Source organism: Streptomyces sp. NPDC090083 (genome assembly GCF_044747445.1).
Classification (GTDB): domain Bacteria; phylum Actinomycetota; class Actinomycetes; order Streptomycetales; family Streptomycetaceae; genus Streptomyces.
This window is the reverse complement of sequence record NZ_JBIVED010000010.1, coordinates 173,015-286,466: the sequence shown is the minus strand read 5'-3', so window position 1 is coordinate 286,466 and position 113,452 is coordinate 173,015. Positions and strand designations below refer to the sequence as shown.

Here is a 113,452-nt window from a genome sequence, read left to right as displayed (position 1 = left end):
GCGCGCTCGGCGAGCACGGCGGCGAAACGGTGCAGCGCGTCCGAGCGTTCACCGGGCGTGGCGCCCGACCAGCCGGGGAACGCGGCGCGCGCCGCCGCCACGGCGGCGTCCACGTCGTCCGTCCCGGCCAGCTCGTACGTGTACACGTCCTCGCCGGTGGCCGGGTCGACGACGGCGTGGGTGCGGCCCGAGGTGCCCTTCGTCAGGCGGCCGGCGATGAACTGCGCGCCGTCCGCGAAGTACTCCTGTGCGGGGAATCGTTCCGGGGTCTCGCTGCCCGGGTGGTGCATGTCGCTCTCCTCCGCCTTCGCCCCGCTTCGTCCGCTGGCGGGTGGCGTAGCTCCAGCTCGATTTGAATGCCGATCCTGACAGAGCAAAGGGACTCCAACAAGTGATTCCGTTGTTGCCTTTTGGTTACGCGACGGAATCTGTCGACCAGGTGTCGAGTCCTCCTGGAAAAGGGGGGACGGAGTGTCAGTGGTGCCTGCAAGACTCGCGTGTATGGACGAGATCACGGGGAAGCTCGCGGCGGGGGCCGCGGGGACGATCGATTCCCAGGAAGCCCTGATCAGCCAAGTGCGCGCCGGGGCGAAGGTCAAGTACCTGCACTTCTGGGGGCACCGGCCGCGCCCGGACGGCCGCGTGGGCGCGAGCTGTCTGAGCCAGTGGTGGCCGTCGCCGTTCACGGTGGACGGGGTCACGTACGCGACCGCCGAGCACTGGATGATGGCGGGCAAGGCGCGACTGTTCGGCGACGGGGACGCGCTGGCGCGGGTGCTGGCCGCGGGGCATCCGTCTCAGGCGAAGAAGGCCGGTCGGCTGGTGCGGGGGTTCGACGAGGAGGTCTGGGCGCGGGAGCGGTTCGGGATCGTCGTCGAGGGGAGCCTGCGCAAGTTCTCGGCGGACGCGGAGCTGCGGGGGTTCCTGCTGGGGACGGGTGAGCGGGTGCTGGTGGAGGCGAGCCCTGTTGACCGGGTGTGGGGGATCGGGCTCGCCGCGGACGATGTGGCGGCGGGGGATCCCGAGCGGTGGCGGGGGCCGAATCTGCTGGGGTTCGCGTTGATGGCGGCGCGCGGGGTGTTGCGGGAGGGGTGACCGCGCGGGGGCGGCGTGCCGGGGACCCGGGGGTCAGGCCTGGGGCAGGAACGGGACCGTGACGCTGGGGGCCGAGTTGTAGAAGGGGTCGGGGTCCGACGTGTCGGTGTTGTCGCCGTGCTTGATGGCGAAGGCGATGCCGATGATCAGCGCGGCGATCGTGATGACGCCCAGAGCGGTTCCGATGATGCCGGTGATGAAGCCCGCCTGCGCCTGACCACGGTTCGTGGCCTCGCCGCGGTCGGCACGCTTCTTGCCCTTGACGCCGAGGATGATCGCGGTGACTCCGAGGACCAGGGAGACGAAGCCGTAGACGCAGAACAGGCAGCAGGACAGGATGCCCAGCACCATCGCCGCCGTGCCCATGTTGTTCTGCGGGGCCATCGGCATACCGGGCCAGCCGTAGCCCTGCGGGTAGCCGGGGTAGCCGTAGCCGCCGGGGCCCGGGGCGGGGGCGCTCTGGGGGTGCGGGGTGCCGTAGCCGCCGGCCGGGGTGGGCTGGGCGTAGGCGGGGGTGCCGTAGCTGGGGAGCCCGGGGGGTGTGGCGGGGTGGCCGTAGCCCGGGGTGCCGGGGGGTGTGCCGGGGCGGCCCTGGCCGGGTGCGCCGGGGCCGGAGGCCGGCGGGGCGAAGCCCTCGGCCGGCATCGACGTCACCGTGGCCTGGTTGTGCACGGACGGTGACTGTGGCGGCTGCACCATGGTCGGCGGGTGCTGGTCCTGCGGGGAGGGGGGCGGTGCCGGCGTCGGCTGTCGCGCGCCCTTGTCCAGCGACGGCCTGCCGGCCGGCGGGGCCCACAGGTCCCGGTTCGCGTCCGCGCCCGTGCCCGCGTTGGCCTCCGGCTGTGTCTCGTCCCCCATGCCCCGTCCCCGTCCTTCTCCCCGTCGGTCCTGTCGGTCCCGTGGGTCCTGTCGGTCCTGTCGGACCCGTCTGTTCTGCTGGTCCCGTCGGTCCCGTCGGTCCATCGTCGGAGCGACCATGCTAGAGCGTTCCGCGGGCGGTCCCGCTCCCCGGGCCCCGGCGGGGAGTACCGACGCCTCCGTTCCCGCCCCGGCCTACGATGATCCCGAGTCATCGATCAGCCGATCACCCGCGTTCCGGCCGGTATCAGCCGGAGCGCCGTTCCGGGGAGGAACCTTGTCCGACCAACGCGCCGTACCCGCCGCCGGTCAGGCCCGTGACCTGCATGCCTTTATCGCCGGGCTGCCGAAGGCCGAGCTGCATGTCCACCACGTCGGCTCCGCCTCCCCGCGGATCGTCTCGGAACTGGCCGCGCGCCACTCCGACTCCAGGGTCCCCTCCGACCCCGAGGCCCTGGCCGACTTCTTCACCTTCACGGACTTCGCGCACTTCATCGACGTGTACCTGTCCGTGGTCGACCTCATCCGCACGCCGGAGGACGTACGGCTGCTGACGTACGAGGTCGCCCGGGACATGGCACGCCAGCAGGTGCGGTACGCCGAGCTGACGATCACGCCGTTCTCGTCGACGCGCCGCGGGATCGACGAGCGGGCCTTCATGGACGCCATCGAGGATGCCCGCAAGGCGGCGGAGGCGGAGTTCGGGACCGTGCTGCGCTGGTGCTTCGACATTCCCGGTGAGGCGGGACTGGAGGCCGCCGAGGAGACCGTGCGGCTCGCGACCGACGATCGGGTACGGCCGGAGGGGCTGGTGTCGTTCGGGCTCGGCGGCCCCGAGATCGGGGTGCCCCGGCCGCAGTTCAAGCCGTTTTTCGACCAGGCCCTCTCGGCCGGGCTGCACTCCGTGCCGCACGCCGGTGAGACCACCGGTCCCGAGACGGTCTGGGACGCCCTGAACCACCTGCGGGCCGAGCGCATCGGGCACGGCACCACGTCCGCCCAGGACCCCAAGCTCCTCGCCCACCTCGCCGAGCACGGCATCGCGCTGGAGGTCTGCCCGACCTCCAACATCGCCACCCGCGCGGTCCGCACGCTCGACGAGCACCCCGTCAAGGAGTTCACCCGCGCGGGCGTCCTCGTCACGATCAACTCCGACGACCCGCCGATGTTCGGCACCGACCTGAACAACGAGTACGCGGTCGCCGCCCGCCTCCTCGACCTCGACGAACGCGGTGTCGCCGACCTCGCGAAGAACGCCGTGCGGGCCTCCTTCCTCGACGCGGCGGGCAAGGCCCGGATCGACGAGGAGATCGACACCTACACCTCCGCGTGGCTGGCGCCCTGACAACCAGCACAATGGGCCCATGCAGAACGTGACCGCCGTGGGCCATCGCGGCGACCCCTACCGTGTCCGCGAGAACACCGTCGACTCGCTGCGCTCCGCGCTCGAACAGGGCGCGGACGCGGTCGAGTTCGACGTACGGCTGACCCGTGACGGCGTACCCGTGCTGCTGCACGACGAGACGCTGGAGCGGCTGTGGGAGGTGGAACGCCCGCTCGCCTCGCTCTCCGCGGACGAGGTGCGCGGGCTCACCGACGGCCGGGTGCCGACGCTGGCCGAGGCGCTGGCCGCGACCGAGGGCAGCCGGGTGATGGTCGACCTGCCCGGCCCCGCCGACCGGCGGGCGGTACGCCGGATCGTGGAGGAGATCCGCGCGTACGGCGCGGCGGACCGCGTGTACTACTGCGCGGGCGCCGACGCCATGCTCGCCGTCCGCGCGGCCGACGCCTCCGCCGAGATCGCCCTGACCTGGACCTCCCTCGCTCCCCCGCGCCCCGCGGTGCTCGAAGCGGTACGGCCGCGCTGGCTCAACTACCGCTTCACGCTGGTCGACCGGGACCTCGCCGCGCACATCCACCGCGAGGGCTTTCTGCTGTCGGTGTGGACCCCGGACACCCGTCGTTCGATGCGGCGGCTCCTCGACATGGGCGTCGACTCGATCACCACCAACCGTGTCGACGTGCTGTGCGGGCTCAGGAAGAACGGCTACACGCGGGACTCCTGAGCCACCGTCGCCGGGTCGGCCGGGGTCGAGCGGGTCGCGTACTGCGGTATCGGGGTGTCGTCCCTGCCGGTGTCCCGGGTGAGGCCGTAGCGGGTCGCGCCCTGGGCGGGGCCGGTGGTGATGTCCTTCTCCACGGCGTCCCAGGTGGTGGGGAAGACGTTGAGGCCGTAGTCCGCGCCGCGTTCGTTGACGGTGAGGGTGACGCTGCCGTCGACGTAGAAGTACTCGTTCTGCCACATCTGTTGGGTGCCGGCGGGCAGGACGTCGTAGCCGGTGGTCGAGCTGCCCATGCCGGTGGCGGTGGTGTCGGTGGTGCTGACCGGGTCGTCCATGCGACGGCCGCCGCCGGAGGCCACGTGGAAGAGCCAGCCCTTCAGGGTGGTCCAACTCGGCATCACCAGCGCGCCGTTGCGGTACTGCGGCGAGATCTGCCAGCGGACGAGCACGTAACCCTGGCCGCTGAGCGTCACGTCGTCCCCGCGATGGTTCAGCGTGGCGTGTGCGCCGCCGCTGCTGGTGACGCCGGACGCGGGGCGGCGCGGAAGGGCGGTGGGGGGCTCGTCGGGGTCCGGCGCCCGGTCCACGGCGTCGACGACCGAGCCGTAGCGGCCGGTGGCCGTCCTCTTCGACGGGGACGGGGAGGGCGAGTGCGACGGGGACGGTGACGCGGTGGTCGTCGGGGCGGCGGAGCCCGGGGCGGGCGCGGTGGCCGCCGCCGTGGAGGTGAGGGCCTTGGGCGGCGGGTCGTCCGGGGACTGGGCCACGACGTAGACGCCGCCCGCCGCGATCGTCGCCCCCGCCGTCACGGCGACGGCGGGCTTGGTCAGCGCCCCGAGCAGCTTGGCCGACCACCCGGCGGGCCCACCGGCCGAACCGGCGGCCCCGCTCGCGCCCACCCCGAAGGCCGTGCCGGCGATCCCCGTGGTCGCCGCCGTCTTCGCGCCGAACGCCAGGGACAGGGTGAAGCCGACCGGGAGCGGGACCAGGGCGATGCCTACGAGCAGGCGTTCCGCCGGTACGACGGACTCGCGCGGGTCGCCGCAGCAGGCGCAGCCGCGCAGGTGGCGGGCCAGGCGTTTGCGCCAGACCGAGTCCCGGCGGCCGTCCCAACGGGCGGTGCGGGCACGGAGGTCGGGGCAGGCGGTGTCGAGGGCGCGGACGATCGCGCGGGCGGTTTCGAGGCGTTCCTTCATCCGCTGGACGCGGACGGCGGCATGCTGGCGGCTGATGCCGAGCGCCGACGCCAGTTCGCGGCGGGTGAGTTCGCCGGCGACCTCCAGCCACCACAGGGAGAGGAGGTGGCGGTCCTCGTCGTCGAGCCAGCGCACCGCCTCCGCGACCTCACGCCGCTGGCCCTCCAACTGGAGCCGCAGGACGGTCAGTTCGGCGAAGTCGGCGGCGTCTCCCGGCAGGCCGTCGGGTAGCCGGTCCGGGACGGTGCGGCGGGCCCGGTCCCGTATCTGGCGCATGGCGATGGCCACCAGCCAGGACCGGAAGCTGTCCGGGTCGCGCAGTGAACCGAGGTGGTCGACGGCGCGCAGCATCGTCTCCTGGACCACGTCGTCCACGTCCGCATGGCCGTTGAGGGCGCGGCCGACCACGTTGTAGACCAACGGCAGCCAGCCCGCGACCAGTTCGTCCAGCGCCCGCCGGTCACCGGCCTGTGCCGCCGCGATGGTGGAGTGCCACTGCCGCCCGTCCACGCCGCTCCTCGCCCTCCCCCGTCGTTCGATGCAGCTCGGTGTACGGCGGTGTCACGTGCTGTACAGCAGCGTCCCGAAGCCGAGTTGGTCGAAACCGCCGCTGTTCGGGCCGTAGTCGCCGCCACCGCCCTCGGCCCGCACCTTCTCGGCCATGAGGGTGATGAACGGGGCGGAGAGGCGCCGGCGGCGGGCGTAGTGGTTGTACAGGATCTCCCAGACCGGGCGGACGGCGCCCCGGGCCACGTCCGAGATCACCCGCTGTTCCCGGTAGGCGCCGTTGCCCTGGCCGCTGCGCCAGCCGTACGTCGTGAAGGGCACGGCCGCGCCGAGGTTGTACTTGGCGACGTACTCGGCGGCCTTCATGAACCGGTTGTCGAGGTAGCCGTAGAGATCGACGCGCTGGTTCCAGGCCATCTCGCAGATCGCGCCCATCAGGCCCATGCCCATCATCGTGTGGCCCTGGTCGCGGCCGCTCTCCTGCCACTGGGCGAGGCCCTGGCCGTCGTGGACGAAGGGGATGGCGTGCTGGAACGAGCCGTTGCCCGCACCGGACTTCATGTAGGTGACGGCGCGCCGGAAGGTGGCGCGGTCGTCGCAGAGGATGCCGGTCGCCATGAGGGAGGCGACGTTGCAGAGGTCCCAGTTCGCCCAGTAGTTGGTGATGGTGGCGGTGTTGTGGTGGGTGAGGAAGTCGGTGTTCATCGGGGTGAACACCGTGCGCATCATCTTCTGGAAGCGGGCGAGTGCGAACTGCGGGTGATCGCGGACGAGTTCGGCGGCGTTCGCGAACTGGTAGCCGTAGAGGCCGGCGGCCAGGAAGCGGTCGGCGTTGCCGTCGAGCGTGGTGAGGGTGGCCGACCATGCGTTGAGGATGGCGACCGCCGTGTCGCCGTGGGCCTTGGTGCCGCCGATCCGCCAGCGCAGGGCGTTCTGGTAGGCGGCGTGGATGTCGTTGTACAGCGTGACGTAGTTCTGGCCGGTGCCGCCGCGGACGACGACGGCCTGCGGGCGGGGCTGCCAGTTGCTCGCGGAGTGCCGGTTGTCGGTGAGCCGTGTCCAGCCCTTCAGCCAGGGGTCCTCGCGGGCGGCGACGCGGACCTCGGCACGGTGCAGGTCACCGGCGTTGTGCAGCATGCCCGGGTGCGCGAAGGCCTGTGGGCGGGCGGTCGCGGTGCCGACGGCGGTACGGGGCTGCGCGGCGTCGGCCCCTTCGCCGGTGAGGGCGGCGATCCCGGCGCCGACGACGCCCGCCGCCGCGACTCCGCCGCCGAGGGTGAACAGGCCCCGGCGGCTGAGGCGGTGCTGGTGGGGGCGCTGGGGTGCGCTGGTGGCCATGTGGGTGGCTCCGGTGCGTGAGGGGACTGCGGACGCACAGGGAGACGGGGTGAAGTCCCTCGCGATAACGGTTTTTCCGGCACCGAGGGGGAGGCCGGCCTCGGCGCGGGGTTCGACTCCGGCCGCACCGGGCCGGGGTTGGATCCCGCGGAGGGTGCTCCCGGCAGCTCCGTACGGCCGCGCGTCACCGACCGGTGGTCGCCACGGCGGACGGCGCGACGGACCGGGACGTCCGCGAGGTCGCGCCGGTCGCCGACTCCTGGACGGATCTTGAGGCGGACGGGGCCGCCGGGACCCGGGACGGTTCCGTGCTCGGGGTCGGTGTGCGGCTCGGGAGACGGGGATCGGCGGGGGAACGCGGGACCGCGGTGGGGCTCGGGGACGTGGCCGCGGACTGCGAGGGCGTGGGCGCGGGGCTGCTGCGCGCGGGCGGCGGGGCGAGCGGGACCGTGGGGGTCACGGGGGCGTCGTGGTGGGCCAGGCGGAACGGGAGGGCGGCCAGGACGATCACCGCGCAGGTCGCGCCGGCGCCGATCGTCGCGCGGAGCAGTCGACGGCGGCCGGCTCCGCGGCGGATCGCCTCGTAGCGGCCGGGGGGTGGGCCGAGGTAGTCGGAGGAGGGGCGCAGGATGACCGTGAGGGGGTCGTCGGGGTCGATGTCCCGGCCCTCGCCTCCCTCGTCAAAGTGTGTGGTCAACGCTTCTCCTCAGGTGGGCGCGGAGCAGTTCGCGGGCCGCGTGGAGGTCGGCCTTGATGGTTCCTTCCTTGCGTCCGGTCAGCACGGACACCTCCCGGATCGGCATGTCGGCGTAATAGTGCAGGAGGATCGGGACGCGCAGCCGTTCGGGGAGCGACTGCACGAGCAGCCGTACCGAGGGGTCTTCCTGTTCGGTCGGTGGCCGTACCGCCTCCTCCGTGGTGGCACGGCGCACCGCCCGGCGTTCACGTTCCATTTTGCGCCAGTGGTCCCGGACGAGGTTCGCCGCGGTGACGTAGAGGAAACCGCGAGGCTCCGCCACCTTCGTCCAGCGGGCCCACAGCCGGGTGAACGCCTCGGAGGCGATCTCGTGCGCCGTCTCGTCGTCGTCGACGAGACGGCGGCACCAGCCGGCGAGGCGCGGATAGACGGCGGCGAACAGTTCGGACGCTGCCCGCTCGCGGGACCGTTTCAACACTCTCCATGGTCGGTACGGGGATGGGCCACGCGGTGCTCCGCGGTTCTGCGCTGACCTACCTGGATCCGGGGGGATCTAGGTGGATCCAGGGGGAACTACGAGGTCAGCGCGGCGAAGACGATCACGTTGTCCAGGTAGCCCGTACCGGTACGGGTCCCTCCGCAGGTGATGAGACGCAGTTCGGGACGGTCCACGTTCCCGTACACCTCGTCCGACGGGAAGTCGGCCTTGGCGACCGTCCGTACGGAGGTGACGGTGAACGTGGCCGTCGTGCCGTTCTCCAGGCCCGCCTCGATCCGGTCGCCCTTGCGCAGCTTCGCGAGGTGACGGAACACGCCGTCCCCGTAGGCGCCGACGGTCACATGGCCGAGGATCACCGACGGCCCGGTCTGCCCGGGTGTCGGCGAGTTCCGGTACCAGCCCGCCCGGTCGTGCGCCGTGATCGGCGGCACCTGCACGGTGCCGTCCGAGGCGAGGCCCAGCCCCATGACCGGGGTGTCGACCCCGATCGCCGGGACCCGCAGGGTGACCGGGACGGAACGGGCCAGGGCGTGCGCTGCCCCGCCCGCCGGCGGCGCGGTGGGCGTGGACTGCTTGTCGGCCGAACTCCCTTTTCCCGTACCGGAGTTCGCGGTCGACGTCGTAGCGTGCCCGCCGCCGCAGCCGGCGAGCAGCGTCGCCGTCGCCGCGACGACGAAGGCGCGCCTGGAGAGCGAGGTCATACGCCGGTCGTCCTCCGGCGCCGTACGACGAGGAAGGCGCCGCCACCGACGACCAGCGCGGCGGCTCCCCCGCCGGCCAGGCCGGTCGTCAGGTCGCCGGACGACTTCGCCACCGGGGCGACGCCCGTGTCGGGGGCGCCGCTCGGGACCACGGCGACCTGACCGCGGCTCCGGGCGGGCGCGGCGGACGGTTCGGCGGGCCTGGTGCTCGGCCGGGTGGAGGCGTCGCTGGGGACCGGGGTCGGCGCCTTGGACGCGCTCGGCACCGCGGAGGGCGCGGTGGACGGGGCTCGGGTCGGGGTCGCGGAGGCCCCGTCCGCGAACGCGGGCGCGGTGCTCGCCAGGACGGCGCCGCAGGCAAGTGCCAGTGCGCTCAGGACAGTTCGGCGCATGAATCGCTCTCTCTCGTAGGCCGCCCCGCCGGAACCATCGGGCGGTCCGGCGGCGGGGCGGGTCACTGATCGAGCGGAGAGACGAGGCAGCGCAGGGGCGGGTTGCAAAGAGACGGCAAAGTCGCCCGGGGGCGTGATCCGGCGGGCGGAGCAGGCCGGTCGGCCCGGGTGTCACCGGGCGACGGCGGACCGCGTCACATGTTGATCATGTGTCCGGCGAGGCCGTGCACCGCTTCCTTCACCGCTTCGCCGAGCGTCGGGTGGGCGTGCACGTTGCGGGCGACCTCGTGGACGGTGAGGTCCCACTGCTGGGCGAGGGTGAGTTCGGGGAGGAGTTCGGTGACGTCCGGGCCGATGAGGTGGCCGCCGAGGAGTTCGCCGTACCTGGCGTCGCTGATCAGCTTCACGAATCCGGTGGTGTCGCCGAGGCCGTGCGACTTGCCGTTCGCCGTGAACGGGAACTTCGCGACCTTGACGTCGTGCCCCGCCTCCCGGGCCTGCGCCTCGGTGTAGCCGAAGCTGGCGATCTGCGGCTGGCAGTAGGTGGCGCGCGGGATCATCGCGTAGTCCAGTTCCATCGTCTCCGCGTCCGCGAGGGTCTCGGCGGCGATGACGCCCATCGCCTCGGCGGCGTGCGCGAGCATCAGCTTCGCGGTGACGTCGCCGATGGCGTACAGGTGCGGGACGGACGTACGGCAGTGCCCGTCGACGTCGATCGCGCCGCGCTCGGTCAGCCGTACGCCCGTGTTCTCCAGGCCGTAGCCGGTGACGTTCGGGGCGAAGCCGATCGCCTGGAGCACCTTGTCGGCCTCCAGGACCTGCTGGGTGCCGTCCTTGCCGGTGACGGTGACGCGGACCTGCGGGCCCGACTCGTCGATGGACTCGACCCGGGTGGAGGTGAGGACGTCGATGCCCAACTTGCGGTACTGCTTGGCGAGTTCGGTGGAGACCTCGACGTCCTCCAGGGGCGCCACGCGGTCCAGGAACTCCACGATCGTGACCTTCACGCCGTAGTTGTGCAGCACGTACGCGAACTCGATGCCGATCGCGCCCGCGCCGGCGATGACGATCGATCGCGGGAGTTCGTCGGCGAGGATCTGCTCCTCGTACGTGACCACGCGCGCGGTGCGCTTGGTGCCGGGCAGCAGGCGGGGCGTGGCGCCGGTCGCGATGACGCAGTGGTCGAAGCCGATCGTGCGTGACTCGCCGTCGTAGCCCGCGACCTGGAGGGTGTGGGCGTCGACGAACGTGCCGCGGCCGTCGATCTCCGTGATCCTGTTCTTCTTCATCAGGTAGTGGACGCCCTTGACCCGGCCGTCCGCGACCCGGCGGCTGCGGCTGAACGCCTCGCCGTAGTCGAAGGAGACCTCCCCCTCGACCCTGATGCCGAAGGTCTTCGCCTCGCGGGTGAAGATGTGCGCCAACTCGGCGTTCCGCAGAAGGGCCTTGGTGGGGATGCAGCCCACGTTCAGACAGACACCGCCCCAGTACTTCTCCTCGACGACCGCGACCCGCTTGCCGAGTTGGGCGGCGCGGACGGCGGCCACATAGCCGCCGGGGCCCGCACCGAGTACGACGACATCGAACCGCTCGTCCTGCGCGTCCTGCTGGTCCATCGAAAGGTCCTTTCCCGGGAGGAGGTCCGCGTAGATCCTCCGCGGTGTCCAGGATGCCGCGTCCGAGGGGGATCGGGCGAAGAGCGGCGCGGGGCCGAGGCGGCCGCGGAAGCCGTCAGCCGGCCGCGGGACCGGGCACCGGCACCGCCTCCGCCGCCGACTGCGGTGCCGGCGTCACGGCCTGGGGGCCGCGGCGGAACACGTCCTTGAGGTAGAGCACGAGGATCGCCCCGAGCACCCACACCGGGAGGATCACCAGGGCGCGGGCCAGGCCGTCGTCCTGGAAGCGGGACAGGCCCTGCATCGCGCGGACGCCGACGCCGACCGGGAGGATCCCGGAGAGCGGGCGCAGCCAGTCCGGCAGGTACGCCGACGGCATGATGCCGCCGCTGGTGCTGTTGCCGAGGATCAGCATCAGGATGGAGGCGAGGGTGACGCCGGCCGAGCCGAAGAGCCGCAGCAGGACCATGGTCGTGGCCGCGACCGCCGCGCCCATCAGGGAGACCACGGCGACCAGCGGCAGGAACGGCCCGGGCAGCGCGCCGAAGCCGGTGCTTCCGGCGATGGTCGCGATCAGGAGGCCGCCGACGATGCCGAAGAGGGCCAGGCTGGCCATCCGCCAGCGGTACTGGAGGCGGGGCGCGAGCTGGTAGGTCGTCATGCCGAAGAGGTAGCCCGCGAGGACGAGGCCGAAGGCGGCGTAGAAGACGGACAGCCCCCGGGTGTCGCCCGCCGCCGCCGGGGCGACGTCCTCGACGGCGAGTTCGTGCCGCTCGGCGTGGGCCACGGTGCCGAAGGCGGTGGTCACCGTGGCGGTGACGGCGGCTCCGTTGGCGCTGCCGTAGAGGAGTCTCCCGTCGCCGAGGTAGGCCGCGTAGACCTGCCTGTCCTGTACGGCGTCGCGGGCGGCGGACTCGTCCGGGTAGGTCTCCATGGTGAAGCCGCCCGGGGCGACGCGCTCCAGGTCCTGGTTCAGGTGGGCCTGCGCGGTGCCTGTCTCCGTGGTGCCGACGCGGAGTCGGTGCGGTTCCGGGGCGTGGAAGGCGGCGAGGTAGACGCTGACGAACACGGCGCCGACCAGGAGGACGACCGCCACGGGGAGCAGGACGGCACGCGTGTTCCCGGGGCCGGGCGGCGGATGGGCCACGTCCAGCGCGTGCTTGTGCGGGTGCCGGGCGGTGCGGGTGGGGCCGGTGGGGCCGGCGCTGCGGGGCGTGCCGGGGCCGGTCGGGGCGGTGACCCGGGGTGGGACGTGCTGGGACATCGGAGCGGTCCTCGATTGAAAGGTGACTGATAATATTTGTACATCACAATCAGCTGCCTTCCAAAAGAGGTCCGTTCCGTGAACCATCCCGACCGCCGCACCGGCTACGTGGCCTGGCAGATCGGCCAGATCATGGCGGCCCGGATGGAGCGCGCCCTGCGCCCGCTCCGGCTCACGCTCGCCCAGCACCGGGCCCTGATGCAGGCCGTCCTCGACCCGGGCGTCTCCAGCGCGACCGCGGCACGCCGGGCGGCGATCACCCCGCAGTCCATGGGCACGGCGGTCAACGGGCTGGTGGAGCGCGGGATGCTGGAGCGGCGCACCACGCCCGGCGACCGGCGCACCCAGCGCCTGCACGCCACCGAGGCCGGCGTACGGCTCGCGGCGGAGGCGGCGGAGATCGTGGACGCCGCGCACGCGGAGGCACTGCGGGTGCTGACACCGGCGGAACAGGAACAGACCCACGCGCTCCTGCTCAAGCTCCTGGCGTCACTGAACCCCTCGGCCCTGGAACCGGCCCCGGAGGACGCCGACGGATGAGCGGGCCGGTCAGAGGGTGATGCCGCCACTGATGAGGACGACGGCCGCGCCGCTGACCCACACCGTGCCGTCCCGGTCGGCGGTGATCCCGATGCTCGCGGCCCGGCCGAGCCGCGTGCCCTGGGAGACCCGGTAGGAGGCGGGCGCGGCGCCGGTGGAGGTGAGCCACTGGCCGACACCGGCGTTCATGCTGCCGCAGGCGGGGTCCTCGGGGACACCGGCGCCGGGGGCGAAGGTGCGCATCTCGAACGCGTACGGGGACCCCTCGGGGTGGGCTCCGATCGCCCCGACCATCGCGTCCGGCATACCGGAGAAATCGGGTTCGAGCGCGAGGACCTCCGCGGCCGTGGCCAACCGGACCACGGCCCACCCGGGACCGTTGTCGACCCACTCGTGGGCCATGACCTGGTCCCGCTCGATCCCCAACGCGCCTACGATCCGCAGCAGTCGGCCCTCGTCGAGCGCCCCCTCCCGCACGCGCGGCGGGGCGGCGAAGGACAGCACGTCCTCGTCACGGCGCACGGTGACCAGGCCCACGCCGCATTCCTGCACGATCCGCTGATCGTCCTTCGGCGTACCGCCGTCCTCCAGCCAGGCCCGCGCGGACCCGAGGGTGGGGTGTCCGGCGAACGGCAACTCGCCCCCGGGCGTGAAGATCCGCACCCGGTAGTCGGCCTCGGGGACGGTCGGCGGCAGCAGGAACGTGGTCTCGGACAGGTTCGTCCAGCGCGCCAGCGCCTGCATCTCCTCGTCGCCCAGCCCGGTCCCGTCCAGCACGACGGCGACCGGGTTGCCGGAGCAGGGACCGGTCGGGAACACGTCGACCTGCACGAACGAACGCCTGCGCGGCATGGTCATCAAGCCCCTTCCGAACGACTCCTCCTGCGGCCCCCGCCATCCCAGCGGGGACCCACCCGGCCGGAACAGAGCCACCCCGGACAAAGTGGCCTGACCCACGGACCGGAAAGGGCGGGCCGCGCCTCCGACATCGTTGTCGGAAGCGCGGCCCGCCCGATGCGCGGCTCTACGGGACCCGGTCGGACCCGCGCAGGCGCCGGACGCCGGAGGGCGCCGTCGGCCTACGGCGTGTAGTGGGCGTCACTGCCGTACAGCTTCCTGGTGAACGCGGAGACGTCGGCCGTGCGGTCGGTGCCGTCGAGGTTGTACGTCAGGAAGACGCCGTAGCCCTCGCTGACCGTGCGCGCGGCGAGAGAGGCGGCCGTGCTCTGCGAGGTGCCGCCGATCTGGACGGCCGCCGGCGACAGCTTCGACTTGGGCAGGGCGATGCCGGGGACCTGCCAGCTGCCGTAGTACGGGTTCCAGGCGTAGTCGAACATGGAGGTGACGTCGACGCCGCCGTAGGACAGGCGGGTCGCGGACGGGCCGATGTTGTAGAGGCTGATGATCTTTCCCGGCATGTTGGCGCGCAGAGCCGAGACGAGGTACACGAAGGAGCTGGCGTTGGGCTGGCCGGTGCCGTTGTTGCCGTACTCGGCGTACTCGTCGTCGAAGTCGATGCCGTCGAGTCCGTACTTGGTCACGGTGTCCGACAGCTGTTTCGCGAACACCGAAGCCGACTGCTGGGACGGGAAGTTGGCGAAGCCGGAGCCCTGGTGGTTGCCGAGCACCGAGAGGACGACCTTGATGCCCTTCTGCTGCAACGGCCGTATCTGCGTGGCGGCGTTGTCCAGGACGCTCTGCACGTTCGGGTTGAAGTACAGGGTCCCCGCCTTCGTGCCGGCGTCGTAGTTGATGTTCGCCGCGAAGATCACGGCGATGTCGAAGACGTTGGCGCCGCCGTTGGAGAGGGTGTACTTGCCGACGTTCAGCATGCTGTTGTTGTTCACCTCGACGTACGCGATCGAGGTCGGTCCCTGTTTCGCGGCGGCGGGCGCCGCGGCCGCACCGCTCGTGGCGGTCGCGCCCAGGGCGAGGGCCGCCAGGGCCGACAGCGCGAGCGCGGCCGTCCGTACTCTTCTCCGCACCGGAGTGAACATCGTCGGTCGGTCTCCCATCGCATGGAGCGGCGCCCGCCCTGCCGGCGAGCGCCGAGTGAGCCCCCCGCCCCTTCCGTTCCCGTACGGGAATCCCCGGAACCCTGGGAGAACTCTTCCCGACTCCCCGCATATCGCGCCCCAACCGTCAATCCGGGCGCGGGAGTTGCGGGAAATCCGCGATGCGAGGACAGGTGCCGCCAAGCCGCGGCACCGCCCCTACAACCCCACGATCCTGTTCCACTCCTTCGCGAACTCGACCCGCTCCGTCGACGTGATGTCCCGCGCGATGGCGAGGTGCTTCCGCATCGTCGAGTCCGGGAAGATCAGCGGGTTCCCGGCCAGCTCCGCGGTGTCCTTGTCCTTGGAGTCCGCGAGGACGGCCTGGGCGGCCGGGACCGGGCAGACGTAGTTGACCCAGGCGGCGAGTTCGGCGGCGACCTCGGGCTCGTAGTAGTAGTCGATGAGGCGTTCCGCGTTGGTCTTGTGGCGGGCCAGGTCCGGGATCATCAGGGAGTCCGCCCAGAGTTCCGCGCCCTCCTCGGGGACGACGAAGCGGATGTCCGGGTTGTCGGCCTGCAACTGGATCACGTCGCCGGAGTAGGCCTGGCAGGCGAGGACGTCACCGCTGACCAGGTCCTTGGTGTAGTCGTTGCCGGTGAAGCGGCGGATCTGGTTGCGGCTGACCTGGGTCCGCACCTGGTCGCACACCTTGTGGAAGTCGGCGGCGGTCCACTTGGTGATGTCGACGCCGTTGCCCTGCATCAGCAGCGCGAACGCCTCGTCGAGCCCGGAGAGCAGGGTGACCCGGCCCTTCAGGTCACTGGCCCACAGGTCGGAGACACGGCGGATCTCGCGGCCGAGCTTGCGGTGGTTGTACGCGATGCCGGTGATGCCCGACTGCCACGGCACGGTGTACCGGCGGCCCGGGTCGAAGGCGGGCGAACTGAGCTGCGGGTCAAGGTACTTCGCCACGTTAGGCTGCGCGGACCGGTCCATCCGCTGGACCCAGCCGAGGCGGACGAACCGCGCGCACATCCAGTCGCTCATGACGATCAGGTCGCGGCCGGTCTGCTGGTGGTTCATGAGCGCCGGGCTGATCTTGCCGAAGAACTCGTCGTTGTCGTTGATCTCCTCGATGTAGTCGACGGAGATCCCGGTGCGCTTCTCGAAGGCGTCGAGCGTGGGCCGCTTCGTCGCGTCGTCGTCATCGGTGTCGATGTACAGCGGCCAGTTCGCCCAGGTCAGCCGCTTGTCCTTGGTGGACAGATCGGCGCCGGCACGATCTCCCGCCTGGACATACGCGGCGGGCACACCGCACCCGGCGAGCGCGCCGAGCGCGGCGGTCCCGCCGAGCGCGCGCAGCAGGGAGCGACGGGAGGGCGAGTACGACTTCGGAGTCTGGGGCACCCGCGCAGCATGACCCGGGCGCCCGTCCCCGATCAATGGACGCTGCGTCGAGCGGGTTCCTGTGGACCCGACACCTTGTCGATCGGTTGCCTGTGAAGTAACCGCACGTTCACGCGGACCGGGCGCGACGCGAGGTCTCCGCCGACTCCGGCCCGGGTGTCCGGCACCGCGCCAGCGGACTCCCCCGGGCACAACACAACGGCCCCGCACGGGAGTTGATCCCGTGCGGGGCCGCGGGGTGCGGGGCCGGTCAGGCGGTGTGGTGCGGCGTAGTGCGGTGCGGTGTGGCGCAGTGCAGTGGGCACATCCGGCAGCCGGCAGCCGTCAGCCGTCAGCCGTCAGCCGTCAGCCGTCAGCCGTCAGCCGTCAGCCGTCAGCCACCGAACACCAACCGCCACGCGCCTACGCCTCCAGCGACGTCATCACGTGCTTGATCCGCGTGTAGTCCTCGAAGCCGTAGCCCGACAGGTCCTTGCCGTAGCCCGACTTCTTGAAGCCGCCGTGCGGCATCTCCGCGACCAGCGGGATGTGCGTGTTGATCCAGACGCAGCCGAAGTCCAGGGACTTCGACAGCCGCATCGCGCGCCCGTGGTCCTTGGTCCACACCGAGGAGGCCAGCGCGTAGTCGACGCCGTTGGCCCACTCGACGGCCTGGGCCTCGTCCGTGAAGGACTGGACGGTGATGACCGGGCCGAAGACCTCGTTCTGGATGATCTCGTCGTCCTGCTTGAGGCCCGAGACGACGGTCGGGGCGTAGAAGTAGCCGACCTCGCCGACCCGGTGGCCGCCCGCCTCCACCTTCGCGTGCGCGGGCAGCCGCTCGATGAAGCCGGTGACCTGCTTGAGCTGGTTCGGGTTGTTGAGCGGGCCGTAGAGCACGTCCTCGTCGTCCGGCTGTCCGGTCTTCGTCTCGGACGCGGCCTTCGCGAGGGCCGCCACGAACTCGTCGTGGATGGACTCCTGGACCAGGACGCGGGTCGCGGCGGTGCAGTCCTGCCCGGCGTTGAAGAAGCCCGCGACCGAGATGTCCTCGACGGCCTTGGCGATGTCGGTGTCCTCGAAGACCACGACGGGGGCCTTGCCGCCCAGCTCCAGGTGGACCCGCTTGAGGTCCTTGGAGGCGGACTCGGCGACGGACATGCCGGCGCGCACGGAGCCGGTGATGGAGGCCATCGCCGGGATGTGGTGCTCGACCATCGCGCGGCCGGTGTCGCGGTCGCCGCACACGACGTTGAAGACGCCCTTGGGCACGATCGAGCCGATGATCTCGGCGATCAGGACGGTGGAGGCGGGGGTGGTGTCCGAGGGCTTGAGGACGACCGTGTTGCCGGCGGCCAGCGCCGGGGCGAACTTCCAGACCGCCATCATCATCGGGTAGTTCCACGGGGCGACCTGCGCGCAGACACCGATCGGCTCGCGCCGGATGATCGAGGTCATGCCCTCCATGTACTCGCCGGCCGAGCGGCCTTCGAGCATCCGGGCCGCGCCGGCGAAGAAGCGGATCTGGTCGACCATGGGCGGGATCTCTTCGGAGCGGGTGAGACCGATCGGCTTGCCGGTGTTCTCCACCTCGGCCGCGATCAGCTCCTCCGCGCGCTCCTCGAACGCGGCGGCGATGTCCAGCAGGAACTTCTGCCGCTTGGCCGGGGTCTCGTCCCGCCAGGCCGGGAAGGCCGCGGCGGCGGCGACCATCGCGGCGTCGACGTCGGCCTCGCCGGACAGCGGCGCGGTCGCGTACGCCTCACCGGTCGCCGGGTTGACCACCTCGGTGGTCCGTCCGTCGGCGGCGTCCCGGAACTCACCGTCGATGTAATTGCGCAGACGACGCAGCTCGGTGCTCACTGCCGGCCCTCCAAGGTCTGGGTGTCCATTCACTGAGACACCCACCCTAATCGCCCGGCCCACGTTTTCAACACCCCTGATCGCGCCAAGGCTACGAAATCCGCAAGTCTTGCCCACGTAAACAACGAATTTCATCGAAGCGGCCTTGCGGAACGGTCGAGACGTCGTGCACAGTGAAGCCGTGGCCAGTCGAAGCGCAGACCAGAGGGACTCCCGCGAGTCCAGGAACGGCGGTACTCCTCACTTGGACGCCGTTTCCCTCGCCATCATCGAGCAGCTCCAGGAGGACGGCCGCCGGCCGTACGCCGCGATCGGCAAGGCCGTCGGCCTCTCCGAGGCGGCCGTGCGCCAGCGCGTCCAGAAGCTGCTCGACCAGGGCGTCATGCAGATCGTCGCCGTCACGGACCCGCTCACCGTGGGCTTCCGCAGGCAGGCGATGGTCGGGGTGAACGTCGAGGGCGATGTCGAGAACGTGGCGGACGCGCTGACGGCCATGCCGGAGGTGGAGTACGTGGTGATGACCGCGGGCTCGTACGACCTCCTCGCCGAGATCGTCTGCGAGGACGACGACCACCTGCTGGACGTCATCAACAAACGCATCCGGGCGCTGCCCGGGGTGCGCTCCACCGAGAGCTTCGTTTATCTGAAGCTCAAGAAGCAGACCTACATGTGGGGAACCCGATAACCGTGAGCAAGGACCTCAGCCGCACCGCGTACGACCACCTGTGGATGCACTTCACCCGCATGTCCTCGTACGAGAACGCGCCCGTTCCCACGATCGTCCGTGGCGAGGGCACCTACATCTACGACGACAAGGGCAAGCGCTACCTCGACGGTCTCGCGGGTCTGTTCGTGGTCCAGGCCGGGCACGGCCGCGCCGAGCTGGCCGAGACCGCCGCCAAGCAGGCGCAGGAGCTGGCGTTCTTCCCCATCTGGTCGTACGCCCACCCGAAGGCCGTGGAGCTGGCGGAGCGTCTCGCCCACCACGCGCCCGGCGACCTGAACAAGGTCTTCTTCACCACCGGCGGCGGCGAGGCCGTCGAGACCGCCTGGAAGCTCGCCAAGCAGTACTTCAAGCTGCAGGGCAAGCCCACCAAGTACAAGGTCATCTCGCGTGCGGTCGCCTACCACGGCACCCCGCAGGGCGCCCTGTCCATCACCGGACTCCCGGCACTGAAGGCCCCGTTCGAGCCGCTCGTGCCCGGCGCGCACAAGGTGCCGAACACCAACATCTACCGCGCCCCGCTCTTCGGCGACGACCCGGAGGCCTTCGGCCGCTGGGCCGCCGACCAGATCGAGCAGCAGATCCTGTTCGAGGGCCCGGAGACGGTCGCGGCCGTCTTCCTGGAGCCGGTGCAGAACGCGGGCGGCTGCTTCCCGCCCCCGCCCGGCTACTTCCAGCGGGTCCGCGAGATCTGCGACCAGTACGACGTGCTGCTCGTGTCGGACGAGGTCATCTGCGCCTTCGGCCGGCTGGGCACGATGTTCGCCTGCGACAAGTTCGACTACGTGCCGGACATGATCACCTGCGCCAAGGGCATGACCTCGGGCTACTCCCCGATCGGCGCGTGCATCATCTCCGACCGCCTGGCCGAGCCGTTCTACCGGGGCGACAACACCTTCCTGCACGGCTACACCTTCGGCGGCCACCCGGTCTCCGCGGCGGTCGGCCTCGCCAACCTCGACATCTTCGAGCGCGAGAACCTCAACCAGCACGTCCTCGACAACGAGGCCAACTTCCTGCAGACCCTGCAGAAGCTGCACGACCTCCCGATCGTCGGCGACGTCCGCGGCAACGGCTTCTTCTACGGCATCGAGCTGGTCAAGGACAAGGCCACCAAGGAGACCTTCACGGACGAGGAGTCGGAGCGCGTGCTCTACGGCTTCGTCTCCAAGAAGCTCTTCGAGTACGGCCTCTACTGCCGCGCCGACGACCGCGGTGACCCGGTCATCCAGCTGTCGCCGCCGCTGATCTCCGACCAGTCGACCTTCGACGAGATCGAGTCGATCGTCCGCCAAGTCCTCACGGAGGCGTGGACGAAGCTCTAGACCCCGGCGCTCCGGCCCCCGGCGGTCCAGCCGGTTCAACGGTTTATACGGCCCGGGGTGCACCCGTTCGAGTGGGAAGGGTGCACCCCGGGCCGTGTGCTGTCCGGGGTCGCGCCCCCATCGTCCTTAGCGTGCCTGGTAACCGATCGGCCCCGTCCTCGTTCCCCCGCAAGGGGGACGCGGTACGGAAAACGGATCAGAACGAGGTGTACGCGCATGGTGGCCCCGCCGGACAACGACGTGCTCTGGGCACGCGCCCTGCACTTCCAGCACCACGACGGAACGCCCGCGCTGGGCGGTGTCTCGCTCGGTGTCCGGGAGGGCGAGATCCTCGCCGTCAGCGGCCCGCGCGGCAGCGGCAAGACGACCCTGCTGCGCTGCCTCTCCGGCCTGGAGCGCCCCGGCAGCGGCGAGGTCTGGTTCAACAGCGTGCCCGTGCACACCATGGGCCCGCTCACCCGGGAGCGGCTGCGCCGCGACCGCTTCGGCTGGATCGACCCGGCCCCCGTGCTCGTCCCGGAGCTGAACGTCTGGGAGAACGCGGCCCTCCCCCTGATGCTGCGCGGCACCAGCCGCCGCCGCGCCAAGACCGCCGCCCTGGAGTGGCTGGACCGCCTCGACATCGGCGACCACGCGCGCAGACGCCCGCACGAGCTGCGCCAGGCGGAGCGCCAGCGCGTCTCGATCGCCCGCGCGCTGGCCCCGGCGCCCACGGTCCTGTTCGCCGACGAGCCGACGGCCCCGCTGCACCGCGCGGACCGCGCCCAGGTCCTGCGCACGCTCACGACGGCGGCCCGCTCGCACGGCATCACGGTCGTCCTCGCGACCCACGAGGCGGAGACCGCGGCCCTCGCGGACCGCACGGTGTCGCTGCTGGACGGGCGCCGGGTGAACACGGTCCACCTTCCCCCGGTCGCCGAGTCGGAAGGCCGGGCCGCGTGCTCGCTCTCCGTCTGACCCGCGGCTCGCACCCCGCCGTCCAACTGCGCCGACTGCTGGTCGCGGTGGCTTCGGCGGGCACGGGCTTCCTGCTGCTGTGCGCCCTCGGCTACGCGATGGGCCACCCCGACTCCCCGGCCGCCGCCGCCCTCCGCCTCGCCTGGTGCGCGACCCCGCTGGCCGCCACGGTCTACTTCGCGGTGGCCGTCGCCCGCACCGACCCGGCGACGAAACCCCGCCCCGGTCTCTCCGCGATCGGCCTCGGCCCCGGCCGGCTGATGGCGATCTCGGCGACCACCACCGCGCTGGCCTGCACCCTCGGCTCGATGCTGGCCCTCCTCGTCTTCCTGCACCTCCGCGGCGACCTCACCGGCATGCCCTTCGACGGGGCAGCGGCGGAGTTCCTCGCCTCGGACACTCCCCTCCCGCTCCCCGCCGCCCTCACCCTGCTCGCCGTCGTCCCCGTGGCCGCGTCCGTCGCGGTGGCCCTGACGCTCCGCCCGAAGGACACCTCCCCGAAGAGCGCCCCGCGGTCCTACGGCCGGTTCGGCGCCTACGGCAGGTCGGGCACCCGGGAGACCTTCGGGGCGTACGGCAGGTTCGGCGCCCACCTGCGCACGGGCGGCCGTACGGCGGCAGCCGAGGAGGCGCCCGCCCCCGCGCCCGAGCCCCGGCCCGAGGCCGAGCCGACCGCGACCGGCACGGGCCCCGTCGACCTCGACCCCACCCGCCCGCCGGCTCCCCGCGAGGTCCCCAAGGGCCTCCCCTGGGGTGTGGCCGTCCTCGCCGCCGGTCTGGCCGTCGAGGCGTACGCGAACCGGACGGCGGACACCGACGGGCTGTCCATGCCCGGCGGCCACGCGGGCGGCCCGGCGGGTGTACTGGCCGGCTGGGTGCTGACCGCGCTCGGTCTCGCCCTCGCGGGCCCCGGCCTCACCCACCTGTGCGGACGGCTCCTCCAGGCCGTGCGCCCGGGCGCACTCCGGCTCCTCGCGGGCCGGGTCCTCATGGAGGAGGCGACCCGCATCGGCCGCCCGCTGGGCGTGGTCTGCGCGGTGGCGTCGGGCGCGTACGCGATGACCGCGCTCTACGACACGGACACGGCCGTCGGCCCGCTCACCACCCTCGGCACGCTCCTGGTGACCGGCTGCACGGTGGCGACCCTGTGCACCGCCGCCGTCGAGGCCCGGCAGTCCCGCGCCGACACCACGGCCGCGCTGGTACGGCTCGGCGCTCCGGCCACCGTGCTGCGCAGCGCGGCGGCCCTGCGCGCGGGGGCGCTGCTCGCCCTGTTCGTGCCGCTGACCGTCGTGATCGCCGAACTCGCGGCCCTTCCGCTCGCTCACCGATGAGTTTTCCGCGGAGCGCCGGTCTACCCACCGATCAGCACGCACGCCCGATGGGAGAGGCCCCAGCATGTACCAGCAGATGATCTTCGTGAACCTGGCCGTGAACGACGCCGCCGCGTCGAAGAAGTTCTTCACCGAGCTCGGCTTCTCGACCAATCCCCAGTTCAGCACGGACGACACCACCTGTGTCGTGATCAGCGAGACCATCATCGCGATGCTCCTGGAGAAGAAGCGCTACAGCGACTTCACCAAGAAGGACATCGCCGACTCGGCCGCCACCAGCGAGGTGCTGCTGTGTCTGAGCGCCGAGAGCCGCGAGAAGGTCGACGAGATGATCGAGAAGGCGGTCGCGGCGGGCGGTACCGCCAACGACGACATCCAGGACCAGGGCTTCATGTACGGCCGCTCCTTCGAGGACCTGGACAACCACTCCTGGGAGATCGTGTGGATGGACCCGGCGGCCGTCCAGGGCTGATCGGCCGGGTGCCTAGCATGGGCGCGTGCAGACGAGCCCGGCCCATGCGGCCCATCACGACGAACGCGAGATCGAGACGGTCGAGGACTTCGACGCGATCGTCTCGTCCCGCGGCACTCTCGCCGGACACCGCGTCCAAGGCGTCGATCTGACGGACCGTACGCGGGAGTTGCTCACCACGGACACCTCGGGCGCCGTCTTCCTCGGCTGCCCGATGCGCGACGAGGCGTCCGCGAAGGTCCGCGCCGACGGAGCCCTGGTCTTCCCGCCCGTCCCGCACCTCCCCTTCGACCCCTACCGCGGTCATCTCTACACGCCCGCCGAGCTGTTCGCCTCGCTCGACGAGGGCTACGAGCGGACGCCGGACGCGCTCGCGTACGCCTGGTTCCAGCGGACCAGGGCCGACGGCGACATATACGCGTCGACGCTGCGCGCCGTCCACGACGACTCGATCTCCGACGCCCTCGACGAACTCCTGCGCGGCGCACGGGTGGTGGGGATCATGGGCGGCCACGCGACGGCCCGGGGCACGGAGGCCTACGGCGGTGCCGCGCGCCTGGGCCGCGAGCTGAGCCGGGCCGGCTTCACCGTGGCGACCGGCGGCGGGCCCGGCGCGATGGAGGCGGCGAACCTGGGCGCGTACGCGGCGCCGTACGAGGACGCGATGCTGGCGGAGGCGTGCCGACTCCTCGCCGGATCACCGTCGTTCAGGCCCTCCGTCACCGACTGGGCGCGGCGCGCCTTCGAGGTCCGCACCCGCTGGCCGAAGGGCAACCACTCGATCGGCATCCCGACCTGGTTCTACGGTCACGAGCCGCCGAACGCCTTCGCCTCGCACATCGCCAAGTACTTCGCCAACGCCACCCGCGAGGACGGCCTGTTGGCGCGTTCCAACGCCGGGGTGGTGTTCCTGCCGGGTGCGGCCGGGACCGTGCAGGAGATCTTCGACAACGCGACGCCGAACTACTACGAGTCGCGCGGCGAGCCCACCCCGATGGTGCTCGTGGACCGGGAGCACTGGACCGAGCGGCTGCCGGCGTGGCCGCTGCTGCGTGCACTTGCCCGGGAACGGCCAATGGAGGCCCGTATCGCCCTCGTTGACCGGATCGAGGAGGCTCCGGAGGCGCTGAAACGTCTCTCTGATTAAAGTGCAAGTAAAGGCAACTGCCGTACACGGCATATGCATTGACACTGCTTACGCAGCACTTATAGACCAGTGAGACTCCTGGGGGTAGTGGTGCCTCACCTCATTGCCGCTCCATCTCCCCCTAAGCCCCCCGCAGTTGCACATCCCGTGAAGGGCAAACGTGTCCATATCTCGACGTTCCGTACGCATCCTCGGTGTCGCGTCCGCCTCGGCCGCGCTCGCGCTCGGTTTTGCGGGCAACGCACTCGCCTGCAACATCAGCGAGTTCTCGGCCGAAGCGACCTGTGACGGCACCAACGGTGTCATCACCGTCACCGACAAGGACGCCTCGGCCACCGAGGCGACCGTCACGGTGTTCCTGGAGAACAACGGCGCCGACGCCAAGCAGATCGGTACGGCGCAGACCGTCAAGGGCTCGCGCGAAGGCGTCACCATCACCTTCGCCGAGGACTGGCAGCCGAACGCGACGTACCGCGTTCACGTCAAGGCCGGCAAGCAGGTCGACAAGGACATCACGCCGAACCTGACCACGCCGTCCAAGGCCTGCAAGGCCGAGGAGTCGCCCAGCCCGACCCCGACCGAGGCCTCCCCGACCCCGTCGGAGACCGCCTCGACCCCGGCCGGGTCCGACACCCCGACCCCGTCGGCCACGGAGAGCAGCAGCACCGCTCCCGCGACGACCACGGACAACGCCCCGTCCCCGGCCGCCGGTTCCTCGAACCTCGCCGAGACCGGTGCGAACTCCAACACCGGCATGATCGCCGGCATCGCGGGCGCCTTCGTCGTCGTGGGCGGCGGAGCCGTCTACTTCGGTATGCGCCGTCGTGGTGCCAACAACGGCAGCTGATCGACAGCCGCTGAAAAACCCGCAGTCGTGGCCCGTCCGGTTCGTGGGGACGGGCCACACGCATGTCCCCGCCGGTAGCCGGGTACGACGGTCAGCCGTCGAGCACGACGATCTCCGCCGCGTCGAACTCCACCCCGACCGCGTTCCCGACCTCCGGCGCCGACCGCAGCGGGCAGGCCGCCTCAAGGCGCGGCGCGTCCTCCGGCTGGAGCTGTACGGCGACATGGGTGCCCCGGAAGGTGCGGGCGGCGACCGTGCAGCGCAGGCCCTCGTCGGCGGGCAACAGCCGTACCCCCGCCGGGCGTACGAGGAGGGTGCGGGTGCCCTGCGGGGCGTCCTCGGGGACCGGGACCTTGCCCCAGGGGGTGTCGGCGGCCTCTCCCGCGACCGTGGCCTCCACCACGTTGTCGAAGCCGAGGAAGCGGGCCACGAACTCGTCGGCGGGCTGCTGCCACACCTGGAGCGGCGTACCGGACTGGGCGATACGGCCGTCCCGCATCACGACCACCCGGTCGGCCAGCGCGAAGGCCTCGCCCTGGTCGTGCGTGACCGCCAGCACGGTCGTGCCCAACGTGCCGAAGAGCTCGCGGAGTTCGACGACCAACCGCTCCCGCAGGGACCGGTCGAGCTGGCCGAGCGGCTCGTCGAGCATGAGGAGCCGGGGCCGGGGCGCCAACGCCCGCGCCAGTGCCACCCGTTGCTGTTCGCCGCCGGAGAGCCCGGCGACCGCACGGCGGGCCGCGCCCGGCAGTCCGACCAGGTCGAGCAACTCGCCCACCCGGTCGTCCTGTTGCCTCCTCGACGCCCCGTGCATGCGCAGCCCGAAGGCGACGTTGCCGGCCACGTCCCGCTGCGGGAACAGCTGATGGTCCTGGAACATCAGACCCACGCCCCGCTTGTGCGCGGGCACGCCCGACTGGTCCCTGCCGTCGAGCGAGACCCGCCCGGCGTCCAGCGGCTGGAGCCCGGCGACCGCCCGCAGCAGCGTCGACTTGCCGCTGCCGCTGGGCCCGAGCACACACACGATCTCGTGCTCCGCGACCTCCAGGTCGACGGCGTCCAGCACCGGCCGCCCCCCGAACCGTACGGTCGCCTCCTCAAGGCGGAGCAGCATCGCAGGCGGCATGGTCGGCGGCATCTAGAACTCCCCGGTCCGGTCGGTGCGCAGCCGCTCCAGGACCAGCAGGGCCACCGCGCACACCAGCATCAGAATCGTCGAAAGGGCCATCGCCTGGCCGTAGTTGAGGTCACCGGGGCGCGACAGCAGCCGGGCGACGGCGACCGGCAGGGTCGGGTTGTCGGGCCGCGCGATGAACACGGTCGCCCCGAACTCGCCCAGCGACACCGCGAAGGCGAACCCGGCGGCGATCAGCAACGCCCGCCGCACCAGCGGCAGATCGACCTCGCGCCACACCCGCCACGGCGACGCCCCGAGCACGGCCGCCGCTTCCCGAAGCCGCCCGTCCACCGCCCGCAGCACGGGCAGCATCGTCCGTACGACGAAGGGGACTCCGACCAGGGCCTGTGCGAGCGGCACCAGGATCCAGGAACTCCGCAGATCCAGCGGGGGTCTGTCGAGCGAGATCAGGAACCCGAAGCCGACCGTCACCGCCGACACCCCGAGCGGCAGCATCAGCAGCGCGTCGAAGCCCCGCACCAGCCGCCCGGCATCGCGCCGGGTGAGGGCGGCGGCGGCGAGCCCGCCGATCACCACGGCGATGGCGGTGGCGGCGAGGGCGTACTCCAGCGAGTTGCCGATCGCGGCGATCGGCGGGACCAGGAAGGTTCCGCCGTCGTCGTGGGTCAGCGCGCGGTAGTAGCCGAAGTCCGGTGTGTCCAGCGAGCGTTGGACCAGCACGGCGAGCGGCAGCAGAAGCAGCACCGCGACGGACGCGACGACTCCGGCCAGCAGGGTCCACTGGCCGGCCCCGCGCGGGCGCCGTGCGGTCACCGCCGGGTCCACGAGCCGCAGGGCGCTCTCCCGTCGCCGTACCGTCCAGGCGTGCACGGCGAGGATCGCGCCGACCGCGACGAACTGGACGATCGTCAGGACGGCCGCCGTGGAGAGGTCGAAGACCTCGGAGGTCTGGCGGTAGATCTCGACTTCGAGAGTCGAGAAGGTCGGGCCGCCGAGGATCTGGACCACGCCGAAGGACGTGAACGTGAAGAGGAAGACCATCAGCGCGGCGGCGGCCACGGCGGGCCCCAGCGCGGGCAGCGTCACCGTCCGCCAGGCCCGCGGCCGGGAGGCGCCGAGCATCCGCGCGGCCTCCTCCTGACGCGGGTCCAGCTGGGACCACAGGCCGCCCACCGTCCGTACGACGACCGCGTAGTTGAAGAAGACGTGCGCGAGCAGGATGGCCCACACGGTGGTGTCCAGCCGTACGCCCCACAGGTCGTCGAGGAGTCCGCCCCGGCCGACGAGCGCGAGGAAGGCCGTACCGACGACGACCGTCGGCAGCACGAACGGCACCGTCACGACCGCCCGCAGGACGTGCCGGCCGGGGAAGTCGAAGCGCGCGAAGACATACGCGCCGGGGAGCGCGATCAGCAGCGTGAGCGCGGTGGACGCGAGCGCCTGCCAGGTGGTGAACCACAGCACGTGCCGGATGTCGGACTGGCCCAGCACGTCCCAGACACGGCCCACCTTCCAGGCGCCGTCGGCCTTCAGGCCCCGTCCGACGATCGCGGCGACCGGGTAGGCGAAGAACACCGCGAAGAACGCGACCGGCAGGGCCATGAGGCCGAGCCGGGTCGCGCCGCCCCCGCGGGCCTTCCGCTGCTTCCGCGGGGCTACTTCAGTACGAGCGAGGTCCACGACTTGACCCACTGGTCCCGGTCGGCGGCGATCTTCGCGGGCGCCATGGTCTCGGGGTCCGGGGCCTGGCGGCCGTACTTCTCGAACTCCTGCGGTACCTGGGCGCCTTGGACCACCGGGTAGACGAACATGTTGAGCGGCATGTCCTGCTGGAACTCCTTGGTGAGCAGGAAGTCGAGGAACGCCTTGCCGCCCTTGGTGTTCTTCGCGTTGCTGAGCAGCCCCGCGTACTCGGTCTGCCGGAAGCAGGTGCCGTACGACACCCCGGTGGGCGCGGTGGTCGGCTTCGGGTCGGCGTAGATCACCTCGGCGGGCGGCGAGGAGGCGTACGACACGACGAGGGGCCGGTCACCGCCCGCCTTCTTGCCGCCCGCGGAGCCGGAGAACTCCTGGTCGTAGGCCTGCTCCCAGCCGTCGACGACCTTCACGCCGTTGGCCTTGAGCTTCTTCCAGTACGCCTGCCAGCCTCCCCCACTCTCGGCTTCGCTCGAGCGGGAGGTGCCCCCATCCCCGTACTGCGCCGCGCTGCCGAGCAGGAAGCCGAGGCCGGGCGAGGAGGTGGCCGCGTTCTCGGTGACGAGGAGGTTCTTGTACTCCGGCTTGACCAGATCCGCGAAGGACGTGGGCGGGGTCAGCTTGTGCTTGCTGAAGTAGGCCTTGTCGTAGTTGACGCAGATGTCGCCGGTGTCGATGGGCGTGACCCGGTGCCTGGCCTCGTCGACGCGGTACTCGGGCTTGACGAGCGCGGCGCCCTTCGCGTCGTAGGACTGGAAGAGGCCGTTGTCGAGGGCGCGGGAGAGCAGGGTGTTGTCGACGCCGAAGAAGACGTCGCCCTGGGGGTTGTCCTTGGTGAGGATCGCCTTGTTGACGGCCTGGCCGGCGTCGCCGTCCTTGAGGACCTTGACGGTGTAGCCGGACTGCTTCTCGAAGTCCTTGAGGACGCTCTTCGAGACGGCCCACGAGTCGTGGCTGACGAGGGTGACGGTCTTGGAGTCGGCGCCGCTGCCGCTGTCGGACGAGCCGCACGCGGAGAGCGTGAACAGACCGAGGCCGACGGCCGCGGCGATGAATGTCCTGGTGTGCACTGGATTCCTCCTGGGGTGTCCAGGAAGAGACGCGGCCCTGCCCACAGGAGGTGGGCAGGGCGCAACAGCAAGAGTGATGACCGAACTTCCTACCCAGAATGACCTGGGCGAGGTTCAGAGGGTCTGCGGACAATCCCGCACTCTCAGCGCTGTGGCGCTCCCCTGTCGGAATATGAAGATGTACCTACGCCGGTCAGCCTACCGCTCGGTCGCGGCGAGCTGGCCGCACGCTCCGTCGATCTCCTGGCCGCGGGTGTCCCGGACCGTGACCGGCACCCCGTGGGCCGCGATGGCCTCGACGAACGCCTTCTCGTCCTCGGGGCGCGAGGCCGTCCACTTCGAGCCCGGCGTCGGGTTCAGCGGGATCAGGTTGACGTGCACCGGCTTGCCCTTGAGGAGGCGGCCGAGACGGTCACCGCGCCACGCCTGGTCGTTGATGTCGCGGATCAGCGCGTACTCGATGGACAGCCGGCGGCCCGACTTCGCCGCGTACTCCCAGCCCGCGTCGAGGACCTCGCGGACCTTCCAGCGGGTGTTCACCGGGACCAGGGTGTCGCGCAGCTCGTCGTCCGGCGCGTGCAGCGAGATCGCCAGGCGGCACTTGAAGCCCTCGTCCGCGAAGCGGTGGATCGCCGGGACGAGTCCGACCGTCGAGACGGTGATCCCGCGCTGCGAGAGACCGAGGCCGTCCGGCTCCGGGTCGGTGAGGGCGCGGATGGACTGGACGACCCGCTTGTAGTTGGCCAGGGGCTCGCCCATGCCCATGAAGACGATGTTGGAGAGCCGCGCGGGCCCGCCCGGGATCTCGCCGTCCCGCAGCGCCCGCATGCCGTCCACGATCTGGTGCACGATCTCGCCGGTCGACAGATTGCGGTCCAGGCCGGCCTGACCGGTCGCGCAGAACGGGCAGTTCATGCCGCATCCCGCCTGCGAGCTGATGCACATGGTGACCCGGTCCGGGTACCGCATCAGCACGGACTCGACGAGCGTCCCGTCGAACAGCCGCCACAGCGTCTTGCGGGTGGTGTCCTGGTCGGTCGACAGATGCCGGACGACGGTCATCAGCTCAGGGAGCAGCGCCTCCCGCAGCTTGGCGCGCGAGGCGGCGGGGATGTCGGTCCACTCCGCCGGGTCGTGCGCGAGCCGCGCGAAGTAGTGCTGCGAGAGCTGCTTGGCGCGAAACGGCTTCTCCCCGACCGCGGCGACGGCTTCCTTGCGCTCGGCGGGCGTGAGGTCGGCGAGGTGCCGCGGCGGCTTCTGGGCTCCGCGGGGGGCGACGAATGTGAGTTCTCCGGGCTTAGGCATGGCCCTACCAGTGTCGCAGACATACGACGAGGGGCTCGCCGCCCTGTGGACGACGAGCCCCTCACGTACACAACCGCAGGTCAGCGGCGCGACAGGGCGGTCTGTTCGTCAGCCGGAGCCCACGAACAGCACCAGCAGCAGCCACACCACCGGCGCTGTCGGCAGCAACGAGTCGAGCCGGTCCATGATGCCGCCGTGGCCCGGCAGGAGCGTGCCCATGTCCTTGATGCCGAGGTCACGCTTGATCATGGACTCGCCGAGGTCGCCCAGCGTGGCGCTGGCCGCCACCGCGAGGCCCAGGATGAGGCCCTGCCACCAGCTGCCGTCGTCGATCAGGAACTGCATGCACAGCGCGCCCGCCACCATCGCGAAGGACACCGCCCCGAACAGGCCCTCGCGGGTCTTCCCGGGGCTGATGCGCGGGGCGAGCTTGTGCGTGCCGAAGCGCCAGCCGACGGCGTAGGCGCCCGTGTCGCTGACCACGGTCAGCAGCAGGAACGTCAGGACGCGCCAGGCGCCGTCGTCGGCGGTGAGCATCAGGGCGACGAACGTGGCCAGGAACGGCACGTAGAACGCCGCGAAGACGCCCGCCGTGACGTCCTTGAGGTAGCCCTCGGGCGGTTCCGTCATCCGCCAGACGAGGACCGCGAGCGCGGTGAGCGCCATGGCGACCCAGGCACCCTCGGGACCCCGGACGTAGCCGGCGACGACCATCGCCGCACCGCCGACCGCGAGGGGCACGAGGGGCGCCTTGATCCCCTTGCGCTCCTCCAGCCGCGAGGTCAGCTCCCAGAGGCCCACGACGACGGCGACCGCTATGACGCCGACGAACACGGCCTTGACGACGAACAGGGACGCGATGATCACCGCGCCGAGTCCGACCCCGACCCCTATGGCCGCGCCCAGGTCCCGGCCCGCGCTCTTCTTCTGCGGGGCGGGCGCCGCCGGCGGGACGTCGGGCATGGGCTCCGGATTCTGCGGCACCGCCCCGTAGGGCTGCGCCTGCGGCATGTCAGAGGGCTGCGTCCGCGGGTCGTACGACTGCGGCTGCCGTACGTCGTACGGCGGCTGCTGCGTCTCGTCGCGGAACAAGGGGCCGCTCAGCCGAGCGGCCCCCCGGTCGTCATCCTGGTGTCCGCCGTATGCGGGCTCGTCGGGCACGATGGGCATGGGGCGAGTCTGCTGCGCCTCAGGCGCATCGTACGTGGGACCCGCCGGGGCAGCCCCCTGGACAGGCCCCTGGTCGGACGGCCCCCAGTACCCGGCTTGTGGCGGCGCCCCCCAGGAAGAGTCGTTCATCAGACCTCGAGCAGCTCCGCTTCCTTGTGCTTGAGGAGTTCGTCCACCTGGGCGACGTACTTCGCCGTGGTGTCGTCGAGCTCCTTCTCCGCACGACGGACCTCGTCCTCGCCGGACTCCTTGTCCTTGACGAGCTTGTCCAGCGCGTCCTTGGCCTTGCGGCGGACGGCGCGGATGGACACCTTGGAGTCCTCGGCCTTGGCCCGGGCCACCTTGATGTAGTCCTTGCGGCGCTCCTCGGTCAGCTCGGGGAACGTCACCCGGATGATGTTGCCGTCGTTGCTGGGATTGACACCCAGGTCCGAGTCGCGGATCGCCTGCTCGATGTTCCGCAGCGCGGACTTGTCGAACGGGGTCACCACGGCCATCCGCGGCTCCGGTACGGAGAACGAGGCCAGCTGGTTGATCGGCGTCAGCGCGCCGTAGTAGTCGGCCACGATCTTGTTGAACATCGCCGGGTGCGCACGACCGGTGCGGATCGCGGCGAAGTCCTCCTTGGCGACCACGACGGCCTTCTCCATCTTCTCCTCGGCCTCGAGGAGGGTCTCTTCGATCACCACTTGCTCCTGCGTGTCTTGAGTAGGCCCGGCTGCTGTGCTGTGTCGGCGGCCGGCTGCGTCGCGTCTTCTTCCTGCACGGTTCCCGACCGGCAGGACATTGTCCATCCCCCGGTCAGGGTCATCAGCCCTGGCTGCCTTGGTCACCCACAAGCGTGCCGATCTTCTCACCCTTGACGGCGCGGGCGATATTGCCCTCCGCAAGAAGCTCGAAGACCAGGATCGGAAGCTTGTTGTCGCGGCACAGCGTGATGGCGGTCATGTCCGCGACCTTGAGGTCCTGGGTGATGACCTCGCCGTAGCTGAGCGAGTCGAACTTGACGGCTTCGGAGTTCGTCTTCGGGTCGGAGTCGTAGACCCCGTCCACGCCGTTCTTGCCCATCAGCAGCGCCTCGGCGTCGATCTCCAGGGCGCGCTGGGCGGCGGTGGTGTCGGTGGAGAAGTAGGGCATGCCCATACCGGCGCCGAAGATGACCACGCGGCCCTTCTCCAGGTGACGCACGGCGCGCAGCGGGATGTACGGCTCGGCGACCTGGCCCATGGTGATGGCGGTCTGGACGCGGCTGTCGATGCCCTCCTTCTCCAGGAAGTCCTGGAGGGCGAGGCAGTTCATCACCGTGCCGAGCATGCCCATGTAGTCGGAACGGGCCCGGTCCATGCCGCGCTGCTGGAGCTCGGCGCCGCGGAAGAAGTTCCCGCCGCCGATGACGACGGCGATCTCCGCGCCGTCCCGGACGACGGCCGCGATCTCACGGGCGATCTTGTGCACCACGTCGGGGTCCACGCCCAGGCCCCCGCCGCCGGAGAAGGCTTCTCCGGAGAGCTTCAGCATGAACCGGCCGCGTACCTTGCCGTCGTCGGTCTTCTGGGGCTTGGTGGTCATGGCGTTCTCCTCATGGTGCACATACGAAGAAGGCCACTGCCGGTGGGGTGTCTGTCGCATCCCATGCTCGGCAATGGCCTCCTCGTCAGATCTGCTGTCGTCCGCCACGCGCGCGTGCGCGACGGCGTACCCGGCCGACTGCTGACGACCCTAGCGGGATTCCGCCGGGCGCCGCGCGTCGATCGCGGTACGGACTCAGATGCCGACCTTGATGCGCGTGAAGCGCTTCAGGGTGACACCCGCCTCGTCCAGAACCTTCTGGACGGACTTCTTGGGGTCGAGCGCGTACGGCTGACCGAGCAGCGTCGCGTCCTTGAAGAAGCCGTTGACGCGACCCTCGACGATCTTGGCGATCGCGGCCTCGGGCTTGCCCTCGGCGCGGGTGGTCTCCTCGGCGATACGGCGCTCGGACTCGACGACCTCGGCCGGCACGTCGTCCTTGGCCAGGTACTTCGGCGCGAAGGCGGCGATGTGCTGGGCGACGCCGCGGGCGACCTCGGCGTTCTCCTTGTCCAGCTCGACGAGGACACCGATCTGCGGGGGCAGGTCGGGCATCGTGCGGTGCATGTACGCGGAGACGTAGCCGTCGGCGTACTGGGCGAAGCGGTCCAGGACGATCTTCTCGCCCAGGTTCGCGTTGGCCTCGTCGACGAACGCCTGGACCGTCTTGCCGGGCTCGATGTCGGACGCGAGGAGCGCCGCGATGTCGGCCGGAGCGGTGGCGGCGACGTGCTGGGCGATCTGGTTGGCGACGGCCTGGAACTTCTCGCCCTTGGCGACGAAGTCCGTCTCGCACTTCAGCTCGACCAGGACACCGGAGGTGTTGTCGTCGGCGATGAGGGAGACCACGGCGCCGTTCTCGGCGGAGCGGCCCTCGCGCTTGGCGACGCCCTTCTGGCCCTTGATGCGGAGCGCCTCGACGGCCTTCTCGACGTTGCCGTCGGCCTCGTCCAGCGCCTTCTTGCAGTCCATCATGCCGGCGCCGGTGAGCTCACGGAGCTTCTTGACGTCGGCGGCGGTGTAGTTCGCCATGATCTGTGAATCTCTTCTCGGAGTTCGAAGTCTCGAAGTCGGCGGCGGCCGCGGATGACGCGGGCTTCCGCCAAGGATCTACGGGCTACGAAGATCTAGGGGCTGTGGATGAACGGCGGGTGGCGCGGTCCGCACCACCCGCCGTCCTCCTGTCAGTCCTCTGGGCCCGGAAGGGTCAGGCCTGCTCGGCCTCGGCGGCCGGAGCGACCTCGGCGGCGGGGGCCTCGTCGGCCTGCTCGGCGTCGGCGACCTTCTCCGTCTCGGCGGAGGTCTGCACCTCGGCCTCGGCGGCGGGGGCCTCGTCGGCCTTCTTCTCACCCTCGAGCAGGTCGCGCTCCCACGCGGCGAGCGGCTCGCCGGCGGCCTTGTCACCCTTGGCCTCGGCGGCGACACCGGAGCGGCTGATGAGGCCCTCGGCGACGGCGTCGGCGATCACGCGGGTGAGCAGGGTGACGGAGCGGATCGCGTCGTCGTTGCCCGGGATCTTGTAGTCGACCTCGTCGGGGTCGCAGTTCGTGTCGAGGATGGCGACGACCGGGATGTTGAGCTTCCGGGCCTCACCGACCGCGATGTGCTCCTTCTTGGTGTCCACGATCCAGACGGCGCTGGGAACCTTGGACATCTCGCGGATACCACCGAGGGTCTTCTCCAGCTTGGCCTTCTCGCGCGAGAGCACGAGAAGCTCCTTCTTGGTGAGACCGGACGCGGCGACGTCCTCGAAGTCGATCTGCTCCAGCTCCTTGAGGCGCTGCAGACGCTTGTAGACGGTGGAGAAGTTGGTGAGCATGCCGCCCAGCCAGCGCTGGTTGACGTAGGGCATGCCGACGCGGGTGGCCTGCTCGGCGATGGCCTCCTGCGCCTGCTTCTTCGTGCCGACGAACATGACCGTGCCGCCGTGGGCGACGGTCTCCTTGACGAACTCGTAGGCGCGGTCGATGTACGACAGCGACTGGAGCAGGTCGATGATGTAGATGCCGTTGCGCTCGGTGAAGATGAAGCGCTTCATCTTCGGGTTCCAGCGACGGGTCTGGTGACCGAAGTGGACGCCGCTTTCCAGCAGCTCCCGCATCGTGACGACGGCCATGGCCGTTCTCCTTGATTTTCTCGGTTGTGCCGCGAGCGCCGGACGGCACTCGCGCCTGACGCCCACGTGCGCTTGCCCAGAGGACCGAGGAGCGCTGACATCGGTTTCGTCTTGCGACGGAGGCCCGGATGCCGGGGCGTGCGAAGTCGACCCGGTCACCCGGATCGCCAAAGGAAGTGTACGGGACCCGCGAGGCACCGGGTGACGCCGTTGTCCACAACCCCGGACCGGCCCACAGGTCCCGGCCATGATCGCTCGGATACGGCACGGTTTGCCCCATGCACATGAGACGACATGACCGAACTGCCCGTACCGGCCGAGCTCTTCCGCCGACGCCCCTCCCGGCGTTCATCCCGACCTTCCTCCCGGCCCTGCTCCTGGCCCTGCTCCTGACCCTCCTGACCTGTACGGCCCGGGCCAGCGGCGCCCCTCCCCCGCCGCCGGGACCCCGCACCTCGTCCGTACCGACGCTCCCGAGCACCTGGCCGGTCGGCTCACACCCCCTGGTCCTACGAGGCTGGGAGCCCCCGGCGACGGTCTACGCCCGGGGCCACCGCGGCGTGGACCTGGCGACCCCGGCAGGCGAGCGGGTCCGGGCGGTGGCGGCGGGCCGGGTGTCCTTCGCGGGCCGGGTGGCGGGCAGAGGCGTGGTGTCGGTGCAGCTGGCGGGCACCGACCTGCGCACGACGTACGAGCCGGTGACCTCGACCGTGAGGAAGGGCGACGAGGTGGAGCCGGGAAGTGCGGTCGGCACGGTGGAGATCACCGGCTCCCACTGCCCGACGACATGCGTGCACTGGGGCCTGCTGAGAGGGGAGACGTACCTGAACCCGCTCTCACTGCTGCCCCCATGGCTGCTGAACCGGGGCCCGTCCCGCCTGCTGCCGGTGCTGGGAACGCCCCTCTAGGGACGCGGGGACCCACACGCCCGGCCCCCACAGGCCGCACGGACGAATCTCAGCCCAGGACCCCGCGCAGAGCCATGCTCACCGCGGCTTCGGTGATCACCGACGGATCTTCCGCGGCCCCCAGCTCGATCCGCCGCACCGCCGCGTCGACGACCCCCTGAAGCAGCATCGCCGCGAGCCGGGGCTCCTCGTGCCCCATCTCCCCCAGCGCGGAGACGATCATCGCGACGAGCCCCCCGTGGGCGGCCCGGATCTTCTCCCGGGCACCCGCGTCCAGCTCGCTCGCGGAGATGGCGACGACGGCACGGTGCCGCCGGTCCCCGACCAGCGCGAGCTGCTGCCGCACATACGCCTCGACCTTGCCCTCCGCCGAGGTCGCCCTCTCCATCGCCGCCGACACATCCGCCGCCCACACGGGAAAGTCGACCTCGCACAGCTCCTCGACGACGGCGGCCCGGGAGCGGAAGTACTCGTACACGGACGACCGCGCGAGCCCCGTCCGCTCGGCCAGGGCCGGGAACGTCAACGCCTCCGTCCCGCCCTCGGACAGCAGGGAACGAGCCGCGTCCAGCAGGGCGGCTCGCTGCATCGACCGGTGCTCGGCCACGGAGGCCGCTCGAATCCTTGGCACGTCATCCACTCTACGGACGGCACACCGTCGGCGGGAGTGACCCAGGCCATGCAGGCACGATTCTGCGAGGTCACCCGAGCCCTACGACTTCCGCTCAGCGGCCGAAACTCGCCAGCTTGGCGCGGAGCTGCAGCACGGACTTGGTGTGGATCTGACTGACCCGGCTCTCGGTCACCCCGAGCACGTTGCCGATCTCGGCGAGGGTGAGGCCCTCGTAGTAGTAGAGCGTGACGACGGTCTTCTCCCGCTCAGGGAGGGTGTTGATCGCCCGCGCCAGGAACCGCCGCAGCTCCCGGCCCTCGGCCACCTCCACCGGATTGTCGGCGGCGGTGTCCTCCAGGGTGTCCATCAGGCTGAGCCGGTCGCCGCCCTCGCCGCCCGCGTGCAGCAGTTCCTCCAGGGCGACCACGTTGGCCAGCGACAACTGGCTGAAGACGGCGTGGAGTTCCTCCACCGCGATACCCATCTCGGCAGCCACCTCGCCCTCGCTGGGAGTGCGCCGGAGCCGCGCCTCCAGCGTGGCGTACGCCCGCTCCACGTTCCGCGCCTTCTGGCGTACCGAGCGCGGGATCCAGTCCAGCGCGCGCAGTTCGTCGATCATCGCGCCCCGGATGCGGGTGATCGCGTACGTCTCGAACTTGATCTCCCGTTCGATGTCGAACTTCTCGATCGCGTCGATCAGCCCGAACACCCCCGACGACACGAAGTCCGCCTGCTCCACGTTGGGCGGCAACCCGACGCTCACCCGTCCCGCGACGTACTTGACCAGCGGCGAGTAGTGCAGGATCAGCTGCTCGCGCAGCCGCTCGTCGCCCGTCGTCTTGTACGACCGCCACAGCTCCTCGAGTGTCGAGGGAGCGGGCGGTCGCACGCTGCCACCGTCACGGGCGGCTGGGGGGATCGCCGCCCGGTCGGACCCGGAGGTGTGCTGGGGCATTCGTCGCCTTGTGCCGTTCTGCTGTGAAGTGGGGGTGCCTGGGTGAGGTGTCGGAGTGGTGCCGTGATTGCCGTTCTGCGCCGGAATCCCCGTGAGCGTAGCGTGACTGGAGTGTCGCGGTGCGCGAAGACCAGGGCGTGGACCGGGCACGGACGCGTTCGACGGGGTGCCTGAACAGGTCGACCCGATCGCTCTGCGTGATGATCGGAATGCGCCAACTGCGGGAATTCCCAAGGGCGTCGGGGGTTCCCCCGGACGGCCGAACACACTCGGTCAGCGGCGCCCTCCGGCGTCCCGGACCGAGATCATCGCCTGGCGTGTCAACTTCCAGCCGTCGCCGTGTCGTTCGACGTAACCAAGTGCTCGGAGTTCGTACAGTCTCGCGATCGCGTCGTCCTCCGTGGTCTGCGCTCCGCGCGCGATCTCCCCGGGTTCCGCCGACCTGTTGCCGGGCAGTGCGGCGAGAACACGTCGGGCAGCCGGCTCCAACAGGTCGCGCGGGAGGACGGGGCCGCGGCGGTCCGGGGCCAGCTCGCCCATGCCGCCGACCAGTTCGACGACTTCGGCCGCGTCGGTGACCAGGACGGCTTCCGCCCGCAGGAGTTCGTGCACTCCGGCCGACAGCGCGCTCGTGGCCGGACCGGGCACTCCTATCGTGTGGCGGCCCAGCCGCTGTGCGGCCCGGGCCGTGACGAGTGACCCGCTCCGGTACGCGGCCTCGACCACCACGGTGCCTCGCGTGAGCGCCGCGATCACCCTGTTCCGCAGGATGAACCGGCTCGGCGTCGGATGCTCGCCGGGTGGCAACTCCCCGATCACCAGCCCTTGTTCGGCGATCCTGTCGATCAACTGGGCGTGCCCGCGCGGGTAGGGGCGGTCGACACCGCAGGCGAGCACGGCGGCGGTGGCCCCGCCCGCGCCGAGGGCACCGCGATGGGCGGCGCCGTCGACTCCGTAGGCTCCGCCGGACACGACCACCCAGCCGCGCTCGGCGAGCGCCGCGGCGAGGGTGGCCGCCATGTGCGCGCCGTACTCGGTGCAGGCGCGGGCGCCGACGACGGCGACCGAATCGAGCGCCCACACGCGGAGGTTGGGCCTCCCGCGCACCCACAGTCCGATGGGCCGCGCGTCCCCGAGGTCGTCGAGCTGGGCGGGCCACTCGGCGCCGCCGGGGCACACGAACCGGACGCCCGCGCTCTCCGCGACGGCCAGGTCCCGCCCCGGCTCGACCTGCCGGGCCCGTGCGCACAGCCCGGCCCACCGCTTGTCGGTCACCCCGGTGAGCTGCGGCCCGCCCCGCCTGAGCCGCCGACCGACCTCCACCGCCCCGAGCTCCCGGATCCACCGCCCGGCGACCTCGTCACCGGGCTCGACGACCCGGGCGAGAAAGACACGAGCGTGGAACTCACCGCCCGCGTCGCGGTGAGCGGACACATGCGTGCCCTCGCCGTCAGGCGCGAGGAAGCGGGCGTCGGACCCGCCGTCCGGAGCGAGGAAGTCGGCGTCGGACTCGCCGTCCGGGGGCATCCGCCGGCCCCCTCCGCCATCGGCGGGAAGCCCGGCATCCGGACCGCCCCCGCCCACAGCCACGCGCCTGTCCTCCCCGTCATGCGCGAGGAAGCCGGCGTCGGGCTCGCCGTCCGGGTGCACCCGCCGCTCCCTCCCCGCAGCGTCGGGAAGCGCGGCATCCAGTCCACCCTCCGCACTCCCATGCCGGCCCCCTCCGCGCCCCGCCCGGAACCCGGCATCCGATCCACCCTCCGCAGTCACGTCCCAGCCCCCTCCCGCACCCGGGACGACCTCGCCGTCCAGCCCGTCGCGCCCGGTCACGTGAGCGCCCCGATGGCCATCGGCACGCCTCGTGGTACGCCCGTGCGGAGTTGGAGTGCGAGGGCGACGTCGGTCGCGCCGGGGCGGTCGTGGCCGAGCAGGTCCGCGACCGTCCAGGCCACGCGCAGCACCCGGTCGAGTCCGCGCGCGGTGAGCACGCCTCGCTCCAGGCCGCGCTCGGCCTCGTCCATCGCCCCGCGCTCGGCGTGCCAGCGGGTGCGCAGTTCGCGGCCTGGCACCTCGCTGTTGGTGCGCCAGGGTGTGTCCGCGAACCGCGCCGCCGCCCGCTCCCTGGCCGCCCGCACCCGGTCCGCGACCGTGGCCGTGGACTCGCCCCGCGAACCGCGCCCGGTGAGCTGGTCCCGGGTGACCCGGTCCACCTCCACCCGCAGGTCCACCCGGTCGAGCAGCGGGCCGGAGAGCCTAGCCTGGTAGCGGCGGATGGACGTCGGCGCGCACTCGCACAGGTCGTCGGTCCGCGAGAAACGGCCGCACGGACAGGGGTTGGCGGCCAGCACCATCAGGAACCTCGCCGGGAACCGCACGACGCCGGCGCTGCGCGCGATCACCACGTGCCCGGCCTCCAGCGGCTGCCGCAGCGCGTCCAGGGCCTGGCCGCTGAATTCTGGCGTCTCGTCCAGAAAGAGCACCCCTCGATGCGACAGCGACACCGCCCCGGGCCGCGCGATCCCCTGCCCGCCCCCGACGAGGGCCTGCATCGTGGCCGAGTGGTGCGGGGCGCAGTAGGGGGCGATGTCGATCAGGGGTTTGCCCGGGGGCAGCAGGCCCGCCACCGAGTGGACCGCCGTGACCTCCAGCGACTCCTGCCGGCCGAGCCGGGGCAGGATCGCGGGCAGCCGCTCCGCGAGCATCGTCTTCCCGGCACCCGGCGGGCCTTCGAGGAACAGGTGGTGGCCACCGGCCGCCGAGACCTCCACCGCCGTCCGGGCCGAGAACTGTCCGACGACGTCGGAGAGATCGTGCCCCGGGTCGTGCTGGGACGCGCCCGCGCTGTGCATCCCCGTGGCCGCGCCCGTGCCGGGCAGGCGCAGCCCGGCGAGCAGCGGGTCCGGGCGACCCAGCTCGTCCGGGTCCTCGTCGGGCACGGGTTCGTCGGCGAGGACGGCGATCAGCTGCCGCAGGGTGCGCACGCCCAGGACGGACACCCCGGGCACGAGGGACGCCTCGGCGGCGGCGCATTCCGGGACGACGACCTGCTCATAGCCGGAGTCCGCGGCGGCCAGGACGGCGGGCAGGATGCCCCGGACCGGCCGCACCCGTCCGTCCAGGCCGAGTTCCCCGATCATCACGATGTCGGCGAGCACGCGCGGATCGATGCGCTCGGCGGCACCGAGTACGGCCGCCGCCACGGCGAGGTCGAAGCCGCTTCCGCTCTTCGGGACCGACGCCGGGCTCAGGCCCACCGTCAGTTTCTTCTGCGGCCAGGCGCAGCCCGAGTTGACGACGGCGGCCCGCACCCGGTCCTTGCTCTCCGTCAGGCTCTTGTCGGGCAGTCCCACCAGGGTGAACGCGGCGACACCCGGTTCGAGGTCGGCCTGCACCTCGACGACCACGCCCTCGACGCCCACCAGCGCCACCGAACACGTACGAGCGAACCCCATCTCAGACCACCCCCCGGACGTGCTCGACCAGGGGCCCGCCGCAGTGGGGCACGACGACACCCACCAGGTCGATGCGGACCCCTCCCGGCGGGGCTCCGCCGTGCGCGTGGATCCATCGCTCGGCGAGGCCTCGCAGCCGCTGCGCCTTCTGGGGTGTGACGGCGGCCATCGGGTGCTCGAAGGCGCCCGCCCGCCGGGTCTTGACCTCGCAGACCACCAGGACGTCGCCGTCCCGCGCCACGATGTCGATCTCGCCGGTCCTGCCACAGCGCCAGTTGCGCTCCAGGACCGTCATGCCGGCCGCGGTCAGCCGTCGTGCGGCCACCGTCTCGCCGAACCTGCCGAGTGCACTGCGTGCGTTCATGTCGGCACCACCTCCGGCACCCACCGTCACGCGGAACGGTCCACCAAGTGGATCTTGGTGGACCGTTCGGTGCTTGTGGAGAACTCCGTCACCCGCACGAGCGACAGCCTCGCGGCGGGTTGCCGCCGTCAGCCGCCCGGCAGCTCCAGATCGCTCTTGTTCAGCTCCTCGATGTTCACGTCCTTGAACGTGAGCACGCGGACCTGCTTCACGAAGCGAGCCGGCCGATACATGTCCCACACCCAGGCATCCGCCATGGACACCTCGAAGAACACCTCGCCCTGGACCGAGTGCACCTGCATCTCGTAGTCGTTGGTGAGGTAGAAACGCCGCTCGGTCTCGATCACGTATTTGAACAGACCGACGACATCGCGGTACTCCCGGTAGAGCTTCAGCTCCATCTCGGTCTCGTACTTTTCGAGGTCCTCGGCGCTCATGGCATGTTCCCCTTCACCCGTGCGATCCCACCATTGTGCGCCAGTCCCGCCAGCCCCTAGACGATTTCGGTGTCCAGGGTCACGGGCCCGGCCGGGGGACCTTCGTCGAGCAGCCTGCGGAGCAGCTCGGCGAGTCTGGTCGGATACACCGTCTCATGCGCCAGGTCCAGTTCCCGGCACGTCCACCAACGCGCTCCGGAGACGCTGCGCCGCTCCAGCTCGGTGAGGCCGGTGGCGCCGGGCACCCCGTCGGCCGTGGCGGCCGTCCTGGCCAGGTAGTACCTCTCGTCCTGGTCCCAGCGACGGCCCGCGAACGGGAAGGAGCACGTCCGCGTCCACAGCACCGGGCCGAGTTCCACCCGGGTGATGCCGGTCTCCTCGGCGAGTTCCCGCAGAGCGGCCTCCTCATGGGTCTCGTCGCCCTCCAGGCCGCCGCCCGGGGTGAACCACCAGTCGTCGGCCGGGTCGTCCGGCTCATGGCCGTGGAGCAGCAGGATGCGGTCCTGCGGGTCGAGCAGGACGACCCGGGCGACCCTGCGCAGTCCGCCGTCGTACGAGTCGTCGTGGGAGCCCTCCTCGGTGGCCTCAGCGGGCACCGGCGGGCCCCGTCCGGGTGCGGGCGCGGCGGCCGGCCGCGAGCTTGGCGATCGGGCCGTAGGCACCGCCGCCGAGGACGAGGACCGCGCCGACGACGATGACCGCGAGGATCACGCCCAGCGGGCCGGGGTGGGAGAGGCTCCCGAGGGGCTCGAAGCCGGTGGGGCGCTCCAGCATGCCCTTCATGGGCCAGACGACGGCGTCCACGCGGGCGCCCACGGCGCTGCTCGCGACGGTGCCGCCGGCCACGTCCGTGAGGTGGGCGCTGGAGTCCAGGGAGCCCTGTCGTTCGTCACCGAGGAGGAACAGGCGGCCCTTGGGGACCTTCACCTCGGGGATGGTCTTGTCCTCGACCGCGCCGCCCTTGAGGTAGCCCTCGGTGATCTGCTTGCCGTTGACGACCAGCTTGCCGTTCGTGCAGCAGGAGACGGTGTCCCCGCCGACCGCGACCACGCGCTTGACCACGGGGGCGTTCGTCACCCAGGTCTTGTCGGTGAACACGACGACGTCGCCCCGGCGCACCTCACTGCCGTCGATCCGCTGCGCCAGCACCCGGTCGCCCATGGCGATGGTCGGCGTCATCGAGCTGGTGGGCACCGTGTACGGCCGGTAGACGACCGCTCCCCAGCCGAATCCGCCGAGGAACAGCACAAGACCCAGCGCGACGGCCAGTCCGGACAACCGCTGTCCGGTCCGGCTGCCCACCGGGCCCCTGCCTGTGCCACCGCCGGTACGCGGGGCCGTACGTGTTGCGCTCTCGCCACCCATGGGTCCGCACCCTACCCGGCGGTACCGAGGGTGGTCAGCCCTTCCTCCGGGACCATGGTCAGAAGCTCTACAAGCCCTTTACTCGTCCTTGCCCGAGCGCTTGCGGCGCCACAGGACCAGCGGCAGCACACCGATGAGGGCGAGGCCCTCCGGGGCGGCCGTGAGCAGGCGGGAGGCGGAGGCCTGGGTGTTGATGCCCGCCTGGTCGAAGGTGTCCGGGATCGGCAGCGTGCCCCAGCGGTTGACGGGCCAGGCCTTGACGATCGCGCGGCCGACGACCTCGTTCACCGGGACCATGCCGTGGTGCTTGTCGGACTGGTTGTAGCGCGAGTCCCGCGAGTTCTGCCGGTGGTCGCCCATCACCCAGATGTCGCCCTTGGGGACCTTGACGGTGAACTGGCCGCCCTGGTCGTCGTTGGTGCACGGGGTGTTGCCGGGGTAGACGTACGGCTCGTTCAGCGCCTTGCCGTTGACCATCAGCGGGCCCGTGCCGCTGCAGGAGACCGTGTCGCCGCCGACGCCGATGACCCGCTTGATGAGGTCCTTCTCCTGGGCGGACGGCATCAGGCCGATCCAGCTGAGCACCGTCTGGAGGGCGTTGGGGTTCGCCGCGGGTTCGCCCGCCAGCCAGTCGTCCGGGTCGTGGAAGACGACGACCTCGCCGCGCTCGGGCTTGGAGCCGAACCACGGGGTGAGCTTGTCGACCAGGACCCGGTCGCCCTGCTGGAGGGTGTTCTGCATCGAGTCCGAGGGGATGGAGAACGCCTGCACCAGGAACGTCTTGATCAGCAGCGCGAGGACGAGCGCGATGACGACCAGGATCGGCAGCTCCTTCCAGAAGGAGCGCGGCTTCTTCGGCTGGGGGGTCCGGTCGCCCGGCCCCTGTTCCTCGGTGCGGGTCGCGTCGCCCGGCGCCGTACCGTCCACGTCCGCTCCGGAGTCACTCCCGGAGGTCACGGCGCTGTCCGCGGCCGGGGCGGGTGCTTCCACGGGACGTCCGTGGTGCTCCTCGCCGTCGTGTCCGGACCGTGCGCCAACCGCCACATCCCCCACGCCAACTCCTTACTCTGTGCCGCCGCCTGCCCCATCCTCGGCGCAGGCCCACCACTCCCATAACGAGCGGGAGTTCCGCAGGGCTCGGGAGTTGGACCGATCCGTTCGGATCGACCGGGGCAACCCTATGCGACAGTTCGGGACCGGCGGTCGTCCCCGACACGGAGTGGGAAACCGATGCGAAGGTTTTAGGTTCGTCCAGGCTGGTCCAGTGCCCCATGGGCCAGGCGATCACCTTGGCCCGTCCCACCACCAGGCTGAGCGGGACCGTGCCGCCGTAGCTGGTGTTCTGGTGGGCCCGTGAGTCGGCCGAGTTGCCCCGGTGGTCGCCCATCACCCACAGCCGGCCCTTGGGGACGGTGATGTCGAACGGAGTTTCGGACGGTGCGTTCCCGGGATACAGGTAGTCGCCCTCGGTCAGCGGCACGCCGTTGACGGTCACCCGGCCCTGTGTGTCACAGCACTTGACGCGGTCGCCGCCGACGCCGATGACCCGCTTGATGAGGTCCTTCTCGTTGTCCGACGGCAGCAGGCCGATGAACTGGAGGCCCTCCTTGACCTGCTTGACGACGATGGGGTCGTTCTTCTTGGTGGTCTGCTCGTCCGCGAGCCAGCCGCCCGGGTCGTGGAAGACGACGACGTCACCGCGCTTGGGCTCGGAGCCGAACCACGGGGTGAACTTGTCGACCAGGACACGGTCCCCGATGCGGATCGTCTGCTCCATGGAACCCGACGGGATCACGAACGCCTGAAGGAGGAAGGTCTTCAGGACGAGGGCTATGAGGACGGCGACACCGACCAGGAGAGGTATCTCCCGCACGGCGGACCGCCGTCGGCGCCGCTTGACCTTGCGCTGGAGCTTGCGCCGCTCGGCCCGGCTGCGGCCGCCTCCCCCGGTGGGTGCGGACGCGCCCGCGCGCCGGGAGCCGGTCGGCAGCAGGTTCTCGTTCCCGAAGGAGCCGCCCGGTGCCGCGCCGCGCGGTTTGCCGCGGTTACCCATGGGCGCCGTCCGCGGCGGGTACGCGCGCGTAGGCGTCGGGCCGGACGAGGTGGGTCCAGTGGCCGGCGGGCCAGACGATCCAATCGGCCCGTCCGATGACGTCACCAACAGGGATCATGCCTCCGCCCGGATCGCCCAGGTGGTCCCGGGAGTCACGTGAGTCGCTGCGATGGTCACCGAGCACGAAGAGGGTGCCGTCGGGCACCACGACGTCGAACGCCACGCTGGAGGGGGTGTCACCGGGGTACAGGAACGCCGTCTCGTCGACAGACCGCCCGTTCACCTGGAGCCTCCCCTTCTCGTCGCAGCAGAGCACGTGGTCTCCCCCCACACCTACAACGCGCTTGATGTAGTCGGCGTCCCCGAAATAGCCGGTGCCATCGAACACGACGATGTCTCCACGCCGCGGCTGAGCACCGAAACGGTACGCCAACTTATTTACGAGAACGCGGTCGCCGATCCTCAATCCGGATTCCATGGATCCGCTGGGAATCTGGAACGGCTGCAGCAGGAAGGTGTTGAGCAGCAGCAGAAACACCAGGCAGACCAGGACGGTCAGGGTGATCCGGCCGCCGGGCAGCCACTCGGCGGCACGCGAGACCAACGCGAAACGCGACCGTCCCTCCGGTCCTGCCGGGTCCGAGGTGTCCTCGGAGTCGGAAGGGCGGGAGGAGCGGTCGCGCTCCGTGTGCTGTGCTTCGGTGTCCATCGGAGCCAGATGTTATCCGGCCCCGATGAGAACGCCGTCGCGACCTCAGTTGTCGCGCTTCTCCTTGATCTTCGCGGCCTTGCCGCGCAGGTCACGGAGGTAGTACAGCTTCGCGCGACGGACGTCACCACGGGTCACGAGCTCGATCTTCTCGACGATCGGGGTGTGCACCGGGAAGGTGCGCTCGACGCCGACGGAGAACGAGACCTTGCGGACCGTGAAGGTCTCGCGGACACCGGCGCCCTGGCGACGGATGACAACGCCCTTGAACTGCTGCACACGGGAGCGGTTGCCCTCGATGACGCGGACGTGGACGTTGACGGTGTCACCCGGGCGGAAGGCCGGGACGTCGGTGCGCAGCGAGGCGCTGTCGACGATGTCGAGCAGGTGGGACATGTCGTCTGCTTTCTTCATCGATGCCACAGGTCACCGACGGGAGTTGGGTGGAGGAAGGACGCTGTGCGTGTCGGGGCGGGCGTCATGTCCCCCTGTGGCAGGGGCGCACGCCGGACGTCGCACAACAGCGACCTATTCTTCCATGCCGTCCGGCCTGCGCCAAAATCGGCCGTGGGCGGCCCCTTCGGGGTCCGGTGCCCAGCCGAGGATCGAGAGCATCTCGCGGTCCTTCTTGTCGAAGGTCTTCGGCTCGCAGCGCTCGATCAGGTCCGGGCGGTGGGCGGCCGTGCGCTTGAGCGCCTCGTCGCGCCGCCAGCGGGCGATCTTCCCGTGGTGGCCGCTGAGCAGCACGTCCGGGATGCCCTGGCCGCGCCACTGGGGCGGCTTGGTGTAGATCGGCCCCTCCAGGAGGTTGGCCATGGCGCCGGGCGCGAAGGAGTCGTCGCGGTGGGACTCGGCGTTGCCCAGGACACCGGGCAGCAGCCGTGCCACGGCCTCCGTGACGACCAGGACGGCCGCCTCGCCGCCGGCGAGCACGTAGTCGCCGATGGACACCTCGTAGACGGGCATCCGGGTCGCGTACTCGTCGATCACGCGCCGGTCGATGCCTTCGTAGCGGGCGGGGGTGAAGACCAGCCAGGGCCGCTCGGAGAGCTCGACGGCGAGTTCCTGGGTGAAGGGGCGTCCGCTGGGCGTGGGCACGACGATCGCGGGCGTACCGGAGCCCGTCTCGTAGCCGTCGGCCAGGACGGTGTCCAGGGCGTCGCCCCAGGGCTCGGTCTTCATGACCATGCCGGGGCCGCCGCCGTAGGGGGTGTCGTCGACCGTGTTGTGGCGGTCGTACGTCCAGGAGCGCAGATCATGCACGTGCACGTTCAGCTGTCCACGCGCGCGTGCCTTGCCGACGAGGGAGACGTTCAGCGGGTCGAGGTACTCGGGGAAGATCGTGACGACGTCGAGCCTCATGCGTCGGCGTCCCGGGACGAGGCTTCCTCCGGGGAGTCGTCCCGGGAGGACACGATCTCCGCCCGGTCGTCGATCAGCCCGGGCGGCGGGTCGATGACCGCGCGCTGCTCCTCCAGGTCGATCTCGACGACGATCGACTCCACGAAGGGGATCATCACCTCGCTGCCGTCGGGCCGCTCGACGATGAAGAGGTCCTGGGAGGGCAGGTGCGAGATCTCGGTGATCCGGCCGATCTCCTCGCCGTCCTTGGTGACGACGTCGAGGTCCATCAGCTGGTGGTCGTAGTACTCGTCCTCCTCCTCGGGCAGCTCCTCCGGGTCGACCTCGGCAATCAGGAGGGTGTTGCGCAGGGCCTCGGCGCCGGTGCGGTCGCCGACGCCCTCGAAGCGGAGGAGGAGCCGGCCGCTGTGGACGCGGCCCGTCTCGATGGTGAGCGGTCCCGTCGGGGCGGGGTCCGTGAACAGGACGGCGCCGGGCGCGAGCCTCAGCTCGGGCTCGTCGGTGCGTACCTCGACGGTGACCTCGCCCTTGATGCCATGGGCACGGCCGATCCGTGCGACTACCAGTTGCACGTGTCCACATCTCCTGTTTCATGCAGATCGGGCCGGGGACGGCCAGTGGCCCTCCCCGGCCCGAGCCGGTTTTCGATAAACGTCAGCGAACGTGGTCGACGTCGACAAGGTCGACGCGGACACCTCGGCCGCCGATGGCACCCACGACGGTGCGCAGAGCGCGAGCGGTGCGGCCGTTGCGGCCGATCACCTTGCCGAGGTCTTCGGGGTGCACCCGGACCTCCAGCACGCGCCCACGACGCAGGTCGCGGGAGGCGACCTGCACATCGTCGGGGTTGTCGACGATGCCCTTCACGAGGTGCTCGAGAGCCTCCTCGAGCATGCTCAGGCCTCGGTCGACTCGGACTCGGCGGCAGCCTCGTCCTTCTTCTCAGCCTTCTTCTTCTGGGTGATGGCCTCACCCTTGCCCGTGTCGTCGCCACCGAGGGCGTCGAACACCGGGCGCGCCGCCTTCGGCTCGGCCACGAGCAGCGGAGCCGGGGCCGGCAGGCCCTTGAACTTCTGCCAGTCGCCGGTGAGCTTCAGGATGGCGAGGACGGGCTCGGTCGGCTGGGCGCCGACACTCAGCCAGTACTGCGCGCGGTCCGTGTCGACCTCGATGCGCGAGGGGTTCTGCACCGGGTGGTACAGACCGATCTCCTCGATGGCCCGGCCGTCACGGCGGGTACGGGAGTCGGCGACGACGATGCGGTAGTGAGGCGAACGGATCTTGCCCAGACGCTTCAGCTTGATCTTGACTGCCACGGGAGTGGGTTCTCCTGGTTTTGACGTGGTTGGGCACGGCGAGACGGCCGCGTGGGGTTGCGGTACCCGAGTGCCCGATGGACGCGTCAGCCGGAGGCGAGAGGGTTCCTGTGCGGCTGTCGAGTACAGCTAGCCATTGTGCCACACCCTGGCGGTCCGCCCGACCGGGGAGCAGGCCCCCGCCTGCCCCCGCCCACGCGGAAGCGACACCCGGCGCCGGGAGGTGACCGGCGCGGGTGTGCGCAACCCGGCCCGCGGGATGCGGCTGCCACGAGCAGCCGCGTCCTCAGGCCGCCACGGCCTCCGGAATGCGGAAGGGCTTGCCGCAGCCCCCACACACGATCGGCGCCTGGGCCAGCACCGACGGGACGACCCGCACGTTACGACCGCAGTCGCACACCGCTTTGACGCGGACACCGCCACCGGACGAGCCGTGCCGGGCGGCCGGGCCGCGGAACGTACGGGAGGTGTCGGCCGAGGTGGCGACGGTGTGGGCCTTGAGCGCGCGCTGGAGGCGCTCGATCGTCGGCCGGTAGCGCCGCTTGGCCTCGGGGTTGAGCTGGACCAGTGAGAAGCCGCTGCTGGGATGCGGTTCGTCGGGGTGGTCCAGGCCCAGCTCCTCGGCGATCGCGAGGAATCTGCGGTTGTGGTAGCGGCCGGCGCGGGACGTGTCGCGCACGCCGCGCGAAGCGGCGATGCCATGGACTGCCTCATGCAGCAGTCGCTCGAAGGAGAGCTCGTGTCCGCAGGCGGACGACGACTCTCCGATCAGGGACTCGGGCGCGGCCAGATCGGGCAGCTCGGGGTGGTACCGCTGAATGTCGGCCCACGCCTCTGCCAGCTCTGCGGCGAGAACAGGTGGTGTCTGTGTCGTGCTCACGTAATGACAACGAGCCGGAGTGCCCCTGTGTTCCGATTCCGGGGCATCCCAAATAATTTGCACGTACCCGTCAGTTGCCGCTGATGCGTCCGGAGGAGGGCGGGTGCGCTGATCTGCGGAGAAGCCTCACAGCTCATCACAAGGTGGTGCGTAGCCGTCTGTACGACCCGGCGCGTAGACGGTGTCCACACGCCGGGCGAGCCGCACTCCGCCGGTGCGCAAGAGGCGTTTCGGCCGCTCTCCCCCGGAGGGGCGTCACTTCAGTAAGCGCGCGCGACGACCGCGACGTTACCGGGTGCCCCGTCGGCGTCCGGGACCGACCCGTCCTCGGCGACCAGACACCGCACGGTCACCGCGTGCTCGGCCAGCTCGGCCTCGCCCTCCTCGCCGAGCGTCGCCCACGGAATGCGCGCCCAGCCGCCCGCGCTCACGGCCTCGACGGCCTCCGCGACCGTCGACACCTCCGAGGTCCGCGCCTCGCGCCGCTCGCGCGACTGCGTCAGCAGCAGCGCCTGGTCCTCCTCCAGGACCACGGGAAGCAGGTCTACGAGTGCGTCGATCGCGACCGACTCCTTGCCTCCCCCGGGGATCCGGCGGGCCAGCATCGCCGTGCCGTTCTCCAGGTCGCGGGGTCCGACCTCGATCCGTACCGGCACGCCCTTGAGCTCCCAGTCGACGGCCCGGCGCCCGAAGGGGACGTCCGTGCGGTCGTCGACGCGGACGCGCAGGCCCGCCGCCTTCAGCCGGGCCCCGATCTCGCGGACCTTGGCGAGAACCGCCTCGTCGCCCTTGATCGCGAGGACGACGACCTGGATCTGCGCCAGCCGCGGCGGCACCCGGAGTCCGTCGTCGTCGCCGTGCATCATCACCAGGGCGCCGATCATGCGCGTGGTCGAGCCCCAGGAGGTCTGCCAGACCAGCTCCTGCTTGCCCTCCCGCGACAGGTACTGCGTGCTGAAGGCCTTCGCGAAGTTCTGGCCCAGCTCGTGGCTGGTCGCCATCTGCAGCGCCTTGCCGTCGCCCATCATCCCTTCCAGGGTGAGGGTGTTGATGGCTCCGGCGAACCGCTCCTTGGCCGTCTTGCGGCCCGGTACGACGTCCATCGCGAGGACGTTGACCATGAAGTCCTCGTACACCCGGCGGTGGATGTGCGCGGCGAAGTCGCGCGCCTCCTCGTAGGTCGCGTGCGCCGTGTGGCCCTCCTGCCAGAGGAACTCGCTGGTGCGCAGGAACAGGCGGGGGCGCAGCTCCCAACGGACCACGTTGGCCCACTGGTTGATCAGCAGGGGCAGATCGCGGTAGCTCTGCACCCACTTCGCGAAGTACTCGTTGATGATCATCTCGGAGGTGGGCCGGACGACCGCGGGCTCCTCCAGCTCCTTGCCGCCGCCGTGGGTGACCACGGCCAGCTCGGGTGCGAAGCCCTCGACGTGGTCCGCCTCGCGGGCGAGGTAGGACTGCGGGATCAGCAGCGGGAAGTAGGCGTTCTCGGTGCCCGTCTCCTTGATGCGGGCGTCCATCTCGGCCTGCATCCGCTCCCAGATGCCGTACCCGTACGGTCGGATGACCATGGAGCCGCGCACCGGTCCGTTGTCGGCCAGTTCGGCCTTGCTGATCAGGTCCTGGTACCAGCGGGGGAAGTCGTCCGCCCGCGGGGTGAGTACGGGTGCCTTAGCCATGGCGAGATCGTACGGGCCCACGTTGCCGTCATGTGAATTCTCGCCACTCCCACGGGCCGGCCACAAGCGGGGGCCCACAACCCCTGGACGCCGTAGCGCGTGCGGAGTTTGCTGGCATACGGGGGAAGTGCGGGCGCACATCACGGGGGGCCTCGGAAACGGGCACGGACACAACTCTCGGCGGATTGGGGCGCTTTCGATGACACCTACGCTCGTGCGGCAGTACCTGCCACATACGGGGCCCGTGCCCCGGGTGGACCTGGGGGCACGCGCGCGTGACTGGTCCGAGATCCAGGAGCGGATGCTGGTGCCGCTCTACGAAGCCGTCTACCGGCGACTGGAGGTGGGGACCGGCACCCGGCTGCTCGGTCTCGGCTGCGGCTCCGGGCTCGCCCTGCTGATGGCGGCCTCCAGAGGCGCGACGGTCACCGGGGTCGAGCACTTCTCCCCCGAGCGGCTGACCCTGGCCCGGGAGCGCCTGCTCCCGGACGCACACGCCCCACGCGCGCGTGCCCGCACCCGGCTCGTCTACGGCTCTCCCAGGGACGCGGCCGACGCGGAGACGCCCGCGTACACCCTGGTGACCGCTTTCGAGCCCATCGGGTGTCTCGCGGGCGACGCGGAGGGGCTCGGTGACACGCTCGCCGCCGCGACGCCGCTCGCCGCGCGCGGGGCGCCCGTGGTGCTGGCGGGCTGGGGTCCGCCGGAGCGCTGTGCGACCTCGTCCGTGCTGCGGGTGGCGACCAGGCTGGCGGACCCGCTGCGCGGTACGGGCAGCCCGCGCCCGGTGCTCCGCGACGACCTGGAGGTGGTCGCCCAGCGCGCGGGGCTCCGGCCGGACGGCTCGGGCCGGGTGGCGTGCCCCTTCGGGTACGCGGATGTGGAGAGCGGTGTGAGGGGACTGCTGTCGACGGGACTCTTCGACGCGGCGATCGTCGCGACGGATCGGGCGCAGGTGGACAAGGAGTTGGCGGAGGCGTTGCATCCGTATCGTCGGCAGGACGGGACGGTGTGGATGCCGAACGTCTTCCGGTATCTGATCGCGCGTACGACCTGAGGAGGACTCGGCGCGGGTACGACCTGAGGAGGACTACGGCTCTTCCTTGAAGAGGCGTGTCACGCCCGCGATGCGGTACGCGTCCGTCTCCTCCAGGGTCTCGTTCTCCAGGAGGGCCGCCGCGAGGGAGTCCAGCTGGCCGCGGTGGTCGCGGAGTTTGCGGCACGCCTCGTCGTAGCACTCGTCGACGACGCGGCGCATCTCGTCGTCGATCACGTCCAGGGTCTGCGGCGCGGCGGCGAGGCCGTAGGCCTGCTGGGCGTCGTTGGGGAGGGCGGAGAGGCGGCCGACGCGCTCGCTCATGCCCCAGCGGGCGACCATCCCGCGCGCGATGTTGGTGACCTGTTCGAGGTCGCTCTCGGCACCGGTGGTGATCACGCCGTAGACGACCTGTTCCGCGGCCATGCCGCCGAGGGCGCCGATGATGCGGCCGCGCAGGTACTCCTCGGTGTAGGCGTACTTGTCGGAGTCCGGTGTCGAGAGCGTGACGCCGAGGGCCCTCCCGCGCGGGACGATGGTGATCTTGCGGACCGGGTCGGCGCCGGGCTGGAGCATGCCGAGGAGGGCGTGGCCGCTCTCGTGGTAGGCGGTGCGGCGGCGCTCCTGCTCGGGCATCACCAGCGGTCGTTCCGCGCCCAGTTGGACCTTCTCCAGCGCCTCGGAGAGGTCGGACTGGGTGACCTCGCTCTGCTTGCGCTTGACGGCGAGGAGGGCGGCCTCGTTGGCGAGGTTGGCGAGTTCGGCGCCGGTCATGCCCGGGGTCGTACGGGCGACCTGGGCGAGGTTCACGTCCTTCGCGAGCGGGATCTGACGGGTGTGGATCTCCAGGATCGCCTCGCGTCCGCCCCGGTCGGGCGGGGAGACCACGACCACCCGGTCGAAGCGGCCGGGACGGGTCAGCGCCGGGTCCAGGACGTCGGCGCGGTTGGTGGCCGCGATGACGATGACGCCCTCGGAGCCGGAGAAGCCGTCCATCTCGGTGAGGATCTGGTTCAGGGTCTGCTCGCGCTCGTCGTGACCGCCCATCCCGGAGCCGCCGCCGCGGGCCCGGCCGATGGTGTCGATCTCGTCGATGAAGATGATCGAGGGGGCCACCTTGCGGGCCTCCGCGAACAGTTCACGCACGCGTGAGGCACCGACACCGACGATCATCTCGATGAACTCGGAGGCCGACGCCGAGAAGAACGGCACCCCGGCCTCCCCCGCGACCGCCCGCGCGAGCAGTGTCTTCCCGGTGCCGGGCGGTCCCGCGAGGAGGACGCCCCGGGGCATCTTGGCGCCCATCCTGCGGTATTCGTCGGGGTTCTTGAGGAAGTCGACGACGTCGTTCAGCTCGCCCTCGACCTCGTCGATGCCGGCCACGTCCTCGAAGGTCGTGCGCTGTTTGCCGGGTTCCAGCTCGACGGGCTTGGGCGGGGCCTTGCGGCCGAGCATGCCGCCCGCGCCGCCCATCCCGGAGCTCATCCGGCGCGCGATGAAGAGCCAGAGGACGACCAGGAGCAGCATCGGGGCCAGCGAGATCAGGAGATTGGCCAGAAAGCTGCGGTGCTGGACGACCGGTTCCGCCGTGACGGTGACGTCGTGCTTGGTCAGGTCCTCCCAGAGCTGGTCGTCCGCGAAGGTCGGCCGCTCGGTGTCGAACTTGGTGTACTTGCCGTCGCCGTCCGGGTTCTTCTGCTCCTTCTTGAGCTGGCCCTGGATCGCGTTGCCCTTGGCGTAGATCTTGGTGACGTTGCCCGCGTCGACCTGCTTGCTGAACTCCGTGTACGAGATGGTCGGTTCGTCGCCCTCGTTGAAGAACGACAGGATCAGGTTGGCGATCAGGTACACGACCAGCGCGGTGAGGATCAGGCTCCACCAGCTGCCGCGCATCTTCTTCCCGCCCGGCGACGGCTTCGGGGGCTCGTCCGGGGTGCCCTCGGTACGCCAGGGCTGGTCGGGCGACTTGCGCGGCGGCGCGGGGTTGGTCATATCGGCAAGTTACGACACGGGCCAGGCGTCGGCACGCCCAGGATGCGCCGAGGGCGCCCTTCCGGAGAAGGGCGCCCTCGGCGACGTGGAGCGGCGGTCGGCCCGTGGGCCTCCGGCGCTCGGACCACGGGCCGTCAGCCCATGAACTTCTTGAACTCGTCCGGCAGCTCGAAGTCCTGGCCGCCCTGCTCGGGCAGTCCGAACGCGTTGCCGCCACCGGCCGCTCCGGCCTCGCGGCGCCGGGCCTCCTCCAGCTCCTGCTGCTTGCGCTTCATCGGGTTGCCCGAACGCTGCTTGCCCTTGGCCTGCTTGGGCTGCTTCTTGGTGCGGCCGGGGCCGCCGCCCATGCCCGGCATCCCCGGCATGCCGGGCATCCCGCCGCCCTGCGCCATGCGGGACATCATCTTGCGGGCCTCGAAGAACCGCTCGACCAGGCCCTTCACGGCGCTGACCTCGACGCCGGAGCCCTTGGCGATACGGGCGCGGCGCGAGCCGTTGATGATGGTCGGCTCGGCGCGCTCGGCCGGGGTCATCGACTTGATGATCGCGGCCGTACGGTCGACGTCCCGCTCGTCCAGGTTGTTGATCTGATCCTTGATCTGGCCCATGCCGGGGAGCATGCCGAGCAGCTTGCTGATGCTGCCCATCTTCCTGACCTGTTCCATCTGGGACAGGAAGTCGTCGAGGGTGAAGTCCTGGCCCTTCTTGGACGCCAGCTTGGAGGCCATCTTCTCGGCCTCTTCTTGGCTGAACGTCTTCTCCGCCTGCTCGATGAGGGTGAGCAGGTCACCCATGTCGAGGATGCGGGAGGCCATCCGGTCCGGGTGGAAGGCGTCGAAGTCGTCGAGCTTCTCGCCGTTCGACGCGAACATGATCGGCTTGCCGGTGACCGAGGCGATCGACAGGGCCGCGCCACCGCGGGCGTCGCCGTCGAGCTTGGAGAGCACCACGCCGTCGAAGCCGACGCCGTCGCGGAAGGACTCGGCGGTGTTGACCGCGTCCTGGCCGATCATCGCGTCGACGACGAAGAGGATCTCGTCCGGCGAGACCGCGTCACGGATGTCCGCGGCCTGCCGCATCAGCTCCTGGTCGATGCCGAGGCGGCCGGCGGTGTCCACGATCACGATGTCGTGGACCTTGGACTTGGCGAACTCGATGGAGTCCTCGGCGACCTTGACCGGGTCGCCCACCCCGTTGCCCGGCTCGGGCGCGTAGACGGCGACGCCGGCCCGCTCGGCGACGACGCTCAGCTGGTTCACCGCGTTCGGGCGCTGGAGGTCGGCGGCGACGAGCAGCGGCGAGTGGCCCTGGTCCTTGAGCCACTTGCCGAGCTTGCCCGCGAGGGTCGTCTTGCCGGCACCCTGCAGGCCCGCGAGCATGATCACGGTCGGCGGGTTCTTGGCGAAGCGCAGGCGGCGGGTCTCGCCGCCGAGGATCGTCACGAGCTCCTCGTTGACGATCTTCAGGACCTGCTGGGCCGGGTTCAGCGCCTTGTTGACGTCGGCGCCGAGGGCGCGTTCCTTGACGTTCTTGATGAACGCCCGTACGACCGGCAGCGCCACGTCCGCTTCGAGGAGGGCGATACGGATCTCGCGCGCGGTGGCGTCGATGTCCGCCTCGCTCAGACGCCCCTTGCCACGCAGATTCTTGAAGGTCGCTGAGAGGCGGTCGGAGAGAGTATCGAACACGGCGGCGTCGGTCCTCGGAGTCGGGGGCAGTGTGAGCGTCTTCCAGGGTATCCGGCCGCGCAAGCGAATCGTCCCCGCCTGCGGGGCGGAAAGCCGGGACGGGCTCAGGCCCGCAGGGTCTCCTCCAGCTTCCGCGCCACCGACACCGCCTCGTCGCCCACCAGCGGGACGCCGTCGGCGGTCGTCACGTAGAAGGCGTCGACCGCGTTGGCGCCCAGCGTCGACACGTGCATGCTGCGGACCCGGACGCCCACGTCGTCCAGGGCGCGGCCGATCCGGTGCAGCAGACCCGGGGCGTCGTGCGCGCGCACCTCGATGACCGTGGCGTGCCGGGAGGCGGCCGGGGCGACCGTGACGCGGGCGGCGGGGGCGACGACACCCCGGCGGCGCGGATACGCGGCGTCGCGTTCGGCGAGGCGGCCCGCGATGTCCAGGGAGCCCTCCAGGGCGCGTACGAGATCGGCGCGCAGCCGGGCGGCCTGGGGCAGGGAGCCGTACTCGGCGGCGACCCGCCAGTTGAGCAGCAGGACGGAACCCTCCACGCCGTCCGGCAGGTCCAGCGCGCGCAGCTCCGCCGTGCGGACCGTCAGGCGGTGCATCGCCAGGACGCCCGCGACGGCGGGCAGCACGCCCGGCTGGTCGGGTACGGCGATCAGCAGCTCCACGCCGAGGGGTTCGGGGTCGCCCGCGGGCTCGTCCTCCGACGGGGGTTCGGTCTGGGCGCGCAGGGCGAGGACCGGGCCGCCGGTCGCGACGGCCTCGATCGCGAGGCGTTCCTGTTCGGCGGTGGCGGCGCCCGCCTCGGGCTCCTCGGGGGCGTCCCCGGAGAGGACGGCGGCGACGCGTTTCACCAGCTCGGTGACGAGGCCGGCCCGCCAGGAGGACCAGGCGGCCGGTCCGGTGGCCAGCGCGTCCGCCTCGGTCAGCGCGTGCAGCAGTTCCAGGGTGCCGGTCGTGCCGACCGCCTCGGCGACCGAACGGACCGTGGCCGGGTCCTCCAGGTCGCGCCGGGTGGCGGTCTCGATGAGCAGCAGGTGATGGCGTACGAGGGTGGCGAGTACGGCGACGTCGGCGCGGTCGAAGCCGATGCGGGCGGCCACGTCCTTGGCGATGATCTCGCCGGCCACGGAGTGGTCGCCGGGCCAGCCCTTGCCGATGTCGTGCAGTAGCGCGGCGACCAGGAGGAGGTCGGGGCGGCTGACGCGGCGGGCGAACTCCGAGGCGCGGACGGCGGTTTCGATGAGGTGCCGGTCGACGGTCCAGATGTGCACGGCGTTGCGCTGCGGGCGGCAGCGCACCCGCTCCCAGTCCGGCAGGAGCCGGGTGATCAGGCCCTCCGCCTCCAGCGCCTCCCACACCTCCACCGTGGGCTGTCCGGAACCGAGCAGTGTCACCAGCTGCTCGCGCGCCTCGGCGGGCCACGGCGTGGGCAGGGGGCGCACCCCGGCCGCCATGCGCCGTACGGCGTGCAGCGAGAGCGGGAGTCCGGCCTGGGCCGCGGCCGCGGCGGCACGCAGCGGGAGGACCGGGTCGCGCTCGGGGCGCGCGGCGCGGGCGAGCACCACCTCGCCGTCCTGCTCGACCACGCCCTCGGCGAGCGGGGAGCGCTCGGTGGCGGGTTTCGCGCCCCCGCCGAGCATGGCGCGCAGCCTCGGCCGCACGGCCCGGGAGCGCAGCACGCGCCCCACTTCACGCCAGGTGACGTCACTGGCGTACGACACGACACGCGCCGCCTCGTAGACCTGCCGCAGCAGGGTGTCCGCGTCGAGCAGGCCCAGCTCGGCGGCGACCTGGTCCTGCTCCTGGAGCGCGAGCCGGTCCGTGGCGCGCCCGGTGGTCAGGTGCAGGGCGTCGCGCACGTCGAGGAGGGCGCGGCGGGCGTCGGCGAGCCCCTCGCGCGGGGCGTCGGCGAGCCAGGAGGCGGCCACGGCACGCAGCGCGGTGGCGTCGCGCAGTCCGCCGCGGGCCTCCTTGAGGTCGGGTTCCAGGAGGTACTGCAGCTCGCCCTGGCGCTCGGCGCGTTCGGCGCAGAGTTCCTGGAGTTCGGGGAGGCGTTTCGGCGCCTGGTTGCGCCAGTCGGCGAGGACGGCCGTGCGCAGCGAGGCGGTCAGGCCGAGGTCGCCCGCGATGTGGCGGGCGTCGAGGAGGCCGAGCTGGACCTTGAGGTCCTCGCCCGCGGTCCTGCGGGCCTCGGCGGGGGTGCGGACGGAGTGGTCGAGGGCGAGACCGAGGTCCCAGACCGGGTACCAGATGCGGTCGGCCAGCGCGGCGACCGCGCCGGAGTCGCCGCCGTCGTGCAGGAGGAGCAGGTCGAGGTCGCTGCGCGGGGAGAGTTCGCCGCGGCCGTAGCCGCCGACCGCGACCAGGGAGACGCCCTTGAGCGTCTCGGATCCGGCGGTGAAGAGGCCGGTCAGCCAGTCGTCGGTCAGTTCGGCGAGGGCCGCACGGCGCGGCGGCCCGGACCGCGCCCCCTCGGTGAGGAGGCGCAGCCGGGCCGCCGCGTAGCCGCTGGGTCCGGAGTCCTCTGCATCCTTGCGCACGTCCGTACTCGTCACCCAGCGACTCCTGTCCTGTTTCCTTTTAGAGCGCGTCCGGTCCGCGCTCGCCGGTCCTGACCCGGACGGCCGTCTCGACCGGGAGGGACCAGACCTTGCCGTCACCGATCTTGCCCGTACGGGCGGCCTTCACGATGACGTCGATCAGCTGCTCGGCGTCGTCGTCGTCGACCAGCACCTCGATGCGGATCTTGGGGACCAGGTCGACCGTGTACTCGGCACCCCGGTAGACCTCGGTGTGTCCCCGCTGACGACCGTAGCCGCTCGCCTCGGTGACCGTCAGACCGTGGACCCCGAAGGCCTGGAGGGCTTCCTTGATCTCGTCGAGCCGGTGAGGCTTGACGACGGCGGTGATGAGCTTCATGCGTCCACCTTCTTCGTCTGCGGGACGGAGGCCACGGAGCTGCTGCCGAGGCCGCCGCCGGCACCGCTGAAGTCGTATGCGGTCTCGGCGTGCTGCGCCTGGTCGATGCCGGCGATCTCCTCGTCCTCGGTGACCCGCATACCGATGGTCTTGTCGAGGAGGAAGGCGAGGATCGCGGAGGCGACCAGGGAGTAGGCGAGGACCGCGAAGACACCGGCGCACTGGATCCAGAACTGGTGCATGCCTCCGCCGTAGAAGAGGCCCTGCACGTCGGACTGGCCCTTGCCGCTGGCGAAGAGGCCGATCAGGAGGGAGCCGAGGATACCGCCGACCATGTGGACGCCGACGACGTCGAGGGAGTCGTCGATGTTGAACTTGTACTTCAGGCCGACGGCCGCGGCGCAGCCGACACCGGCGATGACGCCGACGGCGATCGCTCCGACCGGGGAGACAGCGCCACCGGACGGGGTGATCGCGACCAGACCGGCGACGGCACCCGAGGCCGCGCCCAGCGTGGTGAACGCGCCGTGCCGGATCTTCTCGTAGGCGAGCCAGGCGAGCATGGCGGCGGCGGTGGCGACCTGGGTGTTGACGAACATCAGCGCGCCGACGCCGTCGTCGTTGCCGAGCCACGATCCGGCGTTGAAGCCGAACCAGCCGAACCACAGCAGACCGGCGCCGAGCATGACCAGCGGCAGGCTGTGCGGGCGCATGGGGTCGCGCTTGAAGCCGACGCGCTTGCCGATGACCAGGATGACGCCGAGGGCGCCGGCACCGGCGTTGATGTGGACGGCCGTACCACCGGCGAAGTCGATCACGCCGAGCTTGTAGGCCCAGCCGTCGGCGCCCCACACCCAGTGGGCGACCGGGACGTAGACGATCGTCAGCCACAGGGCGACGAAGAGCGCCCAGGCCGAGAACTTCACGCGGTCGGCGATGGCACCGCTTATGAGGGCGGGGGTGATGACGGCGAACATCATCTGGAAGACCATGAAGACGAAGATCGGGATGGTGTAGCCGTCCCAGAGCTCCGTCAGTCCGACGTTGCTCATCCCCAGCCAGTCGGAGTTGTAGCCGATGAAGCCGTTACTCGAACCGAAGGCGAGGGAGAAGCCGTAGAGCACCCACAAGATGGTGACGATCCCGATGCTGACGAAGCTCATCATCAGCATGTTCAGGGTGCTCTTGACGCGGACCATGCCTCCGTAGAAGAAGGCGAGTCCCGGTGTCATGAGCAGCACCAGGGCGGAACAGATGAGCATGAAGCCTGTGTTCGCGGAGGACAGTTTGGGTGCCTCAGCGGCAAGCGTGATGGCGGCTGATGCCATCGGCGTCTCCTCGTCGGTTGTACGGCCCCGTGCGGGCGAAGCCTGGATGCGGTCCGGTCAAGGCGGGGGGTCCGGTTATGCGCCATGAGATTGGCGCAGCGCGGTTTCGGTCGAAGCCCCTCGTTGTTTCGCCGGGGTGACGAAGGCGCCGTACGTGTTACGCGTCGATGAACCGCCGGATCTCCGGCCGCGCGATCGTTATCGTGGCGCAACCTTTTCGCGTGGCGGGAAACCGGCCGCGGCCCGCCTCCCGGCGGCCCGGCGCGGGGGCGCCGGGGCATGGGGCACGGCCCCTTCGGCGCGCCGCGGGGCCGGGCCGGGAGCCGTCCGGCGCCCCGGGCGTTTCCGGCCGGGGACCGGCGTCGCGGACCATGGCGCGGCGGGTCTTTCGAATACGAGCGGGGACGCGCCGGGACCGGTCGGCGGCGGAACAGGACCGGCCGCGGTCGGCCTTCCGATGACCTGGCATGGGGGAGCCGAGTCGGGCTGTTCGGGAGGGCCGGCCGCGGCCGGGGTTCGGGTGTCAGACCGCTTCGGCGGTCTCCGGCAGCTCGACGGCGAGCCGCTCGGTGAGGTCGACGATCTCGGCCAGCTCGCCGAAGTCGCGGACCGCGGTGTCGACGGTCTTGCGGATACGGGTGTTGACGCGCTCGGAGCGCACCTTCTTGGCGACGGTCATCGCCTCCGTCGCCAGCACCGCGCTCTGCTCGGGCTCCCGCCGCAGCAGGTGCACGGTGGCCATGCCGATGAGGTTGAGCGCGTACGACCGCTGGTGCTCGTCGTCCTTGGCGAAGAGGTCCACCGCCCGCTGCATGACCGGTTCGGCGAGCGAGGCGTAGGCGGGGCTGCGGCCGGCGACGTAGGCGAGGTCGCGATAGGAGTGCGAGTTCTCCCCGTACAGCTCGGCCTCGGAGAAGAAGCGGATCCAGTCCGGGTCCGGGTCGTCCCAGTCGTGGACGTCCGCGAAGGTGTCCTCGGCCATCCGGACGGCCCGCTTGCACTTCCCGGGCTGGCCCATGTTGGCGTAGGCGCGGGCCTCCATCGCATACAGCATCGACTGGGTCCGCGGGCTCGCGCAGTCCCGGCTGCCGTACTGCGCGAGGTGGATCAGCTCCAGCGCGTCGTCGGGCCGCCCGAGGTGGATCATCTGCCGGCTCATGCTGGACAGGACGTACGACCCGAGCGGCTTGTCCCCCGCCTCCTTGGCCGCGTGCAGGGCGAGGACGAAGTACTTCTGGGCGGTGGGCTGGAGCCCCACGTCGTACGACATCCACCCGGCCAGCTCGGCGAGTTCGGCGGCGACCTTGAACAACTTCCGTGTGGTGGCCTCGGGTTGAGGCTCCTGCAGCAGGTCGGTCACCTCGTGCAGCTGTCCTACGACCGCCTTGCGGCGCAGGCCGCCGCCGCACTGGGCGTCCCACTTGCGGAACATCGCGGTGGTGGACTCCAGCAGCTCCAACTCGGGCCGGGAGAGCCGCCCTTGGTGCCGCGAGGCGCTCGCGGACTCGGGCTCCGGCTGCTGGGTCGAGGCGCCGGGGACGAGCCAGCGCTGCATGGGCTCGATGAGGGAAGGACCGGCCGACAGGGCCAGCGAGGCGCCGAGGAAGCCGCGCCGGGCCAGCATGAGGTCGCTGCGCGAGAACTCGCTGAGCAGGGCCACCGTCTGAGGGGCCGTCCACGGCAGGTCGACGCCGGACACGGAGGGCGCCTGGCGGGCCGCGCGCAGGCCCAGGTCCTCGACCGAGACGACGCAGCCGAAGCGCTCGGAGAACAGCTCCGAGAGGATCCTCGGGATCGGCTCGCGCGGGTTCTCGCCGTCCAGCCAGCGGCGCACCCGCGAGGTGTCCGTGGAGATGTGATTGGCCCCCAACTGCCGTGCCCGGCGGTTCACTTGCCGCGCGAGCTCACCCTTGGACCAGCCGCTGCGCACGAACCACGAGCCGAGCAGCTCATTGGGGCGCTTCTCCGTACTGGTCGCGGTTGTCCCGCTTCCGCCGTTGCCGCCCACTGGAACGCCCCCATCCCTGGAACCACTTGTCGCCGCTGTGCGCCAAGCCCTATCAGAATGCCGGTAAACACGGCTTCCCGTCCCGCACTTGTCACCCTTCGAACGAGATGACGAGTTGCCTCCGGCATACCCACGAGTGCATGTGCCCCGGGGGCTTGTGCACTCAAAGTAATCCTACGATCACCCGTCCAGCCACGGCGATCGCGGAAACGCCACCATTCGCCACCCCTTCGAATGAACCTACGGTTGCCCGCGCACGATTCACTTGACATAGGACGACCGGAAGTGGGCGGAGCGGTGCGCGCAGGGGCGCGTGCCGTCGAGTGCACCACCCGGGGTGCCCCCGGACGCCGTCTGGACCACGCGGTGCGGGGCAGGCGTAGACACAGAGTGACGTTACGAATCCGTCTCGTAACCACCGGTGCGTTGGACCCGTTGGAGGGGGCATGGGCTTCACGATCGGCAGCAGCCGGGCCATCCGCGACATCCGCTCCGGCACGCGCCGCCGCGGCCGCACGTCGGAGTGCACGGCCGTGGCCGAGTTCACCGGCCTCTGGGGCTGGGACGTGGTCGCGGGCGCGCGGGCCGCCGGCGGCGCGTGCTCCTGCGGCGACACGGCATGCCGTACGCCGGGCGCGCACCCACTGACCTTCGCGCCGGAGGTGCGCGCCGGCGCCACCCTCGGTGAAGTGACCGACACCTGGGCCGAGTTGCCCGGCGCCGCGGTGATGCTGCCGGTGGGCCGCGCGTTCGACGTGATCGAGGTCGCCGAGCCCGCGGGGCGCCGCGCACTGGCCCGCCTGGAGCGCATGGGCCTCCCGCTCGGCCCGGTCACCGCCACCCCCGACCACCGCGCCCAGTTCTTCGTCGCCCCCGGCGCCGCCGCCGAACTCCCCACCCTCCTCTACCGCATGGGCTGGGACGACCCCACCTCCCTGGACCTCCGGGGCCTCGGCCCGGGCACCCACATCACCGCCCCGCCCTCGGACCGCGCGGGCCTGGGCCCGGTCACCTGGCTCCGCTCCCCCGCCCTCGACTCGGCGACCAGACCCCCGGCGGCCCGCCTGCTTCTGGGCACCCTGGCGTACGTGGCGCACAGGTCGCGCGCGTAGTGCCCTCGTAGGCAGTGGACGACGAAGTGCCCCTCTCCGCGCCGGAGAGGGGCACTTCGCACTCAGGGGCCGACGTCAGCACCCCGTCAGGGGCGCGGGGAACGGCGCGACCAGCCCCCGCGGACCGGCAGCCGGAGGACGACCGGACCCGCGGAACGTCAGTCGCCGATAAGGGCGTCAACAAACGCCTCCGGCTCGAACGGCGCCAGGTCGTCCGCCCCTTCACCGAGCCCGATCAGCTTCACCGGCACTCCCAGCTCCCGCTGCACGGCGATCACGATGCCGCCCTTGGCCGTGCCGTCGAGCTTCGTCAGCACGATCCCGGTGATGTCGACGACCTCGGCGAAGACGCGGGCCTGCACCAGGCCGTTCTGGCCGGTCGTGGCGTCGAGCACCAGCAGCACCTCGTCGAGCGGCGCGTGCTTCTCCACGACCCGCTTGACCTTCCCCAGCTCGTCCATGAGCCCGGTCTTCGTGTGCAACCGCCCGGCCGTGTCGATGAGGACGACGTCGACCCCCATCTCCTTGCCCTCCTTCACCGCGTCGAAGGCGACGGAGGCGGGGTCACCGGCCTCGGGCCCGCGCACGGTGTGGGCACCGACCCGCTCGCCCCAGGTCTGCAGCTGGTCGGCCGCGGCGGCCCGGAAGGTGTCGGCGGCGCCGAGCACGACGGTCCGCCCGTCGGCCACGAGCACGCGCGCGAGCTTGCCGGTGGTGGTGGTCTTGCCGGTGCCGTTGACCCCGACGACCATCACGATGCCGGGCTTGCGGCCCTCGGGCTCGGTCCTCACGGTCCGGTCGATGTCGGTGCCGACCAGCTTGAGCAGCTCCTCGCGGAGCAGCGTGCGCAGTTCCTGCGGGGTACGGGTGCCGAGCACCTTCACCCGGGCGCGCAGCCCGTCGACCAGTTCCTGGGTGGGGGCGACGCCGACGTCGGCGGTGAGGAGGGTGTCCTCGATCTCCTCCCAGGTGTCCTCGTCGAGGTGCTCGCGGGACAGGAGCGTGAGCAGCCCCTTGCCGAGCGCGTTCTGTGAGCGGGACAGCCGCGAGCGGAGCCGGACGAGCCGTCCGGCGGTCGGCTCGGGGACTTCCAGGACGGGGACGTCCGGTGCGGGGGGTTCCTCGACGGCGACCGGGGCCGAACCGTCCGGGAGATCCACCTCCTCTATGGTCCGGCGCGCTTCGTCGCGCGGGGTCTCGGCCTCGTCGCCGACGTGCGGCTCGGCCGGCGGGGCGGTGATGTCGGGCACGGAGGTGGGCGGCGGGGGCAGCGGCTTCTTGCGCCGGCTGCCGACGACGAGCCCGCCGAGCGCACCGAGCACGACCACGGCGATGACTACAGCAAGGATGACGGTTTCCATAACCCACCCAGTATCAGCCATGGGCCTCGCCGGGGCCCAGCGCGGGCGCGCCCGGACCCGCACGCGCCGGGGAGCCCGGAGCCCCGGACGGCGGCGGTCGCGGCCATGGCCATCTGACGCCTCGTCAGCTACCGTCCCCCAGCACACACGACCCCGCCGCACCCGAAGGGGGACCTCCCATGCCCGTCTCGGTCGTACGCTTCAACCTGGTCGAACCCGGTGCCACCCCCGCCTCGCTCAGCGCCCGCTACCGGGCCGCCCTGGAGATGGCCGCGTACGCCGACGAGCACGGGATCACCACCGTGCAGACGGAGGAGCACCACGGCGTCGCCAACAACTGGCTGCCCTCGCCCTTCGCCTTCGCGGGCGCGGTGTTCGGCGCGACCCGGCAGATCGCGGTGACCGTGTCGGCGGTCATCGGCCCGCTGCACGACCCGCTGCGGCTGGCCGAGGACATCGCCGTGCTCGACCTGCTCAGCGGCGGCCGGCTGGTGACCGTGGCCGGGATCGGCTACCGGCCCGAGGAGTACGCCCAGTTCGACGTGGACTGGAAGCGCCGGGGCAGGCTCCAGGACGAGCTGCTGGAGACGCTCGTGAAGGCCTGGTCCGGCGAGGAGTTCGAGTACCGCGGCCGTACCGTACGGGTCACCCCGCGCCCCCTCTCCGACCCGCACCCCCTGCTGCTGGTCGGCGGTTCCTCGAAGGCCGCCGCCCGCCGGGCCGCCCGCCTGGGCCTGCCGTTCTTCCCCAGCGCGCACCTGCCCGACCTGGAGGCGTACTACAAGGACCGGCTCGTCGAGTACGGCACCGAGGGCTGGACGATGATGCCGGGGGCGGAGACGCCGTTGCTGCACATCGCCGAGGACCCGGACCGGACCTGGGCCGAGTACGGGGCGCACTTCCTGCACGAGGCACGGACCTACGCCTCCTGGCAGTCCGGGGAGATCCGCTCGGCGGTGAAGTCGGGGGCGACGACCGTGGCGGAGCTGCGCGCGGAGGGCGTGTACCGGATCCTCACGCCGGACCAGTGCGTGGCGCTGGGGCTCGACAACCTCGTCCTGCATCCGCTGGCGGGCGGGATGCCGGTGGAGGAGGGGTGGCGCAGCCTGCGGCTGTTCGCGGAACAGGTGCTGCCGCGGCTCGAAGGGTGACCCCTGCCCGGAGGGTGACCTTTACCCGGAACCGGTGGACCGGCCGCGCCACCGGTGGTCCACTGCGGTCATGACCTTGGCTGTGGATGTGTTCCTGCGTGACGCGGACGGCCGGTGGAAGGTGCTCGACGTCCCGGAGGGATGCAACGACGCGGCCGGGTCCGAGGACTGGCGCGAGACCGTGTGGGGCTCGGCGCCCGTCCGTGCGCTGGGCGCCACCTACCTTCCCGTGCTGGCCTCCGGCGACCTGTACGTCGAGGCGCCGGACGTGCCGGAGTTCCTGCGCGAGACGGCGCTGCTCCGGGAGCACCTGGAAGCCCTCGCCGCGGCGGTCGGGGAGCGGTCCGATCTCGTCGGCAGCCGGCTGGACAACATCGAGGCCGCCGCTCTCCGGGCCCGGGGGATCGGCGGCGGCGTCCTCATCTGGTGAGGGAGGGTTTCGGGGAGACGGGCGGCGGGGGATGGAGCCCGTCTCCCCGAGTCGCTGGGTCCCGGTGCGCGGGACCCGGTCCTCGGGGGCTTCGTCAGCCCATGTCCTCCAGCTTCTTGCCCTTCGTCTCCTTCACGAACTTCAGGACGAACGGGATGGAGAGCGCGGCGAACACCGTGTAGATCACGTAGGTCGCGGAGAGGTTCCAGTCGGCCAGCGACGGGAAGCTCGCGGTGATGGCCCAGTTGGCGATCCACTGCGCGGAGGCGGCGACACCCAGGGCGGCGGCACGGATCCGGTTGGGGAACATCTCGCCGAGGAACACCCAGACCACGACACCCCAGGACAGGGCGAAGAACAGGACGAACACGTGGGCCGCGATCAGCGCGGTCCAGCCCTGCGCGGAGGGCAGCTTGCCGTCGACGAGGTGGTACGAGAAGGCCCAGGCCTCCAGCGCGAGACCCACGACCATGCCGGCCGAGCCGATCAGGGCCAGCGGCTTGCGGCCGATCCGGTCCACGAAGATCATCGCGATCACGGTGCCGATGATGTTCACGATCGACGTCGTGAAGGAGTAGAAGAACGACTGCGTCGGGTCGACGCCGACGGACTGCCACAGCGTCGAGGAGTAGTAGAACGCGACGTTGATGCCGACGAGCTGCTGGAAGGCCGACAGGCCGATGCCGACCCAGACGATCGGCTTGAAGAAGAAGCCGCCACCGCCGAGCAGGTCCTTGAACGTCGACTTGTGCTCGCTCTTCATCGCGAGCTCGATCTCGGCGACCCGGGCGTCCAGGTCGACGTCGTCGCCCTCGACCTCACGAAGCACGTCATGGGCGCGGCCCACCTTGCCGGCCGAGATCAGGAAGCGCGGGGACTCGGGGATCGCGAAGGAGAGCAGGCCGTAGAGGACGGCCGGGATCACCATGACGCCGAGCATGACCTGCCAGGCCTCCAGGCCCATGAGCTTGCCGCGCTGGTCGCCGTCGGCCGCGTTCAGCAGACCCCAGTTGACCAGCTGCGAGATCGCGATGCCGATGACGATCGCGGCCTGCTGGAAGGAGCCGAGCCGTCCCCGGTAGGCGGGCGGGGAGACCTCGGCGATGTAGGCGGGGCCGATGACCGAGGCCATGCCGATGGCGAACCCGCCGATCACCCGCCAGAACGCCAGGTCCCACAGCGCGAAGGGCAGCGCCGAACCCACGGCACTGATCGTGAACAGCACCGCGGAGATCTGCATGCAGCGGATACGGCCGATACGGTCCGCTATCCGGCCCGCGGTCGCGGCGCCGATCGCACAGCCGATCAGGGCGATCGCAATGACCTGGGCCAGGGCCGCGGAGCCCACGTCGTAGCGGTCGCGGATGGCCTCGACGGCGCCGTTGATCACGGAACTGTCGTATCCGAAGAGGAAGCCGCCCATCGCGGCCGCCGCCGCGATGAAGATGACGTGCCCGAGATGTTCGGGATGAGCCGACCCGGCTCCTGACTGAGGTGCCTGCGCAGTGCTGGTCACGTGTAACTCCTCGGGCCACCGGCAACGCCGCCGGGGTGGGGGGCGACCCTTCCAGTGGCGCACAGCTTCCTGCTGCCCACCACCTGAAGGTAAAAGCAACGTGGGAGAGACTATGCCTTCAAGTGTCGAAGTCAATAGGGGGTCCCCTGTGAGATGACCCCGGCATGTGACCCCAGGCGTGACAGCCAAGCGTTCAAGAGTTGAACAATCAAGGGGGTTCTAGCGAAGGCGCTGCGAGATGACCTTCGACACTCCGTCGCCCTGCATGGAGACGCCGTACAACGCGTCGGCGACCTCCATCGTCCGCTTCTGGTGGGTGATCACGATCAGCTGCGAAGCCTCCTGGAGCTCCTGCATGATCCGGATCAGCCGCTGGAGGTTGGTGTCGTCGAGGGCCGCCTCGACCTCGTCCATCACGTAGAAGGGGCTGGGCCGCGCCTTGAAGATCGACACCAGCAGGGCCACCGCGGTCAGCGACCGCTCACCGCCGGAGAGCAGGGAGAGCCGCTTGACCTTCTTGCCGGGCGGGCGGGCCTCCACATCCACACCCGTGGTGAGCATGTTGTCGGGATCGGTCAGGATCAGCCTGCCCTCGCCACCCGGGAACAGTCTGCTGAAGACGCCCTCGAACTGCAGGGCCGTGTCCCGGTACGCCTCGGTGAAGACCTGCTCGACGCGCTCGTCGACCTCCTTCACCACTTGAAGCAGGTCGGCGCGGGTCTTCTTGAGGTCCTCCAGCTGCTCACTCAGGAACTTGTGCCGCTCCTCCAGCGCCGCGAACTCCTCCAGCGCGAGCGGGTTCACCTTTCCCAGCTGCTGGTACGCCCGTTCGGCTGACTTGAGCCGCTTCTCCTGCTCGGCGCGGTGGAAGGTCCGGGGCTGGTTGCGCGGGTCCTCCGGGTCGTCGGGCAGCACCTCGCCCTCGGCGGCGAGCGAGGGCGGCACGAGCTGATGCGGCCCGTACTCCTCGATCAGCCCCGCCGGCTCGACGCCCAGCTCCTCCAGCGCCTTGGTCTCCAGCTGCTCGATCCGCATCCGCTTCTCCGCACCGAGCACCTCTCCCCGGTGCACGGAGTCGGTCAGCTTGTCGAGCTCGCCCTTGAGGTCGCGGCCCTGGTTGCGGGCGGCGGTCAGCTCCTGCTCACGGCGCGCCTTCGCCGCGTCGGCGGCGGTGCGCTCCTCGTCGGCGCGGCGCAGGGACACCTCGACGTGCGCGAGCAGCTGCCGTGCCCCGAAGGCCACGGCCTCCGCGACCCCGGCCTCGTGCCGCAACCGTGCGAGCCGCTGCTCGGCCCGCGCCCGCGCCTCCCGCTCGGCGCGGGCCCCCCGGTCCAGCGCATCGGCCCGCCCCGCGAGGCCCTTGACCCGCTCCTCGTGCGTACGGACCTGGAGCCGCGCCTCCATCTCGGTCTGCCGGGCGTTGGCCCCGTCGGCGGCAAGCCGGTCCCGCACGGAGGTGTCGGGCTCCTCCTCGACCGGCATCTCCTCGGCCACAGCGAGCCGTTCAGCCAGTACCTCGGCCTCTTCCACCGCCTTGTCGAGGGCGTCCTGCGCCCGTGCGGCGGCAGCGGCGGATCGTTCGGCCTCGCCCGCGGCGCCCCGCGCCTGTCCCGCGAGGCGCCCCAGCTGCTGTGCCACGGCCGACTTCTCGCGCTCGGCGGCCCTGCGGCGCTCCCCCAACTCCTCGACCAGCGCGGCACGTTCCTTGCGGCGCTCGGCCGCGGTCTGCTGACCGGCGGCCAACTCCTCGCAGCGGACGGCCAGTTCTTCGAGTTCGGCGGCGGCTTCATCGACGGAGGCCTGGACTTCGAGGAGGCTGGGGGCGCCCGCGGAGCCGCCGTGGGCGAAGTGGGCGCCGAGGAGGTCGCCTTCGGCGGTGACCGCAGTCAACTCGGGGTGCCTGTATACGAGTTGTTCGGCGTCCTCAAGGGTCTCGACCACCACGTAGTCGCGGAGGAGGCGGCGGACCGCGGGCATGAGGTCCGCGGGGCCGCGGACCAGATCCGCCGCGGAACGCCGGCCGGCGTCCGCGGACGCGTCCTGGCCGGTCGCGCCGTTCCCCGCGCCCGATCGGGGCGTGGCCGTGCCCGGTGCGGAATCGTCCGGGGCTCCGGCCAGCAGCAGCGCCGCCCTGCCGCCGTCCTGCTTGCGCAGCAGGCGGATCGCGTCCGCCGCCGATGCCGGGGTCGTCACGGCGATGGCGTCCGCCGCCGCGCCGAAGGCCGCCGCGAGGGCCACCTCGTGGCCCGGGGTCACCGTCAGCAGCTCCGCCGCCGGACCCAGAACACCGGTGAGCCTGTCTTGTGCGCCCAGCAGTATCCCGGTGCCGTCCTTGCGGCGCAGGCCCAGCGCGAGGGCCTCGTGGCGGGCCTGGGTGGCGGCTCGGCCGCGTTCCGCCGTGGTGGCCGCCTCCCGGGCCGCCGTCAGCGCGGCCTCCGCCTCGGACAGCAGGCGCTTGGTCTCCTCGTGCCGCTCGGTGAGCTCGGCGTCGCCGGCGTCGAGGCCGTCGACCTCGGCCTGGAGCGCCTCGTACTCCTCCTGGGCGGTGACCGCTCGCTCCTGCGCCTCGTCGCGGGCCGCGGCGAGGCGGTCGATCTCGGCCTGGGCGGAGGCCGCGCGGGAACGGGCCGCGTTGACCTGGCCGTTGAGCCGGGCGAGGCCCTCGCGGCGGTCGGCGATGGAACGGGCCACGTCCTTCAGCCGGCGTTCCTCGGCCGTCAGCTCGCGCTCCAGTTCGGAGCGGTGGGCGACGGTGTCCTCCAGCGCGTGCTCGGCCGCTTCCAGAGCCGCTTCGAGTTCGGCCTCCTGCTCACGGATCCGGGCGGCCTCGCGCTCCATGTCCTCGGGGTCGCGCCCCCGCCGCTCCTCGGGGGAGGCCGAGGTCGCGCTCTTGACCCGCGCCTCGGCCAGCGAGACCGTGCCGCGCACCCGCTCGGCCAGCTGGGACAGCTCGTACCAGGTCTGCTGGGCCCGCTGGAGACGCGGCGTGAGCTGCCGCACCTCGTCCTCCAGGAGGCCTTCGCGCTGGACCGCCTTGCGCAGCTCCAGCTCGGCGGCCTCCTTGCGTTCCTTCAGCGCGGCCTCGTCGGCGATCTCGGTGTTCAGCGCCTGACGCAGGCGTACGAGGTCGTCGGCGAGCAGGCGCAGGCGGGCGTCGCGCAGGTCGGCCTGGATGACGGCGGCGCGGCGGGCGACGGCGGCCTGGCGGCCCAGGGGCTTGAGCTGGCGGCGGAGTTCGTCCGTGAGGTCCTGCACGCGCGCGAGGTTGGCCTGCATCGCGTCCAGCTTGCGGAGCGCCTTCTCCTTGCGCTTGCGGTGCTTGAGGACCCCGGCCGCCTCCTCGATGAAGGCGCGGCGGCCCATGGGGTCGGCGTGCAGCACGGAGTCGAGCTGGCCCTGCCCGACGATGACGTGCATCTCGCGGCCGATGCCGGAGTCGGAGAGGAGTTCCTGGATGTCCAGGAGGCGACACGTGTCGCCGTTGATCTGGTACTCGCTGCCGCCGTTGCGGAACATGATCCGCGTGATGGTGACCTCGGCGTACTCGATGGGCAGCGCCCCGTCGGAGTTGTCGATGGTCAGGGACACCTCGGCGCGGCCCAGCGGGGGACGGCCGGTGGTGCCGGCGAAGATGACGTCCTCCATCTTGCCGCCGCGCAGCGACTTGGCGCCCTGTTCGCCCATGACCCAGCTGAGCGCGTCCACGACGTTGGACTTGCCCGAGCCGTTCGGACCGACGACGCACGTGATGCCCGGCTCGAACCGGAGCGTGGTCGCCGAGGCGAACGACTTGAACCCCCGCAGGGTCAGGGCCTTGAGGTGCACGCCGCTGGACTCTACCGTCCGCCGCTCGCTCTCTCCATGAACGTCCGGTTCCCCGCGGTTTCGCCCGTGAACGTGCAGGGCACACCAAACGTTAAAGAGGGTGGAGGCGTACGGGGGAAAGAAAGAAGGGACGCCGAAGCGTCCCTTGCAAACTCTGACAACTTAGTGGTTGAAGCAGGCCGCCCGACCACTGCGTGTCATGTGGTGCGTCGCAGTGATCAGGTGAGCGCGGGCTCTGCCTGGCGTGCGTCGAGCTCGAGAAGCGAATCGTGAGTTGCGGCAGCCGTCAGCGCGTCGTTCTCTTCCTGGATCCGAACGAGCTCGGATTCCAGGTCCTGGACGCGCTGCTGGAGCCGTCGCATCTCGGCGAGGAGTCGCGGGTCGGAGCCGCCGACGTAACCGAGAAGCGCCTTTGCCATGATGGATGGTCCTCCACACTGAGTGACCGACCGAAGCGGTGTGGGTCGTGAGGGAATCGCACCCGCGGTGCTTGACAGACTGAGGACTTGCTCTGCTGTTCTTCCATGCCAAACAGCTAAGGTGCGCGGGGCTTTCAGAGTCTCACCAAAAAGTTTGACGGTCAACACGATCACACCCCGTATTGGCGGCAACCCGGGGGCACGCGGCCCTGAGCGGGCGGCGCTGCGACTCCTGCGGGGCCTCTCCAGGTGTGGCGATCATCCTTAGGTGCGGAGCCTGCCAGAGCGCGCCGTCATTGGCAACCACCAGGCCATTTCTGCTGTGGGCAGCTGCCGGTGGCATGTCCCTCCGCTTCGGTCGGGCCCGCTCCACGCCGTTTCGCCGGGTGTGCTCAGCGGATCGCGAAGCCGTCGTAGCCGCCGCGCGGTGTGTCCCAGATCTCGGTGACGCCGTCCACGCGCCCGGGCGTGTCGGCTCCCCGGAGCCAGTCGAGGAGTCCCTCGCAGCCCTCGCGGGCCCCCTCGGCGACCACCTGCACCCGCCCGTCCCCCAAATTGAGAGCAAAACCACTCAGGCCGCCGATCTCCAGGGCCTTGGCACGGGTAAACCACCGAAAACCCACACCTTGCACACGTCCTCGCACCCAGGCGACCATCCGAACATCCTCGCTCATGGCTGCAACCTAACCGGCCAATGTCCCTCCGGACACTTGCTCCCCACGCGCCATGCGGTACCGTCCGCCCCAATGAATCTCATATGAAACTCACTCGATCGAGTGAGCTGGGTCACCGCACGGACGAGTTGACCGCAAGGACGAAAGGCAAGGACATGGGACGCCACCGACGCTCCGCCGCCGGCCGCGCCGCCACGGGCCGCGCCACGGGGGTCACAGAGACGCACGGCTCATACACGAGCGGCTACGACCCGCATGACTCGTACGACTGGAACGACCCCTCCGACCACGCCGGCCGGAACGACCGCTTCGACTGGAACCCGGCCGACGGCTCGACGATCGGCATGGCGCCCTACCTGCGCCCGGAGGGCCCGTCCGAGTTCCACCAGGCCCCGGCCGACCACCGGGTCCGCGAGGTCCACGCGCACAGCGGTGAGGTCCCGCCGAAGAGCGAGGCCCGCCTCAAGGCCGAGAGCCGCCTCAAGGCCGACTCCCGCCGCAAGAGCGAGGCCTACCTCTTCGCCACCGAGGAGGACTACGCCGTGGTCTTCCCCGAGGCGGCGGGTTCCTCCGCCCGGGGCGAGGACGCGCGCGCGGGCCGCGGTCGCCGCCGCAAGCGCAAGGGCGTGACGCCGGTGAAGTCCGGTCTGCTCGGCGTCTCCGCCGCGGTCGCCATCGGTACGGTCGCGGTCGCCACGGGCGCCGTGCCGGGGCTGGACAACTACAAGCTCGGCGGCGGCAACAGCTCGGACAAGGTGCAGGCCGCCGGTTCGCCGACCAACTCGGCGACCGAGCAGGGCGGTACCTCCGGCAGCGCGGAGTCCCGCGACGACGGTTCCGCCACGAGCCGCGACGCCGACCGCGCGGCCTCCCCGTCCGCGGCCCCGACCAAGTCGGCCACCGCGCCGGCCACCAAGGCGCCGGCGAAGAAGCCTGCGGCCACCGCCCCGACCGAGGAGCCCACCACCAAGGCCCCCTCGGCGAAGGCCACCCCGACGCCCACGCAGTCCGCCGCCCCTCCGGTGACGGTCTCCACGGAGGCGGCGGCCGAGGCCGAGGTCCTCAGGCTCGTCAACGAACAGCGCGCACTCGTCGGCTGCAGCGCGGTCTCCGCCAACAGCTCGCTGACCACGCTCGCGGAGAACTTCAGCGAGCAGATGGCCGACCAGGACTTCTTCGACCACACCGACCCCAGCGGGGCCACCCCGTGGGACCGGGCGGAGAAGCTCGGCATCACCAACCTCGGCGGCGAGAACATCGCCCGCGGCCAGGCCGACGCGGCCGCGGTCATGGACGCCTGGATGAACAGTCCCGGCCACAAGGCCAACATCCTGAACTGCGACTTCAAGACCCTGGGCGTCGGTGTGCACTTCGGCACCGGCGGCCCCTGGTGGACGCAGGACTTCGGGTACTGAGAACGAACGCGGGCCGAGCACGCCGACAGGGAGCACTAACCGCTGGTTAGTGCCCCCTGTCGGTTAGCGCTGTGTTCGCGTACCCTGGCGCCATGGACACGACCCAGGAGCGTACGGACGAGCAGGGCTTCCCGTACAACGTCTTCGCGAAGGCCTGCCCCTCCCGGGGCACCCTGGAGCACGTCACGGGCCGCTGGGGCGGACTCACCCTGTGCGCGCTGCACGAGGGCTCGCTGCGCTTCAACGAGCTGCGGCGCCGCGTCGACGGCGTCAGCGAGAAGATGCTCTCGCAGACCCTGCACGCCCTGGAGCGGGACGGCCTGGTCCACCGCGAGGCCCAGCCGACCAACCCGCCGCGCGTGGACTACGAGCTGACCCCGCTGGGCCACGGCGTCGCCGAACGCCTGAAGGACCTCGTCGACTTCGTGGAGTCCCGCATGGACGACGTCCTCACCGCCCGCACGCGCTACGACGGCGCGCCGAGCGCGGTCTAGCCCCGCGGGGCCGGTCAGCTCCGGGGCGCCCGCTGGCACGTGGGGCAGAAGTAGCTCGACCGGTTCATCCACGCCCGCCGGCTCATCGGTGTACCGCAGCGCCGGCACGGCAGACCCTCGCGGCCGTACGCGTCGAGCGAGCGGTCGAAGTAGCCCGACTCCCCGTTCACGTTGACGTACAGGCTGTCGAAGCTGGTGCCGCCCACGGCGAGGGCCGCGTTCATCACATCCCGTACGTGGCCCAGGAGTTCGGCCGTGCGCGGGCGCGTGAAGGTCGCGGTCGGGCGTTCGTAGTGGACGCGGGACCGCCAAAGGGCCTCGTCGGCATAGATGTTGCCGACTCCGCTGATCAACGACTGGTCGAGCAGGGCCCGTTTAATCGTCGTCCGCTTGCGGCGCAGCGACTGGTGGAACAACTCGTCGTCGAACGAAGGGTCCAGGGGGTCCCGCGCGATGTGCGCGATGACGTCCGGCAGCCCGTCCGGGGTCGTGTCGTGCAACGACAGCCCGCCGAAGGTGCGTTGGTCGACGAAGCGGAGTTCGGTACCGAGCCCGTCGGCGAAGCGCACCCGGATGCGCAGATGCTTCTCGTCGGGGAACTCGTGCTGCTGGACCAGGAGTTGACCACTCATCCCGAGGTGGGCCAGCACCGCCTGGTGGGTGTCCTCCAGCGGCAGCCAGAGATACTTGCCGCGTCTGCTCGGGGTGCCGATCCGATGTCCCTTGAGCCGGTGCGCGAAGTCGTCGGCGCCGGCGACATGACGTCGTACGGCACGCGGGTGCAGCACCTCGGCGTCGGCGACGGTCCGCTGGGCGACCCAGCGCTCCAGGCCCCGCCGGACGACCTCGACCTCGGGCAACTCGGGCATGACATCCCCTGTGACGACGGGTGAATGGACCGAGCGCCCGCCCCGCTGCGGGGACGGGCGCTCAGGTCTCGCTGTTCGGTCAGGCGGACGCCGACGACGTGTCGGCGCTTCCCTCGGCAGGCTGCTCGGCCGCGACGGAGACCTCGGCGGTCTGCTGTTCAGCCGCCTCCTTCTCCTTCGCCGCGCGCTCGTCCGCATCGGCCCGGATGGACCGCCAGGCGGACTCGGCGGCCTGCTGCTCCGCCTCCTTCTTGCTGCGGCCGGTGCCGGTGCCGTACGAGACGCCTCCGACGCGGGCGGCAGCAGTGAAGGTCTTCTCGTGGTCGGGGCCGGTCTCCGTGACCAGGTACTCGGGGACACCGAGCCCCTCGGTCGCGGTGAGCTCCTGGAGACTGGTCTTCCAGTCCAGGCCGGCACCGAGGTTCGAGGACTTCTCGATGAGCGGGTCGAACAGGCGGTGCACCAGTTCGGAGGCCGCGTCGAGGCCCTGGTCGAGATAGACCGCGCCGATCACCGCTTCCAGGGTGTCGGCGAGGATGGACGCCTTGTCCCGGCCCCCCGTGCCCTCTTCGCCCCGGCCGAGCCGGATGAAGGAGCCGAGTTCCAGACCGCGACCGACCTCCGCCAGCGCACGAGAATTGACCACCGCGGCCCGCAGCTTGGCCAGTTGGCCTTCGGGCAGGTCGGGGTGGGTGGTGTACAGCGTGTCCGTGACGACGAGGCCGAGCACGGAGTCCCCGAGGAACTCCAGCCGCTCGTTCGTCGGCAGACCGCCGTTCTCGTACGCGTACGAACGGTGGGTCAGCGCACGCACCAGAAGGGCGGACTCGAGGTGATACCCGAGCCGCCCTTCCAACAGCGTGTGGGACGAGGCCGTGTCCGCCTGTTTCTTGGCGACTGAGTCCGCCTTGACGTCAGACATGGAGCCTCTCACCAGCCGCTCAGACCTCGAGGACCTGGCGCTTGTTGTACGTGCCGCACGACGGGCACGCGATGTGCTGCTGCTTGGGCTCGTGGCAGCGCTCGCACGCAACCAGAGGGGTGACCGCAGCCTTCCACTGCGACCGGCGGTGGCGCGTGTTGCTGCGCGACATCTTCCGCTTCGGAACAGCCACGGCTACTTCTCCTGCTTCTCGTCGACGCCCGGTTCGGCGCCGCTCATCTCGTCCTTCTCGCCGTCTTCGAGTGAACCGGCGAGTCCCTGCAGTGCCGCCCAACGGATGTCGACGGCGTCATGGTGGTGGTCCGGGTCGTCCGTGAGCCGTACTCCGCACTCGGAGCACAGACCCAGACAGTCGTCCTGGCACACCGGCTGCATCGGCAGTGCGAGCACCACCGCATCACGCAGCACGGATTCGAGGTCGAACAGGCCGTCCTCGATGAAGAGCCTGTCCTCGTCTTCCTCGGCGTCGTCGACCGGTTCCGTGCTCACACGGCCACGGTCGTCGGCGTCAGGGTACGAGAACATCTCCTGGAAGTCCGCTTCGAGCGACAGCTCGACCGGCTCCAGACACCTTACGCACTCCCCCTTCGCCAGTGCACGGGCGGTGCCTGTGACAAGCACCCCTTCCATGACCGACTCCAGACGGAGGTCGAGCTCCACCGGGGCGCCTTCCGGCACTCCGATGACACCCTGGATCCCGAGATCCTTGGGAGCGTCGACCGAACGGTTCAGGCGCTGCAGCGCACCAGGACGCCGGCCCAGCTCGTGAGTGTCGAACACGAGTGGGTTGCGGTGGTCGAGGCGGGCGTTCAGAGCCATTCCTGTCTTCCGGTCTGCTGAGCTCATGGGGCGCTGCCCTTCGGTGCTTCCGGGCAGCGGTGATCGCGGACGTACACGCGACCGAAGAGCCAGGATACTGGACCTTTCGCTCTCGGCCCAATCCGGTGTGCGCTCCCGGCCACCGGCCCGGATCCGCTACAGCCCGCGGCCCTGCTCGTAGGCCCGCAGCTGCTCCGCGCTGATCATGCCGGTGTCGAAGAGGCTGGTCTCGTCGAGCGCGTAGCCCTGCTGACCCTGGTTCTGCTGCGGGTCGGCCTGGGCCTGCTGCATCTGGTTCGGGTCGTACGCGGGCTGCTGGCCGGTGTCGTAGCCCTGGTAGGCATAGGGGTCGGCCTGCTGGTAGCCGTAGGGGTCCTGCTGCTGGACGTAGCCCTGCTGCTGGTAGCCGTACGGGTCCTGCTGCTGGGCGGTCTGCTGGTAGTCGTAGGCCGCCTGCGGGGCGTAGTCCTGCTGGTCGGGCTGGAGCGGGGCCGCCTGGACCGGGGTGTCGGTGACGCTCGCGAGGTCGGCGAGGTAGTCGGCGTCGCTGGTGTGCTGGACCGGGTTGCCCTCGTCGTCGTGGGAGAGGGCGCCGAGGTCGTCGCTCGCGATCCGCCCGTGCAGCTTCTGCCGGCCCTTGCCCACGGCCTCCAGGGTCTTGGCGAGGACCGCCTCGAAGGCGCCGAGCTTGACGTCCACGTACGCGTCGGCGTCGCGGCGCAGGGTCTCCGGGTCGTGGCTGCGCTCGGGGGCGTCGTCGTCCTCGTAGCCCTGGTCGTCGATGCCCGGGCCGGTGCCGAGCAGCTTCTCGCGGCCGCGGCCGACCGAGCCGAGGGTCTTGGTGAGGACGACCTCGAAGTTGGCGAGCTTGGAGTCGACGTAGTCGTCGGCCTCCGCGCGGATCTCCTCGGCCTCCTGGCGGGCCTCCGCGAGGATGCGGTCCGCCTCGTTCTGCGAGCGGCGGGCGACCTCCGTGTCGGAGATCAGCGAGCCGCGCTCGGCGTGCGCGGTCTGGATGATCCGGTCGGCCTCCTGGCGGGCCTGCTCGACCATCTCGTGCCGGCCGCCGATCAGCTCCTGCGCCTCGGCCAGCGAGTCGGGCAGCGCCGCGCGCACCTCTTCGAGCAGCGTGAGCAGCTCGGCGCGGTTGACCACGCACGAGGCCGACATGGGCATGGACCGGGCGCTGGAGACCGAGGAGACGATCTCGTCGAGCTTCTTCTGCACGTCCACCGTGTGCTCGCCACTCTCTACCGACGTGTTGGAGACGGACGGGTCGACTGTACGACCACTCCCGCCCCGCCCGACACCGGGTGACGCCCTGTCAGTCCGTCAGCGCTTGCCGAGCCGCTCGGTGAGCGCTTCGAGAACGACGCCCGGCACCAGGTGGGAGATGTCGCCGCCCCACTGCGCGACCTCCTTGACCAGCGAGGACGACAGGAAGCTGTAGGTGGGGCTGGTGGGGATGAACAGGGTTTCGACGCCCGACAGTCCGTTGTTCATCTGGGCCATCTGGAGTTCGTAGTCGAAGTCGCTGACCGCGCGCAGGCCCTTGACGATGGCCGGGATGTCGCGCTGCTTGCAGAAGTCGACGAGCAGGCCGTGGTACGCCTCGACCTGGATGTTGCCGAACTCCGAGGTCACCTCACGGATCAGCTCGATCCGCTCGTCGACGGTGAACAGGCCCTTCTTCGACTGGTTGATCATCACGACGACGTGCACGACGTCGTACAGGCGGGAGGCACGGGCGATGATGTCGAGATGTCCATTGGTGATGGGGTCGAACGACCCCGGACAAACGGCGCGGCGCAACTGGGTTCCCTCGCTCTCCGGTCCGGTCATCGTGCGTCTTCGCACGTAGAGGCGGCGCGACCGTACCAAAAGGTCCCCTCGCCGTAGCGACGGGCCCGGATCGCCTCGAAGCCGTCCGGCCACCCGAATTCGCCGCCTCTGGTGCTGCGCTCCACGGTGACGAGCGCGTCCGGCGCGAGCCAGCCCCCCGACCGGAGTGTGAGGAGAATCTCCCGAAGATCGTGATCTGCGACAACATAGGGCGGATCGAGGAAGGCGATGTCGTACGGGTCCGCCGGCGCGGGTGTCTGGACGATCTGTTCCGCTTTGCCCGCCCTGACCTCGGCGCCGGGGAGGCCGATGTTCTTCACGTTCTCCCTGATGACGCGGGCGGCCTTCGGGTCGGCCTCCACGAGGAGGGTGTGGCCGGCACCGCGGGAGAGGGCTTCCAGACCGATGGCGCCCGAGCCCGCGTAGAGGTCGAGGACCCGTTCGCCGTTCAGCGGGGCGCCGAGGAGGGACTGCCAGGTGGAGAAGAGTCCCTCGCGCGCGCGGTCGGAGGTCGGGCGGGTGCCGGTCCCCGGCGGGACGGCTAGTCGACGTCCGCCGGCTTCGCCGGCGATCACGCGGGTCATCTGGAGTCCTTGCTCGTGGGCGTCTTCGGGTATCAGTGTGGCTGGTCGCGCGGTTCCCCGCGCCCCTGGGCGGTGACCTCTAGCCCTTTTCCAAGTACTGCTCCCTCTCCTCGTCCAGCAGCGCGTCGAGGGCCGTGCGCAGGCCCGGCAGGTGTTCCAGCTCGGGGTCGGCCTCCACCACCTTCGTCGCCTCCTCCCGTGCCTCCGCGATGACCTCCTCGTCCTCGATGACCGAGAGGACGCGCAGGGACGTGCGGGCGCCGGACTGGGCCTGGCCCAGTACGTCGCCCTCTCTGCGCTGTTCGAGGTCGATGCGGGAGAGCTCGAACCCGTCGAGGGTGGAGGCGACGGCGTTGAGCCGCTGGCGGGCGGGGCTGGCCTCGGGCATCTCGCTGACCAGCAGGCAGAGACCGGCCGCGGAGCCCCGGCCCACTCGGCCGCGGAGCTGGTGGAGCTGGGAGACGCCGAAGCGGTCGGCGTCCATGATGACCATCGCCGTGGCGTTGGGCACGTTGACGCCGACCTCGATGACCGTGGTGGCGACCAGGACGTCGGTGTCCCCGGCGGCGAAGCGGCGCATCACGGCGTCCTTGTCGTCGGGGTGCATACGGCCGTGCAGCACTTCGATCCGCAGCCCCTGGAGGGGGCCCTTGGCGAGCTGGGCCGCGATGTCGAGGACGGCGAGCGGCGGGCGCTTCTCCGCCTCGTCCTCGGCGGACTTCTTCCTGGCCTTGCCCGCCTTCCTGGGGTCGTCGTCCTCGTCGCCGATGCGGGGGCAGACGACGTACGCCTGATGGCCGTTGGAGACCTCTTCCCGCACCCGCTCCCAGGCGCGGGACAGGAAGTGGGGTTTGTCGGCGGCGGGGACGACATGGCTGGCGATGGGCGAGCGGCCGGCCGGGAGCTGGTCGAGGACCGAGGTCTCCAGGTCGCCGAAGACGGTCATCGCGACCGTGCGCGGGATGGGGGTGGCGGTCATGACGAGGAGGTGCGGGGGCTGTTTGCCCTTGCCGCGCAGGGCGTCGCGCTGTTCGACGCCGAAGCGGTGCTGTTCGTCGACCACGACCAGGCCCAGGTCGTGGAACTGGACCTTGTCCTCGATCAGCGCGTGCGTGCCGATCACGATCCCGGCCTCGCCGGTGACGAGGTCGAGCAGGGCCTGGCGCCGGGCGGCCGTGCCCATGGAGCCGGTGAGCAGGGTGACCTTGGTGGCCCGCTCGGCCCCGCCCAGCATCCCGCCCTCGGCCAGCTCCCCCATCATCTCGGTGATCGACCGGTGATGCTGCTGCGCGAGCACTTCGGTGGGCGCGAGCATCGCGGCCTGCCCACCCGCGTCGACGACGGCGAGCATGGCGCGGAGGGCCACCATCGTCTTCCCGCTGCCGACCTCCCCCTGGAGCAGCCGGTGCATCGGATGCTCCGTGGCCAGGTCGTCGAAGATCTCCTTGGAGACCTTCACCTGGCCGTCCGTGAGGGTGAAGGGGAGCCGGTCGTCGAAGGCGGAGAGGAGGCCGTCCGGGGTCGGCCTGCGGGCCACCGCGGGGAGCTGGGCGTCCGCGTGGCGGCGGCGGGCCAGGGCGACCTGGAGGACGAAGGCCTCGTCCCACCTGAGGCGGTCGCGGGCCGCCGCGATGTCCGCCTTGGTGTGCGGGCGGTGGATCTTGAGGAGGGCTTCCGGGAGGGAGACCAGGCCGCGGCCCTCGCGGAGGGAGTCGGGGAGCGGGTCCACGGCTTCCTGGGCGCTGGGCAGCGCCGTCTGGAGGGCCTTGCCGATCTTCCAGGACTCCAGCTTGGCGGTGGCGGGATAGATGGGGATCAGGGTGCCCGCCCAGGTCTCCACCGCTTCCTCGGCGTCGCCCTTCAGCAACTCGTACGCCGGATGCGCGAGTTGCAGTCGGCGGTTGAAGACGGAGACCTTGCCGGCGAACATCGCGCGGGTGCCCGGCAGGAGTTCCTTGTGGGGTTTGTGGACTCCCGAGCCGAAGAAGACGAGTTGGAGCCGGCCGCTGCCGTCCGTGATCGTGACTTCGAGACGCTGGCCCTTGCCCCGGGGGGCCTTGCTGGACGCGAAGGAGTGCAGACGGGCGTCGGCGACCTGGGCGACCACGGTGACGTGCTCGTCCATCGGCAGGTCGGCGAGGTGCGTGAGCTGGCCCCGCTCCTCGTATCTGCGCGGGTAGTGGTGCAGGAGGTCGCCGACCGTGCGCAGGCCGAGATGCTCGGCCATCACCTTCGCGGTGGCGGGGCCGAGCACTGATTTCAGTGGCTGTTGCAGTGGTTCTTCCAGTGCGGGCACGAGATCCATTGCACACCACGCCACTGACAATGCCGTATACGTCTCGTGAAACCCCTGGTCAGACGGCTCGTTCGAGGCCTAGGATGGCGCGCTCCGGCCATCCCCCGCGGTCACCGCCTCACAGGGACCGCCCGACCCCCGCGCCGATCGCACCTCCCCCACCTCGGCGCTGCGACGATGGACTCCCAGACCTCACAGTCATCCCAGGCATCCCAGTCACCTCACACGTTCCAGGTCGACCTGCGCGGTCTGGTGGACCTGCTCTCCCATCACCTCTATTCGAGCCCCAAGGTCTATCTGCGCGAACTGCTGCAGAACGCCGTGGACGCGATCACCGCCCGCCGGGCCGAGGAGCCCGACTCCCCCGCCCTCGTGCGGCTGTACGCCGACGGCGGCACCCTGCGCGTCGAGGACTCCGGCGTCGGCCTCACCGAGGCGGACGTGCACAACCTCCTCGCCACCATCGGCCGCAGCTCCAAGCGCGCCGACGGACTCCAGGAGGCCCGTTCCGACTTCCTCGGGCAGTTCGGCATCGGGCTGCTCGCCTGTTTCGTGGTCGCCGAGCGGATCCGGGTCGTCAGCCGCAGCGCCCGTACGCCGGACGCGCCGCCCGTGGAGTGGACGGCGACCGACGACGGCTCGTACACCGTGCGGACCCTGCCCGACGCCGAGCGCCCCGAACCGGGCACCACCGTGCACCTGGTGGCCCGCGCGGGCGCCGCCGAGTGGCTCACCGGAGAGCGGGTCCTCGCGCTGGCCCGGGACTTCGGCGCGCTGCTGCCCTACGACGTCCGGGTGGACGGGGAGGCGGTCACCGACCTGCCCGCGCCCTGGGACCGCCCGTACCCGAGTCCCAGTGGCCGAAGGGTGGCGCTGGCGCGGCACTGCCACGAGCTGTTCGGGTTCACTCCGCTGGACTCGATCGACCTGTCGGTGCCGCTCGCGGGCATCCGGGGCGTGGCCTACGTCCTTCCCGGTGCCGTGAGTCCGGCGCAGCGGGCGGGTCACCGGGTGCACCTCAAGGGCATGCTGCTGACCGAGCGGGCCGAACAGCTGCTGCCCGACTGGGCGTTCTTCGTGCGCTGCGTGCTGGACACGGACAGTCTGCGGCCGACGGCCTCGCGCGAGTCCCTCTACGAGGACGAGACGCTGGCCGCCGTGCGGGAGGCGCTCGGGGAGCGGATCCGGGACTGGCTGACGGGGCTGGCCGCGGGTGATCCGGAGCGGCTCGGCGCGTTCCTGTCGGTGCATCACCTCGGGGTGAAGTCCCTGGCGCGGCACGACAGGGAGATGCTGCGCACGATGCTGCCGTGGCTCCCCTTCGAGACGACCGACGGACGGGTGTCCCTGGAGGAGTTCGCGCAGCGCCACCCGGTGGTGCACTTCACCAGGACCGTGGAGGAGTACCGGCAGGTCGCCCCGATCGCGTCCGCGCAGGGCATCGGCGTGATCAACGGCGGTTACACCTACGACGGCGAGCTGGTCGAGGCGCTGCCGTCGGTGCGCCCGGGGACGGTGGTCGCCGAGCTGGACTCGGACACCGTGACCGCGCACCTGGACTCGGTGGACCCGGGCGAGGAGCTGGCGCTGGCGGACTTCCTGGCCGCCGCGCGGGCCAAGCTGGACCCCCTGGGCTGCGATGTGGTCCTCCGGGCGTTCCATCCGCTGTCGGTGCCCGCGCTGCACCTGGACGACCGCTCCGCACGGCACGAGCAGGCCCGCGCGGAGGCCGAGGAGCAGGCCGACGACCTGTGGGCGGGCATCCTGGGCTCGCTGCGGGGCAGCGCTCCCCGCGCGCGTCTGGTGCTCAACCATCTCAACCCGCTGATCCGGCGCATCAGTTCGCTGGGGGACCGGGACCTGATCGGGACGGCCACCGAGTCGCTCTACGGACAGGCACTCCTGATGGCGCAGCGACCCCTGCGCCCCGCCGATTCGGCACTGCTGAACCGGGCGTTCATCGGCCTCCTGGAGTGGGCCACACACGGGGAGGGCGACCACTGATGACAGGGATCACCGACTTCGGCGAGCTGCGCCGGGCGATGGCGGAGAACTCCGAGGAGCCGGAGGGACCGGCCCGCAACGCGCGCGCGGAGCAGCTGCTCGCCGAGGCGGAGAAGCTGGACGTCCCGCTGGCGGTGATCGAGGCGCTCGGGCACCAGCTGAAGGTCTACAACTACAGCTCCGAGAAGGACAAGATGTTCGTCCCCTTCGCGCGCCTGCTGCGCATGTGGGACGAGCGGCCCGAGGACTTCGACGAGTACGAGGTGCACTCGCTGCACTGGGTCTTCAAGTGGGTGTCGTCGGGGATGCTGGGCCAGCCGCACATCCCGCTGGCGTCGATCGAGAAGTGGCTCGGCGAGATGGAGCACCGCTACCGGCTGGCCGGACACTCCGAACGGGCCGTGCGCAGCGCCGAGTTCAGTGTCGCCTCGCACGTCGGCGACCTGGCTCGGGCCGAGCGTGCGTACTCCGCGTGGCTGGCCGCCGACCGGGACACCATGGCCGACTGCCACGCGTGCGAACTGCACACCCAGGGCGAGTGGCAGGTGCAGCGGGAGCGGGACGGCGAGGCCCTGGAGCTGTGGGGGCCGGTCCTGGAGGGCGAGTTCACCTGCGCCCACGAGCCGCACACCGTCCTCGCGTCCTCCCTGGCCCCGCTGCTGCGCCTGGGGCGCGCCGAGGAGGCCCGCGCCAACCATCTGCGCGGCTTCCGTCTCGTGCGGCCCATGGAGAGCATGCGGGGCGCCTACGCGGACCATGTGGAGTTCTGCGCGCTGAGCGGCAACGAGGCGCGGGGACTTGAGCTGCTCGCGGAGCGTCCGGCGTACTTCACGGACTCCGGGAACCCGCGCAGCGCGCTGGATTTCCTGTCCGTGGTGGCCTTGCTGATGGACCGGCTGACCGACCTGGGCCTCGGCGACCAGGAGGTGCCGGGGCCGGCCGGACGGACCTGGACGGCAGGTGAACTCGCCGTCCACGCGCGCGCGGAGGCCCTGTCCCTGGCCGCCCGCTTCGACGGGCGCAACGGCACGAAGCACATCGGCGACACGGCACGCGCGCGCATGGACCAGCGTCCCCTGGTGGAACGGCTGCCCCTGGGCGTGCGTTCGGCGGCCAGGCCGGTCGCGGCACCGGTGCCGTCGGCGGCGGCGCCCGAGGCCGTCCCGGAGAAGGACCTCACCGCGCTCCTCGCGGAGGCGCGGCGGCTGTCGGACACCCTCCAACCGCACGCCGTGGAGGCCTGGTTGGCGGTGTCGCGGGCCGCCGAGGGCGTCGAGCTGTCCGCCCGCGACCGGGCGGAGATAGCGGACCACCAGGCGATGGACCGGGGTCCCGAGGGCATCGCCCTCTTCGAGCGCGCGGCCGAGTTGTTCGCCGAGGCGGGCGACCCCGGGGAGGCGCTGGCGGCACGCGCGCGTGGAGCCTATGTACGCGCTCTCACGGGCGAGGTGGACGAGGCCCTCGTGGCGATCGGCACGCCGTACGACGAGGTGCTCGCCCTGTACTCGCAGGACGGTACCGGCGTACGGCAGACGGCGGCCGTGCTGATGAGCCGGGCGCGCATCCTGATGCGCAGGGTCCACGGGGAGTCCCCGGACGACTCCCCCGGCCCGGAGGCCCTGGCCTCCGCCGAGGCCGCCGTGCGGGAGGTGCTGGCGCTGGTCGAGGGACACACCGGGGACGACGTGAGGCTGGCCGCGCGGGGGGCCGAGGGGCACGCGATGCTGGCCGAGCTCGCGGTGCGGACCGGTGACCTGGAGACGGCCGTGCGGCTGTTCTCGAAGGCGTCGACGGCGTTCGTGGCCGCGGGGCTGCCGTGGTTCGCGGTGGAGTACGAGGCGCGGCTCGCCGGGCTCGCCCATCACCTCGGTGACATCACCGAGGCGGAGCGGGCGCTGCGGGCGGCCCTGGAGCACGGCGGGCCGTATCTGGAGGCGCCCGGCCGGGCCCAGCTGCATCTCCAGCTCGCCGAGGTGCTCGGGGGCCGGGGACGGTCCGAGGAGGCCGCCGAGCACGCCCTGGAGGCCGCGCACTGGTCCGACGAGGCAGGCGAGGGTCCGACGCTGGGCGCCTGGGCACGGCACCAGCTCGGTGGCTTCCTGCTGCGCCAGGGCCGCTGGGCCGAGGCGGCGGAGGTGCTGGAGTCGGCGCTGCCCGACCTGAGCGCTGAGACGCACGGCGACGGCGCGGTCGTCCAGACGCAGTGGTGGCTCGGCGACTGTCTCAGCGAGCTGGGCGAGCACCGCGCGGCGGCCGAACGGCGGCTCCAGGCGGCCGAGATCGCCCGCCACTGGCCCGAGCAGAACGACCACGCGACCCTCGCCCACCTCGCCGCCGAGTCCCTGGGCCACGCGGACCTGCCCGCCGAGGCGGACCGGGCGTACGAGCGCGCGGGCGACCTGTGGCGGACCCTGGGCAACGTGCACGGGCTGGTCCGCTCGCTGCGCGCCCGCGCGTGGCTGGCGCTGCGCGCGGACCGGGGCCTGGACCGCGCGAAGGAGCTGATGGCGGGCGCGGTCGAGGAGTGCGAGGCCGCTCTCCTGGTGACCGACGACCAGGAGGCGCGACAGCGGCTCACCGGTGAACTCGGCCACACGCACCGGCAGTTCGGCGAGCTGCTGGCCCGTTCCGTCGCCGAGGAGGCCGAGGACACCGCGATCCGGGCCGCGTTCGAGGACGCCCTGGCCGAGACCGCGGAGTCGGTCACCGTCTTCGCCGCGCTCGGGGAGGGCGCGGTGCACACCCGTACCGCCGCCGAACTCGCCGCGGGCTGGCTGGAGGCAGACCTCAGCCGCTCCGCCGACGCGGCGGCACGCGCGCGTGGCGTGCTGAAGGCCTACGAGGGTGCCGACGACGGCGACGAGACGGTACGGTCCCGTCGCGCCGAGGCCGGGCAGCTCCTCCAGCTGATGGAGGAACAGAAGGACAAGTAGCGGGAGTTGGCGTCTACTCCACGCCGATGAGCAGCAGGGCACCCTGCCGGCCGCCCCGGTAGACCACCGTGTCGACGGCGAGGTAGGACTCCCGGACGTGGATCTCCAGGATGTCGGCGACGCTCACGGGTGCCTCGTCGCCGAGGACGAGGGTGACGAGTTCACCGCCGGCCGCGAGCATCCGGTCGAGGACGGCCCGGGCGGTGACCGTGACATCGGTGCCGATCACCGCCACATCGCCGTCGACGAGCCCCAGGACGTCCCCGGCCTGGCAGATCCCCGCCATGGTCCAGGACTGGCGCTCGGCGACGGCGACCTCGGCGTACCGGGTGGCGCCCGCCGCCGAGGTCATCGAGACCACGTCCTCGTCGAAGCGCCGCTCCGGTTCGTGCACGGCGAGGGCCGCGATGCCCTGCACCGCGGAGCGCGTCGGGATCAGCGCGACCCGGATGCCCTCGGCCCTGGCCTGCTCGGCGGCAGCGGCGGCGGTGTGCCGCAGATCGGCGTCATTGGGCAGCAGCACCACCTCACGCGCGTGTGCACGCCGCACGGCCGCCACCAGCTCCCCGCTGGCGGGCGGTTCCCCGGGGCGCGCGAGCACGGTGGTCGCGCCGGCCTCGCCGTAGAGCCCCGCGAGGCCCTCCCCCGGCACCACGGCGACGACGGCCCGCTGGGCGGGCTCCCTGGGCGGCCGTTCGGCGCCGGTGGTGTGCACGTCACCGAGCCCGAAGTGCGTGATCCGGATCCGGTAAGGCCGTCCGGCCTCGACGCCCGCCTCGACGGCCGCGCCCGCGTCGTCCACGTGCACATGGACGTTCCACAGGCCGTCCCCGCCGACCACGACGAGCGAGTCGCCGAGGGCGTCCAGCCGCTGCCGCAGCCGGGTCACGGCGGAGTCGTCGGCCTCCAGGAGGTAGATCACCTCGAAGGCGGGGCCGCCGACCGCGCAGGAAGCGGCCTCGGGAGCATCGGGAGCAGCTGAATCCGGGGCGGCCTCCACGCGTGCGTGCGTCACGTCGACGGCCACGCGTGTGTGCGCCCCGAAAACCTGGGACTCCCCCGTGAACGTCTCCAGCAGCGCGCCCAGCACCGCCACCAGCCCCCGCCCGCCCGCGTCGACGACCCCCGCGCGCTCCAGGACGGCCAGCTGTCCCGGGGTCGCGGCCAGCGCCGCGCACGCTCCCTCGTAGGCGGCCCGTGCGACGGTCCCGCAGTCGCCCTCGGTGCCGTCGGCCGCGTCCGCCGCCGCCGAGGCGACCGAGAGGACCGTGCCCTCGACCGGGTGGGCGACCGCGTGCCGGGCGGAGTCGGCGGCGCGGCGCAGGGCGAGCCGTAGGCCCTCGCCGTCCGTGTGAGCCGTCTCACCGTCGGCGGCGAGGACCTGGGCCATGCCCCGGAGCAGCTGCGCGAGGATCGTCCCGGAGTTGCCGCGCGCCCCTATGAGGGCGCCGTGGGCCATCGCGCCGGCCGCGTCGGCCAGGGGCGGTCGCTGCTCGGTGAGGGTGCCGTGGCCGGCGAAGACCGCCTCGACCGCGGCGGCGGCGGACTCCATGGTCAGGTAGAGGTTGGTGCCGGTGTCGCCGTCGGCCACCGGGTACACGTTGATCGCGTCGATCTCCTCGCGCGCACGCCCCAGGGCCCGCAGCGCGAGACCGCACCAGGTGCGCACCGCGAGAGCATCGAAGAATGTCTGCGGCACCTGCGGCACCTGCGCCTCCTTGAGCTGCTGGACTGGCACGCAGCGTAGACCGCCGGAGCGGTCCGGGCCCGAGGAGGGCCGGAGCGGGCCCCCGACCAGGCATGGTAGTTTCGTTGTACTGGCGCAGTCGTTGTATGCTGCTCCGGTTGCCCGATCCCGATCGGGCCATCCCCCCTGGCAGTGCCACTTCCAGATCCTACGATCTCGATCCCGGCATGCCGGGATCATCCGTAAGTGCATCTGTGCATCTGAAGTCTTTGGAGTGACCCGTGGCTGCCAACTGCGACGTCTGCGGCAAGGGGCCGGGCTTCGGCAACAACATCTCGCACTCGCACCGCCGTACGTCCCGTCGCTGGAACCCGAACATCCAGCGCGTCCGTACCGTGGTCAGTGGGACGCCGAAGCGCGTGAACGCTTGCACCTCGTGCATCAAGGCCGGCAAGGTCTCGCGCTGACGCACTGCTGAGCGCGCGGCCACTGCTGGTTCGCTGCATCGAGCCGGTCCACCTCGTGTGGGCCGGCTTTTTGCCGTGCTGTGCCGTGCCGGAGAACCCCGGGCCCTGTCCGGGAACCCGGAGCCCCGTCGGAGAACCCGGGCTCCTGAAGGCGGGTTCCCGGAGTCGGCGTCTCAGGAATCGCCGCGCCGCAGGGCCCACCCGTGATCCACCGGCCCGATCCCGCCGCCCAGCGCGAACCCCGCCGCGATCGCCCCCGTGACGTAGGCCTTCGCCGCCGTCACCGCCTCCGGCACCGACTCCCCCTTGGCGAGCTGTGCCGCGATCGCCGAGGCGAGCGTGCAGCCGGTCCCGTGGGTGTGCCGGTTGTCGTGCCGGGGCGCGCGCAGCCAGTGCTCCTCGGAGCCGTCGGTGAGGAAGTCCACGGCGTCACCCGGCAGATGACCGCCCTTGACCAGCACCCAGCGGGGCCCGTACGCCAGCACGGCCGCCGCGGCCTGCCGCAACTGCCCCTCCGACTCGACCCGTACGCCGGTGAGTCGCGTCACTTCGTCCAGGTTCGGCGTGGCCACGGTCGCCACCGGCAGCAGCTTCGTCCGTACGGCGTCCAGCGCGGAGTCCGCCAGCAGCGAGTCCCCGTGCTTCGAGACGCCGACCGGGTCGACGACCGCGGGAGCGTCCGTGCCGGCGATCAACCCCGCGACGGTCTCGACGAGTTCGGCCGACGCGAGCATCCCGGTCTTCACGGCCCGGACGCCGATGTCGTCGACGACGCTGCGGTACTGGGCGCGCACCGCCTCCGCCGGAAGTTCCCAGGCGCCCTGCACGCCGAGGGAGTTCTGCGCGGTGACCGCCGTGACGACGCTCATGCCGTGCACGCCGAGCGCGAGCATCGTCTTCAGGTCGGCCTGGATTCCGGCGCCTCCACCGGAGTCGGAGCCGGCCACCGTCAGGACCCGGGGCCTCACGACTCGATGTCCCCGAAGTGGTCCCAGCCGCCCTTGCTGGTCCACGGCGCCCCGTCGACCGTCACCTGGGGCAGCGCGGAGGGGTTGAGGACCTCGCCGATCACCTTCCAGCGGGCCGGCAGCTTCACGTCCGGCGCGAAGGTCGCCACGATCGCGTGGTCCTCTCCCCCGGTGAGCACCCACTGGATGGGGTCGACGCCGACGGCCTGCCCGATGTCGTTCATCTGCGTCGGGACGTCGATCGCGCCCGACCGGATGTCGATCCGGACCTTGCTGGCCTCCGCGATGTGCCCGAGGTCGGCGATCAGCCCGTCGCTGACGTCGCACATGGAGGTCGCCCCGAGCCCGGCCGCCGCGGGGCCCGCGTGGTACGGCGGCTCGGGGCGCCGGTGCGCCTCCACGAACGCGCGCGGCGAGCGGAAACCCCGCGACAGCACCGCGAACCCGGCCGCGGACCAGCCCAGCCACCCCGTCACGGCGACCACGTCACCGGGCTGGGCACCGCCCCGGGTGACCGGCTCGCGGCCGCGCAGATCGCCGAGCGCGGTGATCGACACCATGATCGTGTCGCCTCGTACGACATCGCCGCCGACCACCGAGGCGCCGGCGACCTGGCACTCGTCGCGCAGGCCGTCCATCAGCTCCATGGGCCAGGTGACCGGGAGTTCGGCCGGGACGACCAGGCCCAGCAGCAGCGCGGTCGGTACGGCGCCCATCGCGGCGATGTCCGCGAGGTTCTGCGCGGCGGCCTTGCGTCCGACGTCGTAGGCGGTGGACCAGTCGCGGCGGAAGTGGCGGCCCTCCAGCAGGATGTCGGTGCTCGCCACGACCCTGCGGTCGGGGGCGGCGACGACCGCGGCGTCGTCGCCGGGGCCGACCCGGACCGCCGGGGTGCTGGTGAGGCGGGAGGTCAGCTCTCTGATGAGCCCGAACTCTCCCAACTCACCCACGGTGCCCTTCATCGTTCGTCCTCTTCTCGTGACGGCAGCGCCCGGTCGCGAGCCGTCGGTGTGCTGGGTACGGTCGAGGTGACCGTCGAGTTCGGTCGGGCCCGCACCCCGGCACGGTGGCCGGATCGGGTCGGCGCGGTCCCGTCGGGGAGGTCGGCATCGCGCGGACACGGCATGGGGCCTCCGAGGGTCTCCCCGCGGCGAGCGGCGACGCGATACCGTGGCGTTCCTTTTCCCCACATGATCCTCGTGGCCGCCCTGGAGGTTCCGTGGTACAGGCGTACATCCTGATCCAGACGGAGGTCGGCAAGGCGTCGACCGTCGCCGAGACGATCAGCAAGATCCCTGGAGTGATCCAGGCCGAGGACGTGACAGGACCGTACGACGTGATCGTGCGGGCCCAGGCCGACACGGTCGACGATCTCGGCCGCATGGTGGTCGCCAAGGTCCAGCAGGTGGACGGCATCACCCGCACCCTGACCTGCCCGGTGGTGCATCTGTAGCCCCCGTCTACCCTTGGCCGGTGAACTCTCTCCGTCACCGGCACCGTTCTGTCATCGGGCTGTCCGTGCTCGCCCTGCTGATCACCGTTGCGGGCTGCTCCTCGGCAGACGACAGCGCGTCGGCGGCGGTTCCCTCGCCGGGCGCGAAGGTCACCGGGCTGTGCCGGAATCTGGACGAGGCCCTGCCGTCAAAGGTCGACGGCCAGGGCCGCCGGGATCCCGAGCCCGCGTCCGCGCTGACCGCGGGCTGGGGGAACCCGGCGATCATACTGCGCTGCGGTGTCGTCAGGCCCGCCAAGATGAACGACCCGGAGGCCGACGGTGTCGAGGTGAACGGCGTCGGCTGGCTGCTGCAGAAAGAGGACGACGGCTCCTTCCGCTTCACCACGACCCTGCGGAAGGCCTACGTCGAGGTGACCCTCCCGAAGGAGCGCACCGGGGACGGCATGGCACCCCTGGTCGACCTCGCGACGTCCGTGAAGAAGGCGATCCCCGAGGGGATCGCCGACTAACTCACCGCGGTCCGGCCGCCTCGCCGAGGTCCGACCGGCCCGCCACCGTCCGACCGGCTCAGCGGAGTCCCGTGGACCGGCGCAGCGCGGCCTGGACCAGACGCTCCACCAGCTCGGGGTAGTCGACCCCGCTGGCCTGCCACATCTGCGGGTACATCGAGATCGGCGTGAAGCCGGGCATCGTGTTGATCTCGTTGATGACGAACTCGCCGTCCTCCGTGAGGAAGAAGTCCGCGCGCACGAGCCCCTCGCAGGAGGCCGCGTCGAAGGCGTCCACCGCGAGCCGCTGCACCTCGGCGGTCTCCTCCGGCGTCAGGGGGGCGGGCACGATACCGGGGGTCGAGTCGATGTACTTCGCCTCGAAGTCGTAGTACGCGTGCTCCTGCGGCGGCGGGATCTCGGCGGGCACGCTCGCGCGGGGCCCGTCCTCGAACTCCAGCACCCCGCACTCGATCTCGCGTCCGCGCAGGGTGGCCTCCACGAGGATCTTCGGGTCGTGCCGCCGCGCCTCCTCGATCGCCTCGTCGAGGCCGGAGAGGTCGTCGACCTTGGTGATGCCGATCGACGAACCCGCGCGCGCGGGCTTCACGAAGAGCGGCCAGCCGTGCTCACCCGCGAAGTCGATGATCTTCTTGCGTGCGGTGGACTCGTCCCGCTCCCACTCGCGCGGCCGGATCACCACGTAGGGGCCGACCTTGAGGCCGAACGAGGTGAACACCCGCTTCATGTACTCCTTGTCCTGGCCGACGGCCGAGGCGAGCACACCGGCGCCCACGTACGGCACGCCGGACAGCTCCAGGAGTCCCTGAAGGGTGCCGTCCTCCCCGTAGGGGCCGTGCAGGACGGGGAAGACGACGTCGACCTCGCCGAGGGCCTTGGGCACGGATCCCGGTTCGCTGACGACGACTTCACGGTTGCCGGGGTCGAGCGGGAGCACCACGCCGCCGTCGCTCGACTCGGCGAGTTCGTCGACGTCCGGCGTACGGCGGTCGGTGATCGCCATCCGCTCCGGGGCGTCGGCGGTGAGGGCCCAGCGGCCTTCGCGGGTGATGCCGATCGGCAGGACGTCGTACTTGTCCCGGTCGATGGCCGCGAGGACGGCGCCGGCGGTGACCACGGAGATCCCGTGTTCGGAGCTGCGGCCGCCGAACACGACGGCCACACGCGGCTTGCGAGGCGGCTGCTCAGGGCTCTGGGAGAGGTTCTCGGTGCTCATATCGCGATGAGAGTACCCGGTGGTACGGCCTGGAGTCAGCGTCCGTTGACGAGCGGCGGTTCGATCGGCGCCCCCGGGGAAGCGCGCGCGGCGCTCCCGGAGGGGCACGGGGAACCGCGCGCCGGCCACGGCGGCCCCGCGGCCCGAGGCGCTCCGCTCCCGCCCCGCCCGACCTCGCGGAGCGCTCAGCGCCGCTCGGGCTTGGCGCTGCGGGACATCAGCTCCTTCACCGCGACCACCGGCGACTTCCCCTTGTGCACGATCTCGAAGACGGTCTCCGTGATCGGCATGTCCACATCGTGCCGCCGCGCCAAGTCCAGTACGGACTCACAGGACTTGACGCCCTCCGCGGTCTGCTTGGTGACCGCGATCGTCTCCTGGAGGGTCATGCCCTTGCCGAGGTTCGTCCCGAACGTGTGGTTGCGCGACAACGGCGACGAGCAGGTCGCCACCAGGTCGCCCAGGCCGGCGAGCCCGGAGAACGTCAGCGGGTCCGCGCCCATCGCCAGCCCGAGCCGCGTCGTCTCGACGAGCCCGCGCGTGATCAGCGAGCCCTTCGCGTTGTCCCCGAGCCCCATGCCGTCCGCGATGCCCACGGCGAGCCCGATCACGTTCTTCACCGCGCCGCCCAGCTCGCAGCCCACCACGTCGGTGATGGTGTACGGCCTGAAGTACGGCGTGTGGCACGCCGCTTGGAGCCGACGGGCCACCGCCTCGTCGGTGCACGCGACCACCGCGGCGGCCGGCATCCGGGAGGCGATCTCCCGCGCGAGGTTGGGTCCGGAGACCACGGCGATACGGTCCCGGCCGACCTTCGCGACGTCCTCGATGACCTCGCTCATCCGCATGACGGAGCCGAGCTCGACGCCCTTCATCAGCGAGACGAGGACCGTGTCGGGCGCCAACAGGGGTGCCCAGTCCGCCAAGTTGGCGCGCAGCGTCTGCGAAGGGACCGACAGGACGGTGAAGTCGGCGCCGGCGGCGGCCTCGGCGGCGTCGGTGGTGGCCCGCAGGTTCTCCGGCAGTTCGACACCGGGGAAGTAATCGGGGTTCGTACGCGAGGAGTTGATGGCCTCGACGACCTCCGCGCGACGCCCCCACAGCGTGACTTCGCACCCCGCGTCGGCGAGCACCATGCCGAAGGCCGTGCCCCACGAACCGGCGCTGAAGACAGCCGCCTTGACCGGCTTGCTCACGTGCCCTGCCCCTCTTCCTGCTCGACCTTCGGCTCGGTCGCCGGCTCGGCCCCGGACTCCGACTCGTGTGTCTGCGCGGCCGTCCGGCGCCGCTGCTCGATCCGCTCGCGGCGCGGGTCGTAGGGCGTCTCGGGTGCCTTGGCGCCGCGGATCTGCTCCAACAGGCGGGTGATGTCGGCCATGATGACCTCGGTCGCCTCCTTGAGGAGGTCCGGGCTCATGTCCTTGCCGTAGAACCGCGTGAGGTCCACCGGCGGGCCCGCGAGCACATGGCTGGTCTTGCGGGGAAGGACGTGCAGTTTCTTGGCGTAGGGCGGGAGCAGTTCATTCGCGCCCCACTGCGCCACGGGAATGACCGGGCACCTGGTCTGCAGGGCGACCCGCGCGGCACCGGTCTTGCCGGTCATGGGCCATTGGTCGGGATCCCGGGTGATGGTCCCCTCGGGATAGAACGCGACGCACTCACCGCGCTCGACGGCGTCGATCGCGGCACGGAAGGCGCTCAACGCGTCCGTGGTCTCGCGATAGACGGGGATCTGTCCGGTACCGCGCATGGCGGCGCCGACGAATCCCTTCTTGAAAAGGCCGCTCTTCGCGAGGAATCGCGGAACGCGTCCGGTGTTGTACTGAAAGTGAGCGTAGGCGAAGGGGTCCACATGCGAATTGTGGTTCACCGCGGTGATAAATCCGCCCTCGGCCGGAATGTGCTCCATTCCGCGCCAGTCCCGCTTGATCAGAACCACCAGCGGCGGTTTGCAGAGGACCGCTGCGAAGCGGTACCAGAACCCGATTCTGCGGCGGGGCACGCGAACACCTTCCTCTAGGACCTGGGGGGCCGCACAAGTGTCGCTCCAGGCCGTCGGTCTGTCGAGAACACCGTACGCCCCGCCACCGACACCGCCAGGGGCGCTGGGTGACAATGGCCGCGACAAGAGAGGGACGGAACACCCGTGCAGTGGACCTTGGTCATCCCCCTGAAGCCTCTGGCGCGAGCCAAGAGCAGGCTCTCGGACACCGCGGGCGACGGGCTGCGCCCCGGCCTCGCCCTCGCCTTCGCCCAGGACACCGTGGCGGCCGCGCTGGCCTGCCAGGCGGTCCGCGATGTGGCGGTCGTCACGGACGACGCCCTGGCCGGCCGCGAACTGGCCGCGCTGGGCGCCCGTATCGTCGCGGACGAGCCGGGAGGCGGCCTGAACGCCGCCCTGCGGCACGGGGCGGCGGCCGTACGGGTTTCCCGCCCCGAAAGCGCGGTCGCGGCCCTGAACGCCGACCTGCCGGCTCTGCGGGCCGCCGAATTGGCCCGGGTACTGGACGCGGCCGCTGAATTCCCGCGTGCTTTTCTCCCGGACGCGGCAGCAATCGGCACCACCTTGCTCACCGCGCGAGAGGGCCGCGAATTGCGCCCCGCATTCGGCACGGATTCCCGCGCCCGCCATCGCGCCTCGGGGGCGCACGAACTCGTCCTGGACGCGGTGGATTCGGTACGCCAGGACGTGGACACCGGCGAGGACCTGCGGGCGGCGCTGGCCCTCGGGGTGGGGCCGCACACGGCGGCAGCGGCGGCGGGGCTGCTGATTCCGGGACAGCCGTAGCGGGCGGGCCGGCAGTAGGCTGCGGCCATGCAGGCGACCGCTTACACCTACGACGCCGACAGCCGCACCGGCAGCGTGCTGCTCGACGACGGCACCCCGGTGCCCTTCGACGCCCCCGCGTTCGACGCGGGCGGCCTGCGGCTGCTCAGGCCCGGCCAGCGGGTACGGATCGAGACCGAGGGCTCCGAGGGGGGCCTCAGGGTCACCCTGGTGACGCTGCAGACCTTCTGAACACCCTTTCCCTACGGCCGTACGACCCCTTCCGCGGGCTTCCGTACGGCCTTTCCGCGGGCCCCTGGAGACGCCGCGGGCCGGACCCCCGGAAGGGGTCCGGCCCGGCGCGTGAGTGCCTGGCGCCCTGATGGCCGGCGCGTGGTGGCCTACTTGGCAGTCGACTTGCGCGCGGTGGTCTTGCGCGTCGCCGTCTTGCGGGCCGTCGACTTCTTGGCCGGGGCCTTCTTCGCCGCGGTCTTCGCGGTGGCGGTCTTGGCCGTGGTCTTCTTGGCCGCGCCCGTGGTCTTCTTCGCGGTCGTCTTCTTCGCCGTGGTCTTCTTGGCGGTGGCGGTGGCCTTCTTGGCGACCGTCTTCTTCGCCACGGTCTTCTTCGCCGTCGCCTTCTTGGCGGTGGTCTTCTTGGCCGCGGCCTTCTTGACCGTCGCCGAAGCGGTGCCGCTCAGGCTGCCCTTGGGCGCCTTCTTGACGGCGACCTCGCCGCCGCGCGGGAGCTTCTTCGAGCCGCTCACCAGGTCCTTGAAACCCTGGCCCGCGCGGAAGCGCGGCACGGAGGTCTTCTTGACCCGAACCCGCTCGCCCGTCTGGGGGTTGCGGGCGTAACGAGCCGGGCGGTCGACCTTCTCGAACGAGCCGAAGCCGGTGACCGAAACTCGGTCACCATTGACGACGGCACGAACGACCGCGTCCAGAACCGCGTCGACCGCCTCGGCGGCCTGCTGACGGCCACCGACCTTGTCTGCAATCGCTTCTACGAGCTGCGCCTTGTTCACGTCTTCCCCTTCGGAGACATTGCCGGAACGAAACTGCTCCGGCTTTTTCGCACGTTAGGCAGATATATACCGCAAATCAAACACGAAACGGGCTAATCACCCGTGCGCCGCAACGAACTCGGCTGTCCTGGACTTGTTTCAGCGTTCCTCTTCCGGGAATCGACCCGCGTCGAGGTCCTCTGTGAACCGGTCCAGCCGCCTTGTCGCGTCGGCGAGATCGTGCTTGGCCGCGGCCGTAATGACCAGCAGCTTCCGGGCCAGCGCCATCCGTACGCCCTCCGGGACTTGCAGTGCGCGCACTCTTGTGTGCGCTTCCTTGAGTTGGTCCGCGACCGCCGCATAGAGCTCGAGTTGGCCGTCGTGTTCCATGCACAGATTGTGCCATCTGGGGCGAGTTGTCGCCTGCGGGGGTAGCAACTGGTACCTCAAACAGCGTTCCGGAGCCAGGCGGCAGCCTTGGCTCAAAGCTGCGCATACCCAGTCAACACCCTGTCTAACACAGGGAGTTGAGCAAAGCGTTGCAGGCGCGCAGGGCCGTTCGGGTGCAGACATGGCTGTACCCCCAATCGTGGCGATCGGGGGTACAGACGGGGTGTCGCGTGGCCGATTCTCGACCTGGTACGGCGGTTCGGGTCAGACCTGGACCGTCCGCGGCTTGTACGAGGGGCGCTTGGCCTCGTACGTGGCGATGTCGTCCTCGTTCTGGAGGGTGATGGAGATGTCGTCCAGCCCGTTCAGCAGCCGCCAGCGGGCGTTCTCGTCGAGCTCGAAGGCCGCGGTGATGCCTTCGGCGCGCACCTCGCGGGCCTCCAGGTCGACCGTGATCTCGGCCTGCGGGTCCTGCTCGGCGAGGTCCTGCAGAGCCTCCACGATCTTCTGGTCCAGGACGACCGTGAGGAGGCCGTTCTTCAGCGAGTTGCCGCGGAAGATGTCGGCGAACCGGGAGGAGATGACGGCCTTGAAGCCGTAGTTCTGCAGCGCCCACACGGCGTGCTCGCGCGAGGAGCCCGTACCGAAGTCGGGACCGGCCACCAGGACCGTCGCGCCCTTGCGCTCAGGGCGGTTGAGGACGAATTTCTCGTCCTTGCGCCAGGCCTCGAAGAGCCCGTCCTCGAAGCCGTCCCTGGTCACCTTCTTGAGCCAGTGGGCGGGGATGATCTGGTCGGTGTCCACGTTGCTGCGGCGCAGCGGGACGGCCCGGCCGGTGTGCGTGGTGAATGCTTCCATGGCTCTCAGACTCCAGCGGGCACAGGGGCGTCGGACAGATCGGCGGGCGAGGCCAGGTGGCCCAGCACGGCGGTCGCGGCGGCGACCTGCGGCGAGACGAGGTGCGTACGGCCGCCCTTGCCCTGCCTGCCCTCGAAGTTGCGGTTGGAGGTGGACGCGGAGCGCTCACCGGGCGCCAACTGGTCCGGGTTCATGCCCAGACACATCGAGCAGCCCGCGTGCCGCCATTCGGCGCCGGCCTCCTTGAAGACGACGTCCAGGCCCTCGGAGACGGCCTGCAGACCGACCCGCGCGGAGCCGGGAACGACCAGCATCCGTACACCGTCGGCGACTTTGCGGCCCTCGACGATCGCGGCGGCCGCCCGCAGGTCCTCGATACGGCCGTTGGTGCATGAACCTACGAAGACGGTGTCGACCTTGATGTCGCGCAACGGCTGTCCGGCCGCCAACCCCATGTATTCCAGGGCCTTTTCGGCGGCGACGCGCTCCGAAGCGTCTTCGTACGAAGCCGGATCGGGGACGGACGCCGAAAGCGGCGCGCCCTGACCGGGGTTGGTGCCCCAGGTGACGAACGGCGCCAGCGAGGGACCGTCGATGACGACCTCGGCGTCGAATTCCGCGTCCGCGTCGGTCTTCAGGGTCTTCCAGTACGCGACGGCGGCGTCCCAGTCCTCGCCCTCGGGCGCGTGGGCGCGGCCCTTGATGTACGCGAAGGTGGTCTCGTCGGGGGCGATCATGCCCGCGCGGGCACCGGCCTCGATCGACATGTTGCAGATGGTCATCCGGGCCTCCATCGAGAGTTTCTCGATGGCGGAGCCGCGATATTCCAGGATGTAGCCCTGGCCGCCGCCGGTGCCGATCTTCGCGATGATCGCGAGGATCAGGTCCTTGGCGGTCACGCCGTCGGGCAGTTCGCCGTCGACCGTGATGGCCATGGTCTTCGGGCGGGCCAGCGGCAGCGTCTGGGTGGCCAGCACGTGCTCCACCTGGGAGGTGCCGATGCCGAACGCCAGCGCGCCGAAGGCGCCGTGGGTGGAGGTGTGGGAGTCACCGCACACGACCGTCGTACCGGGCTGGGTCAGCCCCAGCTGCGGTCCCACGACGTGCACGACGCCCTGCTCGACGTCGCCCAGGGAGTGCAGGCGCACGCCGAACTCGGCGCAGTTCTTGCGCAGCGTCTCCAGCTGGGCCCGGGAGACCGGGTCCGCGATGGGCTTGTCGATGTCGAGGGTCGGGGTGTTGTGATCCTCGGTGGCGATGGTGAGGTCGAGGCGCCGCACCGGACGGCCCGCCTGACGGAGACCGTCGAAGGCCTGCGGGCTGGTCACCTCGTGCAGCAGGTGCAGATCGATGAAGAGGAGGTCGGGCTCGCCCTCGGCGCGCCGGACGACATGGTCGTCCCAGACCTTCTCCGCGAGTGTCCTACCCATCGCTTTCCCTCCGGCCGGCAGAACGCACCGGCCCAACTAGAGATCTTGAGGAGGCGGCGCTCGCACCCCTGGTTCACGGGCAGCCGCCGCCTGGCCCGTCTGGTACGCGGGCCGCTGTGCCTACAAGAGTTGCGCGTCTCACGAAAAAAGGAACTTGCGTTTCACAGAGTGAGACGCGAGTATCGTTTCATGGACAACAGTAGCGGCGTCGGCGTCCTGGACAAGGCAGCCCTTGTCCTGGGCGCTCTGGAGTCCGGTCCGGCCACCCTCGCGGGTCTGGTCGCGGCGACCGGGCTGGCACGACCCACGGCACACCGGCTGGCCGTGGCCTTGGAACACCACCGCATGGTGGCGCGCGACATGCAGGGCCGTTTCATTCTCGGCCCCCGTCTCGCCGAGCTGGCCGCGGCCGCCGGCGAGGACCGCCTGCTCGCCACGGCGGGCCCGGTGCTCACCCATCTGCGGGACATCACCGGCGAGAGCGCACAGCTCTACCGCCGCCAGGGCGACATGCGCATCTGCGTCGCCGCCGCGGAACGCCTGTCCGGACTGCGGGACACCGTCCCGGTCGGTTCGACGCTGACGATGAAAGCCGGTTCGTCCGCGCAGATCCTGATGGCCTGGGAGGAGCCGGAGCGCCTGCACCGCGGCCTCCAGGGCGCCCGCTTCACGGCCACCGCCCTCTCGGGCGTACGGCGCCGGGGCTGGGCCCAGTCGATCGGCGAGCGCGAGCCGGGCGTCGCGTCCGTCTCCGCTCCCGTGCGCGGCCCGTCGAACCGCGTGGTGGCGGCCGTCTCCGTCTCCGGTCCGATCGAGCGCCTGACGCGCCACCCGGGCCGTATGCACGCCCAGGCGGTCATCGACGCCGCCGCCCGTCTCTCCGAGGCCCTGCGCCGCACCGGCTGATCCGCCGGGAAGATCCCAGGAGGGCCTGCCTCAACGCCGCGGCAGGCCCTTCGTCATGTCCGGGCCCGAACTCCTCGCGCACCACACCGAGTTGAGGCACCGGCCGGACAACGCGAAAGCCCCTCCACCGAAGTGGAGGGGCTCTGCCGTAGGTACCCCCGACCGGATTCGAACCGGCGCTACTGCCGTGAGAGGGCAGCGTGCTAGGCCGCTACACAACGGGGGCCCTGATCATGCGTTTCCGCAGATCAAAGCTGGTCTACCAGGACTCGAACCTAGAATGACGGTACCAGAAACCGTAGTGTTGCCAATTACACCATAGACCAAGGTGATGCAAGGTAAAGCGTACCCCCGACCGGATTCGAACCGGCGCTACTGCCGTGAGAGGGCAGCGTGCTAGGCCGCTACACAACGGGGGCCCTAGCGATCCTGCATGAGAGGCGGCGGGTGCGACCCGATCACCTTCCTGGGAAGGATCTGTACCCCCGACCGGATTCGAACCGGCGCTACTGCCGTGAGAGGGCAGCGTGCTAGGCCGCTACACAACGGGGGCTTTGCAGAGCTGGATCTCTGCGGTTGCAGATGAGCTCTGCGAGCTGGCCTACCAGGACTCGAACCTAGACTAACGGAACCAGAAACCGTCGTGCTGCCAATTACACCATAGGCCACTGGAACTCAATCCCCTGCGGGATCTTGTTCTAGTCTGCGCTTCCGGTTCCCGGCCTTTCGGCCCGCTCTCCGGCGGCGCAGGAAGAACATTACCCGAAGGTGGACGGGGCTCCAAAACGGGTATCAGCGCCGAGGAGCGCGGGGAGTTCGGCGAGCGAGGCGATGCGGTGCCGCCCCGCGAGGGCCTCACCAGGAGCGTGTCCGCCGTGACGGTCGATCCACACGGAGAGCAGCCCCGCGTCCGCGGCACCGCGCCAGTCGATCTCGGGGTGATCTCCGACATACGCCACCTCGTGCGGCGGCAGTTCCAGCGCCTCGCAGGCGGCGAGGAAGGCGGCGGCCTCGGGCTTGGAGACGCCGAGTTCGGCCGCGCACAGGACGACCTCGAAGCGGTCGTACACCCCGAGGGTGCGCAGTTTGCGGTCCTGGACGGTGAGGCTGGAGTTGGAGAGGACGGCGTGCCGGTGGGTGGCCGCGAGGGCGTCCAGGACCGGCAGGACGTCCGGGAAGAGCGACCAGGCGGTCTCGTAGTGCGTCTTGTAGCGCCCGAACCAGTCCTCGGCCTCGGCGTCGGTCAACTCCCGCCCCAGGAACAGCCGTACGCGGTCCAGGCGCTGGCCCTCGAAGGAGACCTCGCCGGCCGAGAAGCGGGCCCAGTGGAGCTCGGTGGCCTCCCGCCAGCGCTCCAGGGCCTCCGTCAGGTTCGCGGGCCCGTCGGCCAGGCCCTCGGCCAGCAGGTGCTCGCGCATCGCCGCGCGGTCGGCACCGGTGTAGTCGAACAAGGTGTCGTCCACGTCCCAGACGACGGCCCGAATGGTCATGATCCGACGGTAACCCGGGGCCCGGGCGCGCGTCTGCCCCCGGCCGGCCCTCACACGGGGACGACGAAGAAGTCCGTGACGAAGCAGGTGACGTCTCCGGAGGCCGTCCGGCCGATCCAGGTGGGGTAGGCGCCGTCGCCCCAGCCGGAGCCGAAGGCCGCCAGGGTGTGGCCGGTGGAGGGGGACGTGACCAGGTACGGGCCCGGGGCGTGGCCGTGTTCCTCGAAGGCGTCCCACAGCGGGCCCTCGTCGCCCTCGCACTCGGGGAAGGAGCCGTCGACCGAGGCGTCGTAGAAGGCGCCCGTGCCCGCGTCGACTCCGTAGCCGTAGAACTCGTCCTCGGTGAGTTCGGTGAGGTCCTGGCCCGGCTGGAGGGCCAGCTCCCAGGTGGTGGTGGGTTCGTCCCGTATGACGAGGCGGGCCGCGGCGATGCGCAAGTGGGGCTCGTCGGACGGCGGTTCGTCGGGCTGGGTGAGGGTGGCGACGGCCGCCTCGACGCGGTAGCGGCCGGGCTCGACCGTGACCGTGAAGGGCTCGACCTCGCCGCCGCCGAGGCAGACGAAGGGGTCGCAGGCCACCACCTGGCCGGTGGGCAGCCAGAGCCGGCCGCCGTCCGCGAGGTGGATCACGCCGACCGTGCCGGTCTCGTCCTGTGTGAACGTGCTGCCGGGCGTGAACATCCAGCCGTAGTCACGTGCGGTCATCGGCATGCGGGTGCCTCTCCGGGACGATCTTCGATGCACCGGAACCCTAACGCCCCGTACCGACAACGCCGAAGGGGCGGCGGCCGGTCGCGGCCACCGCCCCTCCACGCGCGCGTGCGCTACGCGGCCAGCCTGGCGAGGGCCGCGTCGATCCGGGCGAAGGTCTTCTCCTTGCCGAGGATCTCCAGGGACTCGAAGAGCGGCAGGCCGATGGTGCGGCCGGTGACGGCGACACGGACCGGGGCCTGCGCCTTGCCGAGCTTGAGACCGTGGGTCTCACCGGCGGCCAGGACGGCCTCCTTGAGGGACTCGGCCGAGGTCCAGTCCGCGGACTCCAGCTTCTCGCGGGCCGTGCGCAGCAGGGCGTCGGAGCCCTCCTTCATGGCCTTCGCCCAGGACGCCTCGTCCTCGACCGGCTCGGCGAGGAACAGGAAGTCGACGTTGTCCGTGATCTCGGAGAGGACCTTCAGGCGGGTCTGCGCGTGCGGCGCGACGGCCTGCCACTTGGCCTCGTCGAAGTCCTCCGGCGCCCAGGGCGCGAACGGCGCCCGCAGCCAGGGGGCGCAGCGCTCGGTGAAGTCCTTCACGTCGAGCAGCCGGATGTGGTCGGCGTTGATCGCCTCGCACTTCTTGAGGTCGAAGCGCGCCGGGTTGGGGTTCACGTCGGAGATCTCGAAGGCGGCGACCATCTCGTCCATGGAGAAGACGTCCCGGTCGGCCGCGAGCGACCAGCCCAGCAGGGAGAGGTAGTTGAGCAGTCCCTCGGGGAGGAAGCCGCGCTCCCTGTAGAGGTTGAGCGAGGACTCCGGGTCGCGCTTGGAGAGCTTCTTGTTGCCCTCGCCCATGACGTACGGGAGGTGCCCGAAGGAGGGGATCTCCTTGGCGATGCCCAGGTCGATCAGCGCCTTGTAGAGGGCGATCTGACGCGGGGTGGAGGAGAGCAGGTCCTCGCCGCGCAGGACGTGGGTGATCTCCATCAGGGCGTCGTCGACCGGGTTGACGAGCGTGTACAGGGGGGCGCCGTTGGCCCGGACGATGCCGTAGTCCGGCACGTTCTCCGCGGTGAAGGTCAGCTCGCCGCGGACCAGGTCCGTGAAGGTGATCGTCTCGTCGGGCATCCGGAAGCGGATGATCGGCGTGCGGCCCTCGGCCTCGTAGGCGGCCTTCTGCTCGGCCGTGAGGTCGCGGCAGTGGCCGTCGTAGCCGGACGGCCGGCCGGCGGCGCGGGCGGCGTCGCGGCGGGCGTCCAGTTCCTCGGTGGAGCAGTAGCAGGGGTAGGCGCGGCCGGCGTCCTGGAGCTTGCGGGCGACGTCCCGGTAGATGTCCATGCGCTGCGACTGGCGGTACGGCGCGTGCGGGCCGCCGACCTCGGGGCCCTCGTCCCAGTCGAAGCCGAGCCAGCGCAGCGAGTCGAGCAGCTGGTCGTAGGACTCCTCGGAGTCGCGGGCCGCGTCGGTGTCCTCGATGCGGAAGACCAGGGTGCCCTGGTGGTGCTTGGCGAACGCCCAGTTGAACAGGGCGGTGCGGACCAGGCCCACGTGCGGGTTGCCGGTCGGCGAGGGGCAGAAACGGACACGGACTGCTGGGGCGGATGCGCTAGCCACGCTTGACAACCTTGTTGGTGAGAGTGCCGATGCCTTCGATGGTGACGGCGACCTCGTCGCCGACGGTGAGCGGTCCGACGCCTGCCGGGGTGCCCGTGAGGATCACGTCGCCGGGGAGCAGCGTCATGGCCTCGGTGATGTTGACGACCAGGTCCTCGATGGAGTGGATCATCTCGCTCGTGCGGCCGAGTTGGCGCTGCTGGCCATTGACCGTGAGCTGGATGGTGAGGTCGTTCGGGTCGAGGTCCGTCTCCACCCAGGGGCCGAGCGGGCAGGAGGTGTCGAAGCCCTTGGCCCGGGCCCACTGCTTCTCGCGCTTCTGGACGTCCCGCGCGGTGATGTCGTTGGCACAGGTGTAGCCGAGGATGACGTCCTTGACGCGCTCGCGCGGGACCTCGCGGCACAGCCGGCCGATGACGACGGCCAGTTCGGCCTCGTGGTGGAGGTCCTCGGTGAAGGAGGGGTACTGGATCGCGTCGCCGGGGCCGATCACCGAGGTGGACGGCTTGAAGAAGGCGAAGGGGGCGTCCGGCACCTCGTTGCCCAGTTCCCTGGCGTGCTCGGCGTAGTTGCGGCCGTAGGCGACGACCTTGTTCGGGAGGACCGGCGGCAGGAGCCTGACCTTGCTCAAGGGGACCTTCGTGCCGGAGAGTTCGAAGTCCGCGAAGGGGATGCCCTTGATGATGTCGAGGACGAGCTCGTCCGGCTTGTCGCCCTCTACCGCGCCGAAGGCGACGTTCCCGTCGATGGAGAATCTGGCGATGCGCACGGGATGGGCGCCCCTCACTGAGCTGGCTGGAGTCTGACGCTCCAGGCTAACGCGGTGCGGGGCGCGTGCCCGCGCGATTACTCCGCGGCGGCGGTGACCGGGATCTCCATGAGGACGGTGCGGCGCGGGTTGGCCGTCTGGGCCGGCAGGTCGAGCGAGTGTTCCTGCAGTTCCGGCGTCTGCAGCGCGTCGGCGTCCGCGAGGTGCGCCAGCGTCGTGCGTCGCGGGTTGGCAATGTTGCGGAACATCATCGTCGTCTTCACTGTTGTACTCGACCCTCGTCGTCCGTGGGTGGGTGGTTGGCAGTTTCTGCCCTCTTGTAAAGCGTCAGGCTAAACATTCAATTCCCGACGGAAGACGTGAAGAGACCGTGATCCGGGTGTGAGTTTGCTCACCACCCCGTGGGCATTCCGGCCAATTCGGACGGCCAACTCGCTTCGACTAAACGGACATTGACCACCTGAAGCAGTCATTCCGCTCCTGATCATGGCGACTTGGGCACATGACATGCCCCTGAAGGCCGTGGGGATTTGCCCCCTTTGGAGTGAATAGCTTTCTACGTCTCGTGACGCAGCCCTCACACCGTGTCACACAGGTCACAGCCTGGCCTACGGGCCTTGTTGGAGATCCTGCACTGTGCTGGAATTCCACGGACCGCCGCAGAATCAGCCCGGCGCTCAGGGGGCGCAACGCAGCGCCGAGGGCGGCGGAAGGGGGAGCAGCGCCGGTCACTCACGACCACACACTGGGGTGCGCGTTCAGGGCGCTCCCTAAGACGCCGACACCGTCCTTCCGTTCACCCGGAGGGGCGCCTGGTCCAGAGGTTGCGACGCTAGTGCAGGGACGTTTCAAGAGGGATGGCAGTGCTTCGGCGGAGCCGGAGCCGCATGGCGGGGCTGGCCCCAAGACCGGCAGCTCCTCGCCCCAGCACGCCCAGAACCCGGGCCCGGCCCCGTCAGGAGACGGTGGAGGCACCGGTCGGCCCGGTGCGTCCGCAGCCCCGACCCCCGTGCCCCCGGTGAAGCCGCCGACGGGCTCGCCCGGACCCGGCTCGCGCGTCGCTCTGCGCAACTGGCGCATCTCGACGCGCCTGGTGTCGCTGCTCGCGCTCCCGGTGGTCGCGGCCACCTCGCTCGGTGCCCTGCGCATCAGCGACTCCATGACCGACATCCAGCAGCTCGACAACATGAAGCTGCTGACGGACATGACCAAGCAGGCCACCGAGCTGGCGACCGCGCTCCAGGAGGAGCGCGACCAGTCGGCCGGCCCGCTGTCGCACGGTGGCAAGGCGACCGACTACCAGGTCAAGGGCTACCAGCAGAAGACCGACCGGGCCCGCGACAACTTCATCAACGCCTCGGAAGAGGTCGACAGCGCCAGCAAGAGCGGCAACCTCCAGGGCGTCCGGGAGAGCCTGGTCGGTCTCGCGACCGAGCTGGACAACCTCGACAAGATCCGGAAGTCGGCGTACCAGTCGAAGGAGAACTCGACCCAGACGGTCGACGCCTACCACCGGCTGATCACCCAGCTGCTCGACCTCTCCCAGGACATGGCGGAGGCCACCAGCAACCCGGAGATGATCCAGCGCACCCGCGCCCTGGCGGCCTTCTCCGCCGCCAAGGAGTTCTCCTCCGTCCAGCGCGCGGTGATCGCGGCGGCCCTGCCGAACAACAACACCCAGCAGGGCAAGCTCTCCGACAACGACCGGCTCTACGCCGACTCCGCCCTGGAGAGCGAGAAGTCGGAACTGAGCATCTTCCGCAACATCTACGGCACCCAGGGCGCCGAGGAGCTCATCGCGCCCATCGAGGACGGCAACCCGACCATCGAGTCGGCCGACACCTACGCGCAGCGCGTCCTCGACAACGCCAACGGTCTGGCCTCGCTGGACAAGCGGTCCTACAAGGACTGGGTGGACGACAGCTCGACGAAGATCGAGCAGATGAAGAAGATCGAGCACACGCTGCTCGAGGACATGGAGCAGAAGGCCCGCGAGCTGCGCTCCGCCTCCGAGCGCGAGGCGATCATCTCCGGTGCGCTGATCCTGCTCGTGCTCGGCGTCTCCCTCGTCGGCGCCTTCGTCATCGCCCGGTCCATGATCCGCTCGCTGCGCCGCCTCCAGGAGACCGCCAACAAGGTCGCCCAGGACCGGCTGCCCGAGCTGGTCAAGCAGCTCTCCGAGTCCGACCCGCAGGACGTCGACACGTCCGTGGAGTCGGTCGGTGTGCACTCCCGGGACGAGATCGGCCAGGTGGCCGCGGCCTTCGACGACGTGCACCGCGAGGCCGTCCGCCTCGCCGCCGAGCAGGCCCTCCTGCGGGGCAACGTCAACGCGATGTTCACCAACCTCTCGCGCCGTTCCCAGGGCCTCATCCAGCGTCAGCTCTCGCTCATCTCCGAGCTGGAGTCCCGCGAGGCCGACCCGGACCAGCTGTCCTCGCTCTTCAAGCTCGACCACCTCGCGACCCGCATGCGCCGTAACGGTGAGAACCTCCTGGTCCTCGCCGGTGAAGAGCCCGGCCGCCGCTGGACCCGTCCGGTCCCGCTGGTCGACGTGCTCCGCGCCGCCGCCTCCGAGGTGGAGCAGTACGAGCGCATCGAGCTGGCCTCCGTGCCGACCACCGAGGTCGCCGGCCGCGTGGTCAACGACCTCGTGCACCTCCTCGCCGAGCTGCTGGAGAACGCCACCTCGTTCTCTTCCCCGCAGACGAAGGTCAAGGTCACCGGTCACGCGCTGCCCGACGGCCGGGTGCTGATCGAGATCCACGACACCGGCATCGGCCTCTCCCCCGAGGACCTCGCCGCGATCAACGAGCGGCTCGCGTCGCCGCCCACCGTGGACGTCTCGGTCTCCCGCCGCATGGGTCTGTTCGTGGTCGGCCGCCTCTCGCAGCGCCACGGCATCCGCATCCAGCTGCGCCCCTCCGACTCCGGTGGTACGACCGCGCTGGTCATGCTCCCCGTCGACGTCGCCCAGGGCGGCAAGAAGCCCGCTCCGGGCAAGCCCGGTCAGGCCGCCGTCGGCGCCGCCGCGGCAGCCGCCACGGCCGGTGCCGGTGCGGCCCGCCGGGGCAACGGCCAGGGCGGTCCCGCCCTCGGCGCCGGTGCGCCGGGCGGTGGCAACGGAGGACTTCTCGGTGCCGGGTCCGCTCCGCGCGGCCAGGTCGGTGCCGGTCAGGGCCCGCGGGCCGCGCTGCCCGGTGCGGGCGGTGGACGTCCCGGCGGTCCGGGCGGCGCGCGTGGACCGCAGGGTCCCTCGGCGCCGCAGGGCCGGCCGAACACCGGTGGCAGCCTCTTCGGCCAGGCGCCCTCCGCCCCGCAGGGCCTCCAGGCCTCGGGTGGCGGACAGGGCTTCGGCGACGGACGCCAGGACGCCTTCGGCGGTCCCCCGCAGCAGAACAACAACCCGGTACCGCCGCAGCGCACGGGCAACGACGAGCCCGAGCCGCCCCGCGGTGGTGGCAGGCGCCGTGGACGGCAGCCTCAGCTCCCGCCCCGCGGTGGTGCCCGGGCCGAGCTGCCGGGCGGCAACAACGGCCAGCAGCGCCCGAGTTGGAGCGACGAGAACGCGCAGCCCCCGCTGGGCCGCGGCAATCTCGACGCCCCGCGCGGTCACGACGAGCGCGACGCCGAGCAGACCTCGCGGATGCCGCGCATCGATGACCGTCAGGGCCCGGCCTCCACCACGGAGATGCCGGCGATACCCCGCTTCGACGCACAGGACAGCGGCCAGTTCCAGCGCCCCGGCACCAACGGGCAGCAGAACACGGGCCAGTTCCAGCGTCCCGGCACCAACGGCCAGCAGCACACCGGGCAGTTCCCCCAGCAGGGTGCGAACGGCTCGCAGGACACGGGCTCGTTCCCGCGTCCCGACTTCGACGCCCCGCGTCCCGCCGCGAACTCCCCGCAGAACGGCGGCCAGTTCGTCCGCTCGGACGTCTTCGGCGCCCCGAACAGCCCGGCCGACAACCCGTCGAACCCGGCCAACACGGGACAGTTCGCCATCCCGCAGGCCTACGACAACGGCTCCACCGGGCAGTACGGGAACCCCGGTTTTGACAACGGGTCCACCGGTCAGCACAATCTGCCGAACCGTCAGAACCCCGCGAACACCGGGCAGTTCGAGCGTCCGCAGGTCAACGGGAACCGCAACGGTGCCGACTTCGGCGCCCAGCGACCGCCCGCCCCGCAGCGTCCCACCCGCCAGGAGCCCGAGGCGTTGCCGCCTGCCACGGGTCCCGGCGACGGAAGGACGCCGCTGTACGACACGCTGGAGACCAACTGGTTCCACGGCCAGCAGGCGGAACAGCAGCAGAGCCAGAGCAGCAACGGCTCCGCGCCCGCCCCGCAGCCGCAGGCACCGCAGGCTCCGGCGGCACCCCCTCAACGTCCCACGGGCGGTACCTGGCGCAGCTCGCCGAACGACGATCTCGTTCGGCAGGCGGAGCGCGTACGGCAGCCGGCCGCGGGCGGCGTCACCACTTCCGGCCTGCCGCGCCGGGTGCCCAGGGCGAACCTCGTCCCGGGTACGGCTCAGCAGCAACAGCACCAAACGGGTCCGCAGGTCTCCCGTGCGCCTGACGACGTACGCGGCCGGCTGACCAATCTCCGTCGGGGCATCGCACAGGGTCGACAGGCCGGTACGGGTACCGGCCAGACCGGCAGCTTCCCCAGCCCCACTCACCAGCAGGAGCGTTAGTTGAGCCAGATGAGCCAGGCGGCACAGAATCTCAACTGGTTGATAACCAACTTCGTGGACAACACCCCGGGTGTGTCCCACACCGTCGTCGTGTCCGCCGACGGACTCCTTCTGGCCATGTCGGAAGGGTTCCCGCGCGACCGCGCCGACCAGCTCGCGGCCGTGGCCTCCGGGCTCACCTCGCTGACGGCCGGGGCGTCCCGGATCTTCGAGGGCGGCGACGTGGCACAGACGGTCGTAGAGATGGAGCGGGGATTCCTCTTCCTCATGTCCGTCTCGGACGGCTCGTCCCTGGCAGTGCTGGCGCACCCGGAGTGCGACATCGGCCTCGTGGGCTACGAGATGGCACTGCTCGTCGACCGCGCCGGGGCTGTCCTCACACCGGACCTGCGCGCCGAACTCCAGGGCAGTCTGCTTCACTGACCGGCCCCGGCACCACCCGTCTCACCAAATCACCGTCCGGCCGCCACAATCCCCCCACCGGCCCTGTCAGACGGCTAGCCCGAACGACTTGCTGTCCCGCCCGGAGGATTCATGACCCCGCCCACCGCCTCTCATGATCCGTACGCCGAGCCGTACGGGGACGAGGGCGACCAGCCGCTGGTACGTCCGTATGCGATGACCGGCGGCCGGACCCGGCCGCGCTACCAGCTCGCCATCGAGGCCCTGATCAGCACCACGGCCGATCCGGCGGCGCTGATGGGACTGCTCCCTGAGCACCAGCGCATCTGCCACCTGTGCCGCGAGGTCAAGTCGGTCGCGGAGGTGTCGGCTCTCCTCGCCATGCCCCTCGGTGTGGCCAGGATCCTCGTCGCGGACCTCGCCGAGGCCGGACTGGTGGCCATCCACCAGCCGGGCGGCGACGAGAACAACGGCGGCGCACCGGACGTGACGCTGCTCGAAAGGGTGCTCAGTGGACTTCGCAAGCTCTGACGGAGGGCGGGCGACCACCTCCGCGAAGATCGTGGTGGCGGGTGGCTTCGGTGTCGGCAAGACCACGTTCGTGGGTGCCGTCTCGGAGATCAACCCGCTGCGCACGGAGGCCGTCATGACGTCCGCGAGCGCGGGCATCGACGACCTCACCCACACCGGGGACAAGACCACCACCACGGTGGCCATGGACTTCGGACGCATCACCCTGGACCAGGACCTGATCCTGTACCTCTTCGGTACGCCGGGTCAGGACCGCTTCTGGTTCATGTGGGACGACCTGGTGCGCGGCGCGATCGGCGCCGTGGTCCTGGTCGACACCCGTCGTCTCGCCGACTGCTTCCCCGCGGTCGACTACTTCGAGAACTCGGGTCTGCCGTTCGTCATCGCCCTCAACGGCTTCGACGGGCACCAGCCGTACTCTCCGGAGGAGGTGCGCGAGGCGCTGCAGATCGGTCCGGACGCGCCGATCATCACGACGGACGCCCGGCACCGCTCGGACGCCAAGTCGGCGCTGATCACGCTGGTCGAGCACGCACTCATGGCCCGGCTGCGCTAGCTTCGGCCACCCCTGATGCAGTGCTCAAGTCGGCAGCGCCGTACGGCAGTTGTCGTAGACACCCCGGAGCCGGCTGTGGCTTTTGACACGGTCGGCCCCGGTGTTCATAACGTTTCGGCAGAGGAATCGGGTGGTACCGCAACGCGTCGCGGTCATCCGGTGCCGCTGCGCTAACAAAAGCCCCGCCTTTTGGCGGGGCTCGCTCTTTATGACCGTTTTATCTGGTGCTTACATCACACGGAATCCGCGGTTCCGACTGTTTGGAATCGCAGATGCTGACGTGCTGGAATGCGTGAACTGCCCAATAGTCAACGACGTACTGATGGGCAGTGGTCGTTGACGGGCTTGAGACACTGCGGCACGAGGATAGGTGCCGACCGCCGGAAGGTTGTTGGTCGAGTGAGGCGAAGCAAGAACGGTCCCGAGCCGTCGGCCCGGGGCAACTTCACCCCGCCGCCGCGCGGAGCGGCGCCCGCCCCTGTGCCAGGCTCGGAGCCCTCGGCACCGCCCCCTCCGAGCGGCAGCCGGCTCTCCCCGCGCAACTGGCGGGTGCCGACCCGGCTGAACGCGATCCTGCTCATACCCGTGGGCGTCGGCCTCGTCATGGGCGGCTTCCAGGTGAAGAACTCCATCGACACCTGGCAGGACGCCCGGGACGCGGCGAACACCGCCCGCCTCGTGCAGGCCGCGCTCGCCTACAGCAACGCGATCACCGTCGAGCGCGACACCAGCGCCGCTCCGCTCCTGCTGGGCAAGGGCGAGAAGGACAAGTCGGTCGTCGCGGTCCGCAAGGCCACCGACCAGGCCGCCGACGCCTTCGACGCGGCCGTGCAGAACATGCCCAAGCGGGCCAACCTGGAACGCCGCCTGGAGCGCTTCCGCAAGGTGGAGCCCTCGCTCACGGCGATCCGCGCCTCCGCGTACACCTCCAAGATGAAGGGGGTGGACACCGAGGAGAGCTACGTCAACATCGAGCACCCGCTCCTCGAGTTCTCCAACGAACTCGGCCTCGGCACCGGCAACATCACCAGCTACGGCCGCTCGGTCTACGCCATCGCACTCGCCAAGGGCGCCCTCTCGCTGGAGCGTGCCATCGGCATGCACCTGCTGGTCAACCCCGGCCCCGGTGAGGGCAGCCTCGCCACGCAGCGCACCGCCATCACCTCGTACGCCTACCTGGAGGGCATCGCCATCCAGGAGTACCAGGCCGGTGGCACCGACGAGGACATCGCCAAGCTGAACACGGCCGAGGCGAAGGTCAAGACGGACGGCGCGGCCATGGTCAAGCAGGCCGCCGCGCAGGCCAAGGCCGCGGGCGAGACCTACGTGCCCCCGCCGGCCAACCCCGTCGACATGGTCGGCGGCATGTCCCAGCTGCAGACCACCGACCCCTCGGCGCGCGCCGCCCTCGCCACGAAGGGCATCACCGCCGAGAACTGGTGGGCCGTCACCACCCTCAAGTACAACGCGTACAACAAGCTGGAGACGAGCAAGGCCGACCAGGCGGTGAGCGAGGCGTCCGTCATCTCGGACAACGCCCAGCGTGACGCCATCATCACCGGCGCCATCGTCGTCGTCGCCCTCCTGCTCGCCTTCATCCTGGCCGGGGCCGTCGCCCGCCAGATGAGCCGCGCGATGCGCCAGCTGCGCAACGCCGCCTTCGGCATCGCCGAGCAGCGCCTGCCGATGCTGGTCGACCAGCTCTCGCGCACCGACCCGGGCCGCGTGGACACCCGCGTCCAGCCGATCCCCATCACCACCACGGACGAGATCGGCGAGGTCGCCCGCGCCTTCGACCAGGTCCACCGCGAGGCCGTACGACTGGCCGCCGAGCAGGCCCTCCTGCGCGGCAACATCAACGCGATCTTCACCAACCTCTCGCGCCGCAACCAGTCGCTGATCGAGGGCCAGCTGACCCTGATCACCGACCTGGAGAACAACGAGGCCGACCCGGACCAGCTGGAGAACCTCTTCCGGCTGGACCACCTCGCGACCCGTATGCGCCGCAACGGCGAGAACCTCCTGGTCCTCGCGGGCGAGGAGCCCGGCCGCCGCTGGGACCAGCCGGTCCCGCTGGTCGACGTGCTGCGCGCCGCCTCCTCCGAGGTGGAGCAGTACGAGCGCATCGAGCTGTCGGGCGTCCCGGAGGCCGAGATCCACGGCCGCGCGGTGACCGACCTCGTGCACCTGCTCGCCGAGCTGCTGGAGAACGCGACGACGTTCTCCTCCCCGCAGACCAAGGTTCGTGTGACGGCCACCCGGCTCCCGGACGGTCGGGTCATGATCGAGATCCACGACAAGGGCATCGGCCTCACCGCCGAGGACTTCGCGGACATCAACCACAAGCTGGCCAACCCGCCGACCGTGGACGTCGCGATCTCCCAGCGCATGGGCCTGTTCGTGGTCG

General features: G+C 70.9%; 106 protein-coding genes, 5 tRNA genes and 1 riboswitch (2 of these 112 cut by a window edge). Of the genes, 31 read left to right on the top strand and 80 right to left on the bottom strand.

The annotated features are described in order from the left end of the window. A protein-coding gene (locus ACIPTO_RS31680) for a gamma-aminobutyraldehyde dehydrogenase (protein WP_366321022.1) crosses the window boundary here: on the bottom strand, positions 1 to 290 show its 5' end (the start). It extends 1,246 nt beyond the left edge of the window; 290 of the gene's 1,536 nt are visible here — the first part of the coding sequence; it begins with the start codon at positions 288 to 290; its stop codon lies beyond the left edge, outside the window. Between the two features lie 211 nt (positions 291 to 501). On the opposite strand from ACIPTO_RS31680, the gene ACIPTO_RS31675 reads away from it, so the two are divergent. Beyond that, entirely contained in the window at positions 502 to 1,095 is a 594-nt protein-coding gene (locus ACIPTO_RS31675) for an NADAR family protein (protein ID WP_401197811.1), read from the top strand. A 33-nt stretch (positions 1,096 to 1,128) separates the two neighbouring features. Here the strand turns inward: ACIPTO_RS31675 and ACIPTO_RS31670 are convergent, their stop codons facing one another. Further along, positions 1,129 to 1,953, bottom strand: a complete 825-nt coding sequence (locus ACIPTO_RS31670; protein WP_401197808.1) for a DUF4190 domain-containing protein — start codon at positions 1,951 to 1,953, stop codon at positions 1,129 to 1,131. A 277-nt stretch (positions 1,954 to 2,230) separates the two neighbouring features. Between ACIPTO_RS31670 and ACIPTO_RS31665 the strand changes: the two genes are divergently transcribed. After that, positions 2,231 to 3,298 carry an adenosine deaminase gene (locus ACIPTO_RS31665; protein ID WP_401197805.1) on the top strand — a complete coding sequence of 356 codons (1,068 nt, stop codon included), beginning with the start codon at positions 2,231 to 2,233 and terminating at the stop codon, positions 3,296 to 3,298. A 19-nt stretch (positions 3,299 to 3,317) separates the two neighbouring features. After that, positions 3,318 to 4,019: a glycerophosphodiester phosphodiesterase gene (locus tag ACIPTO_RS31660; RefSeq protein WP_401197803.1), complete on the top strand. Its 702-nt coding sequence runs from the start codon at positions 3,318 to 3,320 to the stop codon at positions 4,017 to 4,019. On the opposite strand, the gene ACIPTO_RS31655 is transcribed toward ACIPTO_RS31660, so the two are convergent. The 8 genes from ACIPTO_RS31655 to ACIPTO_RS31620 form a co-directional block, all read right to left on the bottom strand. Next, positions 4,001 to 5,722, bottom strand: a complete 1,722-nt coding sequence (locus ACIPTO_RS31655) for a sigma-70 family RNA polymerase sigma factor (protein ID WP_401197801.1) — start codon at positions 5,720 to 5,722, stop codon at positions 4,001 to 4,003. The two genes, ACIPTO_RS31660 and ACIPTO_RS31655, sit on opposite strands and share 19 nt — an antisense overlap. A gap of 51 nt (positions 5,723 to 5,773) precedes the next feature. Next, entirely contained in the window at positions 5,774 to 7,057 is a 1,284-nt protein-coding gene (locus ACIPTO_RS31650; RefSeq protein WP_401197798.1) for an alginate lyase family protein, read from the bottom strand. Positions 7,058 to 7,241: 184 nt separating this feature from the next. Further along, on the bottom strand, positions 7,242 to 7,754 hold the full coding sequence (locus ACIPTO_RS31645; RefSeq protein ID WP_401197795.1) for a hypothetical protein: 513 nt from the start codon (positions 7,752 to 7,754) through the stop codon (positions 7,242 to 7,244). Then, positions 7,738 to 8,229, bottom strand: coding sequence for an RNA polymerase sigma factor (locus ACIPTO_RS31640; RefSeq protein ID WP_366321006.1), 492 nt, complete (start codon positions 8,227 to 8,229; stop codon positions 7,738 to 7,740). The genes ACIPTO_RS31645 and ACIPTO_RS31640 overlap by 17 nt, the downstream gene beginning before the upstream one ends. Before the next feature lie 98 nt (positions 8,230 to 8,327). After that, a complete protein-coding gene (locus ACIPTO_RS31635; protein ID WP_401197792.1) occupies positions 8,328 to 8,954 on the bottom strand; it encodes a class F sortase in 627 nt (208 codons plus the stop codon). Beyond that, positions 8,951 to 9,346, bottom strand: coding sequence for a sortase-dependent protein (locus ACIPTO_RS31630; protein WP_401197789.1), 396 nt, complete (start codon positions 9,344 to 9,346; stop codon positions 8,951 to 8,953). Before ACIPTO_RS31630 ends, ACIPTO_RS31635 begins: the two co-directional genes overlap by 4 nt. Before the next feature lie 194 nt (positions 9,347 to 9,540). Beyond that, on the bottom strand, positions 9,541 to 10,962 hold the full coding sequence (lpdA, locus tag ACIPTO_RS31625) for a dihydrolipoyl dehydrogenase (RefSeq protein WP_366321000.1): 1,422 nt from the start codon (positions 10,960 to 10,962) through the stop codon (positions 9,541 to 9,543). Between the two features lie 115 nt (positions 10,963 to 11,077). After that, complete coding sequence (locus ACIPTO_RS31620) at positions 11,078 to 12,226, bottom strand: ABC transporter permease (protein WP_401197787.1); 1,149 nt, start codon at positions 12,224 to 12,226, stop codon at positions 11,078 to 11,080. Between the two features lie 78 nt (positions 12,227 to 12,304). Between ACIPTO_RS31620 and ACIPTO_RS31615 the strand changes: the two genes are divergently transcribed. Continuing rightward, complete coding sequence (locus tag ACIPTO_RS31615) at positions 12,305 to 12,766, top strand: MarR family winged helix-turn-helix transcriptional regulator (RefSeq protein ID WP_366320996.1); 462 nt, start codon at positions 12,305 to 12,307, stop codon at positions 12,764 to 12,766. 9 nt (positions 12,767 to 12,775) lie between these two features. Here the strand turns inward: ACIPTO_RS31615 and ACIPTO_RS31610 are convergent, their stop codons facing one another. The 4 genes from ACIPTO_RS31610 to ACIPTO_RS31595 form a co-directional block, all read right to left on the bottom strand. Continuing rightward, entirely contained in the window at positions 12,776 to 13,618 is an 843-nt protein-coding gene (locus tag ACIPTO_RS31610) for a PhzF family phenazine biosynthesis protein (protein ID WP_401197784.1), read from the bottom strand. 227 nt (positions 13,619 to 13,845) lie between these two features. Beyond that, a complete protein-coding gene (locus tag ACIPTO_RS31605; RefSeq protein ID WP_366320992.1) occupies positions 13,846 to 14,763 on the bottom strand; it encodes an endo-beta-N-acetylglucosaminidase H in 918 nt (305 codons plus the stop codon). Between the two features lie 216 nt (positions 14,764 to 14,979). Beyond that, positions 14,980 to 16,170, bottom strand: coding sequence for an extracellular solute-binding protein (locus ACIPTO_RS31600; RefSeq protein ID WP_366320990.1), 1,191 nt, complete (start codon positions 16,168 to 16,170; stop codon positions 14,980 to 14,982). Positions 16,171 to 16,572: 402 nt separating this feature from the next. Beyond that, positions 16,573 to 18,012, bottom strand: a complete 1,440-nt coding sequence (locus tag ACIPTO_RS31595) for a gamma-aminobutyraldehyde dehydrogenase (protein ID WP_366320988.1) — start codon at positions 18,010 to 18,012, stop codon at positions 16,573 to 16,575. A gap of 166 nt (positions 18,013 to 18,178) precedes the next feature. Here ACIPTO_RS31595 and ACIPTO_RS31590 point away from each other — a divergent pair, with 166 nt between their 5' ends. The 7 genes from ACIPTO_RS31590 to ACIPTO_RS31560 all read left to right on the top strand — a co-directional run bounded on the left by ACIPTO_RS31590 (position 18,179) and on the right by ACIPTO_RS31560 (position 24,818). Beyond that, on the top strand, positions 18,179 to 18,697 hold the full coding sequence (locus ACIPTO_RS31590; RefSeq protein WP_366320986.1) for an Lrp/AsnC family transcriptional regulator: 519 nt from the start codon (positions 18,179 to 18,181) through the stop codon (positions 18,695 to 18,697). Continuing rightward, complete coding sequence (locus ACIPTO_RS31585) at positions 18,682 to 20,061, top strand: aspartate aminotransferase family protein (RefSeq protein WP_366320984.1); 1,380 nt, start codon at positions 18,682 to 18,684, stop codon at positions 20,059 to 20,061. Before ACIPTO_RS31590 ends, ACIPTO_RS31585 begins: the two co-directional genes overlap by 16 nt. Positions 20,062 to 20,277: 216 nt before the next feature. Then, entirely contained in the window at positions 20,278 to 21,018 is a 741-nt protein-coding gene (locus ACIPTO_RS31580; RefSeq protein WP_366320982.1) for an ATP-binding cassette domain-containing protein, read from the top strand. Continuing rightward, complete coding sequence (locus ACIPTO_RS31575; protein WP_401197779.1) at positions 21,000 to 22,352, top strand: hypothetical protein; 1,353 nt, start codon at positions 21,000 to 21,002, stop codon at positions 22,350 to 22,352. The genes ACIPTO_RS31580 and ACIPTO_RS31575 overlap by 19 nt, the downstream gene beginning before the upstream one ends. Before the next feature lie 64 nt (positions 22,353 to 22,416). Next, a complete protein-coding gene (locus ACIPTO_RS31570; RefSeq protein WP_366320978.1) occupies positions 22,417 to 22,824 on the top strand; it encodes a VOC family protein in 408 nt (135 codons plus the stop codon). A gap of 25 nt (positions 22,825 to 22,849) precedes the next feature. After that, positions 22,850 to 23,971: a Rossmann fold nucleotide-binding protein gene (locus ACIPTO_RS31565; protein WP_366320976.1), complete on the top strand. Its 1,122-nt coding sequence runs from the start codon at positions 22,850 to 22,852 to the stop codon at positions 23,969 to 23,971. 160 nt (positions 23,972 to 24,131) lie between these two features. Continuing rightward, positions 24,132 to 24,818, top strand: a complete 687-nt coding sequence (locus ACIPTO_RS31560) for an LAETG motif-containing sortase-dependent surface protein (protein ID WP_366320974.1) — start codon at positions 24,132 to 24,134, stop codon at positions 24,816 to 24,818. Positions 24,819 to 24,909: 91 nt separating this feature from the next. Here the strand turns inward: ACIPTO_RS31560 and ACIPTO_RS31555 are convergent, their stop codons facing one another. From ACIPTO_RS31555 to rpsB, 9 genes are all read right to left on the bottom strand, one after another. Next, the gene (locus ACIPTO_RS31555; RefSeq protein ID WP_366321168.1) at positions 24,910 to 25,944 is read right to left on the bottom strand and encodes an ABC transporter ATP-binding protein; all 1,035 of its coding nucleotides are present in this window, start codon (positions 25,942 to 25,944) and stop codon (positions 24,910 to 24,912) included. 12 nt (positions 25,945 to 25,956) lie between these two features. Beyond that, positions 25,957 to 27,558 (bottom strand): ABC transporter permease, encoded by a 1,602-nt coding sequence (locus ACIPTO_RS31550; protein ID WP_401197943.1) that lies wholly within the window; start codon positions 27,556 to 27,558, stop codon positions 25,957 to 25,959. A 53-nt stretch (positions 27,559 to 27,611) separates the two neighbouring features. Continuing rightward, positions 27,612 to 28,721, bottom strand: coding sequence for a thiamine ABC transporter substrate binding subunit (locus tag ACIPTO_RS31545; protein WP_401197774.1), 1,110 nt, complete (start codon positions 28,719 to 28,721; stop codon positions 27,612 to 27,614). 68 nt (positions 28,722 to 28,789) lie between these two features. Then, positions 28,790 to 28,895, bottom strand: a riboswitch (TPP riboswitch). Positions 28,896 to 28,919: 24 nt separating this feature from the next. Then, complete coding sequence (gene rlmN, locus ACIPTO_RS31540; RefSeq protein WP_352182249.1) at positions 28,920 to 30,026, bottom strand: 23S rRNA (adenine(2503)-C(2))-methyltransferase RlmN; 1,107 nt, start codon at positions 30,024 to 30,026, stop codon at positions 28,920 to 28,922. A gap of 108 nt (positions 30,027 to 30,134) precedes the next feature. Beyond that, complete coding sequence (locus ACIPTO_RS31535; RefSeq protein ID WP_366320970.1) at positions 30,135 to 31,325, bottom strand: phosphatidate cytidylyltransferase; 1,191 nt, start codon at positions 31,323 to 31,325, stop codon at positions 30,135 to 30,137. Then, on the bottom strand, positions 31,325 to 31,882 hold the full coding sequence (gene frr, locus ACIPTO_RS31530) for a ribosome recycling factor (RefSeq protein WP_266772968.1): 558 nt from the start codon (positions 31,880 to 31,882) through the stop codon (positions 31,325 to 31,327). Before frr ends, ACIPTO_RS31535 begins: the two co-directional genes overlap by 1 nt. 124 nt (positions 31,883 to 32,006) lie before the next feature. Continuing rightward, positions 32,007 to 32,765, bottom strand: coding sequence for a UMP kinase (pyrH, locus tag ACIPTO_RS31525; RefSeq protein WP_366320968.1), 759 nt, complete (start codon positions 32,763 to 32,765; stop codon positions 32,007 to 32,009). Between the two features lie 195 nt (positions 32,766 to 32,960). Further along, a complete protein-coding gene (gene tsf / locus ACIPTO_RS31520; protein ID WP_366320966.1) occupies positions 32,961 to 33,797 on the bottom strand; it encodes a translation elongation factor Ts in 837 nt (278 codons plus the stop codon). A 175-nt stretch (positions 33,798 to 33,972) separates the two neighbouring features. Further along, on the bottom strand, positions 33,973 to 34,881 hold the full coding sequence (rpsB, locus tag ACIPTO_RS31515) for a 30S ribosomal protein S2 (protein ID WP_401197769.1): 909 nt from the start codon (positions 34,879 to 34,881) through the stop codon (positions 33,973 to 33,975). A 278-nt stretch (positions 34,882 to 35,159) separates the two neighbouring features. Between rpsB and ACIPTO_RS31510 the strand changes: the two genes are divergently transcribed. Then, on the top strand, positions 35,160 to 35,789 hold the full coding sequence (locus tag ACIPTO_RS31510) for a peptidoglycan DD-metalloendopeptidase family protein (RefSeq protein ID WP_401197766.1): 630 nt from the start codon (positions 35,160 to 35,162) through the stop codon (positions 35,787 to 35,789). Positions 35,790 to 35,838: 49 nt separating this feature from the next. Here the strand turns inward: ACIPTO_RS31510 and ACIPTO_RS31505 are convergent, their stop codons facing one another. From ACIPTO_RS31505 to proS, 18 genes are all read right to left on the bottom strand, one after another. Further along, positions 35,839 to 36,396: a helix-turn-helix domain-containing protein gene (locus ACIPTO_RS31505; protein ID WP_366321164.1), complete on the bottom strand. Its 558-nt coding sequence runs from the start codon at positions 36,394 to 36,396 to the stop codon at positions 35,839 to 35,841. 118 nt (positions 36,397 to 36,514) lie between these two features. Next, positions 36,515 to 37,357 carry an RNA polymerase sigma factor WhiG gene (gene whiG, locus ACIPTO_RS31500; RefSeq protein ID WP_043680536.1) on the bottom strand — a complete coding sequence of 281 codons (843 nt, stop codon included), beginning with the start codon at positions 37,355 to 37,357 and terminating at the stop codon, positions 36,515 to 36,517. Between the two features lie 273 nt (positions 37,358 to 37,630). Beyond that, complete coding sequence (gene dprA, locus ACIPTO_RS31495; RefSeq protein WP_401197764.1) at positions 37,631 to 38,884, bottom strand: DNA-processing protein DprA; 1,254 nt, start codon at positions 38,882 to 38,884, stop codon at positions 37,631 to 37,633. 299 nt (positions 38,885 to 39,183) lie between these two features. Then, positions 39,184 to 40,809, bottom strand: a complete 1,626-nt coding sequence (locus ACIPTO_RS31490) for a YifB family Mg chelatase-like AAA ATPase (protein WP_401197761.1) — start codon at positions 40,807 to 40,809, stop codon at positions 39,184 to 39,186. A gap of 1 nt (position 40,810) precedes the next feature. After that, positions 40,811 to 41,173: a YraN family protein gene (locus ACIPTO_RS31485; protein ID WP_366320956.1), complete on the bottom strand. Its 363-nt coding sequence runs from the start codon at positions 41,171 to 41,173 to the stop codon at positions 40,811 to 40,813. 128 nt (positions 41,174 to 41,301) lie between these two features. Further along, the gene (locus ACIPTO_RS31480) at positions 41,302 to 41,610 is read right to left on the bottom strand and encodes a DUF2469 domain-containing protein (protein ID WP_003965949.1); all 309 of its coding nucleotides are present in this window, start codon (positions 41,608 to 41,610) and stop codon (positions 41,302 to 41,304) included. A gap of 56 nt (positions 41,611 to 41,666) precedes the next feature. Beyond that, entirely contained in the window at positions 41,667 to 42,206 is a 540-nt protein-coding gene (locus ACIPTO_RS31475; RefSeq protein WP_366320954.1) for an NUDIX hydrolase, read from the bottom strand. Next, complete coding sequence (lepB, locus tag ACIPTO_RS31470) at positions 42,196 to 42,975, bottom strand: signal peptidase I (RefSeq protein WP_401197758.1); 780 nt, start codon at positions 42,973 to 42,975, stop codon at positions 42,196 to 42,198. Before lepB (ACIPTO_RS31470) ends, ACIPTO_RS31475 begins: the two co-directional genes overlap by 11 nt. 78 nt (positions 42,976 to 43,053) lie before the next feature. Next, the gene (gene lepB / locus ACIPTO_RS31465; protein WP_366320950.1) at positions 43,054 to 44,028 is read right to left on the bottom strand and encodes a signal peptidase I; all 975 of its coding nucleotides are present in this window, start codon (positions 44,026 to 44,028) and stop codon (positions 43,054 to 43,056) included. Then, complete coding sequence (gene lepB, locus ACIPTO_RS31460) at positions 43,916 to 45,028, bottom strand: signal peptidase I (RefSeq protein WP_366320948.1); 1,113 nt, start codon at positions 45,026 to 45,028, stop codon at positions 43,916 to 43,918. Before lepB (ACIPTO_RS31460) ends, lepB (ACIPTO_RS31465) begins: the two co-directional genes overlap by 113 nt. Continuing rightward, the gene (gene lepB, locus ACIPTO_RS31455) at positions 45,021 to 45,737 is read right to left on the bottom strand and encodes a signal peptidase I (RefSeq protein ID WP_366320946.1); all 717 of its coding nucleotides are present in this window, start codon (positions 45,735 to 45,737) and stop codon (positions 45,021 to 45,023) included. The genes lepB (ACIPTO_RS31460) and lepB (ACIPTO_RS31455) overlap by 8 nt, the downstream gene beginning before the upstream one ends. Positions 45,738 to 45,782: 45 nt before the next feature. After that, on the bottom strand, positions 45,783 to 46,133 hold the full coding sequence (gene rplS / locus ACIPTO_RS31450) for a 50S ribosomal protein L19 (RefSeq protein WP_352182438.1): 351 nt from the start codon (positions 46,131 to 46,133) through the stop codon (positions 45,783 to 45,785). A gap of 132 nt (positions 46,134 to 46,265) precedes the next feature. Continuing rightward, entirely contained in the window at positions 46,266 to 47,099 is an 834-nt protein-coding gene (gene trmD, locus ACIPTO_RS31445; protein WP_401197754.1) for a tRNA (guanosine(37)-N1)-methyltransferase TrmD, read from the bottom strand. Then, a complete protein-coding gene (rimM, locus tag ACIPTO_RS31440; protein WP_401197752.1) occupies positions 47,096 to 47,671 on the bottom strand; it encodes a ribosome maturation factor RimM in 576 nt (191 codons plus the stop codon). The genes trmD and rimM overlap by 4 nt, the downstream gene beginning before the upstream one ends. 82 nt (positions 47,672 to 47,753) lie before the next feature. After that, entirely contained in the window at positions 47,754 to 47,993 is a 240-nt protein-coding gene (locus ACIPTO_RS31435) for an RNA-binding protein (protein WP_161180513.1), read from the bottom strand. Between the two features lie 2 nt (positions 47,994 to 47,995). Continuing rightward, positions 47,996 to 48,415, bottom strand: a complete 420-nt coding sequence (gene rpsP / locus ACIPTO_RS31430) for a 30S ribosomal protein S16 (protein WP_366320940.1) — start codon at positions 48,413 to 48,415, stop codon at positions 47,996 to 47,998. A gap of 286 nt (positions 48,416 to 48,701) precedes the next feature. Then, positions 48,702 to 49,295 carry a hypothetical protein gene (locus tag ACIPTO_RS31425; RefSeq protein WP_033282654.1) on the bottom strand — a complete coding sequence of 198 codons (594 nt, stop codon included), beginning with the start codon at positions 49,293 to 49,295 and terminating at the stop codon, positions 48,702 to 48,704. Positions 49,296 to 49,555: 260 nt separating this feature from the next. Beyond that, positions 49,556 to 50,974, bottom strand: a complete 1,419-nt coding sequence (gene proS, locus ACIPTO_RS31420) for a proline--tRNA ligase (protein ID WP_401197747.1) — start codon at positions 50,972 to 50,974, stop codon at positions 49,556 to 49,558. 199 nt (positions 50,975 to 51,173) lie between these two features. On the opposite strand from proS, the gene ACIPTO_RS31415 reads away from it, so the two are divergent. Next, entirely contained in the window at positions 51,174 to 52,031 is an 858-nt protein-coding gene (locus ACIPTO_RS31415; RefSeq protein WP_401197744.1) for an SAM-dependent methyltransferase, read from the top strand. 33 nt (positions 52,032 to 52,064) lie between these two features. Here ACIPTO_RS31415 and ftsH read toward each other — a convergent pair whose 3' ends face one another. The 6 genes from ftsH to ACIPTO_RS31385 all read right to left on the bottom strand — a co-directional run bounded on the left by ftsH (position 52,065) and on the right by ACIPTO_RS31385 (position 61,945). Then, positions 52,065 to 54,002 carry an ATP-dependent zinc metalloprotease FtsH gene (gene ftsH, locus ACIPTO_RS31410; RefSeq protein ID WP_401197742.1) on the bottom strand — a complete coding sequence of 646 codons (1,938 nt, stop codon included), beginning with the start codon at positions 54,000 to 54,002 and terminating at the stop codon, positions 52,065 to 52,067. 134 nt (positions 54,003 to 54,136) lie between these two features. Continuing rightward, positions 54,137 to 55,690, bottom strand: coding sequence for a signal recognition particle protein (gene ffh / locus ACIPTO_RS31405; RefSeq protein WP_401197739.1), 1,554 nt, complete (start codon positions 55,688 to 55,690; stop codon positions 54,137 to 54,139). A 104-nt stretch (positions 55,691 to 55,794) separates the two neighbouring features. Next, positions 55,795 to 58,245: a [protein-PII] uridylyltransferase gene (locus ACIPTO_RS31400; RefSeq protein ID WP_401197737.1), complete on the bottom strand. Its 2,451-nt coding sequence runs from the start codon at positions 58,243 to 58,245 to the stop codon at positions 55,795 to 55,797. A 25-nt stretch (positions 58,246 to 58,270) separates the two neighbouring features. After that, positions 58,271 to 58,609 (bottom strand): P-II family nitrogen regulator, encoded by a 339-nt coding sequence (locus ACIPTO_RS31395; RefSeq protein ID WP_366320929.1) that lies wholly within the window; start codon positions 58,607 to 58,609, stop codon positions 58,271 to 58,273. Continuing rightward, positions 58,606 to 59,937, bottom strand: a complete 1,332-nt coding sequence (locus tag ACIPTO_RS31390) for an ammonium transporter (protein WP_366320927.1) — start codon at positions 59,935 to 59,937, stop codon at positions 58,606 to 58,608. The genes ACIPTO_RS31395 and ACIPTO_RS31390 overlap by 4 nt, the downstream gene beginning before the upstream one ends. Positions 59,938 to 60,460: 523 nt before the next feature. Next, positions 60,461 to 61,945: a hypothetical protein gene (locus tag ACIPTO_RS31385; protein ID WP_401197734.1), complete on the bottom strand. Its 1,485-nt coding sequence runs from the start codon at positions 61,943 to 61,945 to the stop codon at positions 60,461 to 60,463. A 446-nt stretch (positions 61,946 to 62,391) separates the two neighbouring features. Between ACIPTO_RS31385 and ACIPTO_RS31380 the strand changes: the two genes are divergently transcribed. Beyond that, on the top strand, positions 62,392 to 63,057 hold the full coding sequence (locus ACIPTO_RS31380) for a bifunctional DNA primase/polymerase (RefSeq protein WP_366320923.1): 666 nt from the start codon (positions 62,392 to 62,394) through the stop codon (positions 63,055 to 63,057). A gap of 158 nt (positions 63,058 to 63,215) precedes the next feature. Here the strand turns inward: ACIPTO_RS31380 and ftsY are convergent, their stop codons facing one another. After that, on the bottom strand, positions 63,216 to 64,418 hold the full coding sequence (gene ftsY, locus ACIPTO_RS31375; RefSeq protein WP_366320921.1) for a signal recognition particle-docking protein FtsY: 1,203 nt from the start codon (positions 64,416 to 64,418) through the stop codon (positions 63,216 to 63,218). 179 nt (positions 64,419 to 64,597) lie between these two features. Here ftsY and ACIPTO_RS31370 point away from each other — a divergent pair, with 179 nt between their 5' ends. After that, the gene (locus tag ACIPTO_RS31370; protein WP_401197730.1) at positions 64,598 to 65,569 is read left to right on the top strand and encodes an LLM class flavin-dependent oxidoreductase; all 972 of its coding nucleotides are present in this window, start codon (positions 64,598 to 64,600) and stop codon (positions 65,567 to 65,569) included. A 70-nt stretch (positions 65,570 to 65,639) separates the two neighbouring features. Continuing rightward, entirely contained in the window at positions 65,640 to 65,999 is a 360-nt protein-coding gene (locus ACIPTO_RS31365) for a hypothetical protein (protein WP_401197727.1), read from the top strand. Positions 66,000 to 66,093: 94 nt separating this feature from the next. Here ACIPTO_RS31365 and ACIPTO_RS31360 read toward each other — a convergent pair whose 3' ends face one another. The 4 genes from ACIPTO_RS31360 to ACIPTO_RS31345 form a co-directional block, all read right to left on the bottom strand. Further along, positions 66,094 to 67,515 carry a sugar porter family MFS transporter gene (locus ACIPTO_RS31360; RefSeq protein WP_366320916.1) on the bottom strand — a complete coding sequence of 474 codons (1,422 nt, stop codon included), beginning with the start codon at positions 67,513 to 67,515 and terminating at the stop codon, positions 66,094 to 66,096. A gap of 219 nt (positions 67,516 to 67,734) precedes the next feature. Next, positions 67,735 to 71,340 (bottom strand): chromosome segregation protein SMC, encoded by a 3,606-nt coding sequence (gene smc, locus ACIPTO_RS31355; RefSeq protein WP_401197724.1) that lies wholly within the window; start codon positions 71,338 to 71,340, stop codon positions 67,735 to 67,737. 218 nt (positions 71,341 to 71,558) lie between these two features. Next, positions 71,559 to 71,759 (bottom strand): hypothetical protein, encoded by a 201-nt coding sequence (locus ACIPTO_RS31350; RefSeq protein ID WP_019068749.1) that lies wholly within the window; start codon positions 71,757 to 71,759, stop codon positions 71,559 to 71,561. A 392-nt stretch (positions 71,760 to 72,151) separates the two neighbouring features. Next, the gene (locus ACIPTO_RS31345; RefSeq protein WP_366320912.1) at positions 72,152 to 72,433 is read right to left on the bottom strand and encodes an acylphosphatase; all 282 of its coding nucleotides are present in this window, start codon (positions 72,431 to 72,433) and stop codon (positions 72,152 to 72,154) included. Positions 72,434 to 72,588: 155 nt separating this feature from the next. On the opposite strand from ACIPTO_RS31345, the gene ACIPTO_RS31340 reads away from it, so the two are divergent. Both ACIPTO_RS31340 and ACIPTO_RS31335 read left to right on the top strand, forming a co-directional pair. Beyond that, positions 72,589 to 73,848, top strand: coding sequence for a CAP domain-containing protein (locus ACIPTO_RS31340; RefSeq protein WP_401197720.1), 1,260 nt, complete (start codon positions 72,589 to 72,591; stop codon positions 73,846 to 73,848). A gap of 92 nt (positions 73,849 to 73,940) precedes the next feature. Beyond that, positions 73,941 to 74,342, top strand: coding sequence for a winged helix-turn-helix transcriptional regulator (locus ACIPTO_RS31335; protein ID WP_401197718.1), 402 nt, complete (start codon positions 73,941 to 73,943; stop codon positions 74,340 to 74,342). Positions 74,343 to 74,356: 14 nt separating this feature from the next. Here ACIPTO_RS31335 and mutM read toward each other — a convergent pair whose 3' ends face one another. From mutM to recG, 8 genes are all read right to left on the bottom strand, one after another. Next, a complete protein-coding gene (gene mutM / locus ACIPTO_RS31330; protein WP_366320906.1) occupies positions 74,357 to 75,211 on the bottom strand; it encodes a bifunctional DNA-formamidopyrimidine glycosylase/DNA-(apurinic or apyrimidinic site) lyase in 855 nt (284 codons plus the stop codon). 79 nt (positions 75,212 to 75,290) lie between these two features. Next, positions 75,291 to 76,133 (bottom strand): ribonuclease III, encoded by an 843-nt coding sequence (rnc, locus tag ACIPTO_RS31325; RefSeq protein WP_401197715.1) that lies wholly within the window; start codon positions 76,131 to 76,133, stop codon positions 75,291 to 75,293. Positions 76,134 to 76,152: 19 nt separating this feature from the next. Then, positions 76,153 to 76,326 (bottom strand): 50S ribosomal protein L32, encoded by a 174-nt coding sequence (rpmF, locus tag ACIPTO_RS31320; RefSeq protein ID WP_015657589.1) that lies wholly within the window; start codon positions 76,324 to 76,326, stop codon positions 76,153 to 76,155. A 2-nt stretch (positions 76,327 to 76,328) separates the two neighbouring features. After that, positions 76,329 to 76,973 carry a YceD family protein gene (locus tag ACIPTO_RS31315; protein ID WP_366320902.1) on the bottom strand — a complete coding sequence of 215 codons (645 nt, stop codon included), beginning with the start codon at positions 76,971 to 76,973 and terminating at the stop codon, positions 76,329 to 76,331. A gap of 156 nt (positions 76,974 to 77,129) precedes the next feature. Next, positions 77,130 to 78,206: an ATP synthase F0 subunit B gene (locus ACIPTO_RS31310; protein WP_401197712.1), complete on the bottom strand. Its 1,077-nt coding sequence runs from the start codon at positions 78,204 to 78,206 to the stop codon at positions 77,130 to 77,132. A 99-nt stretch (positions 78,207 to 78,305) separates the two neighbouring features. Beyond that, positions 78,306 to 78,785, bottom strand: a complete 480-nt coding sequence (coaD, locus tag ACIPTO_RS31305) for a pantetheine-phosphate adenylyltransferase (RefSeq protein ID WP_401197940.1) — start codon at positions 78,783 to 78,785, stop codon at positions 78,306 to 78,308. A gap of 26 nt (positions 78,786 to 78,811) precedes the next feature. Beyond that, the gene (gene rsmD / locus ACIPTO_RS31300; protein ID WP_401197710.1) at positions 78,812 to 79,399 is read right to left on the bottom strand and encodes a 16S rRNA (guanine(966)-N(2))-methyltransferase RsmD; all 588 of its coding nucleotides are present in this window, start codon (positions 79,397 to 79,399) and stop codon (positions 78,812 to 78,814) included. Between the two features lie 79 nt (positions 79,400 to 79,478). Further along, positions 79,479 to 81,704: an ATP-dependent DNA helicase RecG gene (gene recG, locus ACIPTO_RS31295; RefSeq protein ID WP_401197708.1), complete on the bottom strand. Its 2,226-nt coding sequence runs from the start codon at positions 81,702 to 81,704 to the stop codon at positions 79,479 to 79,481. A gap of 168 nt (positions 81,705 to 81,872) precedes the next feature. On the opposite strand from recG, the gene ACIPTO_RS31290 reads away from it, so the two are divergent. Further along, the gene (locus ACIPTO_RS31290) at positions 81,873 to 83,699 is read left to right on the top strand and encodes an HSP90 family protein (RefSeq protein WP_401197706.1); all 1,827 of its coding nucleotides are present in this window, start codon (positions 81,873 to 81,875) and stop codon (positions 83,697 to 83,699) included. Then, positions 83,699 to 86,632 carry a tetratricopeptide repeat protein gene (locus tag ACIPTO_RS31285; protein ID WP_401197703.1) on the top strand — a complete coding sequence of 978 codons (2,934 nt, stop codon included), beginning with the start codon at positions 83,699 to 83,701 and terminating at the stop codon, positions 86,630 to 86,632. Before ACIPTO_RS31290 ends, ACIPTO_RS31285 begins: the two co-directional genes overlap by 1 nt. A 13-nt stretch (positions 86,633 to 86,645) precedes the next feature. On the opposite strand, the gene ACIPTO_RS31280 is transcribed toward ACIPTO_RS31285, so the two are convergent. After that, entirely contained in the window at positions 86,646 to 88,340 is a 1,695-nt protein-coding gene (locus ACIPTO_RS31280) for a DAK2 domain-containing protein (RefSeq protein WP_366321159.1), read from the bottom strand. A 260-nt stretch (positions 88,341 to 88,600) separates the two neighbouring features. Between ACIPTO_RS31280 and rpmB the strand changes: the two genes are divergently transcribed. Next, entirely contained in the window at positions 88,601 to 88,786 is a 186-nt protein-coding gene (gene rpmB, locus ACIPTO_RS31275) for a 50S ribosomal protein L28 (RefSeq protein WP_003973430.1), read from the top strand. 173 nt (positions 88,787 to 88,959) lie between these two features. On the opposite strand, the gene thiD is transcribed toward rpmB, so the two are convergent. Together thiD and ACIPTO_RS31265 are read right to left on the bottom strand one after the other, a co-directional pair. Then, positions 88,960 to 89,754 carry a bifunctional hydroxymethylpyrimidine kinase/phosphomethylpyrimidine kinase gene (gene thiD, locus ACIPTO_RS31270; RefSeq protein WP_401197701.1) on the bottom strand — a complete coding sequence of 265 codons (795 nt, stop codon included), beginning with the start codon at positions 89,752 to 89,754 and terminating at the stop codon, positions 88,960 to 88,962. Next, positions 89,751 to 90,716 carry a thiamine-phosphate kinase gene (locus ACIPTO_RS31265; protein ID WP_366320888.1) on the bottom strand — a complete coding sequence of 322 codons (966 nt, stop codon included), beginning with the start codon at positions 90,714 to 90,716 and terminating at the stop codon, positions 89,751 to 89,753. The genes thiD and ACIPTO_RS31265 overlap by 4 nt, the downstream gene beginning before the upstream one ends. 257 nt (positions 90,717 to 90,973) lie before the next feature. On the opposite strand from ACIPTO_RS31265, the gene ACIPTO_RS31260 reads away from it, so the two are divergent. Both ACIPTO_RS31260 and ACIPTO_RS31255 read left to right on the top strand, forming a co-directional pair. Continuing rightward, a complete protein-coding gene (locus ACIPTO_RS31260; RefSeq protein ID WP_003997603.1) occupies positions 90,974 to 91,207 on the top strand; it encodes an Lrp/AsnC family transcriptional regulator in 234 nt (77 codons plus the stop codon). Positions 91,208 to 91,227: 20 nt separating this feature from the next. Then, a complete protein-coding gene (locus ACIPTO_RS31255) occupies positions 91,228 to 91,719 on the top strand; it encodes a DUF3515 domain-containing protein (protein ID WP_401197698.1) in 492 nt (163 codons plus the stop codon). Positions 91,720 to 91,777: 58 nt separating this feature from the next. Here the strand turns inward: ACIPTO_RS31255 and ACIPTO_RS31250 are convergent, their stop codons facing one another. From ACIPTO_RS31250 to ACIPTO_RS31240, 3 genes are all read right to left on the bottom strand, one after another. Next, entirely contained in the window at positions 91,778 to 92,935 is a 1,158-nt protein-coding gene (locus ACIPTO_RS31250; RefSeq protein ID WP_401197696.1) for a D-alanine--D-alanine ligase family protein, read from the bottom strand. 185 nt (positions 92,936 to 93,120) lie between these two features. Further along, the gene (locus ACIPTO_RS31245; RefSeq protein WP_366320882.1) at positions 93,121 to 94,131 is read right to left on the bottom strand and encodes an NAD(P)H-dependent glycerol-3-phosphate dehydrogenase; all 1,011 of its coding nucleotides are present in this window, start codon (positions 94,129 to 94,131) and stop codon (positions 93,121 to 93,123) included. After that, on the bottom strand, positions 94,128 to 94,937 hold the full coding sequence (locus ACIPTO_RS31240; RefSeq protein WP_366320880.1) for a lysophospholipid acyltransferase family protein: 810 nt from the start codon (positions 94,935 to 94,937) through the stop codon (positions 94,128 to 94,130). The genes ACIPTO_RS31245 and ACIPTO_RS31240 overlap by 4 nt, the downstream gene beginning before the upstream one ends. A 144-nt stretch (positions 94,938 to 95,081) precedes the next feature. Between ACIPTO_RS31240 and cofC the strand changes: the two genes are divergently transcribed. After that, entirely contained in the window at positions 95,082 to 95,723 is a 642-nt protein-coding gene (gene cofC, locus ACIPTO_RS31235) for a 2-phospho-L-lactate guanylyltransferase (protein WP_401197693.1), read from the top strand. Positions 95,724 to 95,750: 27 nt separating this feature from the next. Further along, complete coding sequence (locus tag ACIPTO_RS31230) at positions 95,751 to 95,954, top strand: hypothetical protein (protein WP_366320876.1); 204 nt, start codon at positions 95,751 to 95,753, stop codon at positions 95,952 to 95,954. A gap of 149 nt (positions 95,955 to 96,103) precedes the next feature. Here ACIPTO_RS31230 and ACIPTO_RS31225 read toward each other — a convergent pair whose 3' ends face one another. The 4 genes from ACIPTO_RS31225 to leuC form a co-directional block, all read right to left on the bottom strand. Continuing rightward, a complete protein-coding gene (locus ACIPTO_RS31225) occupies positions 96,104 to 96,727 on the bottom strand; it encodes an HU family DNA-binding protein (protein WP_366320874.1) in 624 nt (207 codons plus the stop codon). Positions 96,728 to 96,865: 138 nt separating this feature from the next. Further along, entirely contained in the window at positions 96,866 to 97,096 is a 231-nt protein-coding gene (locus ACIPTO_RS31220) for a hypothetical protein (RefSeq protein ID WP_401197690.1), read from the bottom strand. A 264-nt stretch (positions 97,097 to 97,360) separates the two neighbouring features. Continuing rightward, positions 97,361 to 97,954 (bottom strand): 3-isopropylmalate dehydratase small subunit, encoded by a 594-nt coding sequence (gene leuD, locus ACIPTO_RS31215; RefSeq protein ID WP_401197688.1) that lies wholly within the window; start codon positions 97,952 to 97,954, stop codon positions 97,361 to 97,363. 5 nt (positions 97,955 to 97,959) lie between these two features. Then, the gene (gene leuC, locus ACIPTO_RS31210; protein WP_401197685.1) at positions 97,960 to 99,384 is read right to left on the bottom strand and encodes a 3-isopropylmalate dehydratase large subunit; all 1,425 of its coding nucleotides are present in this window, start codon (positions 99,382 to 99,384) and stop codon (positions 97,960 to 97,962) included. Positions 99,385 to 99,573: 189 nt separating this feature from the next. Between leuC and ndgR the strand changes: the two genes are divergently transcribed. After that, positions 99,574 to 100,290: an IclR family transcriptional regulator NdgR gene (gene ndgR / locus ACIPTO_RS31205; RefSeq protein WP_019068721.1), complete on the top strand. Its 717-nt coding sequence runs from the start codon at positions 99,574 to 99,576 to the stop codon at positions 100,288 to 100,290. A 153-nt stretch (positions 100,291 to 100,443) separates the two neighbouring features. On the opposite strand, the gene ACIPTO_RS31200 is transcribed toward ndgR, so the two are convergent. The 10 genes from ACIPTO_RS31200 to ACIPTO_RS31155 form a co-directional block, all read right to left on the bottom strand. Then, positions 100,444 to 100,516, bottom strand: a tRNA-Glu gene (locus tag ACIPTO_RS31200). A 28-nt stretch (positions 100,517 to 100,544) separates the two neighbouring features. After that, positions 100,545 to 100,616, bottom strand: a tRNA-Gln gene (locus ACIPTO_RS31195). 20 nt (positions 100,617 to 100,636) lie between these two features. Further along, positions 100,637 to 100,709: transfer RNA gene (locus ACIPTO_RS31190), tRNA-Glu, on the bottom strand. A 61-nt stretch (positions 100,710 to 100,770) separates the two neighbouring features. Beyond that, positions 100,771 to 100,843: transfer RNA gene (locus ACIPTO_RS31185), tRNA-Glu, on the bottom strand. A 43-nt stretch (positions 100,844 to 100,886) separates the two neighbouring features. Beyond that, positions 100,887 to 100,958, bottom strand: a tRNA-Gln gene (locus ACIPTO_RS31180). A gap of 90 nt (positions 100,959 to 101,048) precedes the next feature. After that, positions 101,049 to 101,780, bottom strand: a complete 732-nt coding sequence (locus ACIPTO_RS31175; protein ID WP_366320866.1) for an HAD family hydrolase — start codon at positions 101,778 to 101,780, stop codon at positions 101,049 to 101,051. Positions 101,781 to 101,830: 50 nt separating this feature from the next. Then, the gene (locus tag ACIPTO_RS31170; protein ID WP_366320864.1) at positions 101,831 to 102,490 is read right to left on the bottom strand and encodes a DUF4241 domain-containing protein; all 660 of its coding nucleotides are present in this window, start codon (positions 102,488 to 102,490) and stop codon (positions 101,831 to 101,833) included. Between the two features lie 113 nt (positions 102,491 to 102,603). Beyond that, on the bottom strand, positions 102,604 to 104,088 hold the full coding sequence (gene gltX / locus ACIPTO_RS31165; protein ID WP_366320862.1) for a glutamate--tRNA ligase: 1,485 nt from the start codon (positions 104,086 to 104,088) through the stop codon (positions 102,604 to 102,606). Continuing rightward, positions 104,081 to 104,857, bottom strand: a complete 777-nt coding sequence (locus ACIPTO_RS31160) for a fumarylacetoacetate hydrolase family protein (RefSeq protein ID WP_366320860.1) — start codon at positions 104,855 to 104,857, stop codon at positions 104,081 to 104,083. The genes gltX and ACIPTO_RS31160 overlap by 8 nt, the downstream gene beginning before the upstream one ends. A gap of 77 nt (positions 104,858 to 104,934) precedes the next feature. Then, positions 104,935 to 105,120, bottom strand: a complete 186-nt coding sequence (locus tag ACIPTO_RS31155; RefSeq protein WP_366320858.1) for a hypothetical protein — start codon at positions 105,118 to 105,120, stop codon at positions 104,935 to 104,937. 572 nt (positions 105,121 to 105,692) lie between these two features. On the opposite strand from ACIPTO_RS31155, the gene ACIPTO_RS31150 reads away from it, so the two are divergent. The 5 genes from ACIPTO_RS31150 to ACIPTO_RS31130 all read left to right on the top strand — a co-directional run. Further along, positions 105,693 to 109,556 (top strand): nitrate- and nitrite sensing domain-containing protein, encoded by a 3,864-nt coding sequence (locus ACIPTO_RS31150; RefSeq protein ID WP_366320856.1) that lies wholly within the window; start codon positions 105,693 to 105,695, stop codon positions 109,554 to 109,556. A 9-nt stretch (positions 109,557 to 109,565) separates the two neighbouring features. Continuing rightward, a complete protein-coding gene (locus ACIPTO_RS31145) occupies positions 109,566 to 109,979 on the top strand; it encodes a roadblock/LC7 domain-containing protein (RefSeq protein ID WP_005479910.1) in 414 nt (137 codons plus the stop codon). Between the two features lie 111 nt (positions 109,980 to 110,090). Then, positions 110,091 to 110,489, top strand: coding sequence for a DUF742 domain-containing protein (locus ACIPTO_RS31140; RefSeq protein ID WP_019058642.1), 399 nt, complete (start codon positions 110,091 to 110,093; stop codon positions 110,487 to 110,489). After that, on the top strand, positions 110,470 to 111,045 hold the full coding sequence (locus ACIPTO_RS31135) for an ATP/GTP-binding protein (RefSeq protein WP_266772908.1): 576 nt from the start codon (positions 110,470 to 110,472) through the stop codon (positions 111,043 to 111,045). Before ACIPTO_RS31140 ends, ACIPTO_RS31135 begins: the two co-directional genes overlap by 20 nt. Positions 111,046 to 111,444: 399 nt before the next feature. Continuing rightward, positions 111,445 to 113,452, top strand: the 5' portion of a protein-coding gene (locus ACIPTO_RS31130) for a nitrate- and nitrite sensing domain-containing protein (RefSeq protein ID WP_401197678.1). It continues 1,280 nt past the right edge of the window; only the first 2,008 of its 3,288 coding nucleotides appear in the window; it begins with the start codon at positions 111,445 to 111,447; the stop codon falls past the right edge of the window.

Bases quoted from the DNA above. Each gene is read 5' to 3' on its own strand.
- ACIPTO_RS31550 (WP_401197943.1), bottom strand. From the start codon at position 27,558: ATGGCCCTGCCGGTCGCGTTCTTCGCGGTGTTCTTCGCCTACCCGGTC.
- rsmD (WP_401197710.1), bottom strand. From the start codon at position 79,399: ATGACCCGCGTGATCGCCGGCGAAGCCGGCGGACGTCGACTAGCCGTC.
- ACIPTO_RS31435 (WP_161180513.1), bottom strand. From the start codon at position 47,993: ATGCTCGAGGAGGCTCTCGAGCACCTCGTGAAGGGCATCGTCGACAAC.
- ACIPTO_RS31670 (WP_401197808.1), bottom strand. From the start codon at position 1,953: ATGGGGGACGAGACACAGCCGGAGGCCAACGCGGGCACGGGCGCGGAC.
- ACIPTO_RS31485 (WP_366320956.1), bottom strand. From the start codon at position 41,173: ATGAACGCACGCAGTGCACTCGGCAGGTTCGGCGAGACGGTGGCCGCA.
- tsf (WP_366320966.1), bottom strand. From the start codon at position 33,797: ATGGCGAACTACACCGCCGCCGACGTCAAGAAGCTCCGTGAGCTCACC.
- ACIPTO_RS31140 (WP_019058642.1), top strand. From the start codon at position 110,091: ATGACCCCGCCCACCGCCTCTCATGATCCGTACGCCGAGCCGTACGGG.
- ACIPTO_RS31285 (WP_401197703.1), top strand. From the start codon at position 83,699: ATGACAGGGATCACCGACTTCGGCGAGCTGCGCCGGGCGATGGCGGAG.
- ACIPTO_RS31265 (WP_366320888.1), bottom strand. From the start codon at position 90,716: ATGAAGGGCACCGTGGGTGAGTTGGGAGAGTTCGGGCTCATCAGAGAG.
- whiG (WP_043680536.1), bottom strand. From the start codon at position 37,357: ATGCCCCAGCACACCTCCGGGTCCGACCGGGCGGCGATCCCCCCAGCC.
- ACIPTO_RS31290 (WP_401197706.1), top strand. From the start codon at position 81,873: ATGGACTCCCAGACCTCACAGTCATCCCAGGCATCCCAGTCACCTCAC.
- leuC (WP_401197685.1), bottom strand. From the start codon at position 99,384: ATGGGTAGGACACTCGCGGAGAAGGTCTGGGACGACCATGTCGTCCGG.
- trmD (WP_401197754.1), bottom strand. From the start codon at position 47,099: ATGAGGCTCGACGTCGTCACGATCTTCCCCGAGTACCTCGACCCGCTG.
- ACIPTO_RS31555 (WP_366321168.1), bottom strand. From the start codon at position 25,944: ATGCCGCCTGCGATGCTGCTCCGCCTTGAGGAGGCGACCGTACGGTTC.
- ACIPTO_RS31345 (WP_366320912.1), bottom strand. From the start codon at position 72,433: ATGAGCGAGGATGTTCGGATGGTCGCCTGGGTGCGAGGACGTGTGCAA.
- recG (WP_401197708.1), bottom strand. From the start codon at position 81,704: ATGGATCTCGTGCCCGCACTGGAAGAACCACTGCAACAGCCACTGAAA.
- rlmN (WP_352182249.1), bottom strand. From the start codon at position 30,026: ATGCCTAAGCCCGGAGAACTCACATTCGTCGCCCCCCGCGGAGCCCAG.
- ACIPTO_RS31605 (WP_366320992.1), bottom strand. From the start codon at position 14,763: ATGTTCACTCCGGTGCGGAGAAGAGTACGGACGGCCGCGCTCGCGCTG.
- mutM (WP_366320906.1), bottom strand. From the start codon at position 75,211: ATGCCCGAGTTGCCCGAGGTCGAGGTCGTCCGGCGGGGCCTGGAGCGC.
- ACIPTO_RS31415 (WP_401197744.1), top strand. From the start codon at position 51,174: ATGACACCTACGCTCGTGCGGCAGTACCTGCCACATACGGGGCCCGTG.
- ACIPTO_RS31175 (WP_366320866.1), bottom strand. From the start codon at position 101,780: ATGACCATTCGGGCCGTCGTCTGGGACGTGGACGACACCTTGTTCGAC.
- ACIPTO_RS31340 (WP_401197720.1), top strand. From the start codon at position 72,589: ATGGGACGCCACCGACGCTCCGCCGCCGGCCGCGCCGCCACGGGCCGC.
- ACIPTO_RS31535 (WP_366320970.1), bottom strand. From the start codon at position 31,325: ATGAACGACTCTTCCTGGGGGGCGCCGCCACAAGCCGGGTACTGGGGG.
- ACIPTO_RS31230 (WP_366320876.1), top strand. From the start codon at position 95,751: ATGCAGGCGACCGCTTACACCTACGACGCCGACAGCCGCACCGGCAGC.
- ACIPTO_RS31220 (WP_401197690.1), bottom strand. From the start codon at position 97,096: ATGGAACACGACGGCCAACTCGAGCTCTATGCGGCGGTCGCGGACCAA.
- ACIPTO_RS31145 (WP_005479910.1), top strand. From the start codon at position 109,566: ATGAGCCAGGCGGCACAGAATCTCAACTGGTTGATAACCAACTTCGTG.
- ftsH (WP_401197742.1), bottom strand. From the start codon at position 54,002: ATGACCAACCCCGCGCCGCCGCGCAAGTCGCCCGACCAGCCCTGGCGT.
- rpsB (WP_401197769.1), bottom strand. From the start codon at position 34,881: ATGGCCGTCGTCACGATGCGGGAGCTGCTGGAAAGCGGCGTCCACTTC.
- lepB (WP_366320946.1), bottom strand. From the start codon at position 45,737: ATGGACACCGAAGCACAGCACACGGAGCGCGACCGCTCCTCCCGCCCT.
- dprA (WP_401197764.1), bottom strand. From the start codon at position 38,884: ATGCCCCCGGACGGCGAGTCCGACGCCGACTTCCTCGCTCCGGACGGC.
- ACIPTO_RS31650 (WP_401197798.1), bottom strand. From the start codon at position 7,057: ATGGCCACCAGCGCACCCCAGCGCCCCCACCAGCACCGCCTCAGCCGC.
- ACIPTO_RS31370 (WP_401197730.1), top strand. From the start codon at position 64,598: ATGCCCGTCTCGGTCGTACGCTTCAACCTGGTCGAACCCGGTGCCACC.
- ACIPTO_RS31580 (WP_366320982.1), top strand. From the start codon at position 20,278: ATGGTGGCCCCGCCGGACAACGACGTGCTCTGGGCACGCGCCCTGCAC.
- ACIPTO_RS31635 (WP_401197792.1), bottom strand. From the start codon at position 8,954: ATGACCTCGCTCTCCAGGCGCGCCTTCGTCGTCGCGGCGACGGCGACG.
- ACIPTO_RS31350 (WP_019068749.1), bottom strand. From the start codon at position 71,759: ATGGCAAAGGCGCTTCTCGGTTACGTCGGCGGCTCCGACCCGCGACTC.
- rnc (WP_401197715.1), bottom strand. From the start codon at position 76,133: ATGTCTGACGTCAAGGCGGACTCAGTCGCCAAGAAACAGGCGGACACG.
- pyrH (WP_366320968.1), bottom strand. From the start codon at position 32,765: ATGACCACCAAGCCCCAGAAGACCGACGACGGCAAGGTACGCGGCCGG.
- lpdA (WP_366321000.1), bottom strand. From the start codon at position 10,962: ATGGACCAGCAGGACGCGCAGGACGAGCGGTTCGATGTCGTCGTACTC.
- ACIPTO_RS31390 (WP_366320927.1), bottom strand. From the start codon at position 59,937: ATGGCATCAGCCGCCATCACGCTTGCCGCTGAGGCACCCAAACTGTCC.
- ftsY (WP_366320921.1), bottom strand. From the start codon at position 64,418: ATGGAAACCGTCATCCTTGCTGTAGTCATCGCCGTGGTCGTGCTCGGT.
- ACIPTO_RS31510 (WP_401197766.1), top strand. From the start codon at position 35,160: ATGCACATGAGACGACATGACCGAACTGCCCGTACCGGCCGAGCTCTT.
- ACIPTO_RS31480 (WP_003965949.1), bottom strand. From the start codon at position 41,610: ATGAGCGCCGAGGACCTCGAAAAGTACGAGACCGAGATGGAGCTGAAG.
- ACIPTO_RS31630 (WP_401197789.1), bottom strand. From the start codon at position 9,346: ATGCGCCGAACTGTCCTGAGCGCACTGGCACTTGCCTGCGGCGCCGTC.
- ACIPTO_RS31570 (WP_366320978.1), top strand. From the start codon at position 22,417: ATGTACCAGCAGATGATCTTCGTGAACCTGGCCGTGAACGACGCCGCC.
- ACIPTO_RS31610 (WP_401197784.1), bottom strand. From the start codon at position 13,618: ATGCCGCGCAGGCGTTCGTTCGTGCAGGTCGACGTGTTCCCGACCGGT.
- lepB (WP_401197758.1), bottom strand. From the start codon at position 42,975: ATGGGTGGCGAGAGCGCAACACGTACGGCCCCGCGTACCGGCGGTGGC.
- proS (WP_401197747.1), bottom strand. From the start codon at position 50,974: ATGGCTAAGGCACCCGTACTCACCCCGCGGGCGGACGACTTCCCCCGC.
- ACIPTO_RS31660 (WP_401197803.1), top strand. From the start codon at position 3,318: ATGCAGAACGTGACCGCCGTGGGCCATCGCGGCGACCCCTACCGTGTC.
- ACIPTO_RS31365 (WP_401197727.1), top strand. From the start codon at position 65,640: ATGACCTTGGCTGTGGATGTGTTCCTGCGTGACGCGGACGGCCGGTGG.
- rplS (WP_352182438.1), bottom strand. From the start codon at position 46,133: ATGTCCCACCTGCTCGACATCGTCGACAGCGCCTCGCTGCGCACCGAC.
- ACIPTO_RS31315 (WP_366320902.1), bottom strand. From the start codon at position 76,973: ATGGCTCTGAACGCCCGCCTCGACCACCGCAACCCACTCGTGTTCGAC.
- leuD (WP_401197688.1), bottom strand. From the start codon at position 97,954: ATGGAAGCATTCACCACGCACACCGGCCGGGCCGTCCCGCTGCGCCGC.
- ACIPTO_RS31335 (WP_401197718.1), top strand. From the start codon at position 73,941: ATGGACACGACCCAGGAGCGTACGGACGAGCAGGGCTTCCCGTACAAC.
- ACIPTO_RS31490 (WP_401197761.1), bottom strand. From the start codon at position 40,809: ATGGGGTTCGCTCGTACGTGTTCGGTGGCGCTGGTGGGCGTCGAGGGC.
- ACIPTO_RS31675 (WP_401197811.1), top strand. From the start codon at position 502: ATGGACGAGATCACGGGGAAGCTCGCGGCGGGGGCCGCGGGGACGATC.
- ACIPTO_RS31620 (WP_401197787.1), bottom strand. From the start codon at position 12,226: ATGTCCCAGCACGTCCCACCCCGGGTCACCGCCCCGACCGGCCCCGGC.
- ndgR (WP_019068721.1), top strand. From the start codon at position 99,574: ATGGACAACAGTAGCGGCGTCGGCGTCCTGGACAAGGCAGCCCTTGTC.
- ACIPTO_RS31380 (WP_366320923.1), top strand. From the start codon at position 62,392: ATGGGCTTCACGATCGGCAGCAGCCGGGCCATCCGCGACATCCGCTCC.
- ACIPTO_RS31250 (WP_401197696.1), bottom strand. From the start codon at position 92,935: ATGAGCACCGAGAACCTCTCCCAGAGCCCTGAGCAGCCGCCTCGCAAG.
- lepB (WP_366320948.1), bottom strand. From the start codon at position 45,028: ATGGGTAACCGCGGCAAACCGCGCGGCGCGGCACCGGGCGGCTCCTTC.
- ACIPTO_RS31170 (WP_366320864.1), bottom strand. From the start codon at position 102,490: ATGCCGATGACCGCACGTGACTACGGCTGGATGTTCACGCCCGGCAGC.
- ACIPTO_RS31395 (WP_366320929.1), bottom strand. From the start codon at position 58,609: ATGAAGCTCATCACCGCCGTCGTCAAGCCTCACCGGCTCGACGAGATC.